Raw genomic sequence first — 87,788 nt, 5'->3', positions numbered from 1 at the left:
TTTCAGTTCTGCTCTGGTCAATGTTAATGTCTCCTGTCCCATAGTGACATTATCTCAGAACAGTTACAGGATGACATTATCACAGACGAACAACATTTTTTATGCTGCGGCTAGTGACGGAAAGAAACGTCTGTGTTACACTATTAATTATTCGTGACACGATCAAATATAAAAAGATTCGGAGTGGAAAAAAGTGAAGAGGCAATTCTTTCGCATGACCCTGGTATTCATTGCGGCATGTTTTCTGATCAGCCTTATGGCAGGCTGTTCGAAGGAAACGGAGCAGCGTTCGGAAACGAACAATGAAGAACTTATACTGGCTGTCGGTTCCGAACCGGATACAGGCTTTGACCCGACTGCCGGCTGGGGACGTTACGGGTCGCCGCTTTTCCAAAGCACACTGCTGAAGCGGGATCATGAACTGCGCATCGTCAATGACCTCGCGACCGGCTACGAAATTAGCGGAGACGGGAAGGTATGGACGGTGAAGCTTCGCAACGATGCAAAGTTTTCCGACGGCAAGCCGTTAACTGCGCAGGACGTGCAGTATACATTTGAGACCGCTGCAAAGAGCGGCTCGGTCATTGATCTGACGAATATGCAAAGCGTAAAAGCCATCGACGAATATACCGTGCAGTTTACTTTGAAAGAAGCGCAGTCGACCTTCATCTATTTGCTGGTTACGACAGGGATCGTTCCGAAGCATGCGCACGGCCCGAATTATGCGTCCAACCCGGTCGGATCGGGGCCTTATCGGCTCGTGCAGTGGGATAAAGGACAGCAGTTGATTGTGGAGGCGAATCCGGAATATTACGGGACCAAGCCTTTCTTTAAGAAGCTGACGTTTTTGTTTCTGAATGAGGATGCTGCTTTTGCCGCAGCCAAGGCCGGTAAGGTGGACATTTCGTACATCCCCGCTGCATTCAGCAAGCAGACGGTGGAAGGAATGCGCCTTGAAGCCGTACGCACCGTCGATAACAGAGGGATTGTATTTCCTGTTGTCTCTTCCGGCGGCAAAACAAAAGACGGTCATCCGATCGGTAACGATGTAACGGCCGATATCGCCATTCGCAAAGCGATAAATATGGCGATCGACCGCAATGCCCTTGTAAAGGGCGTGCTGGAGGGGTATGGAACCCCGGCATACACGGTCAACGACGGTCTTCCTTGGTCAAACCCGAAAACGGTCTTCCCGGACGCTGATCTGGAAGGAGCCAAAAGTCTGTTGGCGAATGCCGGCTGGAAGGACTCCGACGGCGACGGCATTGTAGAGAAGGGCGGCTTGAAAGCGGAATTCCCGCTCATCTATCCGGCCAGCGATGTGACGCGCCAGTCTCTTGCGATTGCGGCAGCGGATCATATCAAGGCGATAGGCATTAACATCAAGGTCGAAGGCAAGAGCTGGGACGATATCAAAACGATGATGCACTCCAGTGCCGTGTTGTTCGGCTGGGGAAGCCACGACCCGCTCGAGATGTACAATCTGTTCAGCACGAAATATCGCGGTATCGAATATTACAACGCCGGCTATTACAGTAATCCGGTCGTCGATCAATATATGGAGCAAGCGCTGAAGGCGACCAGTGAGGAAGCGGCCATGGAGTTCTGGAAAAAAGCGCAGTGGGATGGTACCACCGGTGTAAGCGCCTTGGGCGATGCGCCTTGGGCATGGCTTGTGAATATCGATCATCTGTATTTGGTCAAGGACGGACTCGATATCGGAAAGCAGAAAATACACCCTCATGGTCACGGATGGCCGGTGACGGACAACATCGAAGAGTGGAAATGGCTGAAATAGAGGGAGAACGGAGTCATTACCCCATGATGCGAAGCATGATTACATTTATATGGATGAAGAGCATACGGCTTGTCTTTCTCCTGGTGGCCATCAGCTTTATTTCCTTTCTGCTCGTAAGCTACTCTCCGATCGATCCGATTCAAGCCTACGTCGGAGCCGATATGATGCGGGTAAGTCCGGAGCAGCGGGAACAAATTGCCCAATATTGGGGGTTGGACAAGCCTTTGTTGGAGCGCTTTTTTCATTGGGGAGCCGCCGTGCTGCAGGGGGATTTGGGAATCTCCATGATGTACCGCCTTCCGGTTGGGGAAGTGATCGCCGAACGGTTTGCCGCATCCTTTGCGCTAATGGGAGTCTCGTGGGTTTTATCGGGACTCATTGGTTTTACTGCGGGTGTAATCGCTGCGATGAATAAAGATACATGGCTGGACAAGCTGATCAAATGGTACTGTTATACGTTGGCTTCCACTCCCGCCTTCTGGCTGGGTCTGGTGCTGCTGATTTTCTTTGCCGTGTGGCTGGGCTGGTTTCCGATCGGCCTGGGTGTTCCGGTCGGGGTACTCGCCGAGAACGTCACATGGGGGGATAGATTGCTTCATATGACATTGCCCGCACTGACGTTAAGCGTCATCGGCATCGCCCCCATCGCGCTGCATACGAGGCAGAAGCTGCTGGACGTGCTCGCAAGCGATTATATTTTGTTTGCCAGAGCCCGCGGAGAGCGCGGATTTTGGCTGTTTTGGAGACACGGTTTGCGCGCAGTGGCGCTGCCGGCAGTGACCTTGCAGTTTACAGGCTTCAGCGAGCTGTTTGGCGGAGCCGTGCTGGCGGAGCAGGTGTTTTCGTACCCGGGTTTGGGTCAGGCCACGGTGGAAGCGGGCCTTCGGGGCGATGTCCCGCTTCTGCTTGGCATCGTCCTGTTCAGCGCGGTGTTCGTCTTTACGGGAAATACAGTTGCAGATCTGATCTATCGCGCGATAGATCCCAGGATCAGGGAGGGGCGTTCCGTATGAAGAGGGATATCGCCCCCGAACGCCGCATCCTCCGTTCTGCATCCAAATGCAATCCAAGACAGAGGGCTTTGTTCCTGGCTGTGTCTGCGGCTGTTCTCATAGCAGGAACATGGTTCACAGGGCATTGGCTGGGTGACGTAAGCTTATCGACCCATCTGGAACTGCGCAATCGGGTTCCGTCTCTTGCTCATCCTTTCGGCACGGACTGGCTGGGAAGGGATATGTTTACACGCACCTTAAAAGGATTGACCCTGAGCATACAAGTCGGAATGATGGCTGCGGTTGCGAGTGTAAGCATTGCCGCCGTTCTGGGGCTGCTCGCCGCAACGATGGGGAAAACGGTTGATCGCATCATCGGCTGGTTGATCGATTTGTTTTTGAGTGTGCCTCATCTGGTCACGCTTATTTTGATCAGCTTTGTTCTGGGCGGCGGAGTCAGAGGGGTTGTCATCGGGATTGCCCTGACCCATTGGCCGAGTCTGGCGCGCATTATCCGTGCCGAAGTGCTGCAGCTGCGTTCGTCCGAGTTTGTTCAGATTTCGCGGCGATTCGGGAAGTCCCGCTGGTGGGTAGCCGTTAGACATATGACGCCTCATTTGATCCCTCAGCTGTTGGTGGGCCTGCTGCTTATTTTTCCGCATGCGATCCTGCATGAGGCGGCGATTTCGTTCTTGGGCATGGGATTGTCTCCTCATCAGCCGGCCATCGGTATCATCCTATCCGAGTCTATGCGATATTTATCGACCGGCTTATGGTGGCTGGCGTTTTTTCCGGGCCTTTGTTTGCTGATCATTGTACGGGCCTTCGATACGGCAGGTGAAAATCTGCGGCTGCTCCTGGAAACGCACAGGTCGAATGAGTAGTTTTTTGGGGTCATGAGTCATACGTAAGGGAGGTTTTGTGCGGAAATGTCCGTTCTTTTGGAAGTGAATCATTTAAGCATCTCCTTCCTGCAGTATACCCGCGGTTTTCAGCAAAAAAAGCTGAACGTGGTACAGGAGCTGAATGTTACCGTCCATGCCGGAGAGATCGTTGCATTAGTCGGGTCAAGCGGTGCAGGCAAGAGCCTGTTGGCCCATGCGATCCTGGGGATTCTCCCGGACAGTGCGGAGACCTCCGGCTCCATTCGTTATGATGGAGAAGAGCTTACGACAGCCAGACAAGCTGCGTTAAGGGGGCGCGAGATTGCTCTTGTCCCGCAATCGGTCAATTATCTGAATCCGTTGATGCGCGTAGGAGAGCAGGTTCGGACGAACCGCGGAGACGCTATAGAAGCGGTCAAGAAACAACGGGAGATTTTTGAACGGTATGGACTGGGGGCTGAAGTGGAACGCATGTTTCCTTTTCAACTGTCAGGCGGAATGGCCAGGCGGATTCTTGTCTCCACGGCAAGCATGAGCGGTGCAAAGCTTGTCATTGCCGATGAACCGACTCCCGGTCTCGACGCCGGCGTTGTCAAGGAGACGCTCGGCTTCTTCAAAGAGCTGGCTGATCAGGGATGCGGTGTGTTGTTCATCACTCACGATATCGAAGCAGCCCTGCAGATCGCTCATAAAGTAGCCATCATTTATGCCGGCACGACCGTAGAGACGGCCCGTCCGGACGATTTCGCCGGCAGCGGGGAAAAGCTTCGGCACCCTTACAGCAAGGCATTGTGGAGAGCGCTCCCGCAAAACGGTTTTGAGCCGATCCCGGGCTTTCAGCCGCATCCGGATGCGCTCCCTGAAGGCTGCAGGTTTGCTCCGCGCTGTCCGATGGCTACGAACGAATGCATGAACTCTCTGCCCGAGATGCGATGGCTGCGCGGCGGATCGGTGAGGTGCATCCATGCTTCTTGAAGGGCGAAATCTGGGTTTTCATTACGAAAGGGCCTCTTGGATATTCAGGGGGATAGACATCATGATCAAGCCCGGTGAAGTGGTAGGGTTGGTCGGGCCAAGCGGCTGCGGCAAGTCCACTTTAGCCCGCATGCTGGCCGGCTATGAGAAGCCCAAGGAGGGAAGCGTTCTGTTGAATGGCGCTCCTCTGCCTTCCAAAGGCTTTCTTCCGGTTCAGCTGATATTTCAGCATCCGGAAAAAGCGGTCAACCCGCGATGGCTCATGCGGTCCGTACTGAAGGAGAGCTGGGACCCCGATGAACAGCTTCTTGCCTCTTTAGGCATTGAGGAGGAATGGCTAAACCGGCGGCCCGGCGAGTTGTCCGGCGGCGAGCTCCAACGATTCTGTATCGCCAGGGCCCTTGGTCCTAACACCCGTTTTTTGATTGCCGACGAGATTACCACGATGCTCGATGCCATAACCCAGGCCCAAATCTGGCATGCGGTGTTGGAGGCGGCCGAAAAGCGCGGCATGGGAATGCTTGTGATCAGTCATGATAAGCATTTGATCGGACGGGTTTGCACCCGGGTAATGAAATGGGGCTCTTCAAGGACGCTTTAGGGGGTTGACAACAAGCCGAGAAATATAAAACTTCCGAACCGGCAGGGGACTGGAAATCGGCATGCAAAACACACCAGCTGCGAATTTAGTTTCGTACTGGTGTTTTTTAATGTAAAAAGACCTAGATGATATTCTAAAATATAGTACTAAAGACTCGTAAAAATGATAGTCAAATTGTGGAAAATGTGTTAGAATAAAAGAAAAGATGTCGAAACACCATAAATTAACACTATCCATGTCGATAGTTTTGACGATATACATATTTCTTTTGCACCAAATGTAAACAATGTACAACCAATGATAGTCCGATCAAGGCACAGCCATTGAAAAGTGGTGTCGCAAAGCTAAAGGGGCTAACGTGTGGAAACACACCATGCCAGCCAGCCGCCGGAATGAGGAAGAAAACCCTTCATTCGGAGGGTTTTCTTTTTTATTGTAATCGAAAAAGATGGCTTCGTTAAAAAGAGGATGTTATAGCCTGTGAGGATGGTGAGAGGCCATGTACGGTGTTTTTAATGAAAAGCGATTGAAACATTTATCGGAAGAAATTGAGAGAATTCGATTCAAAATGCATGGCATATTCAACATCAAGCTTTGTTTATCCGATCCGGAAGTTAAAGCATTAAGCAAGGAATTGGATTGTGCGGTGATCAGATACCAAGAGTATATCAAGCGATTGACATGAATGAAATAAGGACAATGAGAGGTATTTTACGGAAAGGGTGATGTCAGTGAACGGTGAACAGGCGGTAAACGGACTAACACAATTGCTGGTCAAAGATATAGTGACCTATGAGCATAGTATAAGGGTTGGAAAAATGGCCAAGCTGATGGCGGCCTATCTGAACTTTGATGAATTGCAAACCCAAAAATTGATTGCAGGATGCTGTTTACACGATATTGGCAAGGTACACATCCATGACTCCATTTTGAAAAAGAAATCCTCGCTCACACAGGAAGAGTGGAAATATATGAAGTGTCATGCTTTTTTCGGAGTTCAGATGGCCATCATGGAAGGAATTACCGATCAGGATGTCATCGATACCATTCATTATCATCATGAGCGTTGGGACGGTACAGGCTACCCCAGCGGCTTGAAGGGAAACGACATTCCTGTATATGCCCGCATTTGTTCGATATTGGATGCTTTCGACTGTATGATATCGGATCGCCCCTATAAAAAAGGGATGTCCATACAGCACGCTCGCGAAGAACTGCTGAACCAGAGTTATTCGCAATTTGACGGTCATTATGTTCAGGTGTTTCTCACCATCCAGGATATGATATTGGAACATATTCAAAGAGACTCCGTACATTCGTTCGCCTATCATACGAGAGCTATATATCATTCGGGAATCGTATGACGATGAGATGAGTAGGTCACCGCCGGTGGCTTATTTTGGCTTTTGACAGCTGAAAATGTTACAAATTATTGTTTTTTGATAGGACGGAAGGAAAATGAGGGGAGGGTAATGAATTAAAATTAAAGAAGGGCAGGAAGAGCCGAAGCATACAAGATTGGAGGGAAATCAGAAGTGAAGAAGGTTCTTACATCCACGACATGGAAGGTATGGCTTGCCTTTTGGATGATGATCGCCATGCTGACCATTCCGGCCCCGAGAGCGGACGCGGAATCGTTCTCCTATTTCGGGTATCCGAAAGGAACGGTGGGCATATCCAAACCAACCATCGGTTTTGAGCTTGGCGAAAGGAACGGACTGCAGGTTGGTTCGTTTAATATGAAGCTGGATCAAAAGCTTGTTTCGGGGACTTTTGATAAAGAAACGATGAGTTTTACATATACACCGACTGCGGGATTAACGCCAGGGGAGCATTCGGTTGAAGTGCAGCTGCAATTTACCGGTTATCAGACGGTCCATTTGAATTGGACGTTCACGGTAGCAGACAACCCTATAAGCGAAGTTCCCGCCGCATACTCACAGACCCGTCAACTGGGTCTGAAAGCGATCAACGATTATCGCATGCTTTACGGATTAAAGCCGGTCAAGCTCAACGGGAATCTGACGTTAGCTGCCCAACTCCATGCCCAATATTTGTTCACGAACCGTGCAGGGGAGACGACGCCTTCGGTTTCGCTGCATGATCAAAAGAAGGGATTGCCCGGTTATATAGGAGCCACCCCTTCCGAGCGTGCGGTTTATGCCGGATATTTTCGCGGCGTCGGAGAAAATGTTTCTTTTAAAACGGGAAATCTCGTAGATTCCATCGACCAGCTGTTTGATGCGCCGTATCACCGCAAGCCCTTTTTAATGCCGCATGTTACGGAAGCAGGTATAGAGATGGTCGGGGATTATGTCGTCATCATGTTTGGCTATGGGGAAAACTCCGAAACGGAGATGACGGTCTCTCCTGCCCCCGGGGATCCCTATGTTCCGCTGATTTTTGACGGTTACGAAAATCCGGATCCAATACGTATGCATGCGTCAAGAGATTATCCCGTCGGGTATCCGCTTAAGGTAGTCGTAACGGGAAAAGGCGTTGGCGAAGTCCAGTTGCTTGAAGCGACTTTGAAGGATGAATCGGGTCAACCGGTGAAGCTGCTGCAAAACAGTCCGAGCAATGACGATCATTTAACCAACAGCGTCATCTTAATTCCACCCGAGCCCCTAAAGCCAGACACTTCATATGCTGCATATGTGAAGCTGGGCGTAACAGTGAACGGGGTATCCCAAACGCTCGAGAAAGCCTGGAATTTTCATACGGAGCCGATTCGCGGCATCGGGAAGCAGAAGCTGCATACAGACATCGCCGCGTATGTGAAGCTGACAGAGCAGAAAGACAGAATTCAGCACGTGGTCACCTTCAAGCTGGACGATGATAGCTATACAGTGGATAACGTGCCGTTCCCGTTGAAGAGGGCTCCGTTTATCGAGGAAGGCACGTCCTATTTATGGGTCAGGGACTTGGCCGCGGCGCTGGGAGCCGAAGTGACTTGGGATGACGAACGCAAAGCGGCGGTCTATACAAAAAACGGCCGCGTAATCACTTTCTTTACGGGTCGTAACGTGTATGCCATTAACGGTATTGAACATACTACGGAATCGCCGGCCCGACTGGTAGACGAACTCACCATGATTCCGGTACGCCTGCTGTCCGAGGTTTTGGGTGCGCAGGTAGAGTATCTGCCGGAAACGCGGACCGTAAAAATTGTATATTGATACGTTTGAAGAAGCTGAAGGGTCCCGGTGATATGCCGGGAGCCTTTTTTTGGTACGCCCAGCATGGGCGTCATCTTTAGGGTGAGAGTCCCGAACGGGGGCTGGCGAGCGCCTACCGTAGCTGAGGGCAAGACCCTCTATGTCAATATAGAATGTACGTTCGGTTTTTGGGACGGATATCTCCCACTTCGTAACACTGGAGAGTCAGAGGTGTGTTTAATCGCCTCCTCGCCTTTTCGATCCAAATCAAGCAATACATATTTTTTGAACAAGGGACTTGCATGTTTTCATAGGTGAGAGGACGGGGGTTAGCCGCCCCCTCCTACTCGATTCTCCATTTCGTTTATACGCCTAAGAGGATATTCCGCAAGGAACCCGAATATATACATTGTATCTTTGGATAGTTGAAGCAGAAGCTGAGGCCGTTAGCCAATCATGGATAAGGGAGGAATGCGGATATGATCAACATCCTGCTTTTGTTCTTGTTGATCATGAATCCGGGAAATCCGGTCGATTCTCATGAAGATTACATTTTTGATGCGCGTCAGGCAAGGGTCGGTCAAACCGCAGCGGGAATGACGATCCAAGATTTGGATGTTCAACCGATCAACGAGTCGGATTATTGGGCTGTAGTCAAATTTAAAGGCGAGACCACGGTTTGCGGAGAGATTGTATTTATCGACGATAATGAATCCGGTGAAGGGTGGGGACTGCTTAATTATTTTACCCCGAGCAGCCATTGCGCCGCCAAAATTCCGGTAACTGATGTCGGGAAGCAGCGCAACGGTTTTTCGTTGACCGATAACCCTGCCCGGCAGCTTGAATCATTAAAATTAAACGGTAAACGTTATCAGATCACGCTGATCATCGATGATTATGAAATCTATCAGACCGGTAAGGCTCAAGAAAACAAAGCGCGTCTGATTAAAGTTGTAGATGCAGTGAAGTTGGATTAACATCAAAGAGTCAACGAGAATTCTTGGGGAGGAAGACATGAGGGTTATTGATTTATCGGAGATGATAATGGATGGAATGACCGTTTACCCGGGTGATCCCGAAGTGAAGGTTGAAGTGGTTCATACCCGCGAAGAGCATACATGGGAGCTGCGTCAATTGACGTTGGGCACACATACCGGAACGCATGTCGATGCTTTCTCACATATGCATCAGGGGGGGAAATCCATCGATGAGATTCCTGTCGAACGATTTTTCGGAACGGCGCAGCTTGTAAAATTACATTCGGAGTGGCCGGTTCGTCAAGGCTTGTTTTTTATAGAAGAATGCGGAATGGAACAGTTTGAACGAATTAAACAAGCCAATCCGCCTTTTGTAGGAGGAAACCTTACGGAAGCTGTGGAGAGAAACCTGTTGGCGATCGGAATCCTAACCTATACGAACCTGGTAAATCTGGAATTGCTGCCTTACGGAAGAAGCTTCATGTTTTATGGCTTCCCTCTTAAAATTAGGCACGGGGACGGGTCTCCGGTGAGAGCCGTTGCCATACTTGATCATTGAATCGCAAGGGTATCCGTTCATGGTTGTAACGGGTACCCTGTTTGCGTCGAATCAAAATGATCCGAATTTTCGCATGCACCGTTTCATTTTTCCCCGGCCGCACTTTACATCCAACGATCGTAGATTTAAATTCAAGGAATGATTCTGAATCGAATGTCAATTAAATACAATGAAATATCGATGTCTCTACGGGAGGAGGGGCACATAGCAGCGGAAAGCTAAGGACGTGATTGTAAGCGTTAACAATCATAGTGTGAAAGCTTCTTCAGCATTACGGGAACGAGGTGATTACAGTGGGAACTCGCTTATTATCGGAGCATATGATTAAAAAACAGTATCCTCATTTGAGATATGTAAGAATTCATACCGACGGCAACAATAAAGCCACGATCTATGCATGGAACGATAATTTGCAATTACCCGATAAAGAAATAACCAAGTTGAAGAAATTCGCTTCCGGTTATTTGCCTCAGCACGTTTGTTATCAAGTCAAATCCTATGACAAGATTGAAGCTGACCGGGTCCCGCAAGTTGGTGAGCTTCCGGAGGCTGTGGTTCAAGCGGCAATGAGCAGAGGCTTAAATCAAAACCGCATCGTCGAGGTGATGAATGAGCTGTTTTCCAACGGAAGGATGACCTTTAACAGCTACGATATGATCACGGGAACCATTCATTTTGATCTTTGCTCATCTGTGCCGTTTACCGTGATGGAAAAAGAACTGATTCGCCGGTATCTTTACGAAATTACGCCTTTGGGAGCTGCCAGTGAAGTCAATTATTGCCAAGAGCCGGTCGGCGATGATAAACCTGCAGATTTGATTTGAAAGGATTAGCAGGCGAAGCAGGATGTACGGCCATCCCATCTAAAAAAGACTGATCCGTCAGAGGTCAGTCTTTTTTGGTACGCCCAGCATGGACGTCATCTTTAGGGTGAGAGTCCCGAACGGGGGCTGGCGAGCGCCTACCGTAGCTAAGGGAAAGGGTGTCCGCCGCGAGGCGGAATCCGAAGGAAGCCGGGGGCAAATGCACGGGTCAAGGTACACGAACTGGATTTGAGGCAGGGTTAGTCGGATGAGTTGCCCAAACACAATGAAATCCAAAGCCGCCAAGGGCTAATTCTGTAGACTCCAGTGGTCGCGGGCAGACAGATGACGTTCTTATCTGGGGAGGCCTGCGGAATATGCGAAGTCACTTCGTAACACTGGAGAGGATGTTCGAAGGGGACAACCTACGGCTCGCTTACAAGCGAGTGGTCCAAAACGGAGGAGCCCCCGGTGTGGACGGCGTAACGGTAGTGGAGCTACAAGCTTACCTGAATATCCACTGGGAAACGGTGAAAGCCGAACTCCATAAGCGTGTGCTGAAACGGATTCGGGCTTACCTGAACGCCGGAGTCATGGATAACGGGGGATGTCAGAGGATGGAAGAGGGCACGCCGCAAGGCGGGCCGTTAACCCTGCTTCTGGCCAACATCCTGCTGGACGAACTGGACAAAGAACTGACCAAGCGCCAAAAGGGCATCTCAAAGTTTTTGCCTGGGTAATGTATTGAATAATGGATTGATCCTATGGTATTATAATTGTAACATTTTGTATATAAAACCAGGTTTATTATAATAAACCGAATGGTGAGCGATACATATCATTTAGTCTTACGTCAATATGCTGAGCGCGTCATATTTTCGCCGATATAGTGTTTTGCAAGCGTTTTACAAGGAGGAAATAAATCCGCATTCCGATGGAGTCTTCCCATCCGGCTTTCTTGCTAACCAGGCCGTCTCTGCGGAAGAGATAAGCGTTGAATTTATCATGATCAAGGAGTATGATGAAAGATGAAAACTTTAGTTTGGTCAGGTCCTGAAAAAATGGAAGTACAGGAGGCAGCCGTTCCCGCATTCGGGGAAGATGAATTGCTGTTGAAGGTAGATGCCGTAGGGATCTGCGGATCCGAAATTGAAGGCTATCTGGGACATAACAGCCTCCGGGTACCTCCGCTGGTCATGGGGCATGAATTCAGTGCCACGGTTGAGGCCGTAGGAGCCAAGACCAACGGGTTCTCAAAAGGAAACAAAGTTGTAGTCAACCCGCTTCTTTCCTGCGGTGCGTGCAATTCCTGCCGCAAAGGGCTGGTGCAGCTGTGTGCAAAACGGGCCATCATCGGCATTCATCGGCCGGGGGCATTTGCGGAGTATGTTCATGTGCCGGCATCTGCCGTTCATCTTCTTCCGGAGGGAATAAGCCCTTTTCGGGCGGCTCTGACTGAGCCACTGGCGTGTTCGCTGCGAGCGGCCAGAAGAGCGATGGAAGGACATCCGTTTGCCAACGTCGTCGTATTTGGAGCGGGAACGATCGGCTTGCTAAGCTTTCTGACCGCACAAATTTTGGGGGCCTCCAAAATCATCGTCGTCGATACGAACGAGGCCCGCTTGAGAACGCCTGAAAAATTGGGCGCCCATGCGGTATTTACTTCCCGTACTCCCGATTACTTGCATCAAATCAAGGAAGCCATGGGACCTTCCGGAATTGACGTCATCATCGATGCTGCGGGATTCCAGGCCACCCGTTCCGCGGCTGTAGAACTGGTGAATCTGGGCGGAACCATCATGAACATCGGTCTTGGCATTGATCATACGCAAATTCCGATCAATGTTTGTATTCGCAATGAAATATCAATCCTGGGCTCCTTTTCTTATGATAAACAGGACTTTTACGATGCTCTCGAGCTCTTGAAGAGCGGCAAAATTAACGAATCGGATTGGTCGGAAATCCGTTCCTTACGGGATGGAGACCGGGCGTTTCAGGATTTGATTCATGGAAGGGTACCTCATGCAAAAATCTTTTTGATACCTTGAGGGGGAGTATTTTTCCTCCCTATTTTTTTTTATTTATGGAGATGAGCAACAGTGAATTGGCTTATTATTCTTTTATGTTCGATTTGGGGATTTAACTGGGTTGTAATGAATATCGGGGGGCAATATTTTCCGCCGATGATGTTTTCCGCACTGCGTTTTCTTGTAGGGTCTCTGGTCATATTTGCCGTCATATGGGTTAAGCGGATTCCATTGCCCAAAAAAGAAGACTGGAAATGGTACGGAATATGCGGATTTTTACAGATCGCCTATGTTTATACGGCTTCCCAATATGCATTTCATTATATGGATACGGGCCTTGTATCTGTTCTGAATTTTACGATGCCCCTATGGCTGACGCTTATCTCTCCGTTTTTTATGCCTGATGAACGTTTGACGAAAATGAAATTGTTAGGCGTATTTACCGGCATCATCGGACTGGTTATGGTCATGGAGATAAATCCGGCTCAGTTTGACGGCAATGGGATGAAGCTGTGGATGGAGGTATTCGTATTATTAGGTGCGGTGGGCTGGGCGATATGCAATATTATCATGAAAAAAGTGCTCCATTCCCACGATAAGATTCAGTTTACAGGGTATCAGATGCTGATCGGCGCCATACTGCTGCTTTTGGGGTCATTGGCTTTTGAAAGAGGGGATGCGATCACCTGGAGCAGAGAAGGCATATTCGCCGTTCTCTTTGCGGGGGTGCTCGCATCTTCCCTGGCTTATGTCTTATGGTTTTATATTTTAAGCAAAATTGATGTGACCAAGGCTTCCATGAGTTTATTGCTGGTGCCTGTAGTCGGTGTTTTTTCCAGCGCGCTCGTTTTCCAAACCCGGTTGAGCTGGAGCGTCTTAATAGGGATTGTTCTGATACTTGCGGGTATCGGGATCGTTAATCTGAAGCAGGGTCAGCGTGCACGGAGTATTGCTGTTAAGCAGTAAACCCATCCGCATAATGAACAAGGGGCCTCATCTGAGTCGAAGACTTGGGTGAGGCCCCTTGTTTATTGTAAGAACCCGAAATGATGAATCGAAAAATCAGAAATTACAAAAAATTAATCTCTGTATAACAATGAGTTGATACTTCAAGGCTAAAGTCAAAGTAAAGCGTTCCATTTCTTTTCCGATGCCCACTGGAAGACATCGCAGAAAGGTGAGATTCCGATGACAATACGAATGGGAAATGCACAGCTGCACTCTTTACCTTTTGAAGTTAAATTGGCTTATCGTTCCGATGAAATTGAGCAAGCATTACGTTTACGGTACCAGGTTTTTGTCGAGGAGCAGCGTAATCTTCGTTTAATGAACGATTCAGGCTTGGAGCAGGACCGGTATGACGAATTTTGTGATCATCTCATTGTTAAGGATCTGAATTCGCAGGCCGTTGTCGGTACATATCGCTTGCTTCCCGGGCCCAGGGTGCTTCAGCACTGCGGATTTTACTCGGAAACAGAATTTGATTTGTCCCGCTATGAAGATTATAAATGGAATACCCTGGAATTGGGCAGAAGCTGTGTGGCGGCGGAATATCGCAATGGAAGGGTCATTCAACTGCTATGGGAAGGCATTGCCGATTATATCAAGCAAAAAGGATACCGTTATTTAATAGGATGTGCGAGCCTTCATATGGGCACCATTAAAGAACTGAATGAGCTGTACACGATGCTTGCAGTGAATCACGTCATTACGGACCGCTTTGGAATTACCCCGCTTGAAACGCATCGCATTCCAGGTTTACAGCTGGTAAACATGGAGCTTAGCGAAAAGGAGTTATTTCGTAGGCTGCCTCCATTAATGAAAGGCTACAAGTGGTTAGGCGCTGAAATCGGCGGCGAGCCTGCCTATGACGAGATTTTTGATACCGCGGATTTTTTCATTATTCTGGAGGCCGAAAAGATCACGAACAGCTACAAAAAGAAATTTCTAAGGTGATTTCAACTCATCGTTCCAGAGGAGGCTTTCCATTGTACGTCTGGATAGGAAAAATGGCAGGGCTTGAACATCGATTGCACCGATGGGCCGGCTTCATCCCCCGTTGGGCTATTCGTTCAGCTTGTTATGGCTTAAGCTGGCTGCTCTTTATGTTTGCAGTGAAATGGAGAAAAAAGGTGCTGAGTAATATGAAGCAGCTGCTTCAAACCACCGGTACGCTTCAGCTTTGCCATTACTGCAGATCGTATTTCTATCAGGTCCTTCTGACGCTTTACGAAATAGGATTCGATTCCTCCGGGCTGCTGCGGCATTGGGAGAAGCGTTTTGAAATTGAAGGCGAATGTCATCTCATAGAGGCGCTCAAGCACAATAAAGGAGTTATATTAACGGTTCCGCATATCGGCAACTTTTTTTTCTATTACTGGTATTTGTCACAAAAGTATCTCTGTTTGACGGTGGCTACGGCAGGGAGTGAGGAGCTTCGTCCTTTGTATCTCAAATTCCAACGGCTGGGCTGCCGCGGATTGGATTACGATAACGTCCCGCCCCTGCAGCTTATTCGCAGGCTGCGGAGCCATTTGAAGCAAAATGGTGTAGTCTTCCTTATGGGAGATTTTTACCGCCGAAGCTTTCCTCCTGCCTTTTTTTTCAACCGGGCCACAAGGAGTCCTAACGGTGCGGCACATCTTGCATTGGAATATGGCGTTCCGATTCTTTCTTTTTACGGATACCGGACCAAGGGATTTTGTCACCGGCTCGTCTTTGACGCACCACTGGACTTGAACGGGCAATTTCAAACGGATCAGCGGTATGAGGCAACCAATGCGTTGAATAAAATTCTGGAACAAAAGGTCAAGATGGCTCCGGATCAATGGTTTTACTGGTTTAATACCGAGGAAAGATGGGACTGTCACCCGGAACGGAAACAAAGCAGCAAAGGAATAGAATCCGCTTCATAATGGGTACTCGTGTTACAAGACCAAAGGTATTGTGAGGCTGATGAAGAACATGGATACAGGGAGCCATTTGATTATTGGCGCGACATTGGCGGGACTTGCTTATGTGGACCCCGTAGTGGCGCATAATCCAAGTTTGGCCCAGGCTGTTATGGTAGGCACATTGATTGGCTCTCATGCCCCCGATTTGGACACGATACTACGGATTAAGGGATTCTCGTATTATATCAGATATCACAGGGGAATTACCCATTCGATACCCGCTTTGTTGATATGGCCTGCGTTCATTACATTGCCGCTGATGATGGCCTACAGCCGTTGGGATGATTGGATGCATCTTTACGGCTGGATTTTTGCCGCGGTTATTCTTCACGTAGGGCTCGATTGGTTGAATGCTTATGGTGTACAGTGTATGCGGCCTTTTAACAGCCAATGGATGCATCTGGATGTTCTCGCTATTTTTGATCCGTTTTTATTTTTCCTTCATGCCTTCGGATTAGGATTATGGTGGGCCGGGTATGACCCGGCGGGCGTCTTTACCTGGGTCTATGCGATTAGTATAGGATATATCGGGTTACGGGCCTGGTGGCATCATCTTTTAGTGAAGCAAGTTATAAATATGGTCGGCCGGCAGAGCATTTGCCATGTGCTTCCTGATCTTCGCGGATTTCGCTGGAGCTTTGTCGTAGAAACAGACGAGTGCTTTTATACCGGTAAAATTGTTTTTCGTACGATCAGGATGGAGGATGTGTACACAAAAGAAAAAAGAAACCATATCATCCAAGCAACGATGGGCATAGATGGAGTCCGTACGTTCCTGGGCTTTGCCCAGCGCATTCATGTTACCTGGAGGGAACACAACGACGGTTATGAAGTAAAATGGAGCGATGTCCGTTTTTGGTACAACCGTAAATTGCCGTTTGGAGTAGATGTTCAGCTTGACCGTGAGTTGAAGGTGATTGATTACTCCCTCGGCTGGAGGAAGAAGGCGTGGGATCCTCCTTTTGTATAAATGAATTCAATTCCGTCGGATTCAACCTTGGAGATATGCTCCCCTTAAAGTAGACAGGTGAAATCATGAAAACCTGCTGCTGAAGGGGAGCTTTTTCCGCTTCTGAATATTTAAGCCCCCGGGTTCTTCATAAAATTAGAGCGGCATGTTCCGAAATACGGAACAAATATCTTGTTTAAACCGCTCAAAAAAACGATGATAAAAGTGTTCACCTCATATCATTTATCTACTTTTGCCAAGGGGGTCATTCGGGTATGTTTAAAAACGTACAATTGAAAACGTTTACTTTTCTGGCGCTTGTATTTGTATTTGTGATCGGGTGCAGTGCTGAACCGGCTGCGACAATGAAGGAAGCACAAGTACAGACCAATGGAGATAGTGCTTCGGCCCCGGTCTCCAATCAGCCTTTAGACCTCCGATTCATGGCTGCTCCACAATCCGGTTCATGGTATCCGTTAGCAGTAGGTATTACAGAGGGATTGAAGAAGAACATGAGTCAGTTAAAGCAAGTCAGTATTGAACCCGGCGGCGGTGTTGCCAATGTAATTGCGGTCAACGGCGGAAAGGGACAAATGGGATTCTCACAGGCTATGCCGACGGTTGACGGTTATGCCGGTAATCCGCCCTTTAAAGAAAAGAATCAGAATGTGCAGTATGTGCTCTCGTTATTCCCGCATACCACACATATCGTTGTGCTGAAAAATTCAGGAATCACCAACATCGAAGAGATCAAAGGCAAAAAAATCAATGTTGGTCCTAAGGGTTTATTGACCGAAGATATTGCGGCCAGAATTCTTGAGGCTTATGGCATGAGCTATAAGGATATGGCCAGCGTTCAAAATCTGTCCTTTTCAGATTCCGTCGAGCAGATGAAAGACGGGCGCTTGGACGTACTGTTCTGGACGGTGCCTTCTCCCTTTGCGGTATTGACCGATCTGGCTCAAAGCAAGGATATGGACTTGCTGGCGATCCCCGAGGACAAAATTGAACAAATGACCTCGTCCAATCCCGGTTTGGTTCGAGCCATCCTGACAAAGGGAACGTATAAAGGTCTGGATCATGATGTGGTGACCGTTCAATCCCCGCTAGTGGTTATAGCCAATAAGGATGCACCGGTGGATCTGGTATACCAGGTGACCAAAACCATATACGATAACCTGAACGATTTGAAAAAAATCGATCCTGCTTTGAAACCGGTGGATCAGGAAAGCCTGCCGGCCGATATTGGCGTTCCGATGCATCCTGGGGCCAAGAAATTTTTTCAGGAAAAAGGATTATTGAAATAATACGCTGTAAGACCAACGTTACATGGTGTGGCTCCACGCAAGATTATACAAGAAAGGCTGGGTGAAAATGCAGCATTACTTGAAAAAGCTCGTGCTATTCATTACGTATGCCTTCAGTTTTTATCATCTGTACACCGGGTTCTTCGGTACGTTCGAGACGTTCCTGCAGCGCTTTGTCCACCTGTCTTTGGCTATGTTTCTTATATTTTTGCTGTATCCTTATAAAACCGGAAGCCGCATCATCAATAGGATTCTTAACAGTACAACGATCCTGTTGACTATACTTTCCATGGGTTATTTATATTTGAACTACGATTATATTCTTGGTGAACGATATCCAATGATCACGCCGTTAACTACCATGGAGACCCTGTTGGGCATCGCGATGATCGCGTTGGTTTTGGAGGCTACAAGGAAGCTTGCGGGACCGTCATTGCCCATCATTGCCTTATTGTTTCTACTATACGGCTTTGCCGGACCTTATCTGCCGGGTATCCTTGCGCATGCCGGATATGACCTGGACAGCATTATCGATTTAAATTACATGGGGACGGAAGGCACCTTCGGTATTCCGCTCGGAGCAAGCGCCTCCTATATTGCACTTTTCATCCTGTTCGGTTCATTCCTTGCCAAATCAGGCCTCGGTACGCTATTGATGGATCTTTCTCTGGGCTTGGCCGGCCATACGAAAGGCGGTCCCGCCAAGGTTGCGATTATCGGCAGCGCCTTGCACGGCATGTTGTCCGGCAGCGCAGTCGCAAACGTCATGACGGTGGGAACATCGACCATCCCGCTCATGAAAAAGACCGGATATAAAGCTCATTTCGCGGGAGGGGTAGAAGCCGCAGCTTCCGCCGGGAGCCAAATCATGCCGCCTGTTATGGGGGTTATTGCCTTTATTATGACGCAGTACACGGGTATTCCTTATATCCAAATCGCTTTTTACGCTCTTCTGCCGGCGCTGCTGTATTTTTTGGGGATTGGCGTCATGGTCCATTTGGAGGCTGCGAAACATGGTATGGAGGGAATCCCCAGGAAGGAGCTTCCTGATTGGAAAGCCAGCCTCAAACGCCGTGGTCATCTGCTGCTGCCGATTGTACTTATGCTGGTTTTATTGATACTGGGTTATAGTCCATCATATTCTGTGACTTATGCCATATTAAGTATCATCATAATTTCCGCATTGCGCAAAGAAACGCGAATGAAATTTCAAATGATACTGGATGCGCTTCAAGACGGGGCCAAAGGCATGCTGATGATCGCGGCAGCTACAGCGACAGCAGGCATGATTAGCGGAATGTTCGGTCTAACCGGCCTGGGGCTGCGTTTTTCGGTATCACTCGGAGAGCTGGCGGGAGGGAACCTGCTGTTGGCTCTTGCCTTAACCGCTCTTACCTCCTTTATATTGGGCTTGGGGCTGCCTCCGTCAGCTTCTTATATCGTTCAAATCGCCGTGAGCATTCCGGCTCTCATATCCGTGTTGGAAGCAACCGGTGTAGATTCGATTGCCGCGAATGCTGTACTTCTCACGCATATGTTTGTCATGTACTGGGCTTCCGTCGGGGTCATTACACCTCCTGACGCTCTGGCCGCCTTCGCAGCCGCGGCTGTAGCCGATGCGAAACCGATGTTAACCGCGATGACCGCAACCCGACTCGCTTTTGTAGCTTACGTCATTCCATTTATGTTCGTTCTCAATCCTGCCTATCTATTGATCGGGAGCGTTGGAGATATCGCCTTGGCTATTTCGAGCGGAGTCTTGGGAGTCGTTGCTTTCGGCATCGTGTTTCAAGGGTATATTCATCACCGGATTGGATGGTTTCGCCGGGCCTGGGCTCTTGCTGCCGGAGGGTTGATCATTATTCCTAACCCTCTATGCAACATGGCGGGGATTGGTTTAATCGTGTTCCTGCTCGTATTCTCGCATCTGTATAAACGAAACGAAGCGGTTTCTTTGAACAGGTCCCTGTGAGAACAATGTCTGCCTTCCGTAAAATTCCGTGGTCTACGGTCCGATCCGTTGTTTTTATCACGTCGGTTATCGTCTATCTGGTATTTACCTTTTTCCATTTTCAGATGTTGGAACCGTTATTGTCTGTTCTGGCCGTGATGGCGATTCTGATTTCCATCCCGAAAAGCGGGAAGAGCGCTATAGCGTTCACCCTGCTTTTCTTGGGCGGGGGAACATGGTTTCTATGGCAAACGGGAGCAAGTGTGTTTGAGTACATCTTGTCTTTCGGAGACATGCTTTATCTGCTGTCGCTGTTTGCCATTGTTCCGGTTTTGGCCATCCCGATCAAAATCGGCAGGTATAGCGAAGCCATACAGCTGTTTTTGGAACGGAAAAAGAGGTCTGATACTCAATACTATGGTTTTATTACCGTCATTTCGTTCCTGATGGGCAGCTTTCTTAGTTTGGCCACGGTACCGATCATGTATCATAGCATTAAGAACTCGGTGGAAAAATGGGCAGGAAAACAAACCAATAAATTTGTTTTATCGTCCATTATTCACGGTTATGCCGTATCGGTTGCGTGGGCGCCGGTATCTGGCGTATTGGGCGTTGTGCTTACCATCACCAAGGTGGAGTGGCAGAACATCATGCTGCCATTATGGGGAATCAGCATCGGCGGTTTAGGTGCCAGCTGGCTGATTTACCTCGTGATCAGACGTCTGGGTCCACGGTTTCGTTTGGCTGATGGGGGAGTTGGGCATTCGGATGTCATGAAGGAAGGAGAATCGGAGATTGCCGTCGCTTTGGAGCCCGATGGGGCGCACGCTATTCATCCAACGATGAAAATGGTACAGATCGTATGGGCCATTGCACTGTTGATTGTTCTGGTCTTGACCCTGAACAAAATATTTCTATTGAGTATTGTTCTTATAGTAACCGTAATTGCACTGCCATTTGCTTATGGATGGTCGATTTTGTTAAAAAAAGGCTCCCATTTTGTGAAGGGAACCTCCTCCTATGTGAAGGATCAGCTTCCGGCGATGTCGGAGCAGTTTGCGATTTTTTTGAGTGCGGGCTTTTTTGTGAGAGCCCTGAATGAATCCGGCTATCATCATTATGTTCATCAGTGCTTTGTAGAATTAAATCACGGGCTGGGCGGTCCCGCATTCTTGATTTTATTGCCGCTGCTGACGCTGTCCTTCGCGCTTGCAGGTGTGCACCCCATTGCAGTCATTACCCTTTTAGGCGAATCGCTAAATCCGGTGCTGCTTGGTTTGTCGCCGGAACTTCTGACGATTGCGCTGACGGGAGGGGCTGTGCTGACCTTTCTGGTCGGCCCGTTCAGCGGAACGATTGGCGTCGGATCCTCCCTGATCGGGAAAAGTCCATTCCATGTTGCAGGCTGGAGCGTTTGGCAAGCGTTGGGGTTCTTTCTTGTATTGGTTATTGCTTTATTAGCTTATTAGCAGAGGTTCCGAGGAATTAACCCGTTACCGGAACATGACTAACCAGACGGATGGATTCCAGTAAACTGTTCGGGGAAGCAACACCTTTGCCGGCAATATCCGGTGCGCTGCCATGACCGACGGTGCAAAAGAAAACAGGGGTGCCGATAGTAAACGCGGTAATTTTATCGAATGCCAATAGCTTGATCGGCAGATGGGCTTGATCGTGGTACATAGCGATATAAGCATCGTATTTGAGCTCACAATGCTCAAGAAACAGGGTGTCGCTTCCATATGGTCCAAAGGCATGAATGCCTTCCCGTTGTGCTTGCAGGATAGCCGGTTCAATATCCTCGATTTCTTCTGTTCCGAACATTCCTTGTTCACCGGCATGCGGATTTAAACCGGCTACTGCCATTTGAGGCGCTTGGATCCCCATGCTGCGTACCGCTTTGTCGGCTGCCCTTATCGCTTTGAGCACCAGCTGCTTGTTGATCATTTGCAAAGCCCTTCGCAGTGACACATGCAGAGTGACGTTCACAATGCGCAGTCGGTCGGAGACTAACATCAAGAATGCTTCCTCAGGCTTCGTGCCGGTTACCTTGGCAACGTAGCTTGGATACCCGTCAAATTCGACCCCGGCGAGCTCTACCGATTTCTTGGTATGGGGTCCTCCGATCACTGCCTGTACCTTGCCTTCCAATGCCAGCTGTAATGCCTTGTTTGTATACTCCAGCATGGCTAGTCCATAGTCGGCGGCATGTTCTCCAATTTGCAGCCGGTCTATCTTGACGTTAGGCATATGTATCACATCGATAAGCCCGTATTGGAACAGAGCTTCACCCGGTTCCGTAATCGGATGCAGGGTTAACGGAGCCTGTAAAAGACGGATGTACCACGCCAGTAAGTTCTTATCTCCGATCAGAATCGGATTGCATATTTCATACGTTTTTTTGTCTAAGAGAGCCTTAAGGGAAATTTCCGGACCGATCCCGGCGGGGTCGCCGATGGTTATCATAATGACGGGCTTCTGATTATTCATGAGGGCTTCCTCCTGCAGCATATATTTAGTGCTCCGTATTCATAGGATAGCTTTTAAGGCGATTGGCAGAAAGCCTCTTGTTCAAGCATGCGGAAAAGAAAATGAATTTTTGGAGGGATATTTTATGAAATTAAAAAATAGGGAAGATTCGATGACCTCGGTCCACAAAGCGATTCGGATTTTAAGGGAATTTTCCCAGAACGAACCGGAACTCGGGATCAGCCAATTGAGCCGAAGATTGGGAATAGCCAAAAGTACCGTATCCCGTTTGATCCAAATTTTGTGCGAAGAAAATATGGTCGTTCAAAATACGGAAACCCGAAAATACCATTTGTCCTTAACTGCTTTTGAGATTGGTTCTGTGGTTTATAATGAGATGGAATTGTGCCAAATTGCTTTTCCGCTGTTGAAAAAAATGCTGTCTGCGGTGCAGGCGGCCATTCAAATGGTTACTTATGACAAGGGCGGCATTGTATACCTGTTGAAGCTTCCCGAACACCGGGACGGTAAAATATTAAACGTCATGGGGAAAAGGGTGCCGGCCCACAGCACTGCATCGGGCAAAGTGATGTTGGCCTTCCAGGACGAAACGGAAATCAGCCGCGTGTTGAGCACACATTTGAAAGCGTTCACCAACAAAACCATCACCTGTCCCGATAAATTGCGCGAGGAGCTGCAGAGGATCCGAAAAAAGGGTTATGCCGTGTCACACGATGAATTCAGTCAAGGCATGAGCTCCGTAGCCGTTCCCGTATTCGATGACTACGATTCGATTATCGCCTCCATCTGTATCTTAAGGCCCACCGGACAAATCACGAATGCCAACATCCCACCTCTACTAAAAGAGATGAGAATGTACAGCCGTTTGATTACCGAGCAGCTGGGTGTGGAACAAACGAAGAAACTCCGTTATTTACATTAGCAGGCATCATGGAAAACAACAAAATTTTATTTTTTTGTTCCGCATAGCTGAATCGTCTGCTGTCTATCGGTCCGTCGCTTCTCTAATATAAAAGTACTCACATTCCAATAAGAAAGGAACATGATCATGTCAAAACTTGGTACTGAGACGACGGAGATAATCAGCTGGCCTGAGGAGGGGGTCACTAGAGTTCCTTATCAGGTATATATGGACCCATCGGTTTACGAGCAGGAGCAGCTGAGGATTTACCGCGGACCAACCTGGAACTTCCTGGCTTTAGAAGCAGAGCTGCCGCAAAGCGGAGATTATAAGACCACCTTTGTCGGCGACACGCCGGTCGTCGTGACCAGAGACCGCGACGGAGAAATCAGAGCCTTTGTCAACCGCTGTTCGCATCGGGGAGCAACCGTTTGTATGGATTCCTGCGGCAATACCAAAACTTTCACCTGCGTCTATCACGCCTGGGCCTTTGACGCCAAAGGGGATCTGAAAGGAGTCCCTTTCCGTAGCGGTGTGGAAGGCAAGGGCGGCATGCCGGAGGACTTCGATACATCCAAACATGCTTTGCACAAGCTGAGAATCGAAACCTTCTGCGGTGTGATTTTCGGCTCCTTCGATCCTCATGTGATGCCGCTGCAGGAATATCTCGGTGAAAAAATGTGCGGGTATATTCGGCGTGTTTTCAATCGACCGGTTCGTGTTCTCGGCTATAACCGCCAATCGATGAATAATAATTGGAAGATTTATTTCGAGAATGTCAAAGATTCGTATCATGCAAGTATCCTTCATACGTTCTTTAGCACCTTTGGACTGAACCGCCTTTCACAACGCGGCGGTATTGATATGGACGATACAGGAATGCATCATGTGAGCTATACCTACGGTTCATCAAACGAGAACGAGGACACATATAAACAAGCGAACCTTCGTTCCTTTAATTCCAAATATAAATTGGAAGATCCTACCATGTTGGAAGGCCGGAAGGAGTTTGCGGACGGAATTACGCTTGCGATCCAGTCGATATTTCCGGGCATGGTACTGCAGCAAATTCATAATACGCTTGCGGTCCGTCAATTACTGCCGAAGGGCCCGGAGAAATGTGAGCTGCATTGGACTTATTTCGGTTATGAGGACGATGACGACCAAATGACAACGATGCGTATGAAGCAATCCAATCTGGTAGGTCCCGCCGGTTTTGTTTCTTTGGAGGATGGGGGAGTAGGGGAGCTCGTACAAAGAGGAATCGTCCGGGATAAGGATAAAAGCTCATTTGTCGAAATGGGCGGCAAAACGGTACAAAGTCAGGAATTCCGTGCTACCGAAACGTCGATCCGCGGGTTTTGGAAGCGTTATCGTGAATTGATGGGATATTAATCGGAAAGAAAGGAGTGCAGATCCATGAATCAACAGAAAGTGAATGCACCGGCATTGGAAATCAAAGCGGCCATAGAAGAATTAGTCCACGCCTACGTGGAATGCATCGACAATGATAAATTGGAGCAATGGCCGGACTTTTTTACAGAGGAATGCTTATATAAAGTGATTTCCCGAGAAAACTATGCGAGAAATCTTCTGACTTGCGTGATATACTGCGACAGTAAAGGGATGCTGAAGGACCGGATTACAGCCCACAGACACGCGAATATCTATGAGGCGCATACCTATAAGCACTTGGTAAGCGGTATCCGCATGGCAGGCCAGGAGGGTGATACTTATCTGGTGCGCGCCAATTATGCCGTTTTCCAAACGAGACAGGATGGGATAACAGAGGTTTATAATGTCGGCCAATACATGGATAAGATTACATTTGTGAACGGCGAGGCGAAATTTAAAGAAAAGCTGGCCGTTTACGATACGGCTCTAATCCCAACGCTGCTGGTAACGCCGATTTAATTAGCCGCTCATGCAGAAAAACACCTTTGAAGCAAATGATTGTCATCACAAAGTCAATCCTTATGTTACAATAAAAATAATCCAACCCAATTTATGTAATATGTAATCATAAGGAGGCATTGATATGAGCCAGACACCGAATTCGATCATACGGGAACCTTTTATCCTGGAGGCGGGCCATTTGGATACCGGTGAGCCGCTTTATATTCGCGGTGAGGTGAGGGCAGCGCGCGGGACGGAGGACACCGCCAGACCCGTTGTATTTATCAGCCACGGCTTCAAAGGCTTTAAGGACTGGTCTTTCTTTCCGTATATCGCGGAGCGTTTTGCCGGGGAAGGCTTCTTCGCAGTCACCTTCAATTACTCCTGCAACGGAGTGAACGAACGGGATTTTGACGAGCTGGATAAGTTCGCACGGAATACTTATTCACGGGAGCAGGAGGATCTTGCCGTCCTGCTTCAAGCTCTTGAGTCGGGAACGCTGCCGCTCGCTTCATTCGCCGATCCGCGGCGTCTTTACTTGCTGGGTCACAGCAAAGGGGGAGGCGGAAGCATTATTTTTGCCTCTGAGCATCCTCAGGTGAAGGCTGTCGTCACTTGGAACGGGATTGCATCGGCCGACCTGTTCGACGATGCGTTTAAAGCTCAGATAGCCGAGCATGGCATTGCCTACGTAACGAATGTGCGAACGAAACAAGACATGCCGATCCAGGCGAGCTTCTATGAGGACTTGTCCCGCAATGCGGAGAGGTTTGATATCGTCCGCCGTTTGGCCGAATTAAAAATTCCGGTACTGCTGGTCCAGGGCGGTCAGGATTCTCCGCGCCTGAAGGAAGGGTTTGAACGGCTTCGCCAAGCTGCGCCTCAGCATCAAATCTTGACCATTCCTAGTGCAAATCATACGTTCGGGGCCGTTCATCCGTTTCAGGGCATAACAGAAGAACTGGAAACAGCATTAAAGGAGAGCATTCATTTTTTGAAGGAAATTTCATAGTATGAACAGACGGTGACGACAATTCATCAGTGAACGCAATGCCGCTTTGGAGCACACCGGAATGATCGAATCCCTCTTGTGCAGACAGTATTGGGCTAATATTACCCTATCTGTTCGTGAACACAAGAGGGATTCTTTGTCAGGCGCTGAGAGGTTATGATAAAGTCCACTCTCTGCCGTTGACGTGAAGCGTTTGGCTGGTGACAAAGCGGGAATCATCAAGCGAGGTAGAGGTAGACGTATGTCGGCACGAGCTCAAATGGCTGGGCCATCCGCTTACTCCCCGGAAGATTCATAGTAATGCCGTTTCAGGAAATCTACGAATGCTTTAACTGCAGAAAGCTTTGTATCATCCTCATAATAAAATGCCCAAAGGTTCCGCAATACCGCTTTTCCATCCATTAGTAAAGGATAAATAAACAGATCATCGCTCTTGTCTTTTTCCGACAGCAGATAGTGGGGGATGATGCCATAGCCTAACCCATTAAGTACCATCTCTTTGCAGGTTTCCAATTTGTCGACCTCCATACTGATATAAGGAGGCTGTGTAAAATAAGTCTGCCACCATTGCTCGATCGCTCTTTTGGCATCGGGGTCGGTCTGGTGGCGGATTCTTGGCAAATGAGGCAGATTTTCGAGGGAGACCTGCTTTTTTGAGATTAAGCAAAGCTGATCTGAGCCCATCCATATTTTGGCATCACCCCATTCATAATCCCCCCGGATGATCCCGATATGTAATTCTTCTTTGGTCAAATGCTCCAAAATTTGTACACTCCAGCCCGTTTGAACGTTAAATTGAACATTCGGGTAATGATCGTGAAAGTTTTTCAGAATGGTGGGGAGTTTATACTGTGCAAAGTTACTGGAAACCCCGAGTCTTAATTCCCCGCTAACCTGCTTTTTTAAGTCCTGCAGCTGATCTTTTAATTTCCGCAGTTCAATGACCATTTTGTTGGCATAGGCAATCAGATGCTCTCCTTCTTTCGTGAATTTGAGCTCTCTTTTTCCACGGACAAAGATTTGGATATCAAAATGCTCCCCTAACTGATTTAGCCGGTAGGTCAAGGCGGGTTGAGAAATATGCAACTTCTGCGCAGCTCTGGTAATATTTTTTTCTTGATATACAGCCTGCAAAACGCTCCAGTCTTTATCGTCCAACCTCAGCATCTCCTTTAAACCAGGTATATGTTTAAATTATAAAGAAAATATTCAGATAATAAAGAATATTTATATTTTATTGATTATTCTTAATGTACTATAATCAATACAAACAAGATCAAGCAAAAAAATCCAGTGGATAATCCGCGTCCGCTGCATGGAATTTGGAGATGAAAGAGGGGGATTGCTTGAACACAAGGAAAAAGGTCGTATCGCTTGATAAGCTTTCAGATAAGATGAAGCATTTAATCCAAAGTAAGCTTGATCCCGCTGTTGACATTGTGTTTTGTGAACAGGAAAGCGACAAGGACATCCATCTATCCTCAGCGGATGTTTTGATTACGTTTACAAAAGGGATATCCAAAGCGTGGCTTGAACAAGCGGCCCAATGCCGATTCATTCAAAAATTGGGTGCGGGTGTGAACAATATTGATTTAGAAACGGCAGCAAGAAAAGGGATTCCTGTAAGTAATACCAAAGGGCAGAATGCCCGGTCGGTTGCGGAGCACGCCGTCCTGTTGATGATGTCGGTTTATAAGCATATCATTACGGCTCATAACGAAATGGTATTAAATGGGAAATGGTTAAAGACGGAACTGCGAGACCGCTCTTACGAATTATCTCAAAAAAAGGTTGGGTTAGTCGGGTTTGGCGCTATCGGAAAAGAGGTCGCCAACCTTTTAAGGGGATTTCAATGCGAGATCCGTTACTATGATGTTAACCGCCTGTCAGACGAACAAGAAACGAAGACTAATGTAAGCTTTATGGAATTCGAACCGCTGCTTGCCGAATCGGATGTGATTTCCTTACATGTGCCATTCAATCAGCACACTTACCATTTAATCAATGAAGAAAATTTAAAGTTGATGAAACCGACGGCGATCCTCATTAATACCTGCAGAGGCGGCATCGTGGATGAACAAGCGCTGTACCAAAGTTTGAAGAACCGACAAATTCTGGGGGCGGGGCTCGATGTCTTTGAGAATGAACCCCTGGAACAAAACGATCTCTTGACCACATTAAACAATGTTGTACTTACCCCCCATATTGGTGGAGGAACGGTAGAGGCGATGGAGAACGTCGTTGACAAGGCCTGCCGTAATATTAATCATTTTCTGCTTAGCGGTACACCTTACGACGAAGCGGATGTGGTGAACTTGTCCACACTAAAGCTGTCAGGAAATCAACAAAAATGGTAGGAGGTTTATACAATGAGTATCAAAACTTCGGATATCTGTGATCAGTTTGCGGATCAAATCCAGATTTGTTCGACCGCATTTCAATCTTACGGCAATAAGAAAGCGTTTACAGGGAAAATATCTACAGTAAAGTTATACTCGAATGACAACCGAATTTTCATGGAGGCGATCGAGCAAGTGCCTCCGGGAACCGTCATCGTGCTTGATGGTATCCATGTCGCACCTTGTGCCTGGATGGGAGATCGAAAGGCCGGCATCGCGGCATCCAGGGGAATTACCGGGATCATAGTTCATGGTTTGGTGCGCGATATCGAAGGTCTGGCCAATCTGGATATTGGTATTTTGGCCTTGGGAAGTCATCCGTTAAGCAGCAGATTTGTCAAAAAAGAACAAAGGGGAGTTCGCGATGTGATCCTTGATTTTGGCAATGTCGATTGGGTTCCAGGCCATTATATTTATGCTGATCCCGATGGGGTCGTTATTTCAGAAAAAGAATTGAGAGTGTAAGGAGTGAGGATTCGAGCATGAATGTAGAACCCAATCCGGATGTCCTCAAGCTGCTGCAAAATCACAGATCAATACGAAAATTTAGAGACCAAAAAATATCGGATCCTGATTTAGTAAACATTATCACTTCCGCCCAAGCGGCACCTTCCTCAAGCCATGGGCAGTCCTATTCCATTATCGGAGTAACCGATCCGATCAGAAAAAAAAAATTGGCGGAATATGCCGGCAGCCAGCCCCAAGTGGAATCCTGTTCTCATTTTCTTGTTTTTTGTGCAGATTTATATCGGTTGGAAAAAATTGCATTGCAGCAAGGTGTGAATATGACAGCAGCGATCGAATCAACGGAGATGTTTATGGTTGCTACGATAGATGCCGCATTGGTCGCTCAAAATGCAGCCATTGCCGCCGAGGCGCTTGGCTTAGGGATTGTCTATACGGGAGGGCTGCGCAATCATCCGTATGAAGTAGCTCAACTGCTGGAATTGCCGAAGAGAGTTTATCCGGTATTCGGAATGTGCATTGGCTATCCCGGGGAGATTCCGGATCAAAAACCGCGGCTGCCGTTGGAAGCGATTTATTTTGAAAATAAATATAAGAGGTTTGAAGAGGTTAACAAGCATCTTCATCAATATGATGAAATCATGAGAGCCTATTATTTGAATCGAACCCATGGTATCCGATCCGAAACCTGGTCAGAAACCATGACCAACAAAAGAAAACGTCCGAGAAGAATGAATATGAAGTCTTTCTTGTCCGAACAAGGCTTTCCGCTTGCATAAAAAATAAGGGAGGTAATTGCTTTGATAGGAAAAATAAAATCCGTCATGGCTTCCGTCATCATTTTATCTCTTGCCTTCACCTTAGCCGCCTGTGGGTCACAAAGCCAAACCCAGCCGGCCGGAGGAACAGCAGATTCCCCTTCAACCCCGCCGGAGGATGACTATCCGAACAAACCGATCAACCTGGTTATTCCGTTCTCGCCTGGCGTAGCGGGAGACACCTTCTCCAGAACGTTTGCCAAGATTGCCGAAAAATACGTCGGTCAGCCTTTTGTTCCCGTTAATAAAGAAGGCGGAAGCGGTGCTGTAGGCGTATCCTACATGATGTCCCAGCCGGCCGACGGGTATACGATCACTTATCACTCTTCAACCTTTGCTTATACGATGGCTTCAGGCCAAGTGCCGTTCAAAACGAAGGATATTGTACCGATCGCAAGCATCAATGCTGATTATCAAGTGTTAGCCGTATTAAAGGAAAGCCCCTTTTCAACCTTTGACGACTTTGTCCGGTACGCCAAAGCCAATCCGGGGAAGCTGAAGGTATCCGGCTCCCAGACCAAGGGTACCAATCATGTTTTCTTATATAAAATCTTAAAAGAAGCAGGTATTGAGGCGAACTACATTCCTTACGACGGCGGCAGCAAGACATTGCTCGCCTTATTGGGCGGCAATGTGGATGCCTTGGTATCGTCCAGCTCGGTAGTCAATCAGCATGTTGACAGCGGTGAGGTTCGGATCTTAGCGGTTACCGGTTCAGAGCGCGCTCCGAACCGTCCGGATGTACCGACATTTAAAGAATTAGGCTTAACGAATATCGTTGATGAGAATTTATGGCGGGCCTTTTTTGGAAAGCCTGGAATTCCGCAACATCGGCTCGAAAAATTAAGCAAAGCCTTTGAACAAGTAATACAAGATCCGGAGTGGAGGAAATTTATGGAGACGGATCAGCAGATAGATTTTTATAAGAACACCGCTGATTTTACCGAGTATTTTAACAACTATGTTACCGATGCGGAAGAAGTGTTTAAAAACCTGGAGTAATCTGATACCGATATCTTTCCACTTTCACAGTTCAATTGGGGGAATTCCGGCTATGGAGTGGCGAAAGTTGAGATCAACAAGCCTGAAGCGGAGGCGAGGCAATGAGCTATAAAATAGCAAGTTACGTGTCCCTGATCTTTTTCTCCATGATAGGAATATTGTTTTTCAGGTCTTCGTTTTATTTACCGGCAGCATCGGGACAAACGATCGGACCTGAATATTTCCCGAGACTGCTCAGCATTCTTCTGATTATCTTTTGTATCATCAGTTGGATTACAACAAAGAAAAAAAAAGATGAGCGTGTTGAAATTGCGAATCTCCGCTACATTATTTTCACAGTCCTATTGAGTATTGTGTTTATCGGTCTGTGGCACATGTTCGGGTTATTTTATCTATTTGCATTCATCTACATGGCCATTTTGTTTTATTTCTATAATCAAGACAAACATAGTATAAAAAAGGCATTTAAATACTTGGCTATGGCGTTAGGATTGGCCGCCTTCTTATATGTGGTGTTTGATCGTCTGCTGAATTTTACAATCCGCTAACGGAGGATAAGCTATGTTTGATTTTCTTTACTATGATTTTTCGCAATTATTGACGTGGAGCAATGTATTCGCCATTATTTTTGGCACCTTGTTTGGGCTGCTTATTGGGGCATTGCCCGGACTTGGACCTACGGTAGGCGTAGCTTTGCTCCTGCCTTTAACCTATACGATGGATACGGTTCCGGCCATACTGATGCTCGTCGCTTTATATCAGGCCGCCGAGTATGGAGGCTCCATTACCTCCATAGTTCTGGGCATTCCCGGGACTGCAGCTGCCGTAGCAACCGTCCTTGACGGCAACGCCATGGCCAAGGACGGGTACCCAGGCAAAGCTTTGGCTTATTCCTTAATCCCGTCTACCATTGGAGGCCTCATCGGAATTCTCGCATTAATGATGCTTACGGTTCCTTTGACCAAGCTAACCATCAAATTTGCCGATCCGGAATTGTTCTTAATCGCACTTTTAGGTTTGATAAGCGTTGTGAGCTTAAGCTCCAGGGACATTCCCAAAAGTGTCATATCGGTCCTGTTGGGACTGCTCCTGGGGACAATAGGCTTAGACGTTTTTACCGGTTCCGCGAGATTTACGATGGGCAGCATTCATTTTATGGAAGGTCTCTCCTTGATTGCCGTCTTGACGGGTTTGTTCGCCATCTCGGAAGTTCTGAGCATGGTGACCGACGATTTGCGTAAGCGATATGTTACAAATACCCAAAACTTAAAGGTATCGCTGATCTGGAGTGAGCTGAAATCGGTATGGAAGAGCACAACCAAAGGATCCGTCATTGGGGTCATCGCGGGGATCATCCCGGGACTCGGGGCCAGTGCGGCTTCGTGGCTCGCCTATACGGAAGCGAAAAGAGTATCGAAAAATCCGGAAAAATTCGGGAAGGGTGAACCTAACGGCATTGCCGCTCCCGAGGCGGCGAATAACGCCGTCGTTGGCGGGAATTTAGTGCCTTTATTAACATTAGGGATTCCGGGATCCGCAACGGTTGCGGTGATTATGGGGGCTTTTATGATACAGGGAATTCAACCGGGGCCGCAAGTATTTAAAAATGAACCTGATTTGATATATGGGATTTTCTGGGGATTTTTTGCAGCCACCATATTAATGTATGTATTTGGCAAATATACCACCTCTGTTTGGGCCAGGCTGCTGACCATTCCTAATTATATCCTTATCCCCATCGTTTTTATTGCGTGTGTCATCGGCGCATATGCCCATAAGGAATCCCATTTTGACGTATGGTTAGCCCTTTTTATCGGACTCATTGGTTTCATGATCAAAAAATTGGATTACTCGTTTCCGGCCTTTATTTTGGCGTTTGTCTTAGGTCCCCTGATGGAAAGCAGCCTGAGACGTTCTCTTATGCTATCCGAGGGAAGCTACAGCATATTTATTTCGCGAGGCTATTCCATTGGGATCATTATACTTATACTGCTCATCGTTGGCGCCACAGTATATGGGAATTGGAAGAGGAAGAAAACGGCTCAAACAGATCGAGTGAACATGTGAGTTGAGATTCATTTCATACCAATCGGTACAGGGGAGGAAAGGTACATGGCGTCAAAGTACAGAATTGTAGATGTGGATGCGCATTATCACGATGATCCAAGAGCGGTGCACAAATACTTGGAAGAGCCGTGGAAGAGCCGAATTCGGGATTGGAGCGGGAAGTATTTTTTGCCGGTCAGCGGTGGGTCGGTTGGTGATCCTTTAATGGGGGGCCGCATTCGAATAGGCGCACACAAAAATGATATGTCGAAAAGAACCCTGGGTATCTCCTCTACAAGAGAAAGCATAAGAGAAACGATGGAGTTTCTGGATTTTGAAACGATTGTGATGGTGCCGACCTATATGCTTCATTGCGGGAGAATCAACGATAAAGGCCGTGCCGTCGCTCTAGCCAACGGCCATGCGGACTATATGTTAGAGGAGATGGCCGATCCGGAGCATGGTATTTATTGTGCGCTTCCCGTGCCTTCACAAGATCCGGAAGAGGCAAGAAAATTAATTGAAAGGGTCGGTGCCGAGCCCGGATTTTGCGGAATTATTATTGTGACGAACGGACCGAATCCGCCGCTTGGGGATCGTTACTATGATCCGATATATGATGCTGCGGAACGGTTTCACCTTCCGTGTATCCTTCACAGCGGGTTTGCGGGACCAGATGACAATACGTACGCAAAAGGCTTGGAAAAATGGGTGGAGAGCCACAGCCTGGATTTTGTGTTCAGCAATATGATTCAGTTGACCAGTGTTGTGATGCAGGGCGTAAAAGAACGTTTCCCTACATTGGATTTTATTTTCCAGGAATCCGGTGTTTTCTACATTCCGCAAATGATGTACAGATTGGATAACGAATACATGCGGCGCAGGGCGGAAGTGCCGTTACTGAAAAAGCTGCCGAGTGAATACATTAAGGATTTTTATTATGGAACCCAACCTTTGGAGCTGCCCGGCAATATGAACCATCTCAAAATGGTATTCGAAATGATCGATGCACCCAATACGTTAATGTATGCATCGGATTATCCTCACTATGATTGGGATCATCCAACATGTATCGAGCGCTTGACGTTCCTTTCCGAGGAAGACAAATTCAAAATTCTTGGAGAAAACGCAAGAAAAGTTTTGCGGTTTAAGGAGGAATAACATGAGCACACATTATTTATGTCCTGCGGCGGATATTACGGTTGGAAACCATCGGGTCTTCCGGATTGGACGCCACTCCTTCGGCGTGTTCAAAGTAGAGGGAAGCTATTATGCGCTGCGAAATTACTGTCCGCATCAGGGAGGACCGCTTTGCGAAGATGCCGGTGTATTTGATCGGATTGATGCGGAGGTCGCGGATAATCACAAAGTGAGGGAATTTATATCCGTAGAAAAAAATTTGATTGCCTGCCCCTGGCACGGTATCGAATTTGATGTCCGGACAGGAGAATGCCTGGTCAGAAGCGATTGGAAAGTCAAAACCTATAAAGTTCAACCGGATTCTGAAAACAACCTGCAGATTGAACTGCCGGACTGATCGCTTTGCCAGCTTCGTTGTCTGTTAACAAAGATTGGTTAAAGGAGGCTCGTATGGATAAGGTCTATACCATAAGCTGCTCCGATTATATCAATATGGGAAAAGAGATATTGAGCCATGCCGGAGTTTCCGGGGAACATGCGGAGATATTAATGTCACATTTGCTGGATTCGGATGAAAAAGGAATTTATACACACGGTTTTTATCGATTGCCTACGTATTTAAAACAAATCAAACGGGGAAATATTAACCCGCAGCCCCATATCCAAACGCTCAAGAGCGGTCCGATTGTCCAATTGCTGGATGGCGATAACGGGTTAGGAGCCATCGTCAGCTATTATGCGATGCAGCAAGCGATCAAAACAAGCAGCCAGCGAGGGATTGGCGTTGTCGGCGTGAGGAGAAGCAGCCACTTTGGCGCGGCCGCCTATTATGCGGAGATGCCTGCGAGATCGAACCAAATCGGCATTGTATTCTCGAATGCATCTCCGGGGATCGCACCGACGGGCAGCTTGAAGCCTGTTCTTGGCAACAATCCATGGTCGATTTCCGTACCGACAAATTTGAACCATCCGATTACTTTGGATATCGCGAACAGTGTAGCAGCAAGGGGCAAAATCCGGCTTGCGGCCTTGAAGGGGGAGTCGATTCCATTCGGTTGGGCCATTAATAAATATGGCGAACCGACCACCGATCCGCAAGAGGCGTTGGAGGGCGCGATTTTGCCGATCGGAGATTACAAGGGTTATGGGATTACACTGATGATTGATATTTTGTCGGGAGTCCTCACAGGGGCTAATTTCGGCGATCAAGTGCCGGGCGTTGAAGAGGACGGGATACGAAATAACGGCCACCTGTTTATCTCGTTAAACGTCGAAGCGTTAATGGACCTTACGGAGTTTAAACAGCGGGTGGACGAATTAGTGCGTATTGTGAAAGCGGCTCCCAAGATCCGTGAGGAGACGGAGATTCTGCTTCCCGGGGAAAGAGAATGGACGCGCAAGCTGGGCCGAAATCAAGCGGATGTAACTATACCGGAACAAATGTTTGGTGTAGTCGCTGCTCTTTGTAGTGAATATGCTGTCCGCTTGCCGGAAGTCAAATGACACACATATGATCCTTTCCGGACAATGCGGATCAATGTTGAAGCAGGAAAAGCTTCATCGATATGGAGGTTCAACATCGCAAGTAGATCATAAATCTTGTTGCGGCAGGTGAGTGAATGTGACCATCGATTACCAAATGCTCATCCATGGACAATGGGTGGACAGCTCAACGAAAGAGCGTTTTCCGACCAGCAACCCGTTTAACCAGGAGATCTGGGCGACTATTCCTCAAGCTTCTGAAGACGATGTGAGTCAAGCGATTGAGGGGGCGCGCAAAGCCTTTGATACATCATGGAAAAAGGTAAGCGGGCTGCAGCGGGCGCAGCTATTGATGAAATTGGCCGACCTGCTGGATGAGAATGCAGCCCGAATAGCTGGTATAGAAACGACGGACAACGGAAAAGTCATCCGTGAAACCAGAAATCAGATGCATTTTGCAGCACGAAATTATCGCTTTTTTGCAGGCTACGCCGACAAATTAAACGGCGAGGTCATTCCGTTAGACAATCCTTCGTTATTTGATTACACCTTAAGGGAGCCGCTTGGTGTAGCAGTGCTGATTACCTCATGGAATTCACCGATTGCTCTGTTAACGAACAAATTGGCTCCTGCTCTGGCTGCAGGGAATACGGTCATCATCAAGCCATCCGAGCATACGAGCGCTACGACGCTGGAATTCGGCAAGCTCATTCAACAAGCCGGCTTTCCCGATGGCGTGGTCAATATCGTAACGGGAGATCATCGGGTTGGCAATTTCCTAACCCGGAACCCTGCTGTGAACAAGATTAGCTTTACGGGCGGTGCGGAAACAGGGAAGCTTATTGCCCGAAATGCGAGCCAACATCTGATCCCCGTAACCCTGGAGCTGGGCGGGAAATCTCCCAATATCATCTTCGATGACGCGGATATTAACGCAGCCGTGATCGGAGCTGTCGCCGGCATCTACGGGGCAAGCGGTCAAACCTGCATTGCCGGATCGCGTCTGCTGGTACAGCGCTCCGTGTACGATGAAGTCATCCAAAAAGTGGTAGATAAAGCCCGAACGATCCGGTTAGGCAATCCGCTCAACCCCTCAACCGAGATGGGGCCGGCCGCCAACAAGCCACAGTACGATCGAATCCTTTCCATGATTGAGAAGGGTAAGGAGGATGGGGCCAAGCTGGTGTACGGCGGTCATCCTGTCTCGGAAGGCGAGATGAAGCATGGTTATTTTATTGCTCCAACGATATTTGTTGACGTGCAAAATCACAGTACTATTGCGCAGGAAGAGATTTTTGGACCGGTCTTAAGTGTCATTCCGTTTGAGGATCAAGAGGAAGCGGTGAAGATTGCCAATGAATCCAGGTATGGATTGGCATCGGGGATTTGGACCTCCGATGTCAAACGGGTGCATCGATTGGCCAGACAAATTCAAGCCGGAACGGTTTGGGTGAATACGTACAGAACTTCGGCAGCGCAAGCGCCTTTTGGCGGAGTCAAAATGAGCGGGTACGGGAGAGAGAGGGGCTGGCATGCGTTAATGGATTACACTCAGATAAAAAATGTCATGATTAATCTGTCCGACGATGCACGTGACCCTTTTTCCATGCAAACCTAACGAGGAGTGAGCCAATGAAATTAGGAGAAGCAATCATCAAAAAACTAGGAAATTCGGAGATCGACACGGTATTTGGCATACCCGGGGGCGGCAGCAGCTCGGATTTGCTCTGTTATATGGGCGACCACGATATGAAATTTGTTTTGACGCAAAATGAAACCACGGCAGCGATCATGGGCAGTGTGTATGGTGAGGTTACGGGAAAAACAGGTGTTTGCCTGACGGATTTGGGACCGGGAGCGTTGTCCATGTCCACCGGTTTAGCCTATGCTTTACTCGATCGTGCGCCATTAATTACGTTAAGCGACAGGTACGGCAGTGAAAATGTGGATTATGCGCTGCGCCAAAAAATTGTTCATACGGACGCCTTTAAACCCCTCACGAAGCTTTCAAGCAGTTTATCCGTTTCGAATTGGAGCAGTATGCTGCACAGAGGATATACCGTGGCAATGACGCCGAAAAGAGGACCGGTGCACTTTGATATTCCGAATGATCTTATTCATCGGGAAGTGGATGAGGATATAGAAAGCTTATGCCAAGAGGCGAATCTTCTAACCGCTGACGAGACCCGGTTGAAAACCGCTGCGTCTCTTATTCAAAAGGCAAAATTCCCCGTAGTGATTGTGGGCTTAACCATCAACAACGGAAATGGGAGCCGATATGAGCAGTTAAGGAAATTTGTCGAGGCCTATCAAATTCCCGTTTTCAAAACGGCTAAGGCGAAAGGGGCTTTATCCGATCGGCACGAGCTTTCCTTGGGCGTATTCATGGGTGGAAGATTAGAGACCGAAATTATGGAAAAATGCGATTTGATTGTAGCGATCGGTCTAGATCCTGTGGAATTGCTTCCTAAAAAATGGAAATATCGTCAGCCGGTGATCTATATCAGCGATGATCCGAACGATCATGAGATGTATCGTACGGAAGCGGAGGTGATTGGCGATATTGGGATATCCTTAAAGTTTATCGGCAATTATATGGCGGATTGCAACAATCAGTGGCAGCTTCATGAAGCAGCCCGATATCGCCAACGGGTAACATCAGCCTTAGAGACAAGTGGAACTGTGCTAACCGCTGATCAAGTGATTCGTATTTCTCAGGAGGAATTGCCCGCGAATGTTTTGATGACGACAGATGTTGGAGCCAGCAAGCTGTTGGTGATCGAATTGTGGGAGTCCCTTCATCCTCAATCTTTTTTTATCTCTAATGGCCTGGCAACCATGGGTTTTGCTTTGCCGGCAGCTATGGCGCTGCAGCATGTGTTTCCTGATAAGGTGGTAGCTTCGCTGACAGGCGACGGCGGTTTCATGATGAGGCTACCGGATATCGCTACTGCCGTTCAAAATCGATGGCCGGTGATCTCCATCGTTTTCTCAGACCGCCGACTTAGTCTGATGGATGTCAAACAGGTGAAGAAGGGTTACAATCAACCGTTTGGAACGGAGTTTGTGTCTCCTAATTACGTTAAATTCGCAGAAAGCTTCGGAGCCAACGGCTGGCGTGCAGAAACGGAGGAGGAACTGAGACAAGCCATACGATATGCGCTGGCTTCAACGAACGGTATGCCATCCATCATAGAAGCTCGAATCGATCCTTCATCCTACCACAAACAATTTGAAGCGATCAGAGAATTATAGGAATTATCTTTCATTTATTAAAAATACAAGAGCGGCAGCACCTTGCTTATGCACGTAAGAGGCTGCTGCTCTATTTTAATTGTTAGGGATAGTGAGACGAAAGGCTACAGGAAGAGTTTAAGTGCGTCATTTTCTGATTTCCAAAAAAGTATCAAAATCCTTCCATTGGGGAAAATAGTGAAGCATCATTCAGCCTATCGAGGGGATTTGATTTGTTGGACCGGATCATTCGTTATTTTCCAAATATTTTTACCTTATCTAATTTAGGCAGCGGCATCGTTGCTTTAGTTTTCATTGTCAATCATCTGCCGCTTATCGCTACCCTGTTCGTTGTTTTGTCAGCCGTATTTGATATGCTGGACGGCAAAATAGCACGCAGTCTCAAAGTGACCAGTGAATTTGGGGTGGAGCTTGATTCCTTGGCGGATATCGTCAGTTTTGGGGTTGTTCCGGCATTAGCGCTTTATGAAACCATCCCTCATCAAGCTGCATCGACGATGGCTTTAATGGTATTCCCCATAGCGGGTGCTCTTAGATTGGCCCGTTTCAATACACGCCCCACCAAAGGATATTTTGAGGGTCTGCCGATTCCGGCGGCGGGTTTACTCGTATGTTTTTTGTTATGGTTTCCCGTCTTGTATGGCTTTACGGCCTACGCTGCTCTGGTTCTATCGATTCTAATGGTCAGTAAAATACGGATCAAAAAGGTATAGCCGGTCATCCCAAGTTCTATTTCGCGAATGGAATTTGCGGATTGTCCTGCGCTGATTTAAGTGATATTATAAGTTTATTAACATATCATATGAGTTGGTGATGATGATTAAGGAGCTGGCAAGTACCAAAGTTTTGAATGAATTGACCCGAAGGATTGAGCAGGAAGAGTGGAAGTCCGGACAGAAGCTGCCTTCACTGGCCGCCGTAGCCAAAGAATTTCAGGTCGGCGTCTCCACCGTACGTGAGGCACTGCGCATCTTGGAAAACAAAGGGTATATTCTCATTGAGCACGGCAGAGGAATGTTCGTACGCAATCCAAACTGCTGGAAACAGGAAACCGCATGGGATCTCACTCGGCTTTCTGTAGGAGATATGTTTTCCCTGCAGGAATTCCGGGCCGTTCTTGAACCGGAAATGGCAGCGCTTGCAGCGGAAAGAGCCACTCCCGGACAAATGGCGAATATAAAGGCGGCCGCTTCAAAAATGATCGAAGATGTAGCCAACAATGAAGATTATTTCGAAGCAGATATTGCCTTTCACGAATATATCGCCGAGGCCTGCTCGAATGAAGTCATGGCTCAGGTGATGAAAGGGATCTCGGACTTGCTTCTGGAGAGCCGCAGGAAAACCACGCGTATTCCCGGAAGCGCCGAGAGAGCGGCACATTTTCACATGCTGATTGCATTGGCCATAGAGCAGAGAAACAGCGCGCTTGCCAAAGAGATGATGAAGGCGCATCTCCAGGATGTTCGTCAGGATTCGATGAAGCTCAAGGAAGGCTGGCTAGCCGCCGCCGAATTGAATCCAAGGAAGGGGAGGAAAGATCATGATAACAATCAGAGGGTTTAATCCGTATCAGGGCAATGTGCAGGGGAAGGCGAACGAGCCTATTACGGTAGCCGGGCTGCTGGACCGTGCACGCCGCGGTCTCGGCGGGAAATACGAAGGCGGGGAGCCGGATTGGACGCTTGACAACATTTATGACCGGCTGGAGCACAATTCTCCGAGGATCGCCATTATCGGCGGCTCCTCCGATCATCCGGCCCACATTCTGGACCATGAGACGGTGTACAAAGCTGCTTTGAAAATATGGCAGGAAGGCGGAGTGCCGTTTTATTTCAGCACGCCGGTGCTTTGTGACGGAACAGCGCAAAACAACATGGGAATGTCTTATTCATTACAGAGCCGCAACGCGATTGCGGAAATCGTGGTAAATCAAATGGAAGCGCAATCATACCACGGGGCTTTCGTGATTCAGGGTTGCGATAAGCAGCCGCTGGGCGTATTAAGCGGGCTTGCTCATCTGGACCGGGTCCGGCGCAATCGCGGCGAGCATCATGTGTTTGCTACCTTTGCCCCTTCCCACGTGCTCAAGGGGGGAACGATTCCGGATGATTTGAAGCTGGAATTGGCGGAGTTGGTATCCCAGGCCGCCGCAGCGGGATATGACGATATAGCCGCCGACATTGAGGATGCGGTGAGCTATATCCTTCAGTGCTCCTCGAACACCTCATTCCAAGGGGTTTTTGAACGCGCCGTCAAATGCGGACTATTGACTGAGGAACGGCATAAGGATTTTGAAAAAAGGCTGGCGGTAAGCACGTGTGACGCCAAGGGCGGCATCTGTGCGTTTCATGGAACGGGAAACAGCTCCCGGGACGTTACGGCAGGGTTCGGTATGGTATGTCCGGAGCTGGAGCTGCTGACGGAACCGCCGACACAGGCTCAAGTCAATAAAGCGATCGAATCCTTATTTTCCATCATTGACCGTCCGGAATGCAGCGTAAGTGAATTGCTTCGGGCCAATATCGCCAATGTGATCCGGATCCACAGTTCCGCAGGAGGTTCCACCAACCTAATGATGCATATTGTCGGGGCGATGATCTATGCCGGATTTGACTTTACGCTGGAAGACATGGAACGCATTGCTGCCGAACATCCGATTCCCGATTTATTCGATTACAGCCTGACCGAAGGCAGAGATATTTATGCATTGGCGCAGCAGTGCTGCTCGGGTCAAATCCGCGGCATGGAGACGCTGATCTATGAGCTTACAAGAAACGGGGTTCCGATGGCTTTGGATGCGCCGACGGTAACAGGCCAAACCTGGAGAGAAAGGCTGTCCCATACCGAAGGCTTGAGCGCGGACGGCGTGAAGGACAATCCCATCATCCTGAGCAGGCCCAGACGCGGCTTCAGCGGCGTCGATGTCCTCCGGGGAAACTTTTTCAACCATGCAGTGGTTAAAATCAGCGGGATGCCTACAAAGCAGCTGGATCAATTCGACGATAAGATCGCGTTTGTGCTTTACTTTGAAAATGAAGAAGAAGCGAATCATCGGTTATTGGACGTGAACATGCTGGATCGCCTAAAGGCCCAAAGAAGCTTCGGGCTAGAACATTTGAAGCGGATGGCTTCCTACAACGCATCCGTTTCTTTGGAAGCGCTGCAAGCGTTGAGCTATGATGAGCTGTTCGACCGGATGATTCGGGAGGAATGGCTCAGGCTGGCGGTCATTATATCCGGTCAAGGCCCGGAAGCATTCGGAATGCCGGAAATGATGACGCCGATGCAGCATATTAACGCACACCGTCAGTTAAAGCGTTTGACGACTCTAATCAGCGACGGCCGTTATTCGGGAGTGACATTTGGCGCTGCTGTAGGGCATATGACTCCGGAAGCTTTTCATGGCGGCGGGCTGCTGTATCTGCAGGAGGGAGATCTGCTGCATTTGCAGTTCCGCAAGAAGCGCATCGATCTGCTGAATCCCGGGAGCTTTGCTTCGGGCCATATCGTACAGGATGCCGGAGAGCTTCGGTCGGAGCGGACGGAGCTGGGATTATCCCGGATGGAGCAGCTGCGTAAAAGACAAAAGCGCGTGGCGGCATCGAACCGGCTGCGCGATTGTACGGATGCGTCCCGCGGCGTAGTTCCGATGGGAGTCGCGTTGGACGCGGAGTTGAAATGGATTTAAAATGGTTTGGTTTGTATTGACGTGTTTAAAAAATGATGATAAGGTATCATTAAAATATTTAATACATTAATGTTTATTCGAACAGATATGAAGAGCGTACCGGTAAACCGGAGGCATGGGGAATCTTATCCTCATGCTTTTTTTATTATCCGAATCGGTAAGGTTGTTCCGACGCAAGAAGAGATGAAGTTGGTTCAACAAAAAAAAGGTAAAGGTGATAGGATGGACTTGCGGACGATAAAAACGTTTCAAACGATTGTCAAGCTGGGAAGTTTTCAACGAGCGGCGGAAGAACTCAAATATGTGCAATCCACCATAACGATGCATATCCAAAAACTTGAATCCGACCTGGGCGTCAAATTGCTTGAACGCAGCAAGAAAGTCTGCTTGACGGAGGCGGGACGTTTGTTTCATGAGAAGGCGGATCTGCTGTTAAAAGATTATGAATACCTTCAAAGCGCCATGACGGAATGGATTCAGGGGGAAGCGGGTGTGGTTCGGTTAGGTGTAATGGAACCTGCGGCCAGCTATCGGCTGCCCAAAATCCTTGCTCCATTCATGGAACGCTATCCCAAGGTGCAAATCAGCATTCAAATCGGCAATACGTACGTGTTGCGGGAAATGCTGATTGAGGGCAAAATTGATTTGGCCATATGCAGTGTACCGGATACAGGTTTGGGAACCACGTTTGAGCCGCTTTTCGCAGAAAAGGTTGCGCTGCTTGTTCCCAAGCAGGACGATCTTGCGGGGAAACATGAGATTTATTTAAAAGACCTGCGGGGCAAACGGCTGCTGCTTACGACTACGATTTGTCCATACCGAAAAAAATTGGAAGCGGCATTGCTGGAAAAAGGCGGAAGCCCGTATTTTGGTATTGAAATCAGCACCATGTCCGCATTGAAATATTATGTTCAAGCCAATTTTGGCATTGCGGTGGTTCCGATCATTACAGTAACGCCTCCCCCGGAAGGAACGGTGCTAAAACCAATCCATGATTTGGATACCGGCCTGGTGACAGGCATTTTGCTGAAGTCTGATTATAAGGCACTTGGATCTGCAGGAGAAAAGCTGATCAGCACGTTAAGGGACGGTTTGCTAAATCAAAAATGCGATCAAATTACGGGAGTACAGAATAAAGAAGTTCAAAATTTTTGAAGCTTTTGTTCTTATTTATCAAATTTACAAATCTGATGAATTATTGTATGCTTATATTAACCCGATCGGATAACTGTGAAATTCTGCCGGACAACCGGAGATGAAAGACTTGCTTGATTGAACACATGATTATACATTTTCGGATCCACCGGACCCCCCGGAGACCCAGCATACTTGTTATGTTGGCGTCTCTTTTTTATTGCAGTCAAATTTTTGTTTTCCGGGATGGATGCCTGGGGAGGTTGGCTTTATGAATTTCAAACGAAAAAGAAAGAAGCGCAGCATGATCTTATCCGTTATCGCTCTGTTCACGCTATCCATTATGTTGATCGGCTGCGGGACCGCAAATAACAACAGTCAAGCATCCGGCGGGCAGACCGCCAAACCGAATGCGGAAAAATCGGTCCTTCGGATCGGTTATCAAAAGTCGGGAACATTGATGGTATTGAAGGCCAAAGGCGAGCTGGAAAAAAAATTGGCTCCATTTGGAACGAAGGTCCAATGGTCTGAATTTAACACAGGCATTTCAGTCATGGAGGCGCTGGGCACCGGGAGCATTGACTTCGGCATCGCCGGCGATGCGCCGGTATTGTTCGGACAAGAGCGCGGTCTGCCGTTTCTGTATGTAGCCAGTGAACCGTCCAGTCCGCAAAGCGAGGGCATTCTGGTAAAAAAGGATTCGCCGATCCAGACGATCGCCGATCTGAAAGGCAAAAAAGTAGCGTTCAACAAGGCGTCGATTTCCCAGTATTTGATCAATGAGGCGCTTGCTTCGGTCGGATTGACGCTGAATGATATCGAACCGGTTTACTTGGCTCCTCCGGATGCACGCATCGCTTTTGAACGGGGAAGTGCGGATGCCTGGGTCGTTTGGGATCCCTTCTTCTCGGCAGCCGAGCTTGCCGGAAATCGGGTTCTGGCCGATGGGAAAGGGCTCGTCATTTACAGAACGTTCTACCTGGGAGGAAAAGAGTTCGCTGAAAAGCACCCCGAGGTGCTGCAAGCGCTGGTTCAGGAGCTCCAAAACATCAGTGAATGGATTAACCAAAATCCGGGGGAAGTCGCCAAATTGCTTGCTGCGGAAACGCAGCTTGACGTGGCGGTCTGGGAACAATCTTTGCGGAGAAGGCCTCTCACCATCAAGCTGATCGATGAGGAAATCATACAGGATCAGCAGAGCGTTGCAGATACATTCCTGAAGATCGGACTTGTTTCCAAGAAGATCAACGTCAGGGAAAATGTCTGGATACCGAAAAATCAGTAAGCAGTTAGAGGTCAAAGGGGTGAAGCCCTTCTATGGGAACGAAATTTCTGGAGCTGCCGGAAGCGGCTGCACTTATACATCATGGGGATACGGTAGCGATCAGCGGCAGCATGGAGATGTCGCCCATGGCTTTGCTGCGCGAACTGATCCGCTCCGGGGCCAGCGGCCTGCACCTCCTATGCAGCGGATCGGCGGCCATTAACGCCGATCTGCTGATTGGTGCCGGATGTGTGGAGACGGTGGAAGCGTCGCAAATCATCCTGGGAGAGTTCGGCTTTGCTCCCCATTACCGCCGTGCGGTGGAGGAGGGGCGGCTGCAGGTTCGCGAACACGCTTGTCCGGCTATGGCCGCTGCGATTCAGGCGGGTGCCATGGGGCTTCCGTTTATCCCCGTTCCAGGGTTGCTGGGAACGGACTATTTGCAGGTCAGAGATGATTTTCGTCTCATTCGCAACCCTTATCGGCCGGAAGAGGAAGTCGTCGTGGTACCGGCTATCCGTCCGGATGTGTGTATATTTCACGCTTACCAGGCGGATACGCAAGGCAACGTGGTCGCCAGCAGGCTGCAGAACAACCGGCTGCTTGCCCAAGCCTCGCGCCATGTCATTGTGACGGTAGAGGAGGTGGTGGCTCCCGGGGAATTGGATCGTGAAAAGGGAACGTTCATTCCGGCGCTGTACATCCATACTGTGGTAGAAGCGCCATTCGGAGCCTACCCGACAAGCTGTCCAGGCTTTTACCCTGCGGATGAAGCCCATATGCAAACTTATTTGAAAGCGGCCGGACATCCGAACGAGTTTGAAAAGTACTTGCAGCAGTATGTGTTTTCTTACACGAGGCACGAGGACTATTCCGTTTACTGCAGCCGTAAGGAGAGTCAGCATGAAATACTCGACTGAAGAATTCATGATTTGTGCTTTGGCCCGCGAGCTTCATGACGGGGAAACGATCGCCGTAGGCAACAGTTCTCCGGTGCCGGCGGCGGCGGCCCTGCTGGCCAAAGAAACCCATGCCCCCCGCGCCCAAACCTACATCATGGGGTATGAGCGGGAATGGCCGTTTGAGGGGACCAAGGAATTTTTCGATTACATCCAGCGCGGCCTTGTCGATGTGTTCTTCTTGAGCGGGGCCCAAATCGACTGTTGGGGCAATATCAATTTACATGTCATCGGCGACTATGCCCGCCCGAAGGTCAGGCTTCCCGGAGGTGCCGGTTCATCTATGGTGTATTACCGCTGCAAAAGGATTTTCCTTTTTAAAACCGACCATCATGCAAAGGGGTTTCCCGAACGATTGGATTTTGTCAGCAGCAGCGCTTCTCCTGATTTCCGGCAGGAGGGCGCTGGGCGTCTGGAAGCAGTATATACCCCGCTTGCCGTACTGAGGCCCGCTCCGCTTACGCGCCGGCTGCAATTGTCCGCGATCGCGCCGGGAACGACGGCAGAAGAAGTGCAGGGGAAAACAGGCTTTGATCTGGGGATCGAAGGCGACGTTCCGCGCATCGAAGCGCCGTCCCCGCAGCAATTGGATGTTTTGCGAAGCAAAGTGAAAGCGGCGCTTCAGGAAATTTATCCCGCATTCGTTAAAGGAGGAATTGGAAATGGTTGAATTTATTACGATGGCGCCTACCTTCGGGGACGGCCAGTACGTGGGAACTTCCAATTACAATGCTCAAAGGCTGGACGCATGGAGCACGACGGCCGAACGCGAGCCTACCCTGGAATACATCTCACGCATTGCGCAGGCGGCGGAGAAGGGCGGATTCGGCACGCTTCTGCTTCCGACCGGCAGCAGCTGCCTCGATTCGTTGATCATCGCAACGGCGCTGATTCCCGCCACGGAACGGCTCCGCTTCCTGTTCGCCGTGCGCCCCGGCTTTACCGCCCCGTCCGTGTTTGCGAGACAGTTTGCCAGCTTTGACTACTTGTCCGGTGGCCGTGCCCTGGTCAATATCGTTACCGGAGGGTCTCCCGCCGAGCTTGCCGGCGACGGCGATTTTTTGGATCACGCTACCCGCTATCGGCGTACCGATGAGTTCATTCGGGTATTGAAACGTTTGTTTAGTGAAGAAAACTTCGATCACGAAGGTGAATTTTACAAGCTAAAAAATGCGTCTCTCTATCCGAAGCCGATTCAGAAAAATCCGGAGATCTATTTCGGGGGCGCCTCGGAAGCCGGCCAAGCGGTCGCGGCTTCCGTCGCCGATGTCTATATGATGTGGGGGGAGACGCTGGACAATATCCGCGAACGAATCGGGGAGATCCAACGGTTGGCGGCCGTTCGCAATCGGAAACTCAGCTACAGCATTTCATTCCAGGTCGTCTTGGGCGATACGGAGGAGCAAGCGTGGGAAAATGCCAATCATCTGATCAGCAAGGCCGATCCCGCCGTCATTCAGAAGAAGGCGGAAGCCAGCGACAAAGGCGAATCCGTCGGTCTGAAGCGTCTGCATCAACTGATGCTGGATTCCAAGGAAAATCATTTCCGGATCGGTCCGAATTTATGGGCCGGGCTGACCCAGGTGCTCAGCGGCAATTCCATCGCCTTGGTCGGCACACCCGATCAAGTAGCGGACCGGATCGTAGAATATGTCGGCCTGGGATTCGATAAAGTGCTGCTTAGAGGGTTTCCGCACCTGGAAACCATTGAGGCCGTTGGAAGAGATGTGATTCCAAGAGTGCATGCGAAGCTGCAAAAAAATGAAATACCATCCGAGAGAGGTGTACTTCACTAATGAGCACAGCATACGGTTTTAAAGAGTTGGAGGCCGACATTCGTTCCGTTCTTTCCCGAACAGGCGATTTCCGAACCATTGTGGATGAAGTTCGCCCATTTTTACAAACTTTGCTGCAATCCGACGAACTCCTGCCTGAAAGGTATCAGCAGCCATTACCGCACAAATATGCCCAATATTTGTTGTATAAGCCCGAGGATGAAGCCTTTTCCGTGATCGCCTTCGTATGGGGGCCCGGACAGGTAGCCCCGGTGCACGATCATTTGGTATGGGGGCTGGTCGGCATCTACAAGGGAGCGGTGGAAGAGAAGCGTTACCGGAGAGTGGATCATGGGGAAGCGGCTCCGAGGCGCTATACGCTTGAGGAAGTGGGAACGGTGCATGCCACGAAGGGCGATATCTCCTTCGTTTATCCTCCGGATTACGATATTCACGGCGTGTCCAATCCACATAGCGAAGTGGCGGTTACTATCCATGTATACGGCGCTGATATCGGCAAGCAGGAGCGGCACATCCACGATCCCGCAACGGGCGCTTTGCGTGATGTGGTCACGAAGCATGATAATGACGTGCCGATCTATGCCGATGTGTAGAAAGGGAGGTGTGATGCAATCATGAGCACATTACAGGGAGGGCCGCTTTCGGGGCTTAGGGTCATCGAGTTCGGGCAGATCGCGGCCGGCCCGTTCACAGGCATGCTTCTGGCTGATTTGGGAGCCGACGTGGTGAAGGTGGAAAGACCTGACAGCGGAGACGGCATGCGCGATTGGCCGCCTTTCTTTGTGAATGAACAGGGAGAGTCCTACAGTGCAAACTTCGCCTCCCTTAACCGCAACAAACGAAGTATTACGGTCGATTTCAAGGACCCGGAACAGCTTGAAGCTTTGCGGAAATTGTGCGGAAAGGCCGATATCATTATCGAAAACTACCGTCCCGGGGTGCTGCGGAAGTTTGGCTTGGGTTACGATGCGCTGTCGGCGGAAAATCCCGGACTGGTCTACTGCTCTATCTCCGGATACGGCCAAGAGGGCCCGTATGCGCAGAAGGGCGCTTTTGACGTGACGATTCAGGCGATCAGCGGCTTGATGAGCGTCACCGGAGAAGAAACCGGTACACCTGTCAAATGCGGAGTGCCGATAGCCGACTTTGCCGCCGGACTTTACGGTGCTTACAGCATCGCCGTTTCCATCCTGCAAGCGAGTCAAAGCGGTAAAGGCGCCTATATCGACTGCTCCATGCTCGGCAGCGTCCTTGGTATTTCTGCGCTGCAGCACAGTGAATATTACGGCAACGGGATCTCTCCCAAGCGGCTTGGGACCGCCCATCCGCGCAACGCCCCGTACCAGGGGTTTTACGGAAGCGACAAACCGTTTGTGATCGCCGCAGGCAATGACAAGCTGTGGAGGGAAGTATGCGAAGCCGCCGATCGCCCCGAGCTTATTGACGATCCCCGCTTTGTGACGCAGACCCTCCGTGCTAAAAACCAAAAGGAGCTGGCTTCTTTGCTGCAGCAGTCCTTTTCGCGGAAGACGGCCGGGGAATGGCTGAAGGAGTTTGACCGAAGAGGCGTACCGTGCGCGCCCATCAACGATTACGAGGACATTTTGCATGATCCGGCCGTTCATCAAATCGGGCTGGTGAAGGATTTGCAGTTACCCAACGGATTAACAACCCGGACGGTTCCGTTCCCGGTCAAGGTGACCGGCTACGATTTTTCCGTATACCGCCATCCTCCGCAAAGGGGCGAGCATACGGAAGAAGTTTTCAAGGAATGGCTTGACGCAGTCGACCCTTAAACGGGACTGCCGGCTTGCGGAAGAGATATCTGAAGAGGTCCGTTACCTATCGGACGCTTATGGGAACGAATGTTGGAAGAAGGGGGGCTCCCGTTTGGCAAAGACTTTGCTAAAAGATGTACCGTTGACTGAAGATGTCCCAATCAAGATCCTGGCAAACGATGTCGGGTTTGGCTATGGTCATCAGGACATTTTGCAAAATATTGATTTTACCGTTCGCGAAGGGGAGTTTGTCGTTTTGATGGGACCCAGCGGATGCGGCAAAAGCACATTCCTCCGCCTGGTGTCCGGTTTATCCCTGCCAACGCGCGGAAAGCTTGAAATCGATGGCGAACCGGTTCGGGACACGTCGATCGAGCGTGCGATCGTGTTTCAAGACTACTCCTTGTTTCCCTGGCTGACAACTGGGGAAAATGTCATGCTTGCACTCAGCCAGGTGATGAAAAAGAAAAAAAAGGAGATTCAACAGGTCGCGCAGGAATATCTGCAAATGGTACAGCTCGAACATGCCTTCGACAAATACCCTGGACAATTATCGGGGGGAATGCGCCAGCGTGTCGCCATCGCCCGGGCGCTTGCTTTGTCGGCGGATCTGCTGCTTATGGATGAACCGTTCGGCGCGCTGGATCCGGTGACCCGCGTTCATTTGCAGGATCTCATCCTGCAGTTATGGCAGGATCGCCGCCAGACCGTACTGTTCGTGACGCACGATGTGGAAGAAGCGCTGTTTTTGGCAGACCGGATCCTGTTGTTTTCGCCCGGTCCTCCCAGCATCGTTGCACATGAATTGAAAATTCCGTTCGCAAGGCCCCGGCAGCGGAAAAAGGTGTTCCAATCCCCGGAATTTACCGAACTGAGGGATCAATTGATGGATCACATGAATAAAGGGTTATTCGAAAAGCTGGAAAGAGAGGAAACGGTCTTCTATCCGGGTGACCGGATCTGAATTCGTAAAAAACATAATAGAGGAGGAACATGGGTGTATAAAGTTCAAGTTCATCGGAAAAAACAATCATTTGCCTGGATACTCGCTTCCGGCCTTGCCCTGTCAGTGCTCGTCACAGGCTGCGGCCAGCAGTCGGCAGCTCCGCAGCCTGCGGTCTCGGAGCAAGCCGGGAAGTCCGATCAGGCCCAAAAACAGGATCAAACGTTTGAACTCAATGTCGGCTACGGCCAATCGTTGGGCACCCAGCTCGGATTCATTGCCGAATACGAGGGGTATTTTAAGGAGCAAAACCTGAAAGTCAATTTTGTGCCTTTTGCGTCTACAGCGGACGGATTAAACGGCCTGCAGGCCGGGAAAATCGATGTCGGCGTATCCTTCGGAACCGCAGGTCCGTTGACATTTATCTCCCAAGGATCGGATTTTTCAATTATCGGGGGGCATTTGTCCGGCGGCAGCCCGGTCTATGCCAAAAAAGAAAACCAGGATCAGTTCAAGACGATCGAAGGGTTTCGCGGGAAAAAAGTGGGCACCCTTCGTCTGTATACCGGCGATATCGTCTTCCGTTCCGCTTTGAGCCAAGCCGGAATCGATTGGAAAAAAGACATTGAACTGATCGAATTCAAAAACAATTCCATGCTGCTTGAAGCGATTAAATCAGGCAAAGTCGATGTCGGGGTCGGATCGCCGGGCACGTTATACGAGGCGGAGGAAGGGGGGCTGGTCGCCGTCACATGGAGCAACGATCTGCAGCCCGATCACGTATGCTGCCGCATCGTGGCCAAGACGGGCGACGTGAAGGAAAAGCGGGAAGCCTTCAAACGGTTTCTGAAAGCGATCATTAAGGCGGAACGGGACAAAGAAAAAGATCCGAAGGTGACGATTGACGCCAGCAGGCCCCACATCAGGCTTGACGACAAAATTATGGAGAAGTCGATCATCGAACCGCATATGCTGAATCATTCCGATCCGAACAAGAAAGAAATCGTCAAAATGTGGGAAAGCATGAACGACATCGGCTATATCAAGGAAGGAAAAGACATTGATATTACCAAATACATCGATACGTCGTTGTACAAAGAAGCCGTTGAAGAACTGATCGCTTCCGAGCCGGACGAGCCGTTTTTCCAAAAAGTAAAGGAGCGTTTCAACCAGCAAAATATTGGATAAGGAGCTGTTTTTCGCGTTGAAACGGTTTGTTAAAACGTATTATGGTACTTTGCTTATCGTAGCCGCCGTGTTGGCGGCATGGATTTACTTTACGGATGTCGCCAAAAAGATCAATCCCGTGCTGTTCCCGAATCCGCAGGCCGTCCTGCTTGCCTTCTGGAAAAGTAAAGGGCTGCTGTTGGAGGGGTTCATCAGCTCGATGCAGCTGTTTCTAAGCGGATATTTCTCCGCCGTCATTGCGGGAATAGCGGTAGGGTTGGCGGTCGCGTTGCATCCTGCGCTGAGGAAACCGCTGATGCCGATTTTCCATGCGTTGAGCCCGATTCCCCCTACGATGTACATTCCGTATGCCATAGCGCTTTTGCCTACGTTTAAATCCGCATCCGTGTTTTTGATTTTCGCCAGCGCGTTATGGCCTATCCTGCTCGGTACCATTCAAGGCGTATTGCTTATAGACCGGCATTATCTGGACAACGCCCGCGCGTTAGGGCTAAGAAGCGGAAAGCTTCTCACAAAGGTGATCATTCCGGCGGCGCTGCCGTTCATTTTTAACGGAGCGGGCGTAGCGCTGGGATTCGCCTTCATTATTCTGACCGTGGCGGAAATGTTCGGCGCCAAATCGGGCATGGGGTATTTTATTCAATACTACAGTGATTTTTCCGATTATAAAAACGTTGTTGCCGGTATGATTTTCAACAGCCTGGTCATCCTGGCCATCATGCTCATTTTTGACAAGATCAAAAACAAATACTTGTTTTGGACGCAGATCGATGACAAAACTTTATAACTATAGCGCATCCAAATGGCCCTCCGCATCGCACAGCCGGGGGGAGGAAGAAACGGGCTGTACCGCTTTTGGCTGATCAGCCCCTCACTTCAAGGAAGGGAAAGATTCGCAATGACTACGATTTCGCATCAGGCCCCTATCGATTATTTGGCTGTGGCCGATGAACTGGTTGATACGTTTTCCCTGACCGCCGTAGAGCGGGATATCAAAGGAGGTACGGCGAAAGCGGAACGGGATTTGATCAGGAGAAGCGGCTTGCTCGCCTTGCTGGTGCCCAAGAGCTTTGGCGGTTGTGGGGATACATGGCTAACCGTACTGGAGATCGTTCGACGATTTGCCAGGGTCGACAGTTCCATTGCGCATTTGTTCGGATATCATTTTCTGAATTTGGTCACACCGCATATGTATGGAACCGAGGAACAGAAGCGCCGATATTATATGGAAACGGCGAACAAACCCTTGTTCTGGGGAAACGCATTTAATCCGCTGGATCAACGGCTTGTTGCCGTTCGTGAAGGCGACCGTTATTACTTGAGCGGAACCAAACGGTTCTGCTCCGGTGCTACGGATTCGGATTTGCTGCTCGTTTCCGCGAAGCATGAAGAGGGAAACGGCCCTCTGATTGCCGTCATTCCTACCCGTCGGGAAGGAGTGAACGTATTGAATGATTGGGACAATATGGGGCAGCGGCAGACGGACAGCGGGGGGATCGAATTTAGCCGGGTTCCGGTAGAATTAGGCGAGGTGCTTGACACACCAGGTCCGGTCGGGACGGAATTTTCCAAACTTCGCAGCTCCATTTCGCAAATTATTCTGACGCATGTATATTTGGGTATCGCGGAAGGGGCGTTCGAACAGGCCAAATTATACACGGCTTCAAGCGCCAGAGCCTGGCCTGCTTCCGGCGTCTCCTCCGCTGCTCAGGATCCGTATTTTCTTCGCCATTACGGCGACATGTGGGTCCGGTTGGAAGCCGCCCGAGTGCTTGTAGAACGGGCCGCCCGGGATTTTCAATCGGCCTGGGAGAAGGAGTGGGGATTGACGGAACGGGAACGGGGAGAATGCATGATGAGCATTGCAACGGCGAAGGTGATGACTACGCAGGTCGGGCTGGACATTACAAGCCGTATGTTCGAGGTGATGGGGTCCCGGGCGACTTCGTCCGAATACCGTTATGACCGTTTTTGGCGCAATCTTCGCACGCATACGCTTCACGATCCGGTCGAATACAAGCTGAAGGAATTGGGAAATTGGGCGCTGAACGGCCAATTTCCGCAGTCCTCTTCGTTCTTTTAAGGAGCTTCGGGGACGAGATGAAAAGAAATGCCATCGTGAATTTGGCCATTGTCGTGCTGCTGGTTTTCACCTGCTATTCGTTTTGGAACAAGCAAGAGGACAGTGCTTTTGCGGCACCGAACGCCGCCGCTCCCGAGGTGAAGCTGCCTGATCTGGATGGTCGATGGGTGGATATCCGTAAAGATGCGGATGGAAAAGCGGTATTTTTGGTTTTTTGGACTTCCTGGTGCGAGTACTGCAAGAAGGAAGCCTCAGTACTTGGCGAATTGTACGGGGAGTTTAAGGACCGGATCGCTTTTTATGCCGTCAATGTGACGCATCAGGACGATCTGAAGGAGGTGAGAAGCTTTGTCCAGGCCCATCGTTTACCCTTTCCGGTACTGCTCGACGAAAAAGGCGAAGTCACGGAACGATACAGGGTGGAGTACTTGCCAACCTTTTATCTCATCGGCCGGGACGGGATCGTCGAGGATCTGTTGATCGGGGAAATTCCGCGGGAACGGCTGTTAGGCAAGCTGCAGGAGCTCGCCCCGTAAACAAACCGGCTTTGGACTTTGGCCAAAGGACCGAATCGTGGAAAAGGAAGGTTGATTCTTTTGGAACAAAAATCACAAAAACCGGCAATAGGCTTTATTGGCACCGGGGTCATGGGAAAAAGTATGGCCAGCCGTTTAATTCGGGCCGGATATGTGCTTCATGTCTACACCCGCACCAAGTCTAAGGCGGAACCGCTCCTCTTAGAAGGGGCCAATTGGCATGACACGCCGGCATCTTTGGCCGAACAATCGCAAATCATCATAACGATGGTCGGTTACCCCCATGACGTGGAAGAGTTGTATCTCGGGGAACATGGAATCATTCATCATGCCCGGCCCAATAGTTATTTAATTGATATGACCACTTCCAGCCCGGCCTTGGCCCGGCGAATTGAGCAGGCGGCGCTTGGGCGCGGATTATTTTCGCTGGATGCTCCCGTGTCGGGCGGCGATATAGGGGCCAGGGACGGTAAGCTGTCTATTATGGTTGGCGGGCGGCGGGAAGCTTTCGATGAGGTAACGCCGGTTTTGAAGTCCATGGGGACGAACATTGTTTATCAGGGGGGCGCAGGCGCCGGGCAGTATACGAAAATGTGCAATCAAATCGCGATTGCCTCCAATATGATCGGCGTCTGCGAATCGTTGATTTATGCTCAAAAGGCCGGATTGGATCCTTCCACCGTACTGAAAAGCATTGAGACCGGAGCGGCTGGCAGTTGGTCGCTGAGCCATTTGGCTCCGCGTATCATCGGCGGTAATTTTACGCCGGGTTTTTACGTTAAGCATTTCGTTAAGGATATGAAAATTGCCCTGGAATCCGCCAAGGAGATGAACCTTGAACTGCCGGGGCTGGCTCTTGCCCACTCCCTTTATGAGAAATTAGTTGAACTGGGAGAAGAGGATAGCGGCACGCAAGCATTATTTAAAGTGATTGGGGGCAAATCTCCGGCTGTCTCTTGAATCCGATGAAACAGCATGGATCGCAGCGGGATAGCCCAGTATTTTAGCTGGCGGGTTCAACATGAAAGACGCCTGCGCAGTGAATCTAAACCAATAAAATCGGGTTAAAATTTGGAGGTATGGACATGGCAGAGAATGTGAAATTGGTATTGTGGAGCCGCGAAGGCTGTCAAGCTTGCCAGGAAGCGAAAGCTTATTTAAAGGAAAAGGGATACGTTTACTCCAATGTGGATGTGGGAGGGAAAGATTACTTAAGGGATGTTCTTGAAGTCAAGTACGGTATTCGTCATGTGCCGGTGATCGAGGTCGGCCGCAATCAAACCTACGAGGCGATCGTAGACAGCGACTTTAACCGGCTTGAAGCTTTACTTAAGTCCTAAACAGGATTTCCCCAATAAAGATAAACACAGTTGGACAGGATTGACGGCCTGTTCAACTGTGTTTTTTTGTAAGCCGGAGCCGACTCAGGATATGGACTGGAGTCATCCGGTTTTTTTGATATTTTTGCGGAACGAAATATATTGCGTAAAGGGCGAGCACATGAGAAAATAGGATTAGAATGATGGATGTTGTTGCATTTTTAAACACTTGTTCATGTGCTGCAAAAATCTTTATTTGAGAGGTGAAGGAATTGAATATACTTGCCATAGCTCCATATAAAGGGTTGAAGGATTTAATTCTGGAAGTGAATAAGGATTTAAAGAAAAACATCCATGTTGAAATCGGAGATTGGTATGAAGGGCTCGACATAGCCAAAGCGCTGGAAACCAAAGGTTATGATATGATCATCAGCCGCGGTGCGACCGTAAATCTGCTGAGGGAGCATTGTTCCATTCCGGTAGCGGAAATCAAAATATCGGGGTACGACATCTTGAGAACGCTTACGCTCTTGAACGGATTTGAAGGGAAAATTGGCGTGATGAGCCATTTGAAGGTGATTCAAGGAGCGGACTTTATAGGCAAGCTGCTGAATATGGACTTAACCTTTTACGACGATGCCGAGTGTGAAAAATGTCTGGAAAAGGCCATGGAAGACGGGGTACAAGTGATCGTCGGGGATGTTAAATCCACACAGGCGGCCAGGAGCTTCGGACTTCACGGCATTCTCATCACTTCCGGAAGGGAAGCTGTGATTGAAGCCATCCAGGATGCGGAGAGATTGGTTTATTATACGAATAAAGTAAAAGAAAAGTATGCAGGGCTGGTATCCGTATTGGATCAGCTGGAGGAAGGCGTAATCATTGTCAGTCCGCAGGAGGAATGTCAATTCATCAATGCCCGCGCGTGTGAACTGTTAAATGTAAACAAGGACCAATCGGTGGATACGCTGTTCAAAGCATCAGGCTTATCCATGAATTTAAGCGACGTGATGAAGCGGGAGGCCGTTCACAGCAGCGAAAGAGTGCAGCTTTCTGATAAATCGCTGGACATCAAGGGATTTCCGTTATATCTTGACGGACGGATGACAGGAGCGGCCGCTGTATTGAAATGGAACCCTGATCAAGCCGGGCGGAATAAAATAGAAGAGTACCGGTTTGTAAAAAAAGCAAAGGCTTCCGCCCACTTCAATCAACTGGTCGGGAAATCACAGACGATGGTCAGGCTGATTGAGTGCGCCAAACGGATCAGCAAATCCGAACTGCCGATCATGATTTACGGGGAGCCGGGGACGGGAAAACACGTCTTAGCCCAAAGCATTCATAATGAAGGCGATTTAAAAACGAAAGCGTTTGTTACCATAGATTGCCATTCCCATTCACCCGAGATATTGGAAAAAGAAATGCTGGGGGCGGGTTCCGAGCCGGGTGCCTTTGAGCTCGCCAATGGCGGCACCTTGTATATGTCCAATATTGGCAAGCTGCCTCTGAGCCTCCAATCGACCTTGTTTCACATTCTGACGCGCCATAAGGTCAGGAGAATAGACAGCAGTGAAGAACGGGAGATCAAGGTGCGCGTGATTGCAGAACATGAAGAGAAATTAATCTCTTTGGTCTCCAGGGGGGAGTTCAGGTCGGATCTGTACCGCGTTATCAATACATTTACTTTAAGTCTTTCGCCGCTGCGTGAAAGAATAGAGGATATGCCCGATTTGATACGGATGTTTATCGCTTCGGCCAATGTCGTGACGGGAAAGGAAATCGTCGGGGTTCAACCGGAAGTGATGGACATTTTAAGATCGTACGACTGGCCGGGAAACGTATATCAGTTGAAAAACACCATCCATAAAATGTGCCTTTTGAGCGACGGACCGTATATCAAAAAAGACGAGATCGAACCGGTAATCAAGGAATTGGCGGACAGCACGGAAACGAGGAATCCCGCAGTATTTTCGTTCTTCAACAAGACTTTGGAGGAAATTGAAAGCGATATCATCTACAGGATTCTGGTAGAGGAAGAATACAACCAATCCAAAGCGGCGAAAAGGCTCGGCATCAATCGAACAACCCTTTGGCGAAAATTGAAAATGAAGAATCAGAAGGTCCTGGATTATAACCAATGATTAAAAATGCAACAAATCGATGCCACATAACTGTGGTCAAAGGTAACAATGCAAATTATAATGATAAAAAAACGTTTACATCAATCAATAAACGGTAAAGGAGATAAGGTATGAAAACTCAAAGAAAACCGGTTATGGCTTTGACTTACGGCGATGCAGCAGGAATCGGGCCGGAGCTGGTCGCTAAAGCGCTGCAAATGGATGAAATTCGCAGTTTGGCTCAATGGGTGCTGGTTGGTGATGAACGGGTGTTTAAGCAGGGGGCGGAGCTCGCCGGGGTCACCTTAAACTATCGAAAAATCGATTCCATCGAACAGGCTTCATTCCAGGAGCATGAGCTTCCGTTAATCGATCTGCAAAATATAAATCCGGATGATTTCCAAAAGGGCATCCTCTCTCCGGAAGCGGGGTTAGCGAGCGGAAAAACGCTGGAATACACTTTGCAGCTCGTGAAGGGGAATCATCTGGAAGGCGTGGTCTATGCTCCTTTGAATAAAGAAGCGATGTTTCGGGGCGGCCTTCATTTTGAGGATGATATTCATTTTCTTGCCGACCTGCTGGGCGTTAAAGACGGATTCGGTGAAATTAATGTCATGGAGAAGCTTTGGGTATTCCGCGTAACCTCCCATATTCCTCTTCGAAAAGTAAGCGAGCTGATTACGAAAGAAAGTATCGGTCAGCGGATTCGGTTTGCCCATGAAACGCTTACGGCAGCGGGTTATCATCAGCCGCGAATTGCGGTGGCCGCACTCAATCCTCATGCCGGGGACGGAGGTCTCTTCGGGACGGAGGAGATCGATGAAATGATTCCTGCGGTGCAAGAAGCACAGGCACAAGGCATCAATGTCGCGGGGCCTTATCCGGCGGATACGATTTTCCTGCGTCTTCCCAAGGACCCGTTCGACGCTTTGCTTGCCATGTATCACGATCAGGCGCAGACGGGCATGAAGCTGATGGGCTTCAACAAAGGGGTGACGGTCAGCGGCGGGCTGCCTGTCGTTCTGGCGACCCCTGCGCATGGAACCGCATTTGATATTGCGGGCAAGGGCATTGCCGATCCCGGAGCCATGGCACATGCCATGAGGCTGGCCGTTCGATTGGTTTTGGGGAAGAGGGATAAGGTAACCAATGGATAATAAGCGGGTGGGGAGATGATGCGGCATGGAGACCAACTACAGCACGGTCATGATGAAACCGGTTGACAATGTGGCGGTGGCCTTGACGAATATTCCTGGCGGGACGGTAGTAACGGTCAACTGCGGCGGGAACACGATCGCTGTGGAGCTGAAAGAAAATATCGAATTCGGTCATAAATTTGCGGTCGCGCCGATATCCAGCGGGCAAGACATCTTGAAATATGGAGAAGTGATCGGCGTTGCGGTGAAGGATATCGCCGTCGGGGAGCATGTGCACGTTCATAACCTGGAAGGGAAACGGGGAAGGGGTGACCGCATTGTCTCCTGATGCTGTGACATTTTGGGGATATCGTCGTCCTGACGGCCGGGTAGGCATTCGCAACCACGTGTTGATCCTGCCTACGATTGTTTGCGCCACACAAGCGGCAAAGCATATCACGGAGCTTGTTCAAGGAACGGTCAGCTTTATTCATCAGCATGGCTGCGCGCAGGTAGGCGTCGATTACGAGCAGACGTTCCGCACCTATGTCGGCATGGGGACCAATCCGAATGTGTACGGTGTTGTCGTTCTCGGGCTGGGCTGTGAAACCCATCAGGCGAGAAGCATTGCAGGGGAAATCGCCAAGTCGGGCAAACCGGTTGAGGTCGTCTCGATCCAGGACCACGGCGGCACCTTATACACGGTAGCGGAAGGGGCAAGAATAGCTGCCAAGATGGTGCAGGATGCATCCGCGCTTCATCGGGAACCCTTTGACCTCCGTGAATTGATTGTCGGCACCGAGTGCGGGGGCTCGGATGCTTGTTCAGGACTATCCGCTAATCCGGCGGTAGGCGTAGTCAGCGATATGATCGTCGACCATGGAGGAACGTCCATATTGGCGGAGACGACGGAATTAATCGGAGCGGAACACTTGTTGGCGAATAGAGCCGTAGACGACAGGGTAGCCAAAAAAGTTTATGAGGTTATCCAGGCGATGGAAAGCCGCGCGTTCAAGATGGGGGTCGATATACGTACGGGGAATCCGAGTCCGGGCAATATCCGGGGAGGTTTAAGCTCGCTGGAGGAAAAATCATTGGGCGCAGCGAATAAAGCGGGAACCAGGCCGCTTCAGGAGCTCATCGATTATGCGGAAGCCCCGACCAAAAAGGGACTCGTATGGATGGATACGCCAGGCCATGACATCGAACAATTAACCGGGATGGTAGCCGGCGGGGCGCAAATCGTGCTATTCACTACCGGCAGAGGAACGCCTACCGGCTCTCCGATCGCGCCTGTGATCAAAATCTCTACGAATACCGCCATTTTTAACAAGATGGGCGACAATATTGACATTAATGCCGGTACGATCATAGACGGAACAGAAACGATCGAAGCTGTAGGACAACGTCTGTTTGACGAAATGGTTTCGGTATGTTCCGGTAAATGGACCAAATCGGAAATATTGAAGCAGCACGATTTCGGCATTTACCGGATAGGGCCTACTTTCTGAATATTGGAGGGAATACGGGTGAAAGGAAAAGCCGCACTGATTACCGGATCGGCTACGGGTATCGGGAAAGCCATAGCATGCCGTTTGGCGCAGGAAGGCGTCCATATTGCAGTCAATTATTCCAAATCGGAAAAAGAAGCCTTGGAAACCAAAAAGGAGATCGAGGCATTAGGTGTCAATTGCATAGTAATTCAAGGCACGGTATCGGATGACCGGAAAGTAAGGGACATGGTTCAGCAAACGATAGATACCTTTGGACGATTGGACATTTTGGTCAACAACGCCGGTGTGACCGATTTTGTGAAGCACGATGATCTGGAAGGATTGAAGGAAGAATATTGGGACCGGGTCATGGATGTCAATGTGAAGGGGATGTTCTTCTGCTGTCGTGCTGCCGCCGCAGAATTAAAAAAACAGAGAGGCTGCATAGTGAATATCACTTCCGTAGCAGGAATCACAGGCTTAGGCAGTTCCATCGCCTATGCGGCCTCCAAAGCGGCGGCGATCAGCGTGACCAAATCACTGGCCCGTGTGATGGCACCCGAAGTGAGAGTGAATAGCGTTGCGCCTGGGGTTGTGCAGACCAGGTGGGTGGAAGGCCAGGAGGATCATGTGATGCGCTTGGCGGAAGGGACGCCGTTAGGGAGAGTGGCTGCTCCGGAGGATGTTGCCGAAGTGGTTTATTCCGTGATTGCTCATTCCCATTTTGTGACCGGCGAGACGATTAAAGTAGACGGCGGTATGTTTATTTGACAGCAAATCGCATTTTATGAGGCATCGCACGATATGAAGGAGAGGCAGGGTACTATCGCCTCTCTTTTTTGGTTGGTTAAATCTATTAATGTATTCATTAATTTAAGATCATGAGCGAGATTCGGAAAGTGAGATTTTCTTTTGGATTGAAATTTTATAAGTTTTATCAAACTAATTTTACGCGGGTTTAAAATTTCGAGGATAAAAATACAAGAAACTATTGACAATAACGTATACGTTAATTGATAATGAACATACAGATCATCAATAAATCAAGCATATTACAAAATGATGGCAGGAGGCCGAAGCATGAGTGAACACCAACATTTTCGAATTGCAGTCATCCCTGGTGACGGTATCGGGCAAGAGGTAATCCAAGAAGGACAGCGTGTACTGGAGCACTTGGCCCAAGCGTCCAATGGAAAATTTTCTTTCCAGTTTGATTCTTTTCCATGGGGAAGCGAATATTACGCTAAACACGGCCGAATGATGGCTGAAGACGGGTTGGAGCAGCTGAAGGATTATGACGCTATTTATTTCGGCGCCGTCGGCTGGAAAAATGTCCCGGACCATGTGAGTTTGTGGGGATTGAGACTTGCGATCTGCCAAGGCTTTGATCAGTGGGCCAATATCCGGCCTGTTCGCTTCCTGCCGGGAGTGGAAAGCAAGCTGCGCCATCCGAATGTGGAAGAGCTGGATTGGATCTTGATTCGTGAAAATTCGGAAGGCGAGTATTCGGGCTTCGGCGGACGGAATTTCACAGGGCGGGGGAAAGGGAAGGAAGTGGCGGTTCAGTCGTCGGTGTTTACGGAGGAAGGCTGCGAACGGATTATTCGTTTCGCGTTTGAGACGGCCCGCACTCGTAAAAGAAAGAAAGTGACCAGTGTAACGAAAAGCAATGCACAGCAATATGGAATGGTACTTTGGGATGAAGTGTTTGCGCGTGTGAGTCAGGAATATCCGGATGTCGAAACCGAGCAATGGCTGGTTGACGCTATGGCGGCCCGCTTTGTATTGAAGCCGGAAACATTGGAAGTCGTCGTGGGCTCCAACCTGATTGCCGACATTCTGTCTGATCTGGGCAGTGCTCTTGCCGGAAGCCTGGGGCTTGCCGCCAGCGCCAATCTCAACCCCGACAGACGCTACCCGAGCATGTTCGAGCCCGTCCATGGATCTGCTCCCGATATTGCCGGGGCGGGCATAGCCAATCCGATCGGAACCATTGCCAGCGGGGCGCTCATGCTGGAGCATCTCGGCCTTCATGAGGAAGCCGCACTTCTCAATCGGGCGATCGAAGAAACGACTGGACAAGGAAAGCTTACTCCTGATGTAGGGGGTACCAGCAGAACCACGGAGGTTACTGATGCGATTATAGCTAATCTGTCCAATAAAGCTGCCAGTCTTAAATAATCCAAGAGCTGAGGTTGATTTCCGGAAAATCAACCTCAGCTCTTTTCTTTAGGTGGCGCGGATCGTCCGGAGCACTTCCAGAATTTCATTGCGGGCCCTGTAGCGGTGAGATTGCAGCATCGTACGGGCGGCTTCCGGTTCTCCGGCCTTCATGACAGCCAGGATCGCTTGATGTTCGATCATCGAGCGCGTAGGCTTGGGCCTGTATTGTATCGTATACAACCGGGCGCGGTAAAGCTGATCGGTTTGACTGTCCATAATGCCTCTAAGACGCGGATTTTTGGCCAGGTCCACGATATAGTTATGAAACTGATCATCCAGGTCTGTCCAGGCAAGGAGATCGTCGTTGTCCAGTGCCTTTTGCTGCTCATCAACGAGAAGCTCGAGCTGATGAAGTTCTTCTGAAGTGACACGGCCGGCGGCAAGACGGCCTGCAATGCCGTCCAGCGCTTCAACCACCTCGTAAATTTGCTGCAGATCATCCGCTACAATGGGCGCAACGGTAAAGCCCCTGCGCGGGATCAGGCGGACCCAGCCCTCCATTTCCAGACGAACGAGAGCTTCACGCACGGGTGTCCTGCTCATGCCCAGAATTTCGGCTAATGTCCCTTCCAGTACCGTTTGTCCGGGTGCCAATTGAAGATGCCGAATCGCATGGCGAACGGCTAAGTAGGCACGCTGCGGCAGGCGAGTTTCCTCATTCGTCTCTAACTGGGACAAAAAAGACTGCATATTGGAAGAAAGAGCAGGGTTGACCGGTTCTTGGTCATTTCCTTCAGACAGGGGAATCGTCGGTCGTTTTTCCATGTTTATCTGTACACATCCCGATAGCATAAGATTTGATGTCTTAATTTACTTAAATTATAACAAAAAGTAAGCGGATTCCTCAATGAGCCGAGGGGTTGGCGCTCCGGTACTTTTCTTGACAAAAGCCCATTTGTTCGTTAATTTCAATATATGGACAGTAGTTCAAATAAACGAATCATGAAGGTGGAGCTATGACACAAGATAACGGAGCATTTAGAACGGTTTCCCGCATATTTGCCATTTTGCGTCTGTTAAGCAAGAAATCACACGGGCTATCGTTCACGGAAATGATGAATGAGTTTGCCGATATCCCCAAAAGCAGCATGCACAATTTGTTGAAGCAAATGGCTTCACACGGGTATGTGTATTACAACGATGCAACAAAGCTCTATTCGATTGGGGGCGGCATGATTGAACTGGCTTCATCCATCGTGCATCATTTTACTGTCAAACCTTTGGCGCGTCCGTATATAGAGGATTTGGGGACCAAAACCGGGGAAGACATATACCTGGGAATTGTGAGCGGGGATGAATTGGTTTATATCGATAAGGTGAAAGGGACGCATCCCATCCGGTATGACATCCCCGTGGGCACCCGCAGGCAATTTTATTGTACTTCCATGGGCAAACTCTACTTAGCCAGTATGAAGGATGACGAACTGAATGCCTATTTTCAAAAAAAACAGCTGGTTCGAATGACCGAAAGAACAATGACGGATCCTGCACAGATCAGAGAGCACCTCAAAGCCGTTCGCACGTATGGATTATCCATCAGCTATGAAGAAAACATGGATGGCATTGTCGGCATTGCCGCTCCTGTTCTTGACCAATCCGGAAAAATGGCGGCCGGAGTGGTGATTTCCATTCCAACGGACAGAGCAGGCGAACAACGGCTCGATTTTTTGGCGAATCATGTCAAAGAGACAGCGGAGAAAATTACAAACCGCATGGGCGGACAACCATGGAATCGCGGTCACGGCATGGAAACGACCGCATTGGATTGGAAACACTTGATTGCAAGAATGTAATTCATAAAAGCGACCTCAAACCAAATCCTTTCATAGCTGCGATGGCGGCCGACAACCGGGAGCTTTGATTTCAAACCATAGCGGTAGCCGCCTTGAGCGTGATCCAGCGATCATTGATTTCCCCAACCTCCCGGTTTCTCACCGGACAACCCCCATTTGCTTGTTTCTCCATAACCCTGACTTTGATGAGAACCTTTCTGAAACCGCTACCAATTTTGTGATTGACAAGATTTGAGATAAGGAGTAAGATTTAATCAGTTCAATAGTTAGAACAAAAGTTTAAATATTTGAAAAAAGGTGGTGGTTCATGGGGACAATATGGATGGGTCCGTTCACTGCACATGAAAAGAAATCATTGAGCACGAAGGGAGAAGCTTACTATGGCCATCAGAGGACTTAAAGTCGTCGATACGGACGCACATTATTTGGAGCCCATCGAACAGCTTGCTGATTATGCGGATGACGTTTGGAAATCGCGGATCAAAGGGGTGAGTCCGACCCGGCTGCTGCCCATGACGCTCGGGGATCGAATGATGGAGGGCCGGATCAGAAGGGAAGATATGGATTACAACTACCATATTGGATCGAACAAGGAAGGCGAAGTCAAGGCGGCCATGAACCGGCTGCAAATCGACGCTTCTATTTTTGTTCCAAACCACTTAATCTCGATGGGGCATACTCCGGTGAGAGATTTGGTCGTGGCACTTTGCAACGGCTACATCGATTTTATGATCGATAAAGTATTGGATCCTGATGAGGGGATTTACACCATGGTCATCGTTCCATGGCAGGATCCTGAAGAAGGCGCCAAAATCATTGAGCGTGCAGCTCATCATCCCGGTGTGGTCGGAGTATGCTTTATGTGTTCCGGCGCTTACCCTCCTCTTGGAGATGTTCGCTACGATCCGGTTTATGACGCTGCCCAAAGACATGACCTGCCTATGGTATTTCATTCCGCTCCCGGATTGACGCTGGTGGAAGGGGCGTCTCCCGCCGATGGATTTCAACGTTTGATCGAGTCCCATTCATTGGGATTTGCCGTAAGCAACATGATTCAGCTCACCAGCTTACTGATGCAGGGGATCCCGGAGAGGTTTCCAAAGCTCAAATTCGTATTTCAGGAATCCGGGTTGTTTTGGGTACCGATGATGATGTATCGTCTGGACGAATATTACTTGAAACGCCGTTCCGAAGCTCCATTACTCAAGGGCTTGCCGAGCGAATATATTTTGAACCGAATATACTTTGGAAGCCAGCCTATTGAAATGCCCAAGCAGACTCAGCACTTGAAAGCCGTGTTTGACATGGCCAACGGCTATGATCAGTTCATGTATGCCAGTGATTACCCGCACTTTGATTATGATGATCCTTCTATTGCCTATCGCATGCCGTTTCTGGATAAGGAAGCGAAAGCCAAATTTTTGGCAGGCAATGCCATGAAGGTGTTCAATCTTAGAAAAGGGGGAATCAAAAAATGGGAAAACATATCATCGGTCCCGTCGGACAATTCTCAGATGGAACCGTTAAAATAGTCGATCTGGAAGGGAAATCGGTTGGCATCGTATGCACGGGGGGGAAATTTTATGCATTACGCAATTTATGTCCTCATCAGGGCGGCCCGGCCTGCGGAGGCATTTTCCCTACATTAAAAGCAGCGATCCAGGCTAACGGGCGCATCGTGGAATACAATGATTACGAGGAACCGGTCGTATCCTGCCCTTGGCATGGCTGGGAGTTTGATGTGAAAACGGGCGAGTGCCTGGCCGACCGCACGAGGCGAATTGCCGTATATGACGCGACGATAGAAAACGATTCCGTGATTGTAACCATCCCCTGAAGAAAGGAAGAGGGTCCATGAATCCGTTTGGCACATTGAATTATGAAATCAAACCGCATCCGGAGCATCAGCGCTTGAAACATGTTGAGTTGAGCAACGCATCGCTTCAGCAATTTTTTCAATCCGTTAAGGACATCGACATCGAAAGAATCGAATATGTTCCGTTTGAACGATTTTATTTGGCCGATCAGCTTAAAGAAGCGGTTGGAGGTTCATTTCAGCAGACCATCCGGCAAATTCTGCAAGACCGCAGCAGCGGAGGCTTTACCATAGGTGTCCAGGAGCAAACGGACGATACGGATGAATATCTTAAATTTGCAACGGCGATTGCCTATCTCATCGGGATTTCCAATCATGACGCGATGTCGGGCAAGTTTTACGCCAGATTTGCTGTGCAGCATTCGGACGATAGCGATACGTACCTTCGTCAGGCTTTTCGGGTGCTGGAACTGCATACCGACGGCATTTTCGTTGATGAGCCGACGGATTGGCTGATCATGATGAAATTCGTGGAACGAAATGCTGTCGGGGGCGAATCGCGGCTGCTTCACCTCGATGATTGGGAGGACCTGCCTGCTTTCAGCCAACACCCCTTGGCCTCACATATTTATAAGTACGATTACTCCGACAGAGGCAGCAAGAACGTAACAAGTGCCGTATATAATCCCACCTTCTATGAACGGAACCATACCATCTGTATGCGCTACAACCACCAATGTGTCCATCCGCAAACGATAGAGCAGGCGATGTATCTTAAACATATTCAGGAATCGATGGAAAATAGTCCGGGAACGCTCGCCGTAAACCTGCCTGTCGGACAGCTGGTCATACTGAACAACCACTTCTGGCTTCATGGCCGGGAGGCTTTTGAAAAGAATACGGATCTGTACCGGGAGTTAATGCGGCAGAGAGGCGTTTTCGCCCAAAATTGATTTCCGTTCAAGACAGAAAACGGGGAGATGCATAGTATTGTCCAATATCGGATTCCGAATATGCAAGAGTGTCGACAGGATCAATCCGGCCATTATCGCCGGCTTTAAAGGGATTGCCGCATCGAATATTGCGGACGTCATGGGACGCTTTCGCGCTATGGATCATGCGATTAAAAGTGTGAACAAGCCGGGCATTCATGTTGTTGGAAGCGCTTTTACCGTCAGAACGCATCCCTCGGATAACTTAATGGTGCACAAGGCGATGGACCTGGCCAAACCGGGAGATTTGATCGTCATTGATGCTTCCGGGGATATGGGTCATGCGATACTCGGCGAGCTCATGTGTCACTATGCCAAGGGGAAGGGCCTCGGGGGTTTTATTGTCGATGGTCCCGTGAGGGATCTGTATGCCATTGCTGAGATGGGCTTTCCCGTCTTTGCCAGGGGCGGGACACCGCGCGGCCCCTACAAGGAAGGGCCTGGTGAAATCAACACCGTCATTAGCTGCGGCAATGTTCCGGTAGCACCGGGAGATGTCATTGTTGGTGATGATGACGGGGTTGTGGTCATCCCTTCAGCAGAGGCGCAGGAAGTATTAAAGTCAGCCCGGGCGGTGCAGGAGAAGGAAGCGGCGACCATTCAAGCGATTTATGACGGCAAATGGGATAGATCATGGATCGATGCCGCACTTCAAGCCAAAGGATGTGAAGTCATTGAGTAATGGGGTAGTGAAGGTGCCGAAGGCGGAGCTCCAAGATTTTGTTTCCCAGATTTTCACATGTGCAGGATTGGATGAAGAACAATCGTACACGTTGGCCAGACATCTGGTTCTGGCCAATTTAAGAGGCATTGATTCCCATGGCGTCAGCAGGGTCGCCATTTACATTGATAGGCTTCACAGAGGGCTGACCAATAAAAAGTGCGAATTGAAAATCGTCCGGGAAACCGCCTCATTCGCTTTATTCGATGCTCAGAACGCTTCGGGTATCGTCGCAGCAACAAAGGGAATGCAGATCGCTGTAAATAAAGCGAAGCAGACGGGGATCGGGGTGGTCGGGATCAACCATTCGAATCACTGCGGCATGCTTGCCGATTACACCATGTATGCGGCAGAGCACGACTGTATTGCGCTGGCAACGACCAATGCCCCGGCGAATATGGCTCCATGGGGAGGCAAGGAGCGCTTCTTCGGGACCAATCCTTTATCCTATGGAATCCCGGCGGGCGAGGAGGAGGATATCATCTTCGATATGGCTTCCAGTGTCGTTGCCAGAGGCAAGATCATCAATGCTCAGAAAAACGGGCAAACCATTCCCGTCGGCTGGGCGATTTCCAGGGAGGGCAACCCGACAACCGATCCGACGGAGGCTTTGGAAGGGTTGGTGCTGCCGGTCGGCGGTCATAAAGGATACGGGATTGCGATGCTGGTCGACATTCTGTCCGGGCTGTTTACAGGAGCGCAATTTGGGCCGCATATCGGCGATTTGTACCGAAACTTTGAGCGGCATCAGCATGCGGGACAATTTTTTATGGTCATGCGTGCCGATTTATTTCAGCCTTTGCAGATTTTCAAAGACCGCATGGATCAGATGATAAGGGAAATTCGGCAGGTTCCGTTGATTGAAGGAGTAGAGCAAATTTACATGCCGGGCGAAATGGAACGGGGCATGATGGATGACCGCACGAAAAACGGAATACCGTTATCGACACAAGTTGTCCAGGAAATGGTCCAGGTTGCCAATCGCCTGCATGTATACAATCCACTGTTTCAAAGCGTGAAATAAGAGGGGGCTGTGATTCTTGAAAAAGCTGGTTTCGTTTATTCTGGCTGCGGCATTAACGATGGTTGCGGGATGCGGTGCGACGAATCAAGGGACGACAAACCAAGGAAATCAAGCGAATCCGGGCAGCGATGGAAAACAGCAGGCAGCCAATGGCTATCCGAATAAGCCGATTACCTTGATCGTAGCGTTCGAGGCAGGCGGAGGCACCGACGTAGGTGCAAGAATATTGGCTCCATATGTGGAGAAGGAGTTAGGGGTGCCCCTCGTTATATCCAATAAACCGGGCGCCGGCGGCTGGGTCGGTTGGGGGGAATTGGTTAAATCGCCGCCCGACGGTTATACCATCGGATATATTAACACGCCTAATTTAATTACAGGCTATGTGAATCCTTCTACGGCCCGGAAGGAAAACCTCGACAGCTTTGAACCCATTGCCAATCATGTGACGGATCTTGGCGCGATAGCTATCCGGTCCAATGAAACCCGATTCACGGACATCAAGAGTTTAGTTGAGTATGCCAAGGCAAACCAATTAACGGTAACCTCTACGGGAGTCGGCAGTGACGATCATTATGCGGCTTTACGAATGAATCAAAGATTGGGTACGAAGTTCAATGCAGTCCATACCAAGGGCTTCGGCGAAAATTTGAGCAATCTGCTCGGAGGGCACGTGGATGTAATGCTTGCCAATGTCGGTGAAGTCGTTAAACCTCATAATGAAAAACAGTTGAAGGTTATTGCGGTGATGGCGCAGGAACGCTCGTCTTATCTTCCGGATGCGCCGACCTTAAAGGAAAGCGGATTTGGCGATATTGTTTCCTGGTCTGCCCGGGGCATCGCGGCTCCCAAAGGGGTCAGTCCGGAAATTATGGAGAAGCTGATCGCCGCATTCGAAAAAGGAATTAACGACATGGAGCAAAAGAAAAAAATGGAAGACATGGGCCTCCAGGTGGATTTTAAAAAGGGAGAAGAGTACAAGAACATGCTGAAGGAAGAGGAAGCGGGCGTTATGGAGCTGAAGAAGCTGTTGAATTGGTAAGCGAATGAGACCTGATTTCAAAGGTATGGGCATAAAGTCCAAGTAAAAGCTGCACCATGCCTTTGAAATCATAGGGATCGATGCGGGGAAAGGAAGTGGTCTGATGTTGAAAAATGCGGGATTTGTGGTCGGTATCGTGATCCTGCTTTTTGCATCCCTGATTTTATGGCAGTCCTTATCGCTTGACTATTACAGCGAGCTTGGACCCGGACCAGGATTACTGCCGCTTTGGCTTAGTGCGGTTTTAATGGTCTTGTCGCTGCTGTTTATGATGAAGTCGCTCAAGAAAAGTATTATTTTGTTCCCGGAGATTTTACCGAGAAGCAGAGGGCTCGGGAATATTCTGACCATTATCGCTGCTGTGCTTTTTTTTATTATCGCCGCTCCTTTTGCCGGTTTCACGATCGCGGGTATCCTGACGCTGTCTATTATTCTGATAAGAGATTATAAATGGGTTATGGCTCTGGGTGTTTCGGCCACCGTTACGGTATCCCTGTTTTATGTTTTCAAATTTCTCCTCAATGTGCCTCTGCCGGTGAATACATTGGGATTCTAAGTAAGGGGGAAAACCATGGAGTCATTCGTTCATTTATTGTCGGGATTTAGTACAGCGCTTACATTGGAAAATCTGGTCTACTGTTTGCTTGGCGTTACGGCCGGTATGCTGGTCGGCATCCTTCCGGGACTGGGCCCTACATCGGGAACGGCCATCCTGCTCCCCATTACTTTCGGCATGGACCCCATATCTGCGATTATTATGTTATCGGGGATTTACTACGGGGCGATGTATGGAGGCACCATTACGTCTGTTCTTATCAATACCCCGGGCGAAGCCGCATCGGTGATTACCTGTTTGGACGGGCATCCTTTGGCGAAGCAGGGAAGGGCCGGAACCGCATTGGGAGTAGCGGGAATCGGGTCATTCATTGGGGGAACCGTGTCGATTATAGGGCTTGCCTTTCTCGGGCCGGTGATCGCCCGAATGGCATTGAAATTTGGACCGCCGGAGTTTTTTGCTCTGATGGTTTTGGGCTTGACCCTAGTGATCGGTCTGATCGGCAAATCGCTCTTAACCGGGATGATGGCTGCTGTGTTGGGGCTAACCTTATCCATGATCGGGATGGATACCATGTCCGGTGTGGTCCGGTTCAGCTTCGGGGAGCCCCAATTAATGAACGGTTTCGATTTTGTGACGGTGGCTATGGGGTTATTCGGTTTATCCGAAATTTTAACCAATGCCGAAATCCATACAAAAGCGCAGAAGGCTCCTAAAGTGCAAGGTCTATTGCCTAGACGGGAAGAATGGCGTCCAACATTGATGTCCATTGGACGAGGCACCGGATTAGGATTTTTAGTGGGGCTGCTGCCCGGATCCAATTCGGTTATTCCTGCCATCATGTCGTATTCCCTGGAGAAAAAACTGGCTAAGGATCCTGCTCGCTTTGGAAAGGGAGCCATTGAGGGCGTAGCCGGACCCGAAACAGCCAATAACTCCTACTGCGGCGGTGCTCTCATTCCTTTGTTCACGCTTGGGATTCCTAGCTCGCCTACGATTGCCGTCATCCTGGGAGCGTTTATTATGCATGGACTTACCCCGGGTCCCACTCTATTTCAAAATAATCCGGATTTTGTCTGGGCCGTCATTGCCAGTATGTTTATAGGCAACTTTATTTTGCTCATCATGAATGTGCCTATGGCAGGGTTGTGGGCCAAAATTGCAACCGTTCCGTTCAAGCTGCTTTTTCCCATTATCCTGATGATTTCAATTTTGGGTGCATATAGTGTGAATAACAGCCTTTGGGATGTTGGAGTCATGCTCGCATTTGGTATTATAGGGTATTTTATGAAGAAGGTCGATATTCCTATGGCGCCTCTGGTGCTAACCTTTGTTTTAGGAAAGCTGATGGAAGACGCATTGATGCAGTCGTTAATCATCTTTAACGGAAACTTCTTCTCCTTTTTCCAGCGTCCGATTTCAGGTACCATTCTGGCCATTTCCATCCTGATTTTGATGATAAGCTTTATAGCAGGCTTGAAGAAGAAAAAGGAATTTTTGGCTAATGACGTTGAAATGTAAACGACGTAGAGGAGCTGCAATCCTGTGGAAGACTTGAAATCTGCATAACGAGGGGGTCAAATACAGATTGACTCTGGAAGCATACCCAAAGACAGGTGACGTTGCGGCCTGTCTTTTTTTGTATTGAACAGAAAATTCCAGTGGTATGGTCGGCAGATGCGCTTGGAGTAAGATTGACACGTATTGGATGTTGAATTAAAATGATTCCAAAACTACCAATATACACGCATCCCGGCCCCTGAGATTTAAGTTGTGACCTGTAATCCCATACATAGGACTCCAATCATAGCCATCAGCAAGTTAATCCACTGATTTCCAATTTTATGATCTCAGCATCAGCAATTTGTCAGAATATGTAAGTCCAAAGACCTATTTTGAAAGCGTTTTAATTATTGGGGATTTATACCTGGTGGTAAGAATTTAACATTGAAACCTGAACATCATTTGTGGAGGTGGAGTACATTTGAATTCTTACATGAGCCGACGTCAATTCCTCAAAAAGATGACGAAATGGACTGTGCTGGGGGTGGGTCTTTGTCTGAACGGAACGCTGCTTGCCGCTTGTGAGAAATCGATTACAGGCGGCGGCTTGAACTTGGAGGACCCGGATACGGAGGAACAGAAACCGTTTATATTTTTTTCCAATAAAAGTCTGGGGTACTATTTTTATATTATTCAACAGGAGGCCGTTAACCGCGCGGCTCAATCGATCGGATGGGGCTTTCAGTCTTCTGTTGCCGATTTCGATCCGTCCAAGCAGGATCAGCAAATTCGGGATATATTGGCCAAGAAGCCGGTCGCTGTGGTGGCAGATCCGGTAGACAGCGAAGGGCTGGAAGAAACGATGAGTGCAGCCAGGCGCGAAGCCATTCCGGTGGGAATAATCGATACGCCGCTCATGACCGGCGAAGCCTCGATTACGATCGCCTTCGATAATTACAAAGCCGGGGAAATGGCCGCCCAAAAAATCATTGAGCTGTTGACAGAAAAGTACGGAACGCCTAAAGGGATCGTACTCAACTGTTTTGGCCAACTGAAGAGCCATGCGTGGAATCTTCGAAAGCAGGGCTTTGAAGCGGTGATCCAAACCTATGAGGATGTCGAGTTAATCAGCCGCGCCACCGAAGGCGATTTAACGAAAATGCATGATGTAACCGCCGAAATATTGTCCCAATTTCCACAGCTTGACGCCGTCCACGCGCCTTCAGAAACCCCCGCCCGCGGTATTTATCAGGCATTGAAGGAAAAAGGCAGGCTCCATCCCAAGGGTTCGAAGGAGCACGTTATTTTTGTCACCATAGACGGGGAGCCGATCGCACATCAATGGATTAAGGAGGGGATTTTGGATGCCACCATCTCTCAGGATCCGATTGCTTACGGGGAAATATGCGTCGAGCTTCTGAATAAGTATGCCCGGCAGGGTAAGGAGGTCCCTCTGGAGCAATATTCGAACAGCAAGTACTACTGGGAAAAGGCGCAAATTATGCAAACCGCCTCCGGTCCAAGCCTGATTCTGCCGCCGTTTGAAGTGAATACAGGCAATGTGGACGACAAGCGGCTGTGGGGGAATATCGCCTTTAACGACTGGGGAATCAAATATTATTAACCATGACATCAAACAAAGAGAGGACGCCTATGGGACGGATCCTTCATTTTTTTAGAAAAAGCATTAAGCGCCGTCTTCTTTTTTGCTTTGTATGGATCAGTATTCTGCCTATAGTGATCGTCGGCTTCATCCCTTATCAAAAAACAGCCGAAGTCGTGAAGGGGCAGGTATTGGAGTATGCGCAGATTACGGTGAATCAGCTCAATGAGAATATTAACTACCATTTGAACGAGATGGACTTGATGTCGAGAATGGTGTACTATCAGGTGTTTGCCGCCTTTGAGAAAGAAGGGGGAGAAAGCGAGATCCATCGCGAGGATTTCCGCCAATTTATTTTGGCGCTCAAAAATAACCGCACCTTCATTGATGAAATTCATGTGATTGAAGGGGATCAATACTATTCGACTGCGTCCGTGCTGAGGCAGGAGCTGTTGAAATCCAAAGATTGGTATATCAGCTCCTTGCAAAATCCGGGAGAGAAGACATGGGTCGGACCGCATGTAAACGATTACTCCCTGAATGAACCGAAAACGGACAGGGTCGTATCCCTTGTGTATCCCTTTATCCTTCCCAAGCGTTCGTCGCCGGCCGTTATTATTATCGAAATGAAACAAGATAAGCTCGATGAGCTGTTTCAGAGTCCCGCCCTAAGAAGCCTGGGTAAAGTATTGCTGATCGACAAATATGGCCGTATTCTGTACAGCTCGGATCCGTCATTGCTGCCTGCGGAGCATGAATATTCGAATCAATATATTACGAATACGAATCTGCTCGGCGGGTTAAACGATGAATACAGCTTTATCTATGACATCAATTATTTCAGCGGATGGAAGGTCGCCGCATTCATTCCGAATGTGAAGATAGAGCAAAGCTTTGCTTCCATCCGGAAAATCGTGTTTATGCTGATCGGCATTTTTCTGGTCATATCGATCCTGCTGGGCTGGGGATTGTCAGACCGGCTGATCAAACCGCTGAGAACATTGCAGATCGACATGCGGCAGGTAAAGAAAGGCAAGTTTTATACGCGGTCTGCCATTGATGCGGACGATGAAATCGGTGATCTCAGCCGCAACTTCAATCAAATGGTAGCCGAGATCGAAAGCCTGATTGATAAAATCTCCGAATCCGAACGAAAGAAGAAGCAAATCGAGATGCAGTCCCTTCAATATCAGATTAATCCGCATTTTCTATACAATACGTTAAACTCCGTGCAGTGGCTGGCCAAAGAGTACAAGGCGCCGGAAATCAGCGAAATGCTGACGGCCTTAATCAAGCTGCTGCGCGCGAGTTTAAATACGACCAATTATACGCATATGCTGGAGGAAGAATTGGAGGTGTTGTCCTACTATGCCCGTATTCAGAAATACAGGTATGACGATCAGGTGAAGATCATTTACCGGATCGATACGGATGTACTGGCCGCCCTTGTGCCCAGATTTGTTCTGCAGCCGCTGGTAGAAAACGCATTCTTTCACGGCCTTTCCGACAATGAAGGAAGGATTGAAATCAGCGCCCGCCGCAAGGAGGATCTGGTTGAAATCGTTGTGGAGGATAACGGAAGAGGAATCGATGCCGACAAACTGAAAACCTTATTTTCCCCCGATGTGGAAAGAAAGCATTCCAGCGGAATCGGAATCAAGAATGTGGACGATAAAATTAAGCATTATTTCGGCGATTCGTACGGGTTATCTATCGATAGCGTCAAAGGTAGGGGAACGAGGATTTCTATCGTATTGCCTTGCAGGCTAAAGGAAGGGGTAGAGGAGCTTGACGATACAAATCTTAGTGGTTGATGACGAGTTGATTGTTAGAAGAGGACTTAAAGCGCTGGTCCCCTGGGGTGAATTCGGCATGGAGGTCGTATCCGAAGCGGCCAACGGGGAGAAAGCGTTGAACATTCTCAAGCAGCAGCCCATCGATTTGGTCATTACGGATATCCGGATGCCGATCATCGACGGGCTGGAGCTTACGCGCATCATCAAGCGGGATTATCCACATATCAAGGTACTGCTGCTTACTTGCTACAATGACTTTGAATATGTGAAGGAGGCTTTGGAAATCGGGGCCTCGGGTTATTTACTTAAAACAGAAATGGAAGAGGACGGTCATCTGGAGAACGCTTTATCCAGAATCCGGTCCGAATTTGAGCAGATGAAGACGAATCAGGAAATGGTTCGGGAGCTGCAAAGACAAGCCAGTCAGTCCCTGCCCTTACTGTGGGAGAAATGGTTGAGGTCGCTTCTGACGGGAGATCACTATACCGAATTGAAGCAGCAAAGCGACAAGCTGGCCCTCCGATGGCTCGATAAGCCGTGCCTGCTCCTGTTGATCATGTATAAAGAAAATGTCAATGCCGCCGAAGAGACCGTTTCCAAAGCATTACAGGATGGCCTGGGAGAAGCGAATGCTATGGCGGTACGGTTAAGTGACAGGTCCTATCTGGTTTTGATTGAAAAAGCGGCGAATATCAGCAAGCAGAAGGGGATGGAATGGGAAAATCATACGGTATTAACGGTATATGCGGCCTTGAAGAGCCTGGCTCCGGCCTCCGGTCAGGTTCAATTGTACTATCGTTCCTCCCGCAGTATGGATCAGCTTCCTGCCGAATATTCGAATCTACTGCAATTTGCGGAGCAGCACGCCTTTTACCATGAGCTTGGAACCGTGGAGGATACGCACGGCATGGAGCTTCCGGAAGCTTTTGAAGCCCAGGCCTATGTGAACGGGCAGGACGTCAAGCGGCTGGCCATGATCCGGAATTGGAGCAGGCTGAAGGAAATGCTTGCGGAAGTGACAGCTTTGATTCAGGACCGCAAGCCCAGTGTCGAATCTGTAAAAATGATGGTGATCGATATCGTTTTGGCCATTATGGAAGGGCTACAATCGAACAGTCATATTATATCCTTTCTATGGGGAAGCAATAAATTCGACTACATGGAAAGAGTCAAAAAAATTCCGACGTTCAAGGAATTAACGGAATGGCTTATGGATGGTATCGGGCATCTGGAAGCGGAGAGATCCGTCCTGATTGGCGGAGTGAATAAGGTAATAGCCAAAGCGGCTGCCTACATTGAAACCCATTTCCACGAGGAGGTGACGCTGGAGCAATTGGCGGAGCATGTCGGCCTGAGCAAGAGCTATTTAAGTTCTTACTTCAAAAAGGTTACGGGTGAAAGCTTCATTGATTATATGCTTCAGCTGCGTGTCGAAAAAGCCAAAGAGCTGTTTCGGCAAACGAATCTGAAAATTTATGAAGTCGCGGAGGCCGTTGGTTTTCAGGACCCCAAATATTTTACCAAATCGTTTAAACGGATCACAGGCGTATCTCCGAATCAGTACAAAGAAGCCATCGAAAAATAAAAGATCAGGCACACGCGCAAGGTCATCCAATGGACCTGCGCGTTTTTTTTTGTGTGGAGGCCCAAAAATTTTACACCCTGCCGTAAATCATTGCACCTTTCTCCGTTATATTCCGAATCATCTAAAAAATGAACACCTGCATCCAAACTTTCATCCATGTTGCGGTATTTGTCAATGGAGTAAAATCAAATCACAGAAGGAGGGAGATAGGAAATGAAAGCGGTTAAAGCAGCTGTTATTCACAAACGGGGCGCATTGGAGATAAGAACTTTTCCTAAACCCGTACTGAACGATGAAGAGCTGCTTGTCAAAGTCCACATGTGCGGAATCTGCGGTTCCGATCAACACATCTTCCGTGGAGATTGGGGCGAGCCTTATCCGATTATCCCGGGTCACGAATTCGTGGGCACCGTAGAGGAATTAGGCAAAAACGCCGCACAAAAGCATGGGGTCAAGCTCGGGGACAAGGTTGCAGTAGAGATGATTCTTCCTTGCGGCGCGTGCAGGTGGTGCAAAGAGGGATTTTACAATCTGTGCGTCAAAGACCGGGAGGAGGGAAGACAGTACGGCTGCAATATCAGCTGCACCCGGGAGCCTCATTTATTCGGCGGATGGTCGCAGGTTCTGTATGTGCCTTCCAACGCCATCGTTCACCGGATTCCCGATCACGTTCCATGGCACAGAGCCGTTTTGACGGAGCCGCTTGCTGTGACGGTCAGGGCGGTCCACCTGACGCCGCCGAAGCTTGGAGACACCGTAGCCGTGATCGGCGCGGGGCCGATCGGGCTGCTGACTGCGGTTGCGGCCAAGGCGGCAGGGGCGGCGGCGGTTATTCTCATCGGCACGCGGGATGAAAGACTTGCTCTAGGCAAACAGCTGGGTGCGGATGAGGTCATCGATTTTAGAAAAGAAGATGCCGGGTCCAGATTGCTTGAACTGACAGGAGGGAGGGGAGCCGATCTCGTATTCGAAACGGCGGGAACGCCGCAGGCGCAAAAGGATAGTCTGAATTACGCCAGAAAAGGCGGAACGGTCAATTATCTCGGATTAACGGGGAATAGGCCGGTTACGATTGAAACCGACAATCAGATGACGTTTAAGGAGTTGAAGCTGCAGACGTCTTTCCTGAGTGCATGGGGGTATCAAGGGGCCATCGATCTGATTGCCAGCGGGCGATTCCCCATTGAGAAGATGGTTACGCACGAATTTGCTTTAGACGAAGCGGAACAAGCCCTGCAATGCGCTTCGAACCGCGAGGAAAAGGCGATTAAAGTAGTCTTGATTCCTTAAAAGAATTTGTAAGCGCTATTATACACAACGGACATGAAGGAGGAGCAACCATGCCAATCATCGGAAAAGCAGCGGTTTTGGACGGAGTCGAAGGGAATTTTCATATTAAAGAATATGAGGTACCGGAGCCGAAGGCCGGAGAATTCATTTTACGGACGGAATATGCGGGTGTTTGCGGAACGGATGTTCATATCTATTACGGGCATTTGAATACAATTGAGTATCCGATCATATTGGGCCATGAATTCTGCGGCATCATTGAGAAGCTTGGACAGGGCGTAGTCGAAGACTCGAACGGAAGACCGGTAAAGGAAGGCGACCGGGTGGTGATTGTGCCGGGAGTACCGTGCGGAAATTGCTATTACTGCAAAATTTCCAAAACGCCGACCCGCTGCGCCAATGTGAAAGCTTACGGGTTCATGCCCGATCAGGCGCCGCATCTATTATCCGGCGGCTTTAGCCAATATGTTCATATTCAATACCGGGGCACGTCTTTCTTCAAGACGGACATGGAACCGCATATTGCCGTCCTGACGGAGCCTCTCTCGATTTGTATCCATGGTTTTCAGCGGGCCGGCGGCGTTCGCTTCGGAAGTACGGTGGTGGTGCAGGGGACAGGAGCCATCGGACTGGGAGCGGTCGCTTTCGCCAAACGGTCGGGTGCCGCCAAGGTGATCGCCGTGGGAGGGCCGAAGCGCCGTCTGGAGCTGGCCCGGGAATTAGGCGCGGATGTCACGATTGATATCGAGGAAATCCGCGATCCCAAAGAGCGTATCCAATTGGTCAAGGAGGAAACCAAGGGCGGTCGCGGAGCCGATATGGTCGTCGAGTGCTCGGGATTCCCGGCTTCTGTTCCGGAAGGACTTTCCTACCTGCGCGACAGCGCATCCTATGTGGAGCTGGGCCATTTTACAGACGTAGGCACAGCCAATATCAATCCGCATTGGCATATTCTCCGGAACAACGCCGACATTCACGGGGTATGGGGAAGCGATGTAGAGCATATGGAAATGACGCTGAATATCATTGAGAAAATGGAGCTGCCTTACGATAAGCTGGTTACGCAAACGCTTGGATTGAATCGAATCGGGGACGCCATTACGGCAATGAGCAAAAAAGGGTACCGCCTTGACGGCGAAGATCAGGTGATCAAAATTGCCATCAATCCGTGGATCTAGCTGCAGTATCCCAACCGTTCCGCTTCACAAATCCAAAAGGAAAGGGAGTATACATGTTATGTCTATTCAGTTGAACGGAGAACAACGCGGTGCCTCGGGCAGTGCCGTTATTGAAGTAAGGAATATGGCCACGATGGAACTGATTGACACCGTACCGGCCGCAACGATGGAGGACGCTCAGAAGGCGCTGGACGCAGCGCAGGCTGGAGCGAAGGCTTGGGCGCGGACGCCGATTTATAAACGGGCGGAGATCATCAACCGCTTTGTGAGCCATCTGCGGGCCGAACGCGATGAGCTCGCCCGGCTGCTCAGCGCAGAAAACGGCAAGACGCTGGAGCAGGCAGGCTGGGAGCTGGATACGGCGGCGGCCATTTTTGAAGGCTTTGTCGAAGAATCCAAAAGATTGTTCGGTCAAACGATTCCTTTGGAAATCCAGTCCGGTCTTGAAAAAGATTTGATGATTACGAAGCGGGAACCGCTGGGCGTCATCGTAGGCATTATCCCGTTCAATTTCCCGGCGGAATTGTTTGCCCACAAGGCGGGGGCTGCTTTGGCTGCCGGGAACGCGATTATCGTCAAACCGCCGGAAGATGACCCGTTAACGGTCACGCGCATGGCGGAGATGCTGCATGAAGCGGGTGTTCCGAGAGATGTGCTGCAGATTGTAAACGGTTATGGCGAAGAGGCAGGAGATTATTTGGTTAAAAGTCCGGCGGTTCAAGCCGTCAGCTTTACGGGAAGCACGGAAGTGGGCACCATCATCGCCCAAAACGGCGCCAAAAACTTGTCAAGGGTGTTCCTTGAGCTTGGCGCAAATGATGCGATGATCGTTTGCGAGGACGGCGATCTGGATGCAGCCGTCGATCATGCGATATTCGGAAGGCTGTTGGCGAACGGTCAAGTCTGCTGCGCAAACAAACGATTGCTGGTGCAGCAATCCGTCTATGAGGAATTTAAAACCAAGTTGGTTGAAAAACTGGCTGCGAAGCGGATCGGCCATCAGCTTGAAGAAGGAACGGATGTCGGACCGCTTATTAACGAAGCCGCAGCAGTAAAAGTGGAACGGCAAATTCAATATACGATCGGCCAAGGCGCCACGCTGGCACTGGGAGGAAAGCGGGTTCGGCAAACGTTCATCGAGCCTACCGTTCTCGAAGCAACGAAGGATATGGACATTGCCAAGGATCTGGAGATCTTCGGTCCCGTATTTGCTCTGATCGCGTTTGAAGATCTGCAGGAAGCGATCGACATCGCAAACGCCAGTCAATATGGCTTGAACTCTTCCATTTTCACCAGGGATATTTACAAGGCGATGGAGGGGGGAAATCAAATCGAGGCCGGGATTGTTTCCGTCAATGGCGGAACCTGCTACCGTCCGGTATGCAGCGCCTTCGGCGGATATAAGAAAAGCGGGATCGGCAGAGAGGGAACGCTGTATACGCTTGAAGAGCTGACGCAAATCAAAAGCATCGTTCTTCGCGGTGTCATGTAAGTCCGCGAAAGCTGGAGGAGAACTTGAAACAGAATAGGGGGATGTCTATGAAACATTTAAGAAAAAGAAGCTTTGCCGCATTGATTGCCGTATTCCTGCTGTCGCTTGCCATATCCGCCTGCGGAGGAGGGCAGCAGCAAACCGCCGGAGGCTCAACGCCTCCACAGCAGAATGAACAAGGAGGCGGTACGTCGCCGAGCGGCTCCAATGGCAAAGGGCTGATTGCTTTATCCCACAAAAGCTTGAACTATTATGCCTTTGTCGCGATGCAGGAAGCGGCCAAGCGGAAAGCGGAAGAGCTCGGCTACCAATTCGAAGCGAGCGTGGCCGACTTTGATTCCGCCAAACAAACGAACCAATTTATCAACTTTATTTCCAAGAAGCCGGCAGCCATTATTTCCGATCCCAATGACAGCGAAGGACTGGTTACGGCCATCGATAAAGCGGAGCAGGCCGGCATTCCGGTTGCGATTTTCGATACGCCGACGACAGGCGGCAATGTATCGTTTACAGTGGCTTTCGACAATTATAAAGCCGGTGAAATGGCGGCCATGGAAATCGTAAAACGGCTGGAGCAAAAGTACGGAGAAGCCAAAGGCAACGTTCTGAATGCATACGGGGCCATGTCCAGCTCGGCATGGAGAGCGCGTAAGGAAGGCTTCGATGCGGTCATGAAGAAATATCCGAACATCAATTATCTGGCTATGCCTGCCGAAGGAGATATGAGAAAGACGCAGGATGTGGCGTTGAATGCGATCGCGAAGTACAAAACCCTCGACGCTGTCCACGCGCCAAGCGACAACCCTGCAATGGGACTTTATGAAGCGTTGAAGCAGACCAATCAATTGAAAAAGGTGGGCGAAGAAGGACACGTCATCTTTGTCACGATTGATGCGGAGCCGATTGCGCTGCAGCGGATTCAAGAGGGCTGGTATGATGCCTCGATTAATCAGGATTGCGTAGCTTACGGCGAGCTGGTGATTGAAATGCTGGACAAATATACGCTAAAGGGACAGAAGGTTCCGATCGAAACCTATAAGAACGACAGCTATTTCTGGAAAGAAGCGCCGATCAAGGAAGGTCAGACCGGCCCGCACATGGTCATCGATCCTTATGTCATTGACAGCACCAATGTGGACAATGATGCGCACTGGGGCAATGTAGCCTGGAACAAGTACGGATTACGATATTAAGGAGATATTAAGGCTTCATACACGGTATAAGATGGGGTAGAGTTCCGCTCTCTCCATCTTATGCGCATAAAGATTTATGATAGTGGAGGGGATCCGTTTGCTGCTTCAAATCTCCAATGTGTACAAAAGCTTCGGCGGGAAGGAAGTATTGAAAAATGTCGAATTTGCCGTAGACTATGGTGAAATTCATGGATTGGTCGGCAAAAACGGTGCAGGTAAATCCACGCTGGTCAATATCATCTCGGGCGTTCTCTCCTGCGACAGCGGAGCGGTTGAACTGGATTCACAGCCGATCGACCAGCTTTCCGTTCTCGAAAGACAAGATTTGGGCATCTATGTCGTCCCCCAGCATGCCACCATCATTCCCGAATTCAGCGTCGCCGAGAATCTGTTTCTGGGCGTATGGCTGCGGAAAAAAGCAGGGCTCGTGGATTGGAAGCCTATGTTTGAGAAGGCGGAGCAGGAGTTGCGTGAATACGGACTTCCCATCGATCCCAGGATGAAGGCCAAGGATCTGTCTCTTGTCAATCAAAGAAAGCTCAATATTGTCAGAGCCTTGTTCAGCAAGGCCAAATTAATCATATTGGACGAACCGACGACGGCACTTTCGGCGGATGAGAGAAACAGCTTGTTTGAATTCGTACTCAAGCTGAAAAAGCAGGGTACCGGCATTATTTTTATATCTCACTATCTTGAAGAGGTGCTAAAGCTGTGCGACCGGATCACCGTCATCCGCGACGGTCTGTCTTTTACCGGTTATGCGGCGGATTCGGTTGACGAGCGCTCGCTGACGAATTTGATCGTGGGCGAAGATGTTGAGCTGTGTACCCGTACCCGGGAGCCGGGAGCGGAGAAGGAACCGATTCTGGAATGCAGGAACATCAAGGGAAAGGACCTGAAGGACGTATCCTTCCGTTTGCACCGTGGAGAAATTTTGGGCTTGATCGGGTTTCCCGGATCGGGCGCAAGGGAAATATGCAGGGGCCTGTTCGGGCTGTATCCGGTGGAGAGCGGGGAAATTCATTTGAACGGCCGGGAGATCGGCATACCTAAAGAACCGGCTGAAGCCTTGAAGCATCATATCGTCTATGTATCTTACGATCGTCATAAAGAAGGGATTGTGCAGCAGCTTCCGATTCAAGAAAATATCAGTTTGTCCATCCTGGGGTCCAAGCTCAAAAAGCTGATGGGATTGGTGGATAAGGAAAGAGAGATCGACAATTCTACCGGCTATTTTAAACAGCTGAACATTAAAGCCGGCTCTATTTATGAATTGGTAGGGAATTTGAGCGGGGGGAATCAGCAGAAAGTGGTGATTTCCAAGGCACTAAGTGTGGAACCGTCCGTATTGATTATCGATGAGCCGACAATCGGGATCGATGTCAAAAGCCGGGAGGAGATTTTGTTTCTGATCGATGAGCTTACCCGGTCGGGATTAAGCGTTCTGTACCTGACGAACGATTACAATGAGCTGCTCAGGGTAGCGGACCGCTTAATCTTTTTCTCCGACGGAAAGGTCGTCCGTGAAGCGGAAAATGACGGGTTCACGGCTGAGCAGGTGATTCAAATGCGAGATTCAGTAAAGGGTGGTGCAGCATGAGCGTCAAAGAAAGCAATGTTGCCGTTTCGCAGCCTCCGCTGCCGTTGGCACAGAACGAACAAAGGCTGGTCCGGCTGTTTGCCAATCATATTGTCTGGTTTCTCCTTGTATTCGGGATTATTATTATGGGGTTAATCGACTCCACGTTTTTTTCCAAATCGATTTTGCAAAATATTCTGGTCCAAACGGCTGTGCTCGGCGTGCTGACCGCCGGGATGTCTTTTGTCCTGATTATCGGGGAGATCGATTTATCGGTTGTCGGTGTTCTGGCGTTTAGCGCCGGATTGGGCACCACCTTGATGAACGGCGGGCTTCCCTGGTTTCTTGCCGTTGTGGTCATTGTTTTGTTCGGGGTTGGCGTCGGATTCGCAAACGGTTGGCTGATCGCCAAATTGAAGGCTGCGGCCTTGATTGAAACGCTGGCTATGGGGCTTATTCTGCAGGGAGCGCTTATGGCCTTGACCCAGGGCCGTTCCATTATTAATTTTCCTGCGGCCTATACATGGATCGGACAAGGAACCGTCGCCGGTCTTCCCGTACTCCCCATCCCGTTCCTTCTTATCTATTTGTTGGTCTATTTTATATGGAAGCAGACCGTGTTCGGCAGAAGCCTGTTCGCAACGGGCGGTAACAGCCGGAGCGCCTATGTGAGCGGGATCCGGACAGATCGGATCAAGATTTATGCTTTTGCCATTTCGGGCGGATTGGCGGGTTTTTCGGGATATTTGCTCTCCGCATATATGGGTGCCGTTACGATGACGTTCGGCTCCGATTTGCTCATGTACACGCTGGCTGCAGCCGTCATCGGAGGCGTCAGTCTCACGGGAGGGAGGGGAAGCATCTCCGGAGTATTAGGAGGCGTGCTGCTGCTTACCGTCATTCAAACCGGCCTGCAAATACTGGGAATTTCTTCCTATTATGTGACGATGGTCGGGGGCTTGATGATCTTTATTGCCGTTGTGGTCGATGCGTTAAAAACAAAATATTTACAATGAAACAAACCGGTCCAGGGCGGTTCCTCTTCATATAAACGGCATATGTTCTTTTTAAAATCCCAATCACATGGGATTTTTTTGTTGCTATGAATGTACTGTCTGGTTTGGCGCTGCATATGGAAGTGAGAGATGAAAAAATTGACTTCGGTGATTTTTTTATACTACAATTCTGTAAGTACAGTAGGCCGATAGGCATCGTTTGACATGAAAGCGCAGGCAAAATACATAACATATCCATTTCGTAGGGGGATTCCGGTGTGGAAGGCAATGTTGTAAACGTTTCACTTATTTTACTTAATATAGTCATCTTCATTCTGATCATGAGATACAGAAGACGAAGACTGGCCAAACAGGCTGAAAAGGCAAGAAGACTGCAAAGCTTGATCGGTCAAATCTCGGTCGAAGCCAATAATGAGAATGTGCAGGAATTGATTAACGAGCTTCAGGAAACCTATGCATTATTCAGAAACCCGAAGAATGGCGGAATTGTCCGTTCTACCTTTGAATCCATATTAGCAAGCGATAAAGTGGATCTGGAATTCAAGCACGAATTACGCAGGATTCTAACCAAATCGGGAGTCAAGGATCTTAAAGAGGTACAGGCATAGAAAATTAAACCAACAAGCTGACAAGCTGGCGTCCGCATTCCGTGGATGTCAGCTTGTTTTTTGTTTAGGACCTGAGACGAAACTGATTTTCTTTTGGCATTGTTCATTATACAAGAACCGCCCCTGTTTTTATCGTTTGCGGAGAGGTATTTTATTGAAGAGGGCGATCATGAATAGTGTGGGGACCGGGCCCTCCGACACCTGAAAGGGGAGCGAGTGGGATGAAGAGGTGGATTCGACATTCGTTAAGCAGGACTGGAAAGCATACGCTGAGGCTGCTTGCCTGTACCTCGATGTTATTGGCAGCTGCCGGATGCGGGAGCCAGACGGTTGATTCGCCCGCACCAGAGGGCAAGAATGGAAACCCGGGAGCTGCAGCGGCCATGAAGACCATGCCGGATCAGCTGACCACGGTGAAGCTGGGGCTTCCGTCGAAAAACATGAGCTATCTTCCGATTTTTGTAGCTCAACAGAAAGGATTTTATAAGAACGTCAATTTGGAAGTCAATCTCGAGTATGTCAAGGGCGGTGTTCTTGCGCTAAGAGGACTTCAAACCGGAGAATATCCGATCATCTCCACGCTTCCGGAATCGGTTATTACCGGGGTGGCGGAAGGCGCAAACGTCAAAATGATCGGTACGCTCGACGATCAGTCGATGTATTCGATCTTTGTATCCAAGGATATCAAAAGCCCCGGCGATCTGAAGGGAAAGTCGGCGGCGAGCAACGTACCGGGTAACGGAACAGACATTCAGCTGCAATATTGGTTGAAGAAAAACGGGCTGACGCCCAACGAGGACGTACGGCTTATCAACGCAGGGGAGAACGCGGGCCGCTTGCAGGCACTGCAGACCGGTCAGGCGTCCGTCACTATTTTAAGCCAGCCTACCGATTTGAAGGCCGAGGAGCTCGGTTTCACCAGGTTGGCCTTAATGCGCGACGAGCTTAAAACGTACAATCACAATATGATCGCCGCCAATGGGGACCTGATTAAAAATACGCCGGAGGTGGTCTACGCCTTTATGTCGGCGCACGCCGAGGCCGTGAAGTTCATAAAGGATGGCGCCAACCGCGAAGAAGCTTTGCAAATCGCCATGGCAGAGCTGGGAATGAATAGAGCCGATGCGGAAAAATCGTTCGATTTCGTACTGCCGGCACTCGCAGACAAGGGAAAAATAAACATCGAAGGCATGAAATGGGCTATCGATACGGTAAAGGAAACCGGTGCGCTTGTGAAAGAAATGAGTGTCGATCAAGTGGTGGATGAACGCTTTTATGCGAAGTAACAGGTGATAAGAGCGGCCTGTGCCATTTGGTCGACCCTGTCGAAGAAATCAAAGGGAGAGATGGCTATGTTAAAAAGAGAAGACAACGAAAGGCTGTGCAGGGTAGGTCCCGGAACACCGATGGGCGAGTTGTTCCGCCGTTATTGGATTCCTGCCGTCTTGAGCGAAGAGCTGCCGGCAGCGGATTGCCCGCCGGTTCGCGTCCGGCTGCTGGGGGAGGATCTGGTTGCCTTTCGCGATACGAACGGCAAAGTCGGACTGCTCGATGCGTACTGCCCTCATCGCCGGGCCCATTTGTTCTGGGGGCGCAATGAAGAATGCGGACTCCGCTGTGTATATCACGGCTGGAAGTTCGATACAAACGGTCAATGCCTGGACACGCCGAACGAGCCGCCAACCAGCGATTTCAAGCATAGCGTCAAATTGAAAGCCTATCCTGTCTATGAAAAAGCAGGCGTCATCTGGACCTACATGGGGCCGAAAGAGCAGCAGCCGGGTTACCCGGATTACGAATGGATGAGAGCTCCGGAAAACTGCCGCAACGTATCGAAAACCTTCGAAGCGTGCAACTGGCTGCAAGCCCTGGAAGGAGGCATTGACACTTCCCATTCCTCGTTTGCCCATAACAATAACATAGCGGATAAAAACGCGCTGCGGACAAGGGCTACCGCGCCAAAGCTCGAGGTGGTCAAAACCGATTACGGCTTCAAATACGCAGGAATTCGCGACTTGAAGGAAGATAACCATTATGTCAGGGCTTATCAATTTCTTATGCCCGCACAGCAAATGAGAGGTGCCATGATCCGCTGGACCGATGGTAAAATGGAGCAATTTCCGTCCATCGCAGGCCATGTGTGGGTGCCTATCGATGACGCTAACGTATGGGTGTATAACATTTTATACTCATCGGATGTCCATATTCCATTCACTCCTGAATTTGTGAAGAAGCACGAAAAGGACTTCGGTCGCGGAGAAGAAGATATGCTGCCGGGGTATAAACTGGTGCGCAATCCTTCCAACGATTATCTCATTGACCGTGAGGTGCAGCGAACCGAAACCTTTACCGGCATCTCCGGAATCAACACCCAGGACTACGCGCTTCAGGAAACGATGGAGCAGCCATTCTGCGATCGCACCAAGGAAAAGCTGGGTACCGCGGATACCGCCATTATTGCGGCGCGCCAGCTGCTTTTGGAGGCGACCAGAGACGTGGAGGC

At 49.3% G+C, this 87,788-nt stretch carries 81 protein-coding genes, 1 pseudogene and 1 riboswitch (1 of these 83 only partly in view); of the genes and pseudogenes, 79 read left to right on the top strand and 3 right to left on the bottom strand.

Annotation, left to right across the window (positions count from 1 at the left end):
* The first annotated feature begins 256 nt into the window (after positions 1-256).
* From BLT35_RS13370 to BLT35_RS13275, 20 genes and pseudogenes are all read left to right on the top strand, one after another.
* Positions 257-1,798 (top strand): ABC transporter substrate-binding protein, encoded by a 1,542-nt coding sequence (locus BLT35_RS13370; RefSeq protein WP_254777562.1) that lies wholly within the window; start codon positions 257-259, stop codon positions 1,796-1,798.
* Positions 1,799-1,824: 26 nt separating this feature from the next.
* Positions 1,825-2,811 (top strand): ABC transporter permease, encoded by a 987-nt coding sequence (locus BLT35_RS13365; protein ID WP_254777561.1) that lies wholly within the window; start codon positions 1,825-1,827, stop codon positions 2,809-2,811.
* Positions 2,808-3,674, top strand: a complete 867-nt coding sequence (locus tag BLT35_RS13360) for an ABC transporter permease (RefSeq protein WP_074728386.1) — start codon at positions 2,808-2,810, stop codon at positions 3,672-3,674. The genes BLT35_RS13365 and BLT35_RS13360 overlap by 4 nt, the downstream gene beginning before the upstream one ends.
* Positions 3,675-3,719: 45 nt before the next feature.
* Positions 3,720-4,649: an ABC transporter ATP-binding protein gene (locus BLT35_RS13355; RefSeq protein WP_074728384.1), complete on the top strand. Its 930-nt coding sequence runs from the start codon at positions 3,720-3,722 to the stop codon at positions 4,647-4,649.
* Positions 4,639-5,250 (top strand): ABC transporter ATP-binding protein, encoded by a 612-nt coding sequence (locus BLT35_RS13350; RefSeq protein ID WP_074728382.1) that lies wholly within the window; start codon positions 4,639-4,641, stop codon positions 5,248-5,250. The genes BLT35_RS13355 and BLT35_RS13350 overlap by 11 nt, the downstream gene beginning before the upstream one ends.
* Before the next feature lie 303 nt (positions 5,251-5,553).
* Positions 5,554-5,642: riboswitch (cyclic di-GMP riboswitch) on the top strand.
* A 107-nt stretch (positions 5,643-5,749) separates the two neighbouring features.
* A complete protein-coding gene (locus BLT35_RS27915) occupies positions 5,750-5,935 on the top strand; it encodes an aspartyl-phosphate phosphatase Spo0E family protein (protein WP_054818135.1) in 186 nt (61 codons plus the stop codon).
* A gap of 40 nt (positions 5,936-5,975) precedes the next feature.
* Complete coding sequence (locus tag BLT35_RS13340; RefSeq protein WP_062408073.1) at positions 5,976-6,614, top strand: HD-GYP domain-containing protein; 639 nt, start codon at positions 5,976-5,978, stop codon at positions 6,612-6,614.
* A gap of 171 nt (positions 6,615-6,785) precedes the next feature.
* On the top strand, positions 6,786-8,429 hold the full coding sequence (locus tag BLT35_RS13335) for a stalk domain-containing protein (protein WP_254777560.1): 1,644 nt from the start codon (positions 6,786-6,788) through the stop codon (positions 8,427-8,429).
* A 458-nt stretch (positions 8,430-8,887) separates the two neighbouring features.
* On the top strand, positions 8,888-9,385 hold the full coding sequence (locus BLT35_RS13330; RefSeq protein ID WP_054818136.1) for a hypothetical protein: 498 nt from the start codon (positions 8,888-8,890) through the stop codon (positions 9,383-9,385).
* A 37-nt stretch (positions 9,386-9,422) separates the two neighbouring features.
* Positions 9,423-9,944 carry a cyclase family protein gene (locus BLT35_RS13325; RefSeq protein WP_062408075.1) on the top strand — a complete coding sequence of 174 codons (522 nt, stop codon included), beginning with the start codon at positions 9,423-9,425 and terminating at the stop codon, positions 9,942-9,944.
* Positions 9,945-10,264: 320 nt separating this feature from the next.
* Positions 10,265-10,768, top strand: coding sequence for a hypothetical protein (locus tag BLT35_RS13320; protein ID WP_254777559.1), 504 nt, complete (start codon positions 10,265-10,267; stop codon positions 10,766-10,768).
* A gap of 356 nt (positions 10,769-11,124) precedes the next feature.
* Positions 11,125-11,454 (top strand): annotated as a pseudogene (locus BLT35_RS13315) (hypothetical protein); the annotation flags it as partial.
* Positions 11,455-11,775: 321 nt separating this feature from the next.
* Complete coding sequence (locus BLT35_RS13310; RefSeq protein WP_074728378.1) at positions 11,776-12,795, top strand: zinc-binding dehydrogenase; 1,020 nt, start codon at positions 11,776-11,778, stop codon at positions 12,793-12,795.
* A gap of 51 nt (positions 12,796-12,846) precedes the next feature.
* Positions 12,847-13,740, top strand: a complete 894-nt coding sequence (locus tag BLT35_RS13305) for a DMT family transporter (RefSeq protein ID WP_074728376.1) — start codon at positions 12,847-12,849, stop codon at positions 13,738-13,740.
* A gap of 222 nt (positions 13,741-13,962) precedes the next feature.
* Complete coding sequence (locus BLT35_RS13300; RefSeq protein ID WP_054818140.1) at positions 13,963-14,730, top strand: GNAT family N-acetyltransferase; 768 nt, start codon at positions 13,963-13,965, stop codon at positions 14,728-14,730.
* 32 nt (positions 14,731-14,762) lie between these two features.
* Positions 14,763-15,689 carry a lysophospholipid acyltransferase family protein gene (locus tag BLT35_RS13295; RefSeq protein ID WP_074728374.1) on the top strand — a complete coding sequence of 309 codons (927 nt, stop codon included), beginning with the start codon at positions 14,763-14,765 and terminating at the stop codon, positions 15,687-15,689.
* Between the two features lie 49 nt (positions 15,690-15,738).
* Positions 15,739-16,698, top strand: a complete 960-nt coding sequence (locus BLT35_RS13290) for a metal-dependent hydrolase (protein ID WP_062408085.1) — start codon at positions 15,739-15,741, stop codon at positions 16,696-16,698.
* A 254-nt stretch (positions 16,699-16,952) separates the two neighbouring features.
* Positions 16,953-17,984 (top strand): TAXI family TRAP transporter solute-binding subunit, encoded by a 1,032-nt coding sequence (locus BLT35_RS13285; RefSeq protein ID WP_074728373.1) that lies wholly within the window; start codon positions 16,953-16,955, stop codon positions 17,982-17,984.
* Between the two features lie 22 nt (positions 17,985-18,006).
* The gene (locus BLT35_RS13280; RefSeq protein WP_083351296.1) at positions 18,007-19,956 is read left to right on the top strand and encodes a TRAP transporter permease; all 1,950 of its coding nucleotides are present in this window, start codon (positions 18,007-18,009) and stop codon (positions 19,954-19,956) included.
* Positions 19,953-21,404, top strand: coding sequence for a hypothetical protein (locus BLT35_RS13275; RefSeq protein ID WP_139170814.1), 1,452 nt, complete (start codon positions 19,953-19,955; stop codon positions 21,402-21,404). Before BLT35_RS13280 ends, BLT35_RS13275 begins: the two co-directional genes overlap by 4 nt.
* 16 nt (positions 21,405-21,420) lie before the next feature.
* On the opposite strand, the gene BLT35_RS13270 is transcribed toward BLT35_RS13275, so the two are convergent.
* The gene (locus BLT35_RS13270; protein ID WP_074728367.1) at positions 21,421-22,425 is read right to left on the bottom strand and encodes a PdxA family dehydrogenase; all 1,005 of its coding nucleotides are present in this window, start codon (positions 22,423-22,425) and stop codon (positions 21,421-21,423) included.
* Positions 22,426-22,549: 124 nt separating this feature from the next.
* On the opposite strand from BLT35_RS13270, the gene BLT35_RS13265 reads away from it, so the two are divergent.
* From BLT35_RS13265 to BLT35_RS13250, 4 genes are all read left to right on the top strand, one after another.
* On the top strand, positions 22,550-23,347 hold the full coding sequence (locus BLT35_RS13265) for an IclR family transcriptional regulator (protein WP_062408091.1): 798 nt from the start codon (positions 22,550-22,552) through the stop codon (positions 23,345-23,347).
* A 207-nt stretch (positions 23,348-23,554) separates the two neighbouring features.
* Positions 23,555-24,721 carry an aromatic ring-hydroxylating dioxygenase subunit alpha gene (locus BLT35_RS13260; RefSeq protein WP_254777558.1) on the top strand — a complete coding sequence of 389 codons (1,167 nt, stop codon included), beginning with the start codon at positions 23,555-23,557 and terminating at the stop codon, positions 24,719-24,721.
* 24 nt (positions 24,722-24,745) lie between these two features.
* A complete protein-coding gene (locus BLT35_RS13255; RefSeq protein ID WP_074728363.1) occupies positions 24,746-25,240 on the top strand; it encodes an aromatic-ring-hydroxylating dioxygenase subunit beta in 495 nt (164 codons plus the stop codon).
* A 124-nt stretch (positions 25,241-25,364) separates the two neighbouring features.
* Entirely contained in the window at positions 25,365-26,234 is an 870-nt protein-coding gene (locus BLT35_RS13250; RefSeq protein ID WP_054818153.1) for an alpha/beta hydrolase family protein, read from the top strand.
* Between the two features lie 276 nt (positions 26,235-26,510).
* Here the strand turns inward: BLT35_RS13250 and BLT35_RS13245 are convergent, their stop codons facing one another.
* Complete coding sequence (locus BLT35_RS13245; protein WP_074728361.1) at positions 26,511-27,392, bottom strand: LysR family transcriptional regulator; 882 nt, start codon at positions 27,390-27,392, stop codon at positions 26,511-26,513.
* Between the two features lie 188 nt (positions 27,393-27,580).
* Between BLT35_RS13245 and BLT35_RS13240 the strand changes: the two genes are divergently transcribed.
* The 34 genes from BLT35_RS13240 to BLT35_RS13075 all read left to right on the top strand — a co-directional run bounded on the left by BLT35_RS13240 (position 27,581) and on the right by BLT35_RS13075 (position 62,459).
* Positions 27,581-28,591, top strand: coding sequence for a 2-hydroxyacid dehydrogenase (locus BLT35_RS13240; RefSeq protein ID WP_074728359.1), 1,011 nt, complete (start codon positions 27,581-27,583; stop codon positions 28,589-28,591).
* 12 nt (positions 28,592-28,603) lie between these two features.
* Positions 28,604-29,098, top strand: a complete 495-nt coding sequence (gene rraA, locus BLT35_RS13235; protein WP_074728357.1) for a ribonuclease E activity regulator RraA — start codon at positions 28,604-28,606, stop codon at positions 29,096-29,098.
* Positions 29,099-29,115: 17 nt separating this feature from the next.
* A complete protein-coding gene (nfsA, locus tag BLT35_RS13230; protein WP_074728354.1) occupies positions 29,116-29,877 on the top strand; it encodes an oxygen-insensitive NADPH nitroreductase in 762 nt (253 codons plus the stop codon).
* Positions 29,878-29,898: 21 nt separating this feature from the next.
* On the top strand, positions 29,899-30,918 hold the full coding sequence (locus BLT35_RS13225) for a Bug family tripartite tricarboxylate transporter substrate binding protein (RefSeq protein WP_074728352.1): 1,020 nt from the start codon (positions 29,899-29,901) through the stop codon (positions 30,916-30,918).
* Positions 30,919-31,019: 101 nt separating this feature from the next.
* Positions 31,020-31,466 carry a tripartite tricarboxylate transporter TctB family protein gene (locus BLT35_RS13220; protein WP_074728349.1) on the top strand — a complete coding sequence of 149 codons (447 nt, stop codon included), beginning with the start codon at positions 31,020-31,022 and terminating at the stop codon, positions 31,464-31,466.
* Positions 31,467-31,479: 13 nt separating this feature from the next.
* On the top strand, positions 31,480-32,985 hold the full coding sequence (locus tag BLT35_RS13215; RefSeq protein ID WP_074728347.1) for a tripartite tricarboxylate transporter permease: 1,506 nt from the start codon (positions 31,480-31,482) through the stop codon (positions 32,983-32,985).
* A gap of 45 nt (positions 32,986-33,030) precedes the next feature.
* Positions 33,031-34,125, top strand: coding sequence for an amidohydrolase family protein (locus tag BLT35_RS13210; RefSeq protein WP_074728345.1), 1,095 nt, complete (start codon positions 33,031-33,033; stop codon positions 34,123-34,125).
* A gap of 1 nt (position 34,126) precedes the next feature.
* Positions 34,127-34,501, top strand: coding sequence for a Rieske (2Fe-2S) protein (locus BLT35_RS13205; RefSeq protein WP_074728343.1), 375 nt, complete (start codon positions 34,127-34,129; stop codon positions 34,499-34,501).
* A 53-nt stretch (positions 34,502-34,554) separates the two neighbouring features.
* Positions 34,555-35,607, top strand: a complete 1,053-nt coding sequence (locus tag BLT35_RS13200) for an Ldh family oxidoreductase (RefSeq protein WP_083351292.1) — start codon at positions 34,555-34,557, stop codon at positions 35,605-35,607.
* Between the two features lie 118 nt (positions 35,608-35,725).
* Positions 35,726-37,204, top strand: a complete 1,479-nt coding sequence (locus BLT35_RS13195; RefSeq protein WP_254777557.1) for an aldehyde dehydrogenase — start codon at positions 35,726-35,728, stop codon at positions 37,202-37,204.
* Positions 37,205-37,218: 14 nt separating this feature from the next.
* On the top strand, positions 37,219-38,841 hold the full coding sequence (locus BLT35_RS13190) for a thiamine pyrophosphate-binding protein (protein ID WP_074728341.1): 1,623 nt from the start codon (positions 37,219-37,221) through the stop codon (positions 38,839-38,841).
* Between the two features lie 215 nt (positions 38,842-39,056).
* The gene (pssA, locus tag BLT35_RS13185) at positions 39,057-39,554 is read left to right on the top strand and encodes a CDP-diacylglycerol--serine O-phosphatidyltransferase (protein ID WP_254777556.1); all 498 of its coding nucleotides are present in this window, start codon (positions 39,057-39,059) and stop codon (positions 39,552-39,554) included.
* Between the two features lie 100 nt (positions 39,555-39,654).
* Positions 39,655-40,404: a FadR/GntR family transcriptional regulator gene (locus BLT35_RS13180; protein WP_083351291.1), complete on the top strand. Its 750-nt coding sequence runs from the start codon at positions 39,655-39,657 to the stop codon at positions 40,402-40,404.
* On the top strand, positions 40,382-42,529 hold the full coding sequence (locus BLT35_RS13175) for a dihydroxy-acid dehydratase domain-containing protein (RefSeq protein ID WP_074728335.1): 2,148 nt from the start codon (positions 40,382-40,384) through the stop codon (positions 42,527-42,529). Before BLT35_RS13180 ends, BLT35_RS13175 begins: the two co-directional genes overlap by 23 nt.
* Before the next feature lie 222 nt (positions 42,530-42,751).
* Entirely contained in the window at positions 42,752-43,684 is a 933-nt protein-coding gene (locus tag BLT35_RS13170) for a LysR family transcriptional regulator (RefSeq protein WP_082660986.1), read from the top strand.
* A gap of 250 nt (positions 43,685-43,934) precedes the next feature.
* Entirely contained in the window at positions 43,935-44,948 is a 1,014-nt protein-coding gene (locus tag BLT35_RS13165) for a sulfonate ABC transporter substrate-binding protein (RefSeq protein WP_074728330.1), read from the top strand.
* 32 nt (positions 44,949-44,980) lie between these two features.
* Complete coding sequence (locus tag BLT35_RS13160; protein WP_062408102.1) at positions 44,981-45,847, top strand: CoA transferase subunit A; 867 nt, start codon at positions 44,981-44,983, stop codon at positions 45,845-45,847.
* The gene (locus BLT35_RS13155) at positions 45,831-46,556 is read left to right on the top strand and encodes a CoA-transferase (protein WP_054819797.1); all 726 of its coding nucleotides are present in this window, start codon (positions 45,831-45,833) and stop codon (positions 46,554-46,556) included. Before BLT35_RS13160 ends, BLT35_RS13155 begins: the two co-directional genes overlap by 17 nt.
* Entirely contained in the window at positions 46,549-47,682 is a 1,134-nt protein-coding gene (locus BLT35_RS13150; protein ID WP_062408104.1) for an LLM class flavin-dependent oxidoreductase, read from the top strand. Before BLT35_RS13155 ends, BLT35_RS13150 begins: the two co-directional genes overlap by 8 nt.
* Positions 47,682-48,275, top strand: coding sequence for a cysteine dioxygenase family protein (locus BLT35_RS13145; RefSeq protein ID WP_062408113.1), 594 nt, complete (start codon positions 47,682-47,684; stop codon positions 48,273-48,275). The genes BLT35_RS13150 and BLT35_RS13145 overlap by 1 nt, the downstream gene beginning before the upstream one ends.
* A 21-nt stretch (positions 48,276-48,296) precedes the next feature.
* Complete coding sequence (locus tag BLT35_RS13140; RefSeq protein WP_062408115.1) at positions 48,297-49,478, top strand: CaiB/BaiF CoA transferase family protein; 1,182 nt, start codon at positions 48,297-48,299, stop codon at positions 49,476-49,478.
* Between the two features lie 94 nt (positions 49,479-49,572).
* A complete protein-coding gene (locus tag BLT35_RS13135) occupies positions 49,573-50,424 on the top strand; it encodes an ABC transporter ATP-binding protein (RefSeq protein WP_074728328.1) in 852 nt (283 codons plus the stop codon).
* 33 nt (positions 50,425-50,457) lie between these two features.
* Positions 50,458-51,591, top strand: coding sequence for an ABC transporter substrate-binding protein (locus tag BLT35_RS13130; protein ID WP_074728326.1), 1,134 nt, complete (start codon positions 50,458-50,460; stop codon positions 51,589-51,591).
* A 49-nt stretch (positions 51,592-51,640) separates the two neighbouring features.
* A complete protein-coding gene (locus BLT35_RS13125) occupies positions 51,641-52,378 on the top strand; it encodes an ABC transporter permease (protein WP_254777555.1) in 738 nt (245 codons plus the stop codon).
* Between the two features lie 111 nt (positions 52,379-52,489).
* Positions 52,490-53,674 carry an acyl-CoA dehydrogenase family protein gene (locus BLT35_RS13120; RefSeq protein WP_074728324.1) on the top strand — a complete coding sequence of 395 codons (1,185 nt, stop codon included), beginning with the start codon at positions 52,490-52,492 and terminating at the stop codon, positions 53,672-53,674.
* 17 nt (positions 53,675-53,691) lie between these two features.
* Positions 53,692-54,210, top strand: coding sequence for a TlpA disulfide reductase family protein (locus tag BLT35_RS13115; protein ID WP_074728322.1), 519 nt, complete (start codon positions 53,692-53,694; stop codon positions 54,208-54,210).
* Between the two features lie 60 nt (positions 54,211-54,270).
* Positions 54,271-55,170, top strand: coding sequence for an NAD(P)-dependent oxidoreductase (locus tag BLT35_RS13110; RefSeq protein WP_256380589.1), 900 nt, complete (start codon positions 54,271-54,273; stop codon positions 55,168-55,170).
* 125 nt (positions 55,171-55,295) lie between these two features.
* Positions 55,296-55,550, top strand: a complete 255-nt coding sequence (locus tag BLT35_RS13105) for a glutaredoxin family protein (RefSeq protein WP_054819803.1) — start codon at positions 55,296-55,298, stop codon at positions 55,548-55,550.
* A gap of 284 nt (positions 55,551-55,834) precedes the next feature.
* Positions 55,835-57,670 (top strand): sigma-54-dependent Fis family transcriptional regulator, encoded by a 1,836-nt coding sequence (locus BLT35_RS13100; protein WP_217634716.1) that lies wholly within the window; start codon positions 55,835-55,837, stop codon positions 57,668-57,670.
* Positions 57,671-57,780: 110 nt separating this feature from the next.
* A complete protein-coding gene (locus BLT35_RS13095; RefSeq protein WP_074728317.1) occupies positions 57,781-58,806 on the top strand; it encodes a PdxA family dehydrogenase in 1,026 nt (341 codons plus the stop codon).
* A gap of 25 nt (positions 58,807-58,831) precedes the next feature.
* Positions 58,832-59,134, top strand: coding sequence for a UxaA family hydrolase (locus BLT35_RS13090; protein ID WP_074728315.1), 303 nt, complete (start codon positions 58,832-58,834; stop codon positions 59,132-59,134).
* A 4-nt stretch (positions 59,135-59,138) separates the two neighbouring features.
* A complete protein-coding gene (locus tag BLT35_RS13085; RefSeq protein WP_062410892.1) occupies positions 59,139-60,296 on the top strand; it encodes a UxaA family hydrolase in 1,158 nt (385 codons plus the stop codon).
* An 18-nt stretch (positions 60,297-60,314) separates the two neighbouring features.
* Complete coding sequence (locus tag BLT35_RS13080) at positions 60,315-61,049, top strand: SDR family NAD(P)-dependent oxidoreductase (protein WP_249929563.1); 735 nt, start codon at positions 60,315-60,317, stop codon at positions 61,047-61,049.
* 309 nt (positions 61,050-61,358) lie between these two features.
* A complete protein-coding gene (locus BLT35_RS13075; RefSeq protein WP_074728313.1) occupies positions 61,359-62,459 on the top strand; it encodes a tartrate dehydrogenase in 1,101 nt (366 codons plus the stop codon).
* A gap of 48 nt (positions 62,460-62,507) precedes the next feature.
* On the opposite strand, the gene BLT35_RS13070 is transcribed toward BLT35_RS13075, so the two are convergent.
* On the bottom strand, positions 62,508-63,266 hold the full coding sequence (locus tag BLT35_RS13070; protein WP_082660719.1) for a GntR family transcriptional regulator: 759 nt from the start codon (positions 63,264-63,266) through the stop codon (positions 62,508-62,510).
* A gap of 191 nt (positions 63,267-63,457) precedes the next feature.
* On the opposite strand from BLT35_RS13070, the gene BLT35_RS13065 reads away from it, so the two are divergent.
* The 21 genes from BLT35_RS13065 to BLT35_RS12965 all read left to right on the top strand — a co-directional run.
* On the top strand, positions 63,458-64,294 hold the full coding sequence (locus BLT35_RS13065; RefSeq protein ID WP_074728311.1) for an IclR family transcriptional regulator: 837 nt from the start codon (positions 63,458-63,460) through the stop codon (positions 64,292-64,294).
* Between the two features lie 380 nt (positions 64,295-64,674).
* Positions 64,675-65,826: an amidohydrolase family protein gene (locus BLT35_RS13060; protein WP_062408123.1), complete on the top strand. Its 1,152-nt coding sequence runs from the start codon at positions 64,675-64,677 to the stop codon at positions 65,824-65,826.
* On the top strand, positions 65,769-66,131 hold the full coding sequence (locus BLT35_RS13055; protein ID WP_054817170.1) for a Rieske (2Fe-2S) protein: 363 nt from the start codon (positions 65,769-65,771) through the stop codon (positions 66,129-66,131). Before BLT35_RS13060 ends, BLT35_RS13055 begins: the two co-directional genes overlap by 58 nt.
* A 17-nt stretch (positions 66,132-66,148) precedes the next feature.
* On the top strand, positions 66,149-67,063 hold the full coding sequence (gene glaH, locus BLT35_RS13050; RefSeq protein WP_062408125.1) for a glutarate dioxygenase GlaH: 915 nt from the start codon (positions 66,149-66,151) through the stop codon (positions 67,061-67,063).
* Positions 67,064-67,100: 37 nt separating this feature from the next.
* Positions 67,101-67,784: an RraA family protein gene (locus tag BLT35_RS13045; RefSeq protein ID WP_054817171.1), complete on the top strand. Its 684-nt coding sequence runs from the start codon at positions 67,101-67,103 to the stop codon at positions 67,782-67,784.
* Positions 67,777-68,847, top strand: coding sequence for an Ldh family oxidoreductase (locus BLT35_RS13040; protein ID WP_175471984.1), 1,071 nt, complete (start codon positions 67,777-67,779; stop codon positions 68,845-68,847). The genes BLT35_RS13045 and BLT35_RS13040 overlap by 8 nt, the downstream gene beginning before the upstream one ends.
* 16 nt (positions 68,848-68,863) lie before the next feature.
* Entirely contained in the window at positions 68,864-69,886 is a 1,023-nt protein-coding gene (locus BLT35_RS13035) for a tripartite tricarboxylate transporter substrate binding protein (RefSeq protein WP_074728309.1), read from the top strand.
* 103 nt (positions 69,887-69,989) lie between these two features.
* Complete coding sequence (locus BLT35_RS13030; protein ID WP_074728307.1) at positions 69,990-70,442, top strand: tripartite tricarboxylate transporter TctB family protein; 453 nt, start codon at positions 69,990-69,992, stop codon at positions 70,440-70,442.
* A 15-nt stretch (positions 70,443-70,457) separates the two neighbouring features.
* The gene (locus BLT35_RS13025) at positions 70,458-71,963 is read left to right on the top strand and encodes a tripartite tricarboxylate transporter permease (RefSeq protein WP_074728305.1); all 1,506 of its coding nucleotides are present in this window, start codon (positions 70,458-70,460) and stop codon (positions 71,961-71,963) included.
* Positions 71,964-72,426: 463 nt separating this feature from the next.
* Complete coding sequence (locus BLT35_RS13020) at positions 72,427-73,569, top strand: sugar ABC transporter substrate-binding protein (RefSeq protein ID WP_062408137.1); 1,143 nt, start codon at positions 72,427-72,429, stop codon at positions 73,567-73,569.
* Positions 73,570-73,598: 29 nt separating this feature from the next.
* The gene (locus BLT35_RS13015) at positions 73,599-75,362 is read left to right on the top strand and encodes a cache domain-containing sensor histidine kinase (protein WP_074728303.1); all 1,764 of its coding nucleotides are present in this window, start codon (positions 73,599-73,601) and stop codon (positions 75,360-75,362) included.
* Positions 75,337-76,929: a response regulator transcription factor gene (locus tag BLT35_RS13010; protein WP_074728301.1), complete on the top strand. Its 1,593-nt coding sequence runs from the start codon at positions 75,337-75,339 to the stop codon at positions 76,927-76,929. The genes BLT35_RS13015 and BLT35_RS13010 overlap by 26 nt, the downstream gene beginning before the upstream one ends.
* Positions 76,930-77,142: 213 nt before the next feature.
* Positions 77,143-78,219 carry a zinc-dependent alcohol dehydrogenase gene (locus BLT35_RS13005; RefSeq protein ID WP_062408142.1) on the top strand — a complete coding sequence of 359 codons (1,077 nt, stop codon included), beginning with the start codon at positions 77,143-77,145 and terminating at the stop codon, positions 78,217-78,219.
* Between the two features lie 50 nt (positions 78,220-78,269).
* Positions 78,270-79,397, top strand: a complete 1,128-nt coding sequence (locus tag BLT35_RS13000; RefSeq protein WP_054817184.1) for a zinc-binding dehydrogenase — start codon at positions 78,270-78,272, stop codon at positions 79,395-79,397.
* 58 nt (positions 79,398-79,455) lie between these two features.
* A complete protein-coding gene (locus BLT35_RS12995) occupies positions 79,456-80,889 on the top strand; it encodes an aldehyde dehydrogenase family protein (RefSeq protein WP_054817185.1) in 1,434 nt (477 codons plus the stop codon).
* Between the two features lie 47 nt (positions 80,890-80,936).
* Positions 80,937-82,082: a sugar ABC transporter substrate-binding protein gene (locus BLT35_RS12990; RefSeq protein ID WP_062408146.1), complete on the top strand. Its 1,146-nt coding sequence runs from the start codon at positions 80,937-80,939 to the stop codon at positions 82,080-82,082.
* 97 nt (positions 82,083-82,179) lie between these two features.
* Entirely contained in the window at positions 82,180-83,682 is a 1,503-nt protein-coding gene (locus tag BLT35_RS12985) for a sugar ABC transporter ATP-binding protein (protein WP_201023598.1), read from the top strand.
* Complete coding sequence (locus BLT35_RS12980) at positions 83,679-84,677, top strand: ABC transporter permease (RefSeq protein WP_062408150.1); 999 nt, start codon at positions 83,679-83,681, stop codon at positions 84,675-84,677. Before BLT35_RS12985 ends, BLT35_RS12980 begins: the two co-directional genes overlap by 4 nt.
* Positions 84,678-84,934: 257 nt before the next feature.
* Positions 84,935-85,285 carry a hypothetical protein gene (locus tag BLT35_RS12975; protein WP_074728296.1) on the top strand — a complete coding sequence of 117 codons (351 nt, stop codon included), beginning with the start codon at positions 84,935-84,937 and terminating at the stop codon, positions 85,283-85,285.
* 221 nt (positions 85,286-85,506) lie between these two features.
* Complete coding sequence (locus tag BLT35_RS12970) at positions 85,507-86,571, top strand: ABC transporter substrate-binding protein (RefSeq protein ID WP_062408152.1); 1,065 nt, start codon at positions 85,507-85,509, stop codon at positions 86,569-86,571.
* Between the two features lie 66 nt (positions 86,572-86,637).
* Positions 86,638-87,788, top strand: partial view of a Rieske 2Fe-2S domain-containing protein gene (locus BLT35_RS12965; protein WP_074728294.1) — the 5' portion only. It continues 124 nt past the right edge of the window; the window shows 1,151 of its 1,275 coding nt (coding positions 1-1,151); its start codon is at positions 86,638-86,640; its stop codon lies beyond the right edge, outside the window.

Source organism: Paenibacillus naphthalenovorans (genome assembly GCF_900099895.1).
Classification (GTDB): Bacteria; Bacillota; Bacilli; order Paenibacillales; family NBRC-103111; genus Paenibacillus_G; species Paenibacillus_G naphthalenovorans.
This window is presented reverse-complemented; position numbering and strand designations above follow the sequence as displayed.

What these genes read in the sequence shown, in the direction of transcription:
- BLT35_RS13370 (WP_254777562.1), top strand. Translation starts at nt 257, where the DNA reads ATGGCAGGCTGTTCGAAGGAAACGGAGCAGCGTTCGGAAACGAACAAT.
- BLT35_RS13365 (WP_254777561.1), top strand. Translation starts at nt 1,825, where the DNA reads ATGCGAAGCATGATTACATTTATATGGATGAAGAGCATACGGCTTGTC.
- BLT35_RS13360 (WP_074728386.1), top strand. Translation starts at nt 2,808, where the DNA reads ATGAAGAGGGATATCGCCCCCGAACGCCGCATCCTCCGTTCTGCATCC.
- BLT35_RS13355 (WP_074728384.1), top strand. Translation starts at nt 3,720, where the DNA reads ATGTCCGTTCTTTTGGAAGTGAATCATTTAAGCATCTCCTTCCTGCAG.
- BLT35_RS13350 (WP_074728382.1), top strand. Translation starts at nt 4,639, where the DNA reads ATGCTTCTTGAAGGGCGAAATCTGGGTTTTCATTACGAAAGGGCCTCT.
- BLT35_RS27915 (WP_054818135.1), top strand. Translation starts at nt 5,750, where the DNA reads ATGTACGGTGTTTTTAATGAAAAGCGATTGAAACATTTATCGGAAGAA.
- BLT35_RS13340 (WP_062408073.1), top strand. Translation starts at nt 5,976, where the DNA reads ATGTCAGTGAACGGTGAACAGGCGGTAAACGGACTAACACAATTGCTG.
- BLT35_RS13330 (WP_054818136.1), top strand. Translation starts at nt 8,888, where the DNA reads ATGATCAACATCCTGCTTTTGTTCTTGTTGATCATGAATCCGGGAAAT.
- BLT35_RS13325 (WP_062408075.1), top strand. Translation starts at nt 9,423, where the DNA reads ATGAGGGTTATTGATTTATCGGAGATGATAATGGATGGAATGACCGTT.
- BLT35_RS13320 (WP_254777559.1), top strand. Translation starts at nt 10,265, where the DNA reads ATGATTAAAAAACAGTATCCTCATTTGAGATATGTAAGAATTCATACC.
- BLT35_RS13310 (WP_074728378.1), top strand. Translation starts at nt 11,776, where the DNA reads ATGAAAACTTTAGTTTGGTCAGGTCCTGAAAAAATGGAAGTACAGGAG.
- BLT35_RS13300 (WP_054818140.1), top strand. Translation starts at nt 13,963, where the DNA reads ATGACAATACGAATGGGAAATGCACAGCTGCACTCTTTACCTTTTGAA.
- BLT35_RS13290 (WP_062408085.1), top strand. Translation starts at nt 15,739, where the DNA reads ATGGATACAGGGAGCCATTTGATTATTGGCGCGACATTGGCGGGACTT.
- BLT35_RS13285 (WP_074728373.1), top strand. Translation starts at nt 16,953, where the DNA reads ATGTTTAAAAACGTACAATTGAAAACGTTTACTTTTCTGGCGCTTGTA.
- BLT35_RS13280 (WP_083351296.1), top strand. Translation starts at nt 18,007, where the DNA reads ATGGTGTGGCTCCACGCAAGATTATACAAGAAAGGCTGGGTGAAAATG.
- BLT35_RS13270 (WP_074728367.1), bottom strand. Translation starts at nt 22,425, where the DNA reads ATGAATAATCAGAAGCCCGTCATTATGATAACCATCGGCGACCCCGCC.
- BLT35_RS13265 (WP_062408091.1), top strand. Translation starts at nt 22,550, where the DNA reads ATGAAATTAAAAAATAGGGAAGATTCGATGACCTCGGTCCACAAAGCG.
- BLT35_RS13260 (WP_254777558.1), top strand. Translation starts at nt 23,555, where the DNA reads ATGGACCCATCGGTTTACGAGCAGGAGCAGCTGAGGATTTACCGCGGA.
- BLT35_RS13255 (WP_074728363.1), top strand. Translation starts at nt 24,746, where the DNA reads ATGAATCAACAGAAAGTGAATGCACCGGCATTGGAAATCAAAGCGGCC.
- BLT35_RS13250 (WP_054818153.1), top strand. Translation starts at nt 25,365, where the DNA reads ATGAGCCAGACACCGAATTCGATCATACGGGAACCTTTTATCCTGGAG.
- rraA (WP_074728357.1), top strand. Translation starts at nt 28,604, where the DNA reads ATGAGTATCAAAACTTCGGATATCTGTGATCAGTTTGCGGATCAAATC.
- nfsA (WP_074728354.1), top strand. Translation starts at nt 29,116, where the DNA reads ATGAATGTAGAACCCAATCCGGATGTCCTCAAGCTGCTGCAAAATCAC.
- BLT35_RS13220 (WP_074728349.1), top strand. Translation starts at nt 31,020, where the DNA reads ATGAGCTATAAAATAGCAAGTTACGTGTCCCTGATCTTTTTCTCCATG.
- BLT35_RS13215 (WP_074728347.1), top strand. Translation starts at nt 31,480, where the DNA reads ATGTTTGATTTTCTTTACTATGATTTTTCGCAATTATTGACGTGGAGC.
- BLT35_RS13210 (WP_074728345.1), top strand. Translation starts at nt 33,031, where the DNA reads ATGGCGTCAAAGTACAGAATTGTAGATGTGGATGCGCATTATCACGAT.
- BLT35_RS13205 (WP_074728343.1), top strand. Translation starts at nt 34,127, where the DNA reads ATGAGCACACATTATTTATGTCCTGCGGCGGATATTACGGTTGGAAAC.
- BLT35_RS13200 (WP_083351292.1), top strand. Translation starts at nt 34,555, where the DNA reads ATGGATAAGGTCTATACCATAAGCTGCTCCGATTATATCAATATGGGA.
- BLT35_RS13190 (WP_074728341.1), top strand. Translation starts at nt 37,219, where the DNA reads ATGAAATTAGGAGAAGCAATCATCAAAAAACTAGGAAATTCGGAGATC.
- BLT35_RS13180 (WP_083351291.1), top strand. Translation starts at nt 39,655, where the DNA reads ATGATGATTAAGGAGCTGGCAAGTACCAAAGTTTTGAATGAATTGACC.
- BLT35_RS13175 (WP_074728335.1), top strand. Translation starts at nt 40,382, where the DNA reads ATGATAACAATCAGAGGGTTTAATCCGTATCAGGGCAATGTGCAGGGG.
- BLT35_RS13170 (WP_082660986.1), top strand. Translation starts at nt 42,752, where the DNA reads ATGGACTTGCGGACGATAAAAACGTTTCAAACGATTGTCAAGCTGGGA.
- BLT35_RS13165 (WP_074728330.1), top strand. Translation starts at nt 43,935, where the DNA reads ATGAATTTCAAACGAAAAAGAAAGAAGCGCAGCATGATCTTATCCGTT.
- BLT35_RS13160 (WP_062408102.1), top strand. Translation starts at nt 44,981, where the DNA reads ATGGGAACGAAATTTCTGGAGCTGCCGGAAGCGGCTGCACTTATACAT.
- BLT35_RS13155 (WP_054819797.1), top strand. Translation starts at nt 45,831, where the DNA reads ATGAAATACTCGACTGAAGAATTCATGATTTGTGCTTTGGCCCGCGAG.
- BLT35_RS13150 (WP_062408104.1), top strand. Translation starts at nt 46,549, where the DNA reads ATGGTTGAATTTATTACGATGGCGCCTACCTTCGGGGACGGCCAGTAC.
- BLT35_RS13145 (WP_062408113.1), top strand. Translation starts at nt 47,682, where the DNA reads ATGAGCACAGCATACGGTTTTAAAGAGTTGGAGGCCGACATTCGTTCC.
- BLT35_RS13140 (WP_062408115.1), top strand. Translation starts at nt 48,297, where the DNA reads ATGAGCACATTACAGGGAGGGCCGCTTTCGGGGCTTAGGGTCATCGAG.
- BLT35_RS13120 (WP_074728324.1), top strand. Translation starts at nt 52,490, where the DNA reads ATGACTACGATTTCGCATCAGGCCCCTATCGATTATTTGGCTGTGGCC.
- BLT35_RS13115 (WP_074728322.1), top strand. Translation starts at nt 53,692, where the DNA reads ATGAAAAGAAATGCCATCGTGAATTTGGCCATTGTCGTGCTGCTGGTT.
- BLT35_RS13105 (WP_054819803.1), top strand. Translation starts at nt 55,296, where the DNA reads ATGGCAGAGAATGTGAAATTGGTATTGTGGAGCCGCGAAGGCTGTCAA.
- BLT35_RS13095 (WP_074728317.1), top strand. Translation starts at nt 57,781, where the DNA reads ATGAAAACTCAAAGAAAACCGGTTATGGCTTTGACTTACGGCGATGCA.
- BLT35_RS13090 (WP_074728315.1), top strand. Translation starts at nt 58,832, where the DNA reads ATGGAGACCAACTACAGCACGGTCATGATGAAACCGGTTGACAATGTG.
- BLT35_RS13075 (WP_074728313.1), top strand. Translation starts at nt 61,359, where the DNA reads ATGAGTGAACACCAACATTTTCGAATTGCAGTCATCCCTGGTGACGGT.
- BLT35_RS13070 (WP_082660719.1), bottom strand. Translation starts at nt 63,266, where the DNA reads ATGGAAAAACGACCGACGATTCCCCTGTCTGAAGGAAATGACCAAGAA.
- BLT35_RS13065 (WP_074728311.1), top strand. Translation starts at nt 63,458, where the DNA reads ATGACACAAGATAACGGAGCATTTAGAACGGTTTCCCGCATATTTGCC.
- BLT35_RS13060 (WP_062408123.1), top strand. Translation starts at nt 64,675, where the DNA reads ATGGCCATCAGAGGACTTAAAGTCGTCGATACGGACGCACATTATTTG.
- BLT35_RS13055 (WP_054817170.1), top strand. Translation starts at nt 65,769, where the DNA reads ATGGGAAAACATATCATCGGTCCCGTCGGACAATTCTCAGATGGAACC.
- glaH (WP_062408125.1), top strand. Translation starts at nt 66,149, where the DNA reads ATGAATCCGTTTGGCACATTGAATTATGAAATCAAACCGCATCCGGAG.
- BLT35_RS13030 (WP_074728307.1), top strand. Translation starts at nt 69,990, where the DNA reads ATGTTGAAAAATGCGGGATTTGTGGTCGGTATCGTGATCCTGCTTTTT.
- BLT35_RS13025 (WP_074728305.1), top strand. Translation starts at nt 70,458, where the DNA reads ATGGAGTCATTCGTTCATTTATTGTCGGGATTTAGTACAGCGCTTACA.
- BLT35_RS13015 (WP_074728303.1), top strand. Translation starts at nt 73,599, where the DNA reads ATGGGACGGATCCTTCATTTTTTTAGAAAAAGCATTAAGCGCCGTCTT.
- BLT35_RS13005 (WP_062408142.1), top strand. Translation starts at nt 77,143, where the DNA reads ATGAAAGCGGTTAAAGCAGCTGTTATTCACAAACGGGGCGCATTGGAG.
- BLT35_RS13000 (WP_054817184.1), top strand. Translation starts at nt 78,270, where the DNA reads ATGCCAATCATCGGAAAAGCAGCGGTTTTGGACGGAGTCGAAGGGAAT.
- BLT35_RS12995 (WP_054817185.1), top strand. Translation starts at nt 79,456, where the DNA reads ATGTCTATTCAGTTGAACGGAGAACAACGCGGTGCCTCGGGCAGTGCC.
- BLT35_RS12990 (WP_062408146.1), top strand. Translation starts at nt 80,937, where the DNA reads ATGAAACATTTAAGAAAAAGAAGCTTTGCCGCATTGATTGCCGTATTC.
- BLT35_RS12980 (WP_062408150.1), top strand. Translation starts at nt 83,679, where the DNA reads ATGAGCGTCAAAGAAAGCAATGTTGCCGTTTCGCAGCCTCCGCTGCCG.
- BLT35_RS12970 (WP_062408152.1), top strand. Translation starts at nt 85,507, where the DNA reads ATGAAGAGGTGGATTCGACATTCGTTAAGCAGGACTGGAAAGCATACG.